We start from the raw sequence: 115343 nt of genomic DNA, 5'->3' as shown, positions 1-115343 counted from the left end.
CGCCCATGCCGATGAAGACCTTGATGCGTCCGGTAAGCATGGCCGAGATCGTGTCGACGACCCCCAGACCCTCGTGACGCGGAGGCGCGAAGTCGAACACCTCGGCGATCCGGTCGAGGAAGGCCGCCGACGGCTTTTCGTTGATGCCGACGGTGCGGTCGCCCTGCACGTTGCTATGTCCGCGCACGGGGCACAGGCCGGCGCCCGGGCGGCCGATGTTGCCGCGCAGGAGCATCAGGTTGACGATCATCTGGATCGTGGCCACGGCCTGCTTGTGTTGCGTGATGCCCATGCCCCACGTGGCGATCACACGCTCGCCGCGCAGGTAGACGTCTGCGATCTGGGACATCTGTGCCTGCGACACGCCGGAGGCACGTTCGAGATCGTCCCAGCGTTCGGCGCGCACGTCGGCGGCGAAGTCGTCGAAACCGTGGGTGTGTTCGGCGATGAAGGCGTCGTCCAGCAGGGCCGGCGCGCCGTTGGCTCGCGCCTCGGCGTCGCGCTCCAGCACGTGCTTGATGATGCCCTTCACGAACGCGAAGTCGCCGCCGCTGGCCGGAGTGACGTAATGTCCGCTGATGGCCGTACCGCCCATACTCAGCATCTCGCCGGGACTTTGCGGGTCGGCAAAGCGCTCCAGACCGCGTTCGTGCAGCAGATTGATCGAGACGATCGTAGCGCCCCGTTTGGCCGCTTCGCGAAGCTCGCCGAGCATGCGCGGATGGTTGGTGCCCGGGTTCTGACCGAAGAGCAGCAACGTGTCCGCCTGCTCGAAGTCTTCGAGTGTGACGGTGCCTTTACCGATGCCTACGACCGGCGGCAAGCCCACGCTCGTCGGCTCGTGACACATGTTCGAGCAGTCGGGGAAGTTGTTCGTGCCGTACTGACGTACGAACAGTTGGTACAGGAATGCCGCTTCGTTGCTGGTGCGTCCCGACGTGTAGAACGCGGCCTGATCCGGATCGGGCAGGGCGCGCAGATGCTCGCCGATCATGGCGAATGCGGCGTCCCAGGCGATCGGCAGATAGCGGTCGGTGGCGGCGTCGTAGCGCATCGGGTGCGTGAGGCGGCCGAAGCCTTCGAGCGTGTAGTCATCGAGTTCGAGAAGCTCGGTCACGCTGCGTGTGGCGAAAAACTCGGGTGTGACGCGGCGCTTCGTCGCTTCGGCGGCGACTGCCTTGGCCCCGTTCTCGCAGAACTCGAACGTCGACGCATGCTCCCGGTCCGGCCAGGCACAGCCCGGACAGTCGAAACCGCTGGGCTGGTTCGCGCTGAGTAGCGTGCGCGCGCCTTTGAGGGGAATGCCTTGGGTGACGAGCTGGATAGCGACGTTCTTGAGCGCGCCCCAACCGCCGGCGGGGCGGTCGTACGGGGCAATTTTCGGGGCAGACATGACGCGGGTTCCGACAGAGGTTGGTCGGCATGCCGTGAGGCCTTGTGGGTACACGGTAGCCAAGGGAAACATTTCACGTCAAATAGGCAAATTGATGCATAATTGCAGCATGTTGCACCGAGAGATTCCTGTCGGTGCCAATGCAGAGATGCCTGTTAAATCGACGTTTGTAGGCATCTTATCAGGAATTTGCATAGATTGATTTATGCAATGAATAGCATATAAGGTGACTCCATGAAGCGTATCTCCATCGCGCCGCAATTGCGGTTTCGGCATGACGGCGCCGACGTGCCCCTCGACAAGGTGTTGTCCCTGCTCACGGAAGTCCAGACGCATGGCAACCTGCAAGCGGCCAGTCAGGTGCTCGGGCAGTCGTATCGGGGCGCCTGGGGGCATGTCAAAGAGGTCGAGTCGCTTATGGGTGCCCCGTTGCTGACGATGGCCCGTGGGCGCGGCGCCGTGCTCACGCCGCTGGCACAGCGGCTGTTGTGGGGGCAGAAGCGCTTGCAGGCACGGCTCGGGCCGTTGCTGGAGACGATGGCGTCCGAATTGCAAACGGAACTCGACGACTTGCTGCTTCAGGAAACCGGTCAGTTGCGACTGTTTGCCAGTCACGGTCTGGCTGTGGCGGCGCTCGTGGATTTCGCGGGGCGGGCCGGTTTGCCGATCGATGTCAGCTATCGCGGCAGCATTGAAGCCATTGCCGCCCTAGCCAAGCACGAGTGCGAGGTCGCGAGTTTTCACGTTCCTATCGGCGCGCTTGCGGAGCCGGTGCTCGATCAATATGTGCCGTTGCTCAAGGGCAAGGCGTATCGCGTGGCGGATGTCGCTTCCCGCCGCCTCGGTTTGCTCGTCGCACGCGGCAATCCGCTGGGCATTCACGCGCTTGCCGATCTGCCGCGCACCGGCGCGCGATTCGCGAACCGTGAGCGCGGCTCGGGGACCCGCATCATCTTCGACTTGTTGCTGGCGCGTGACGGCATCGATCCCTCCACCGTGGCCGGTGCAGAGAATATCGAGTTCACGCACGCGGCTGTGGCGGCCTACATTGCCAGCGGTCGGGCGGATGCCGGTCTGGCCATCGAAGCGGCCGCGAGTCAGTTCGGACTCGATTTCATCCCCATTCTTACCGAGCGCTATTGCCTGATGTTCCCCGAGAGCGGTAGCGACTCGCCGCACCTTCAGGGGTTGCTGGAAATCCTTCAGAGCGGCGAGTATCGGCAAGCCGTTCATGCGATTCCCGGATACAGCGAAGGTGCGACCGGGAGAGTGACGTCGTTGTCGGAGGCCTTTCCGTCGTTGGGTTGAAATTTCATATGTAATTATTTGCATATTGGTTGCGCGAGCTTTTGCACGAGCAAACGCCCGTGCCGCATGGCTTGGGCGTTCGCGGCATGTTGCTGTGCGTCGAGTTTGATCGGCGATAGCTATCAGTGTTTCCACGAGGCTTGTTGCGACGGGGTGTTTGGACTAATGTCCTAAGTACTGAGCCCCCAAAAGACAGTTCGTCATCATATGCAAACAAGAACATATGAGACGTTGTCTTGCCCCAGGAGACAATTCGAGATGGTGCCCACACCTCATGCGACGCTCGCGCCGCTGCTGGCTCGCCACGCCGGCCGCGCGCACGAGCTGTTGCCGTTGCTGCACGCGTTGCAGGACAGCGAGGGCTATGTCGACCCGGCGCACGTGCCGGCGATCGCCACGGCCCTGAACCTTTCTCGCGCCGAAGTCCACGGCGTCATCACGTTCTATCACCATTTCCGTAGTACCCCGCCTGCCGCCACCGTGGTGCAGATTTGCCGTGCGGAAGCGTGTCGCAGCCGCGACGGCGAAGCGCTCGTCGCGCATGTCGAGGCATGTACCGGTGCGCGTATCGATGGTGACCCGTGTAGCGGCGTGGCCGTGGAGTCGGTCTACTGCCTCGGCCAGTGTGCGTTGTCGCCGGCCATGATCGTCAACGGCGAGCTGCATGCACGTGTCACGCCGGCACGCTTCGATGCTGTGCTGGCATCGGTCGCTGTGTCGGGCGGCAAGGAGGGACGTCATGACTGATCTGGCGACGAAGACGCCTTATCGGCTCTACATCCCCCGCGATTCGGCGGCATTGGCGTTGGGGGCCGACACGCTGGCCACAGCGGTGAGCGCCGAAGCGGCCCGACGCGGTATTGCCGTCGATATCGTCCGTAACGGTTCGCGCGGCCTGTTCTGGCTGGAGCCGCTGGTGGAAGTGGCGACACCGTCCGGGCGCATCGGCTACAGCAACGTGCAGGCGGCACAGGTGGCCGCGCTGTTCGACAGCGGCTGGCCCGCCTGCGCGGCGCAGGATGGCAAGCGGGAGACCTCGGGCGACGACCCCGAGGGAAGCTGGGACGCTGCGATGCCCGCGTGCGTGGGGCGCGTCGAGGACATCCCGTATCTGGCGAAGCAGCAACGGCTGACGTTCGCTCGCGTTGGCATCACCGATCCGCTGGATCCGGCCGATTACGTGGCGCACGGCGGACTTGCGGGTCTTCGCGCCTGTCTCGCGCTCGACGCGGAAGCCGCCTGTCAGACGGTGCTCGATTCTGGGTTGCGCGGACGCGGCGGCGCAGCCTTCCCGGCCGGTATCAAATGGCGCACGGTCAGCCGCGCCGAAGCGAAGCAAAAGTACGTCGTCTGTAATGCAGACGAAGGCGATTCGGGCACGTTTGCCGACCGGCTCATCATGGAGAGCGATCCGTTCGTCCTCATCGAAGGGATGGCCATTGCAGCGCTGAGTGTGGGGGCCACCGAAGGCATCGTGTACGTGCGCAGCGAATATCCCCACGCCATTGCGATGCTCGAAGCGGCCATTGCGGTGGCGCATCGCGAAGGTTGGCTCGGGGCGGATGTGCTCGGCTCGGGCCGCGCCTGCGAGCTGCGCGTGGCAAAAGCGGCGGGGGCATATATCTGCGGTGAGGAAACGGCGCTGCTCGAAAGCCTTGAAGGCAAGCGCGGCGTGGTGCGCGCCAAGCCGCCGATTCCTGCGCTGTCCGGTCTCTTCGGGCAACCGACGCTCATCAACAACGTGATTACGCTCGCCAGCGTGCCGTACATCTTCGCGCACGGCGCGCAGACCTATCGTGAATTCGGGATGGGGCGCTCGCAAGGCACGCTGCCGGTGCAACTGGCGGGCAACATCCGTCACGGCGGGTTGGTGGAACTGGCGTTCGGTGTGACGCTGCGCACGCTGCTCGATGAATTCGGCGGCGGCACCGCGAGCGGACGTCCCGCCAAGGCGATTCAGGTCGGTGGCCCGCTGGGGGCGTATTTGCCCGATGCGCAGTGGGATTTGCCGATGGATTACGAAGCGTATGCGGCTGTCGGCGCTGTCGTGGGGCACGGTGGCGTAGTCGTTCACGACGACACGGCCGATATGGCGGGGCTGGCGAGTTACGCGATGGCGTTCTGCGCGCACGAGTCCTGTGGCAAATGCACGCCGTGCCGTATCGGTTCGACGCGAGGCGTGGAGGTCATCGAGCGCATCCGGCGCGGCGATACGTCGTCGCGTCAGGTGACGTTGCTGCACGACCTCTGCGACACGATGGTGTCGGGTTCGCTGTGCGCGATGGGCGGCATGACGCCGTTCCCCGTGCGCTCGGCGCTCGAACATTTCCCGGCGGATTTCGGTCTGCCCGATGGCGCGGGATGCGCCGAAGCGGCCTGATGTCGGACTGACATCCATTCGCCGCCCCAAGAGGAGGACAACACATGATCCATCCGAATGCACAAGTTTCCCCGGGCCACGGCCCCGACATGGGCACGCCGCTGCGCACGAGCGAAGTCGGCGTCACGCTGGAGATCGACGGCCAGACCGTGACGGTGCCGGCCGGCACATCGATCATGCGCGCCGCCGCCGGCAGCGACGTCAATATTCCCAAGCTGTGCGCCACCGATTCGCTGGAGCCGTTTGGCTCGTGCCGTCTGTGCCTCGTCGAGATCGAGGGACGGCGCGGCTTTCCTGCGTCGTGTACGACACCGGTCGAGCCGGGCATGAAAGTCCGCACGCAATCGCCGAAGTTGCAGGATCTGCGTCGCAATGTAATGGAGCTCTACATCTCCGATCACCCGCTCGACTGCCTGACGTGCGCGGCCAACGGCGATTGCGAGTTGCAGGACATGGCGGGTGTCACGGGGCTGCGCGAAGTGCGTTACGGGTTCGATGGCGACAACCACATCCACAGCAGTCAGGACGAATCGAATCCCTACTTCACGTATGACCCGTCGAAATGCATCGTCTGCAACCGCTGTGTGCGGGCGTGTGAGGAGACGCAGGGCACCTTCGCGCTGACGATCTCCGGGCGCGGCTTCGAGGCGCGCGTCTCGGCCGGGCAGGACCAGCCGTTCATGGACTCGGAGTGCGTGTCGTGCGGTGCGTGTGTTGCCGCCTGTCCGACCGCGACGTTGCAGGAGAAGAGCGTTATCCAGATGGGGCAGCCCGAGCACGCGGTCGTGACGACCTGTGCGTACTGCGGCGTCGGTTGCGCGTTCAAGGCCGAGATGAAGGGCGGCGAGGTCGTGCGCATGACGCCTTACAAGGACGGTCTGGCAAACGAAGGGCATGCCTGCGTCAAGGGGCGCTTCGCCTGGGGCTACGCCACGCACAAGGAACGCATCACCAAGCCGATGATCCGCAGCAAGATCACGGACCCGTGGCGCGAAGTGTCATGGGACGAGGCGCTGGACTATGCCGCATCGGAATTCCGTCGGCTTCAAGCCAAATATGGTGTCGACGCGATCGGCGGCATTACGTCGTCGCGCTGCACTAACGAAGAAACCTACCTCGTGCAGAAGCTCGTGCGCGCCGCGTTCGGCAACAACAACGTCGACACTTGTGCGCGCGTCTGCCATTCGCCGACCGGTTACGGGCTCAAGCAGACGCTCGGCGAATCCGCCGGCACACAGACGTTCAAGTCCATCGAGCATGCCGACGTCATTCTGGTGATGGGCGCGAACCCGACTGACGGGCACCCTGTGTTCGCCTCGCGGCTCAAGCGCCGCGTGCGCGAAGGGGCGAAGCTCATCGTGATCGACCCGCGCCGCATCGATATCGTCGACGGACCGCACGTGAAGGCGGCGTTCCACCTGCCGTTGCGGCCGGGCACGAACGTGGCCATGGTGAATGCGCTGGCACACGTGATCGTGACCGAAGGGCTGCTGGCCGACGCGTTCATCGCCGAGCGCTGCGAAGACCGTGCGTTTGCCCAGTGGCGCGATTTCGTGGCGCTGCCGGAGAACTCGCCGGAAGCCGTGTCCGTCGTGACCGGCGTGCCAGCCGATCAGATTCGTGGCGCGGCGCGGCTCTATGCGACGGGCGGCAATGCGGCGATCTACTACGGGCTCGGCGTGACGGAACATGCGCAGGGCTCGACGACGGTGATGGGTATCGCCAATCTGGCGATGGCGACGGGTAACGTGGGGCGCGAAGGCGTTGGCGTGAACCCGCTGCGTGGCCAGAACAACGTGCAGGGCTCTTGCGACATGGGGTCGTTCCCGCATGAGTTGCCGGGCTATCGTCATGTGGCCGATACGCTGGTGCGCGAGGAGTTCGAAGCCGCCTGGGGCGTGACGTTGCAGTCCGAGCCGGGATTGCGCATTCCGAACATGTTCGACGCGGCGATTCACGGCAGCTTCAAAGGGCTTTACTGTCAGGGCGAGGACATCGTTCAGTCCGATCCGAACACCCAGCATGTGGCGGCGGCAATGGAGGCGATGGAGTGTATCGTCGTGCAGGACATCTTCCTGAACGAGACTGCGAAATATGCCCATGTGCTGCTGCCGGGCACCACGTTCCTCGAGAAGGACGGTACGTTCACGAACGCCGAGCGACGCATCTCGCGCGTGCGCCGGGTGATGGCGCCGCTGCCCGGCATGGCCGACTGGGAAGTCACGATCGCGCTGGCCAAGCGGCTTGGCTATGACATGCCTTACGCGCATCCGTCGGAGATCATGGATGAAATCGCGCGCCTGACGCCGACGTTCCGTGGTGTGAGTTATCAGCGGCTGGACGAGGCGGGCAGCCTGCAATGGCCGTGCAATGACGATGCCCCGGACGGCACGCCGATCATGCACATCGATGCGTTCGTGCGCGGCAAGGGGCGCTTCATGATGACGAAGTACGTGCCGACGGACGAGAAGGTCACGCCGCGTTATCCGTTGCTGCTCACCACGGGGCGTATCCTCTCGCAATACAATGTCGGGGCGCAGACACGTCGAACGCACAACGTCCATTGGCACGACGAAGACCGGCTCGAAATCCATCCGCACGATGCGCAGGAGCGAGGCATCAAGGATGACGACTGGGTCGGCATTCGCAGCCGGGCGGGCGAGACGGTGTTGCGCGCCGTGCTTAGCGAGCGCATGCAGCCGGGGGTCGTCTACACGACGTTCCATTTCCCGGAATCGGGGGCGAACGTCATTACGACGGACAACTCGGATTGGGCGACCAACTGTCCGGAGTACAAGGTGACGGCGGTGCAGGTGTTGCCGGTCGTGCAGCCCTCCGAATGGCAAGCGAAGTATTCGACGTTCAACCGCACGCAGCTCGAACTGCTCGATGCGGCCCGCAATCCTGCCGAACCTGTCCCGGCGAAGTAGGGGGCGAATTCTGGAATGAAGTGGAGTCAGCGTTAGACGATGTCCAATCCCAACGCTTTGCGTGATTCAAGTAATTCAAGTGATCCAGGTGATTTGCGAGAACTGGCGGACGTGAGTGACGCCGGCGGGACCGGCGCTGTCGGGGGTATCGACGGCGCCGACACCATCGTCGGGCCTGTGTGCGACGTGGCGCCGACCGCCATCGACCCGGAGAGCCTTTCGCCGCACGCGTCGTTCGCGGTGCGGCGATTCCGTCATGGCGCCTGGCAGCAGGCGGGCGACGAACTGGCGGAGGAGGTGCCCGTTGCGCTGGAATTCAACGGCATCTCCCATGTGGTGATGCTCGCGACACCTGCCGATATCGAGGACTTTGCGCTGGGTTTTGCGTTGTCCGAAGGCATTCTGAACGACCGTCGAGAGTGCTACGGCATCGATGTCTCGGCGACGTCGCTGGGTATTACGGCGCATCTTGAGATTTCGTCCCGGGCGTTCGCCGGACTTAAGGAGCGGCGGCGCAATCTTACCGGACGCACCGGCTGTGGCCTTTGCGGCACGGAAAGCCTCGATCAGGTGCTGCGCCCGTTGCCGTCGGCAGGCGAGCCGCTGCGAGTGACACATACCGCGCTGGCGGCAGCGCACGCCGGGTTGGTGGCGCACCAGCCGCTTAACGGTGTGACGGGCGCGGTGCACGGCGCGGCGTGGTGTTCGCCGCAAGGCGAGATCCTGCGTCTTCGCGAGGACGTCGGGCGTCATAACGCACTGGACAAGCTTATCGGCGCACTGGCGCGTGACGGGCAGGCATTCGACCGAGGCTTCGTGCTCATGACGAGCCGAGCGAGCGTCGAAATCGTGCAAAAGGCCGCACAGGTGGGTATCCCGATGGTGGCGGCGGTCTCTGCGGCTACGGCGCTGGCGGTGCGCACGGCCGAGGCGGCAGGCGTCGCCCTCGTGGGCTTCGTTCGTGGGGAGCAGTGCGTCATCTACACCGGCGGGGCGGCGCTCGACGCGCCGGCCTGAACCATTCATCCACGCTAATTTAATGAAGCGGCAGGAGATTTTCGATGGACGGTAACAATCTCGTGCGAATGGCGAATCGCATCGCGGACTTCTTCGAATCGCTGCCCGATCGCGAGGAAGCGATGGGCGAAGTCGCCACACATCTCCACAAGTTCTGGGATCCGCGCATGCGCTCCCAGATTCTGGCGCTTGTCGACACACCCGCCGCCGACGAAATGCACGCGCTGGTGCGAGAAGCCCTCGCGCGGCATCGCGAAAGACTGACGCCTGCCGCCTGACGCTCCGCACGCGTGTTTGATTCGTGATTGATGAGTGTTTGACGCTAGGCCACGCAGCTCGCGGTATAGTAGGGGTGACGGTCGTCGAGCGGCGGCCACACCACTAGCGGAGGACTTGATGAGCGATACCCCCACGCGCAAGCCAGGCCCACAGCAACCTCACAAAGAGGACGAAGTGGAACGCGACCTCGACGAAGCCCTTGAGGAGACGTTCCCGGCGAGTGACCCCGTGTCCATCGAAATCGACAAGCCGCGGCGAGTGCCAGCGTCGAAGTCCTCTGTAGCGAAGCGTCTCGACGAAGGGCTGGAGGAAACGTTCCCGGCGAGTGATCCGGTGTCGATCGATACCGGGAAAGCGCCAAAGCGGTAACGTTTGCCGTCGGATGCCGGAAGATGGCGTCCCAATGCATCCAGATTCCGCTCGCAGCCCCGCCCGGCGGGGCCGCTGGCGAAAATAAATCTCGGGTCTCGTGCGGGTTTGCCGCCCGGGTTGCCCGATTTCATGGCAAAATGCCGCGCCTGACTCTCTCAGGCTGGGACTGTAGGAAATAAATGGCGGCAGGTACGGTAAAAAAAGTTCGACGCTACGCGCTGGAAACCATCGATGTGATGGGGCAGAGCGGGCTTGGCGTCGTCGAGCGCCCCGATGGGCGTTTCGTCATGTATCCGGAGTACTGGACACAGACGCAGGCGCTCAGCCAGAAAATGCGCACGCTTTACCGCCGGAACTGTCAGCTTGAGTACCAGTTGGCGAAGCTCACGCGTGAACTCGATCGACTGCGCAGCGTGGTCGACACGCCGCGTCCCGCCGGCAATCCGCAGGCCTCGTTACCCGGCACGGACGTGCCGCAGCCCGAGCCCAAGCTGGAACGAAAACCCGCCTCCGAACTACCGCCCCGACGACGCAAACGCGCCGCCTGAAAGGCATTGCCGCGACGGCATCACACTGTCATCCGTCCCGGCGATGACCCCGCGACATCAGCAAACCCCTGAATTCCCCAGCTTTCCACTTTCCATTAACAGCCAGTCTTTTGCCCGCTTCGCCGACGATCATGGCGCTTACCGCATCGCAACTCGAAACCTTCCGTAACGACGGTTATCTGATCCTCCCGCGCTACGTCGCGCAGGCCGACTGTGAGGCGATTCTGGCAGATGCGCGAGCGCAGTTGGCGGCGGGCACACTGCCACTCGAGTTCGAGGCCGACGTCGGTTACGAAGGGGCGCCGCAGTCGCGAGACGCCGAAGGCGGTCAGACGGTACGCCGCCTGCTCAAGGCCTACGATCGCGGCGACGCATTGCGCCATTGGGCAACGCGCCCCGATCTCGTCGAATCGCTGGCGCAGATCTTCGGTGAAGACGTCGTGCTCACGCTGGCCCATCACAACTGCGTGATGACCAAGCACCCGCATTTCGGCACGGCGACCGGTTGGCACCGTGACATTCGCTATTGGTCGTTCCCGGAGAACTCACTCATCTCCGTGTGGCTGGCATTAGGCCCGGAGACGCGCGACAACGGCGCGCTTCGCTTCATTCCGGGCTCGCACCGCGAGCAGCTCAAGCCGCATCAACTCGATTCGCTCGACTTCCTGCGCCCCGACGAACCGGACAATCAGCCGCTCGTCGTGCGTGGCAAGCAGGTCGAACTCGCTCAGGGCGATGTCGTGCTGTTCCACAGCGGCCTGTTCCATGCGGCAGGGCGCAACGAAGGCGAGACCACGAAGTTTTCGGTCGTCTTCGCGTACCGTGGCGCCAGCAATCCGCCGACACCGGGGTCGCGCTCCGCATCGGCTGGCGAAGTCGAACTTGGTCACTGAACGGAACGGCGCGACACCGTCGCGCCAGCATCCATTCGATTTCCCCGCGGCAACCGGGCATCCATGTGCCCGGCACGCATGCTGCATTGGGCGTCACGCGCCATTGGCGCCATTTGCACAATCGCCCGCCATCTCGCATCTTTAAGCACCGCAGGCTGCGGCCATCTGCTTTCAATTTTCGCCATCTATCACCGTTTTGGGTGCTTTCCTAAAGCGACAAGTCTCTTTTCCCGCGTAGACTCTCCGGCCGCCCTTGTGGTGTCGTGCGCTGGTGCCAGTGGGCTACATCGACCTGCCGTCGATGTCGTGCCGCGCCAGTAATCTGCCTGACGCTATTCCATGAACAAGCGACGTGTCACGCCTATGCGGATGTCATGCCGACATACCGCCGGGCGTGCAGGTCCGTTTCCGGAGGAGACACGTGTCCCATTTGCCCATTACGCCCGCAGCGCCAACTGCGCCCCTTGTTGCTTCCGACGCGTGCGGCGAAGCGAGTCGCGCCACCTGGGGGTCGCGACTGGGGTTCGTGCTGGCCGCCGCCGGCTCCGCCGTCGGCCTCGGCGCCGTGTGGAAATTTCCGTATGTCGTCGGTCAGCATGGCGGTGGCGCGTTTCTCACCGTCTATCTCGGCTGTGTGCTGACGCTCGGTGTCGCGTTGCTGCTCGCGGAGATGACCATCGGCCGACTCACGGGACAGTCGATCACGACGGCGTTGCGCACGTTAAGCGGACGCGGTTGGGCATGGGTCGGACGCATCGCCACCTTCAACGCGTTCGCCATCCTGTCGTTCTATGTTGTCGTCGGCGGCTGGACGGTCGCCTATTTACTGCGCGCACTCAGCGGTTCCGTATTGGCGAACGACGCCGCACGTCTGGTCAGCGAGTTTTCGACGTTTACGGCCAACCCGGTGGCGTCGCTCGCCAGCATGAGTGCATTTCTCGGCCTCACGGCGCTCATCGTGGCGGCTGGGGTGCAGAAGGGCATCGAGCGTGCAGGCAAGTGGCTCATGCCTGCACTGTTCTTCCTGATGCTGCTGGTCATCGCCCGGGCGCTCACGCTGCCGGGGGCAATGGCCGGTGTCGCCTGGTTTCTGACGCCTGACTTCTCCGCGATTTCCGGCGCCACGTTGCTTCAGGCGTTGGGGCTGGCATTCTTCTCGCTGTCGCTGGGGGCGGGCATGATCGTGGTCTATGGCTCCTATCTGCCCCGGGACGCGCGGCTCGCCGGTTCGGCCGTCTGGGTCGCGACGCTCGCCACGCTGGCCTGTTTCCTCGCCGGCCTGATGATTCTGCCGGCCGTTTTTGCCTTCGGTGTCGCGCCCGACGCCGGTCCCGGCCTGACGTTCATCACCATGCCCGCGATCTTCGCGCAGATGCCGTTCGGCCATGCCATCGCCATCGCCTTCTTCATGCTGCTGCTCTTCGCAGCGCTCACCTCAGCCGTCTCGTTGTTCGAGCCCGTGACAGCCTTCCTCATCGATGAGTACCAATGGCGTCGCGGGCCGGCGGTCGTGGCCGTGTTCATCGCGACGTTCCTCTTCGGCGCGCCTGCCGCACTGTCCTTCGGCATCTGGTCGGATGTGCGAATTTTCGATCGGACGATTTTCGATCTGATGGACTACGTCACCGTTAACTTGCTGATGCCTGCCGGCGGCTTGTGCGTGGCGTTCTTCGTAGGGGCGCGCATCTGGCCGAAGGCGCGTACCGTGCTCGAAGGCTCCCAGGCTCAGTGGTTCATTCCCCTGTGGCGGTTGCTGCTGCTCGTACTCACCCCGATCGCCATCTTCGGCGTCTGGTATCAGAGCCTCTGAAGTCTCCGATGCCTTTGGCGCATTACTGCGTATTGCAGAGATGCGCCAGAGGTCATCGCAAGCTTCGTGCGGGACGCGTGCCTCACACGCCAGCCCAGGGGCCCAGGCTTCAGGCGACCGGCGTGCGCATCGTCACCCACTCCTCGGCAGCGGTCGGGTGCACGGCCAGCGTGCGGTCGAAGTCTGCCTTCGTGGCGCCCATCGAGAGCGCCACACCGAGCAACTGCACTTGCTCGCCCGCGTGATCTCCCACCATGTGCGCACCGACGATCTTGTCGGTTGCGCCATCCACCAGAAGCTTCATCAGGATCTTCTCCTGACGGCCCGACAGCGTCGCCTTGAGCGGACGGAACGATGCCTTGAAGACTTTGAGCTGTGAGTACTGCGCACGGGCTTCGCTTTCCGTCAGTCCCACGACGCCGATTTCCGGGGTGCTGAACACCGCCGTCGGGATCAGCTTGTGATCGACGCGCGTGGGTCGCTCGCCAAACACCGTGTCGGCAAACGCCTGACCCTCACGGATCGCCATCGGCGTGAGATTGACACGATCGGTGACATCTCCCACTGCAAAAATCGACGGCACGTTCGTGCGCGAGAACTCATCGACGATGACCGCACCCTTGTCATTGAGCGCCACGCCACTGGCGGCCAGTCCGAGGCCTTGGGTGTAAGGCACGCGTCCTGCTGCGCTCAGTAACACGTTGGCGTCATGTGTGCTGCCATCGGAGAGGGTGATGCGCAGACGATCCTGAATCTTCTCGGTACGCTCGATGGTGCGCTCGAGCAGGATCTCGATGCCCCGTTCACGGTAAGCCGCTTCGAGCGACGTACGGACTTCCTCATCGAAGCCGCGCAGCAGGTGCGGCCCACGATGCACGACGGTGACCTTGGACCCCAACCCGGCGAACACACCGGCAAATTCCAGCGCGATGTAACCACCTCCGATGATCGTGATGCGCTCGGGCAGCGATTCGAGATGAAAGACCTCGTTGGAGGAGATGGCATGCTCGCGGCCGATGAAATGCGGTTGATCGGCCGGGCGTCCGCCGGTGGCGATCAGAATATGTCGCGCGGTAATGCGCTCGCCGGTCGCGGGCAGCACGACTGTGTGCGGGCCTTCGACCACGGCACGTGCGGCGACGAGTTCGGCGCCCGCGCGCTCCAGATTGGTCCGGTAGATGCCTTCGAGCCGCGCGATCTCCGTGTCTTTGCGAGCAATCAGCGTCTTCCAGTCGAACCTGGGCGAGGGGACCTGCCAGCCGAATCCGGCGGCATCTTCGAATTCGTCGGCGAAGCGGCTTGCGTAGACGAGCAGCTTCTTCGGCACGCAGCCGCGAATCACGCACGTGCCGCCAACGCGAAATTCCTCGGCCACTTTCACCCGGGCACCGTACTGCGCGGCCACGCGCGCGGCGCGCACGCCGCCCGAACCGGCGCCGATGACGAACAGATCCACATCGAACTGGGACATTGCTGACTCCTTTATGTCATTAGGCATATCGCACGGGCAGACACCGATTCGGCCTGCGTGCCGAGCCCTGTGCTTATCGCGTGGAGCGATTGTGCCAGAGACAAGCTCCCTACATCGGACGGCCCGGGGATTTTCAGAGACGTCCGATGCCGACGTCGGACGCCACCGGCATCCTGCGCCCCCTCATAGGGCAAAACGCCCGTCAATCCGGGTTTCCGCACGGTCGTGCACTTTTGTTGACCCACATCAATGCGTCAGGCGAAACACCGGCCGACAATCGAAGGCGTCGAAAGTCGATCAACGTTTCACCGGCGCGCTCGGGCGAGGGCCCATAAGGCCTGGCTCGGGTGACGTCGATGATCAATCGCGGCTGCCGGATGTTTCTGAAATGAAACATTTCTCGGAAATTTTCGGACTTCACGCGAATGGCGGAATTAGAAGTGCATAAGAATCAACATGTTGTCTCTCGTGGTCCGAAATTTGCTGTGTTCTGTACAGGACAGGCGGGACTCACCGCCGGCACACGAGGATGTCATGACGAAGTCGCTTACCCGCCTCATGGGCGCCACGTCGGCGCTGGCGTTGTTGTGTTGCTTCTGGATGACGGCATCGGCACATGCCGCCAATCCGCCGGGCACTGCGAAACATTCCGGTGCACCGGTTGCGACGAAGTCCACAACTGCCAGCGCCGGGCATGGCGCCCGGCCGTCGCGGGCCGCGCGCGCGAAGCGTGCGGCCCGTGTCTCGGCCTACGCCCCGCCGGGCGCTCCGCCACCCGCGCTGATCGGGGTGGCGCCGGCCCCATGGCGCGATGTGTTCGCGGAGGCGGGCGCATGGGCCGCCGATCCGGTCATCGTGAGCGGTCGGACGTTGAGCGGAACACTGGGCAACGCCGGGCTGACGTTCGGCGCGGACGGTCTGGTGACCGGGCCGCGCGCTGGCCTCACGGGGCTGTATCAGACCGTGTGGCATCGTGCGTTGACCAACCCCGTTCTGAGTACCCAACTCTTCGCCGGATCGCCGGAATACTTCGGACTGCACTTCTAAACGCTTCCCTGCGCGCATGCGGCGTTCATTGCCGCGCTCAACGTCACGCTCAACGCCACACTCATCGCAACGTTGACCGGCTTGCGACATCTCGCGCGAACGCCGATCGCACGACACCGTCTCCCGGGTTCGTCGCTGCGCTCGTCATCGTCGCATCTGTACGCCTGTCCGGCCGCAAGGCCCACGGCGCCTGCCATTCCCTCGTGCTTGCCTCGCGAAGTTCAATGCGGTTAGGATTAACCCGCAGTTCAAGCGTGGCATTTCTCAAGACATGCCGACTGCCGGCATGCCATTCCGTTCTGGAGCCCCCTTATGAGCACGCCTGACGTATCTGTGCAAAGCCCTCCCCAGAAGAAAGCGATTCCCATCGGACTGATTGCCGGTGTGATCGTGATGATTGCCGTGCTCCTGATTCCCATGCCTGACGACCTGCCGGTCGCGGGGCATCGCATGCTGGCGATTCTTGCCTTCGCCGTGGTCGTGTGGATTACCGAAGCCGTGTCGTATGAAGCGAGCGCCATCATCATCACGTCGCTGATGGCTTTCCTCGTGGGCACGGCGCCTACGGTGCAGGACCCCAGTGTCGAATACGGCACCTCGCGCGCGATCAGCATGGCGCTCGCGGGCTTCTCCAATTCGGCGCTTGCACTGGTTGCCGGCGCGTTGTTCATCGCAGCGGCCATGACGCTCACCGGACTCGACCGGCGCATCGCCCTCGTCACGCTCTCGAAGATCGGCACGAGTACGCGTCGCGTCATGATCGGCGCGGTCGCCGTCACCATCCTGCTCTCGCTCGTCGTTCCCAGTGCCACGGCCCGCAGCGCGTGTGTGGTGCCGATCATGATGGGGGTGATTGCTGCGTTCGGTGTCGACAAGCGTTCGAACATCGCGGCCGGTGTGATGATCATCGTGGCGCAGGCCACGAGTATCTGGAACGTCGGGATTCAGACGGCCGCCGCGCAGAACCTGCTGACCGTCGGCTTCATGGACAAGATGCTCGGGGACCGCATCACGTGGGCCGAGTGGCTCGTGGCCGGTGCGCCGTGGGCCATCATCATGTCGGTGATCCTCGTGGTGCTGGTGCTCAAGATGATGCCGCCGGAGGCCGATGCCATCGCCGGCGGCAAGGAAGCGGTCGAAGCGCAACTGCGTGAGATGGGGCCGATGACGAGTTCGCAGAAGCGTCTGCTCGCCGTGTCGATCGGGTTGTTGCTGTTCTGGGCGACGGAAGGCAAGCTGCATCGCTTCGATACGACGTCGGTCACTTACGTGGGTCTCGTCGTGCTGATGCTGCCGCGCTTCGGCGTGATGACGTGGAAGGACGTGCAGTCGCGCATTCCCTGGGGCACGGTGATCGTGTTCGGTGTCGGTATCAGCCTGGGTACCGCGTTGCTCACGACGCAGGCAGGGCAGTGGCTGGGCAATCATGTGGTGGCGGCCACCGGCCTCGATTCGCTGCCGACGTTGTGGATCTTCGCGATTCTGGCGGCATTCCTCATTCTCATTCACCTCGGTTTCGCGAGCGCTACGGCGCTGACGTCGGCCATGCTGCCGATTCTGATCGCCGTGCTGCAAACCTTGCCGGGCGACTTCAACCGGCTTGGCATGACGATGTTGCTGGGCTTCACGGTCAGCTTCGGTTTCATCCTGCCGATCAATGCGCCGCAAAACATGGTCTGTCTGGGCACCGATACGTTCACGGCGAAGCAGTTCGCGCGTGTCGGGATCGTGGTCACCATCGTTGGTTACGCGTTGCTGCTGGTCTTCGCCGCGACGTACTGGCGCTGGCTGGGCTGGCTGTAATTCCACGCGTGCGTTGAACAAGGAGTCACAATGCGAATCCCCCTGAAAGACGCCGTCGACTTCGGAAAGCAGCTATTGCTCGCGCAAGGCGTGCCCGACGATATCGCGCTGGACGTCGCCCAGCATCTCGTCGAATCGGATCGCGTCGGCTATGCGAGCCACGGCCTCTCGATCCTGCCGACCTACCGAAAAGTGCTGGAAGACGGGCAGGTCAATCCCACCGGACGCCCGAGCGTTCTCACCGATCATGGCAACCTGTTGCTGTACGAAGGCAATCGCGGTTTTGGCCAGCACGTCGGCAAGTTCGTCGTCGAGCATGCCATTGCACGCGCCTTCGACAAAGGCGTTGCGATCCTGACGCTGCGCAACAGCCACCATCTGGGGCGTATGGGCCAATACGGCGAGATGGCTGCGCATCAGGGGTTGGTGTTCATGGCGTTCACGAACGTGACGAACCGCCAGCCGATGGTCGCGCCGTTCGGCGGCAGCGAACCGCGTCTGACGACCAACCCGCTGTGCTTTGCCGGTCCGCTGCCGAATAACCGTCCGCCGCTCGTGGTCGATATGGCGACGAGCGCCATTGCGATCAACAAGGCGCGGGTGCTGGCCGCCGAAGGCAAACAGGCGCCGCCGGGGTCGTTGATCGACGGCTACGGAAACCCGAGCACCGATCCGAATGCGCTTTTCACGGAGCCGTTCGGGGCATTGTTGCCGTTCGGCGGACATAAGGGTTATGCGCTGGGCATCGTGACGGAGTTGCTGGCGGGCGTGCTCTCGGGCGGCGGTACGATCCAGCCTGAGCATCCGCGCGCCGGGGTGGCGACGAACAACATGTTCGCCATCGTGCTCAATCCGCAGGTCGACTTCGCTGCGACATGGCGCTCGCATGAAGTGGAGGCGTTCATCGATTATTTGACGTCGTGCCCGCCGCAGCCCGGTTTCGATCGGGTGCAGTATCCGGGCGAGTACGAGGCGGATAATCGCAAGAAGCATCACGATCACGTCGATCTCACGCCGCCGATCTGGGAGTCGCTGCTGAAAATGGCGACAGACCTTGGCGTGGCGACACCGCGTACGTTGTAAGTGAGTGGGGCACGGTTTGCGCCGTGTCCGCTCGATGCAGTCCCTACGATAGACACGGCGCGGTGACAGCGCCGCAGCAGGTTCAGGCGATGCCCGCCCGTCCTTGGCGGCGCATTGCAGGGAGAAGTGAATACATGGCTTTACTCAAGGTGGACGTCGTTAGCACCGAGCGGTCGATTTTCTCGGGCGAGGCACGATTTGTCGAAGTGCCGGGCTCGGCAGGTGAGCTGGGAGTGCTCCCCGGGCATACGCCATTGCTCTCGGGGGTGCGCCCGGGCACGGTGCGAATCGAAGGGGCCGATGGCACCGAAACATTTCTGTACATCGCGGGTGGCTTTGTCGAAATCCAGCCGGATCGGGTGACGGTGCTGGCCGACACCGCGATGCGTGCCGACAGTCTCGATCAGGCGCGTGCCGAGCGAGCGCGCGAGGCCGCCGCTGCGTTGCTCGAAAAGCAGACGGGCGACATCGACTACGCGAAGGCACAGGCCGAACTGGCCGAAGCCGTGGCCCAGTTACAGGCCATCCGGCGCCTGCGCAAGCACAAGGAATCGCGCTGAGCGTATTTCGTCGACGGGCCTTGGCGCCAAGGCCCGTCATCCCTTCGGCGTAAGTTCTCGCCCCTCCGCCCCCGATCATCGGGACGACCTGTCTCGTCGTCTCTCTCGTCTTCCCGCAGGACCCTCCCATCAACGAATTCCGTCGCGATGCCCGAATGGCATTCGACGGGTCTTTGCGCGACCCCATCGCCCGAACCTGAGCGCCGCACCCCGACGCGGGGCGGCGAGTGCGCTACATCCGCTCATCCATGCGGTGCAACCTCATGAGGTAAACCCTGAAACGATTCAGCTTGCACCATTTTTTTGAACTCACTATATTTCTTTCAAATAACAGTTATTGCACTGAGATAACTGTTTAGCGAAAAATGCGTTGACCGCATTGTCGTCATCTCAATGCACGCGTGATGTCCACGCGTCGATGTCCATGGAGTTCAAATGAGCGAGACCGCAAAGCAAACGGAACAGGAAGTTCTCTTTACGCAGGTCGGCAAGGTTGCCGTCATCACGTTGAATCGCCCGCAGGCGCTCAACGCCTGGACTATCGCCATGCGCGAGCTGATCATCGATGCGCTCCAGCGCTTCAATGCCGATGACAACGTGGCGGCGGTGATCATGACCGGCGCGGGCCGCGCCTTCTCGGCCGGGCAGGATCTGGCCGAAGCGAAGCACTTCGACGGCGATACCGCCATCGAGTGGATCAAGGGCTGGGAGCATTACTACGACGTGATTCGCAGTCTGAAGAAGCCGCTGGTGATGGCGCTCAACGGCACTGCCGCCGGCTCGGCCTTCCAGGTCTCGCTGCTCGGCGATATTCGCGTGGGCCATCCGGGCGTGCGCATGGGGCAGCCGGAGATCAACGCCGGCATCGCCAGCACGACCGGTCCGTGGATCATGAACCACATGCTGGGCCTGTCGCGCACCATCGAACTCACGCTGACGGGCCGTCTGATGGAGGCCGACGAGAGCCATCGTCTGGGCCTGATCCATCACCTCGTGCCGGAAGACAAAGTGTTCGAAAAGGCACTCGAGATCGCGACGGAACTCGCCGAGAAGCCGCCGGTGGCCATGCGTCTGGACAAACAACGCTTCCGTGAAATGACCGAAGGCACGTTCCAGGACGCCATCGAAGCCGGCATGCGCATCCAGCGCGAGTCGTACGAATCGGGTGAGCCGGCGCGCATGATGGCCGCCTTCTTCGCCAAGCGTGCCGCGAAGGCCGAAGCCGCGAAGGTATGACGTCGACGTCCATTCCAGAAGAGATCGTCATCGAATGAAGTGCCGTCACGGTGCGCTGCCAGCGAGCGCGCACCGTGGCAAACCACACAGGGCATGCGCGGCGCGCCTGTCCACTGCAAAGCGGAGTTTCTTATGTCTGACTCGCACGACCCGCAAAACCCGTCCCGTCGCCGTCTGCTTCAAATGGCCGGCGCCACCGCGCTGGCCGGCGCATTGCCGTTGGTGACCTCGCGCGGCGCCTTCGCACAAGCCAGGCAGTTGATCGTTTCCGACCCCGGTGGCCCGTACACCGTAGCGTATCGCCGTGCGTTCTACGATCCGTTCCAGAAGGCGACCGGCATCAAGGTGGTCAGCGTGGCGCGCGATTCGCAACCGGTCGCTCAATTTGCGGCGATGGTGCAGACGAAGAACTTCGTGTGGGATGTGACGACGCTCACGCTCTCGGCCGATATTCCCTATCTCGAATCGAAGGGCTTCCTCGAACCGATCGGCATGAAGGTCAGCGACTTCCCGGGCATCATGCCCGAGGCCGTGACTGCCGACTGGCTCGGTGTGGACGTCTATTCGACCGTGCTCGCGTACCGCACTGACAAGTTCCCGAAAGACGCTCCGCAGACGTGGGCCGACTTCTGGGACGTGAAGCGTTTCCCGGGCCGTCGTTCGCTGCGCCGCAGCCCGCTCGACACGCTGGAACAGGCGCTCATGGCCGATGGCGTGCCCATCGACAAGCTGTATCCGCTCGATCTGGACCGCGCGTTCAAGTCGCTCGACAAGATCAAGCCGCACATCAACCTCTGGTGGACGTCGGGGGCGCAGGCCATGCAGGCGATCCAGAACGGCGACGTCGACATGATGTCGACGTGGAACGGCCGCGCGCAGGCCGCCATCGACAACAAGGCGCCGGTGAAGATCGTCTGGAATCAGGGACTTTATTCCATCGAAGGCTGGGGCATTCCGAAGGGCACGCCGCGCGCCGAGTTCGCTCGTCAGTTCGTGCGTTTCTGTGCGGACCCGGCACGTCAGGCGCTCATCACGCAGGATCTGGCGTACGGCCCGACCAACCTCAAGGCGTTCGACGGCATTCCCAAGGAGCGTGCGCCGCTGCTGCCGACCGCGCCGGCGAACCTGAAAGGCATGCGTCTGCCGAGTCCGCAGTGGTGGGCCGAGAACCGCACCCGAGCCACTGAGCGTTTCAACGCGTGGTTGTTGTCGTAAGCGTCGCGAACACCGGAACAGCGGAGCAGGATGAGCACGAACATGAGTACCAAACTGGAAACCATCGGTCTCGCCAAGACGTATCGCGAGACCCCCGCGCTCCTGCCGACGGACCTGCGGGTCGCGGCCGGGGAATTTCTCACGCTGCTCGGCCCGTCGGGGTCGGGCAAGACCACGCTGCTGCAAATGATCTCGGGGCTGGTCGAGCCCAGCGCCGGTCAATTGCTCATCGACGGGCGCGACGCCACGCATGACGCGCCGGGCAAGCGCGGCATCGGGATGGTGTTCCAGAGCTACGCGTTGTTCCCGCATATGACGGTCTGGGAGAACGTGGCGTACGGCCTGCGCATGCGCAAGCTGCCGCGCGCCGAACTCGCCCCGGCTGTCGATGCGGCGCTCGCGATGGTCAAGATGCAGGCCTTTGCACAGCGGCTGCCCTCGGAGTTGTCGGGCGGTCAGCAGCAACGGATTGCACTCGCGCGCTGCTTCGCGTTTCGACCGTCGATCATCCTGCTCGACGAACCGCTCGGGGCGCTCGACAAGAAGCTGCGCGAGCACATGCAACTGGAGATTCGTCGGCTGCATCAGGAGTTGGGGGCCACGTTCATCTACGTGACCCACGATCAGGACGAGGCGTTGACGCTGTCCGACCGCATCTGTCTGATGAATCAGGCACGCATCGAGCAGATCGGTACGCCCGCGCAGTTGTACGACCGTCCGGCGACGCGTTTCGCTGCTGATTTCCTTGGGCACTCCAACTTGCTCGACGGTGTGGTCGAGCGCTTGCCCGACGGCTGTGTGGCGCTGCGGGTTGGGGCAACTGAAGGGGCGACTGACGGCAAGCATGGCGCGAATGGTGGCGGTCATGCGGGCACGCGTCTCGTGCCGATCGGCCCGAGTCCCGATCTTCCGGCAGCAGGGGCGGCCAGTCTGCTGGTGCGCCCGGAGGCGGCCCGTCTGACGTCGCCCGAAGACGGCGCACTCGCTGGCACGATTCGCGAAGTCGTGTTTCTCGGATCGGACACGCGCGCCATCGTTTCGCTGGGGCAGGGCGCCAGTGGGGGAGGGGATGGCGCGGCGGACTTCACCGTGCGTTGTCCGCGTGAGCTGACGCCGCGTGTGGGCGACCGTGTCGGACTGGCCTGGGACCACAGTCGCGCCACGCTACTCACGCGCTGAGCCACCTTCGGGGCGTTCGAGCGAGCGCCCGAGTCATTCGCTTCAGGAGTATTTGCCATGTGGCTTGTTCAACGCCTGCCTCAGGCGGGGCCTCGTATTGCCTGGCCGAAACATCTGGCCCGCTGGTTGCCGGCTTTGCCCGCGCTACTGTTCCTCGCAGTGTTCTTCATCGTGCCGGTCGTCGAGATTCTGCAAGGCGGCCTTTACGATGCCGACGGCGTGCTGTCCGTCGCGCAATTCGCGCGCATGACGCACTCGGCCGTCTACATCAAGGTGCTTGGTTCGACGTTCTGGATCGCGTTTCTGACGGCCGCGTTGTCGGTGTTGCTCGGCTATCCGGTAGCGTATCTGCTCGCCCGGTTGTCGGCCCGCTCGCGTGAGCGCTGGTTGCTGTGGATCGTGCTGCCGTTCTGGACCAGCTATCTCGTCAAGACTTATGCGTGGATGCTGCTGCTGTCGCGCACGGGTCTGCTCACGACGCTGGCGGCGCATCTCGGCCTGATCGATACGGCGGGCACGCTCGCGCCTTCGCTCACCGGGGTGCTGATCGGCATGGTGCACGCGATGCTGCCGCTGGCCGTCATGACGATGCTGCCGATCATGCGCGGCATCAACATGCAACTCGTGCAGGCGGCACAGACACTCGGTGCTGACCGCTCGACGGGTTTCTTCACGGTGTTTCTGCCGTTGTCCGGCCCGGGCGCGGCGGCGGCCGGACTGCTCGTCTTCATCACGAGTCTGGGCTTCTTCATCGTGCCCGCGCTGCTCGGTTCGCCGCGTGAGTCGATGGTGGCGCAACTGGTCATCTCGTCGGTGCTGGAGCTGTTCGATCTCCGCTTTGCCGGGGCGCTCTCGACGGTGTTGCTGCTGTGCTCGATCGTCGTGTTCTTCGTCTATGACCGGGTCGTCGGCCTGTCGTCGCTCGCGGGCGAAGCGCCGGAGCGGCGTGCCGGGTCGGGCGGCCGGATGTTGCCGGTGCTGATCGCTGTGGGACGTATCGCAAGTTTCGCCGGCAAGTTGTCGTTCTCGCGCGGCTGGGAGCATGCGCAGGGTGGGCTGGGCCTCAAGGCATACACCTGGGCGGTCGTGCTGGCGCTGATACTGCCGATCGCGTTCGTCGTGCCGCTCGCGTTCACCAAGCAATCGTTCGTGTCGTTCCCGCCGGAACTCTTCACCTTCAAGTGGTTCGTGGCGTTCCTCGAATCGAGCGTGTGGCAGGCGGCGTTGCTGCGTTCGCTCGGCGTGGGTTTCGCGACGGCGGCGCTGGCGCTGGTCCTCGGTTTCGGTGCCAGTCTGGCGCTCGTGCGGTTGCCGTCGCGCTGGCGCAAGCCGTTGTTCGCGATGTTCATCGCACCGCTGATCGTGCCGCGTATCGTCGTTGCCGTCGGCCTGCTTTACCTCTTTGCACGCTGGGGGCTGGCGGGTACCAATGCCGGCCTCGTCATCGGTCACACCGTGCTGGCGATTCCTTACGTCGTGGTCACCTTGTCGGCGAGCTTCAAGCGCTTCGACTGGCGACTCGACGACGCGGCCAAGATGCTCGGTGCGTCGGCCTTCACTCGCGTGCGTACGGTGCTGTTGCCGTTACTCGCCGCGAGTCTTGGCTCGGCCTTCCTGTTCGCATTCATCGTCTCGTTCGACGACCTGACCATCGCCATCTTCGTCTCCGGCGGGATCAACACCACGCTGCCCAAGCAGATGTGGGACGACATCCAGCTGGCCGTCACGCCGACGCTGGCCGCAGTCGCCACGTCGCTCGTGTTCCTGATGGTGTTCGTCGTCTGGCTGTCTTCCATCTTCAAACGCAAGAGCTATTGATATCTGCGGATTCTCGTATGTCTATGTCCAACGTTGCCCGAGTCGCGCCGGTAAATGCGCAAATGTCTTCTGCTTCACATTCAGCATCACATCCTGCTTCACATCCTTACACGCAGTACTTCCCGCAACGAGCCGCGGGCGACCAGCTCGACGTCGTACCGCTGCTTATGGCGGGGCTTCATGGAGCGTCGACGAAGCCGGTCGTCGTCTTCGAGGGCGAGGCCATCGACCGCGCGCAGATGGCCGCGCGCGTCGGCGCCATGCAGGCCTGGTTCGCGGCGCAGGGGCTGGTGCCCGGCGACCGAGTGGCCGTCATGCTGGGCAATAGCGCCGCGCAGATCGCGCTGATTTATGCGCTCATGCTCTCTGGCCTGGTGTGGGTGCCCGTGAACACACGCCTGAAGGGCGACGGTATCGAGTATCTGCTCGGTCATGCGAAACCCCGGTTGCTGATCTCGGAGCCGTCGTTTGCGGCGGTGCTCGACGCTGGTGTTGCCCTGGCCGCCGAGCAACCGGGACATCACGGCACGCAGGTCGTGCGTCACTGGCTGGCCGACGTCATGGCGCAGGCTGAGACGTATGCCGGTCAGGCGCCCGTGGCCGCGAACGTCACGCCGGCATCGGTGCTTTGCATCATCTATACGTCGGGCACGACCGGCGCGCCGAAGGGGGTGCTGTTCACGCATCGCATGATGCGTATCGCCAGCGAAGCCGCGTTGCGCGTGGCCGATGCCGGCGACGGCGACCGTCTGTTCCTCTGGGAGCCGCTGTGCCATATTGGCGGCGCGCAGATGCTGTTGCTGCCGTTTCTGGTCGACGTCGAAATGCACGTGGTCGAACGATTCTCCGCAAGCCGCTTCTGGCAGCAGTGCGAGCAGGTGCAGGCAACGCATCTGCATTACCTCGGCGGCATTCTCGACATCCTCATGCAATTGCCCCGGGATGCGCAGCCCGTAACGAACTCGCTGCGCGTGGCGTGGGGGGCGGGGGTGTCGGCCAGTGCGTGGGAGGCGACACGCGACCGGCTGGGGTGCGCCCTGCGCGAGTGCTACGGCATGACGGAGTGTTCGAGTTTCGCGACGCTCAACGATGCCGACCGCCCGGGGTCCATCGGTCATGCGCTGCCGTGGCTCACGCTGGCGCTGCTCGACGACGAGGGGCAACCCGTCGCTGACGGCGAGCCGGGCGAGATCGTGCTGTCGAGCGATGTCGAGGGTGTGTTCCTGCCCGGGTATCTCGACAACCCGGAGGCCACGGCCAAAGCATTGCGCGACGGCAAGCTCTACACCGGCGACAGCGCGCGACGTAACGCGGATGGCAGCCTGGTCTTCATCGGACGGCGCACCGACAGCATGCGCGTGCGCGGGGAGAACGTGTCGGCGTGGGAGATCGAGCGCGTGTTCGCGCGACATCCGGCGGTGGCGGCGTGTGCAGCGATCGGTGTGGCGAGCGAGATCGGCGAGCAGGACGTCATGCTCTATGTGCAGTTTCGCGAGGCGGCAGTGGACTGGCCGACGTTGTCGCAATGGGCGTCCGAGCGGCTCGCCAGTTATCAGCGGCCACGTTACTATCGCGAGACGTCACACTTCGAGACGACGCCGTCGGAGCGGATCCGCAAGCACCTGCTGTCGCGCGATACCGATGGCGCGTGGGAAGGCGTTGGCACGAAGTGATTTTCCGCGTCGGCGTGAAGTCCAATTGAAGTCGCATTGAAGTTGAATGGGTTATCGCATAAAGATAGAGAGTTATTTTTATGAGATAATCCTGCGAAATTCTTCAAATACCGATCTGACTGTGGCCACCACCAAGACACCTCGCAGCCGAGCCAAAGACAAAGCCGTTACCACGGACGCGTCGCCGGGTGCGGCGGCATTGACCGACTCCACGCTTTACGTCAATTCCGTCGAAAAGGCGATGAAAGTGCTGACGGCGTTCGATGGTTCGAAGCGACATCTGTCGCTCTCCGAAATCGCGGTGGCCACGGGTCTCGACATCAGCGCCGCGCAGCGCTTCACGTTCACCCTTTCGGCTCTGGGGTATCTGCTCAAGGACCCGCAGAGCAAGAAGTACGAACTTTCGCCGAAGTTGCTTGACTTTACCTATCACTATCTCGTCTCGAACGAACTGGTGAGTCGGGCGGCCCCTTATCTCCAGCAACTGGCGGCCGAAACGGAAGAGGCGACGAACCTCACGGTGCGTCTCGATACCGACATCGTTTTCGTGTTGCGTATCGTGAGCCGTAGTGTCTTCAATGCCAACGTGATCGTCGGCTCGCGTCTGCCTGCGTACTGCACCGCACCGGGGCTGGCGATGTTAGCCACGCTCGACGACACTGAGATCGACGACATCCTCGCGCGCACCCATCTCGTCCAGTTCACGCCGGCGACGGTGGCGCAGCCGCGCAAGATCAAGGAGCGGCTCGCCCGCATCCGCAAGCAGGGCTACTCGCACACTGAAGACGAGTTCTTCATGGGCGACATCTCTACGGCGGCGGCCGTCGTGAATCAGGACGGCAGGGCCATCGGCGCGATCAATATCGCCGTGCCTCGGGTGCGCTGGAACGCCGAGCGCGACGAGCGTCGCTTTGCCGATCTCGTCATTCAGACCGCCGGAGCGCTGTCCGCTCGCCGACGTCAGGAAATGTGATGCGCGAAGCACGCGTCAAGACGCGTCACCGGACGGCAAGCCCAGCCGGAACGGTGCCCGGAAAGGCAGTGTAAGGAAAGTTGAGACCGCCTTTGCCGACGGGCCTTCGCGGCAGTTGCCGTCCCAATTCGACGTGCTAGAATCCCGCCCCATGGGTATGGAGATACAAAACCGATGGCCGGACCGGGGCGGCCAGACGGTGCGCCATATAAGGCGCGCAAGCGGCTGTCGCGTTTGTTCATCTCCAGCATGACGAATGGCTGCGAACCGCCGATCGTTCGGTCAGGGTGCTATCTCCTGCCATCTCCTGATATCCCCCGTACTTCAAACTGCGCGTTGTGTCCGGGACCGAGGTGAGGGTCCGTCTGTCGCGATGCGTACGGGGGACGGAGCCATGGCTCTTGGTTTGTCGCTGCCGGCGTTAGACCTGCCGACACTACAGTTTGTGACCTTCCTGTTGAGTATCGCGACAGGCATCCTGTTCATGCTCGATGCGCTGCGTCGCGACGAGGCCGAATCGCCGCGATGGTGGAGTCTCGCCTTCCTGCTCGCAACGTTCTCTCCCGTGCTCTATCTGCTCGCCGCGCGAAGCTCCCAGCTCGCGGTGCTCTATCCGTTGGGCAACGCGGTGGCAACGCTCGCCTTTGCCATGGTATGGAGCGGCGCACGCCGCTTCTATGGCCGCAGTGTGCAGTGGGTGGCCGTGTTCGGCGGCCCGGCCGTGCTGTTGTGGGGGACGTGGCTGTTTGCCCGGCCCCTGGACGCATGGAGTGGCGGCGTGCTGTTCTTCTCGTTGCTCGCTTTCTACAGCCTGATGGCGGCCAAGGAATTCTGGCAGGCGTCGGGGCTGCGGCTGCCCAGCAGCATCGTGCTGGCCGTCGTCGCCGTGCTGCACGGCTCGTTCTACACGGCGCGTGCGGTGGCGCTCGTCTGGCTTGGCCCGACCGACGCGAAGTTCCTCGCGTGGTTCGGCCCGCAAGTGTCCACGACCGAAATGCTCGTGCTGATCGTGGTGGCGAGCTTCCTCATGGTGTCGCTGGGCAAGGAACGCTCCGAGATCGCACTGCACCGCGCCGCAACGCGCGATGGCCTCACGCAGGCATTCAATCGTCCCGAGTTCACCCGCCTCGCACGCGAGCAGCTACGACGTCACGGCGCGGCGCGCGCACCTGTCGCCTTGCTCCTGCTGGACCTCGATCACTTCAAGCGTATCAACGACACGTACGGGCATCCGTTTGGTGACACGGTGCTGCTGCTCTTTGCACGCACGGCGGCGCAGCAATTGCGGGCCGACGACATCTTCGGACGATACGGCGGCGAGGAGTTCGCGCTATTCCTGCCGGGCGTGGGCGCCAACGAGGCGCAGGCCATTGCGGAGCGCGTGCGCGAGGCGTTCGAGCGCTCGGCGAGGGTGGTGCAGGGCGAGACGGTGGCGGCGACGGTGAGCATCGGCATTGCCTGCGACGAACGCTCTCGCGGCGAGTTGTCGTCGCTGGTACAGCGCGCCGATCGCGCGCTCTATCAGGCCAAGGCCGCCGGACGAAATCGCTGCATGCGTTACACGCCCGAGACGACCATGCCGGTGATCGATCCCCGCGCCGACTTGCCCTCGCAAACGTTGCAGGCGGCGGGCGGGTGACGTCGGTCGCGCTTACCAGCGCCAGCGCACGCCGAGCGTGGCAGACACACTCTGCTGGCGCGTATCGTCGATCTGCGTGAGGTAGGCGAGCGAGGCATACACGCTCGCGTGCTTGTTGAAGCGGCCGGCCACACCGACGCCGAACTGGGCCGCCGTGGTGTTCGCGCTCGATACGATTGGCGTCGTGCCGCCGAAAATCGCTTTCCCGTCGTTGCCGAACGTGTGCAGCAGATTGAATAGCAGATAGGGACGCAGCAGGCCACGTTCGCCGTCGTAATTGCCTTCCAGACGGGCGCCGATTCGGGCGAGCCAGCTACTGGTGCTGTCGAACGACACCGTGGAGACCGCGTCGGTCAGGTCGTTCAGCGACTGGCGCTGATAGACGATTTGCGCCTGCGGTTCGAGCGTGAGGGTCGACGTCAGACGGATCGGCCAACCCGTCTCCAGCGACGCCGATATCGCTTTGCCGCGCGTGCTCGTGTTCATGCCGCTGACCGGCTTCGATTCGTATTGCAGGGCCGAGCCAAGCACCACGGCATCGAGGTAGGCGAGGTTGGGCATCACGTGTGTCCAGTACAAACCTGCGCTGTACATGTCCAGGCCCAACGTACCGGTGTGAGTGTCCATCGCGCCCAGTGCGCTGCCTTGCGTGTCGCCCGAGGCGCGTGTCCATCCCGCGATAATCCCTACGTGATCGTTGTGCCCGCTGTCCGTTCGGCGCGACACGAGGTCATGGCCGATCTGTACGCCCCCGATGTTGCCGTCGAATTGGGGCGACACATCGCCTTTGGGACGAAACTGTTCCGTCTGCCCCCAGACCCGCGCCCAACCTGCCGGCAGCCAGCCGTTCTCGTCGAGCAGGCCTTGTTGCCCCTGCCGCTCGTGGAACGTTCCCATCTGCGCGAAGCCGGCCACGCGTGCGATCTCCGGCATGACGGAGTACACCGGGACTTCCACCCGGTAGATAGGCATCGGGGTCGAGCCTTCGGCGGCCGTTGGCGGACTGCCGACGGCGCCGACCGGCGAGAGCACCGTGCTGATCGTCTGTCCCGTCAGCGGGTCGACATAAGTCACCGCAGTGGCCACGGGCACGGTGGAGCGTAGATACCAGTTGTTGGCAGTGCCGGGCGTGGTACCGCCTTGATACAGGTAGTACGTATAGGCGCCCTGACTGACGGCGCCGTTCAGCGTGAAGGCGCTGGCCGACGACGTGGCGCCGCCGACTGCGTTGACCATCGGAATGCCGTTACCCGTCGTGAGTGCACCGGCCCCGCCCATGTTGTTGACCGAGAGCGTCGTGGTGCCGCCGATCGCACCGCCGCTCACGGTGAGCGGGGCGACCTTCGAGTTGTCGTCGCCAAGCACGGTATCGATCGCGAGTTTGCCGCCCTGGCCCGTGTAATTTCCCACGACGGTCAGCGTGCCGTTGCCGGCGCCATCGCCCGGGCGCACGGTGCCGGCGTTAGTCAGATTGCCGGTGAGTGTGCCGGTGCCGGTGAGCGTGGCGCCCGATGCCACCTGCGACGTTGCCCCCCCGAGCGTACTGTTCAGCGTGAACACGCCGCTTTGAAACTGTGCCGATGTGAAGTTGCCGCTGCCCGTCCATGTCCAGTTGTCGCCCTGCATATTGAGCGTGCCGAAATTGACGAACGGATTGCTCGACGTACCGCTGCCTTGCAGATTGACGGTGCTTACCGCACTGCTACCGCCGTCGGCGGTGCCGATGATCTGCGAGCCTGTCTGCAATGTCAGCGTATTGGAGCGTGCGGCCGCGTTCATTGCAATGGCCGTGCCCACGTCGCTCTGGATCAGGCCCGCATTGGTGATGGAGACCGTGCCGTTGACCGTGCGAACCCCGAACCCCTGACGGCTGATGATCTGGCCGCCCGCCTGATTCACGATCGACGTGGTGAAGCCCGAGGCCGTGTTCGACACGACGGCGTCGCTGTTGATGCCGCGCGCTTCGATGTAGCCGCTGTTGGTTAGACGGTTGTTGTTGCCCTGCATGAACACCGTGAACGAACGGTTCGACGCTGTGCCGCCTGTCGTGATCAGCGTGCCGCTGTTCGTGACGGTGCTTTGCCCGCCCACCACGCTGATCGCACGGCTGCCGCCGCCGTTTGCCGTCACGGTCCCCGTGTTGACGAAGGTGCTGTTCAGACCGAGGCCTGACGATTGCCCCCATGCGGCGGTCATGCCGAAGGCGTTCGGACCGTTGACGGTGATCGTGCCGTTATTGGTCAGCGAGCCGTGGTTGCCGTTGCTCGCCATGCCATCGTTTTCGAACCCTGATGTCGTGATGACGCCGGTCGACGTGTTGACGAGCGTGTTGTCATCATGAGCGCCGAGCATCGCCGCGCCACGGCCTGATGGGTTGGTGCCGGTCATGCTCACCGTGCCGGCGTTGGTAATCGTGCTGGAGGAGTCGACGGTGATCGTCGCGATATCGGGTGACGCGCGCACCGAGGAGACCGTCGCGCCTTGCTGGACATTCACCGTCACCCCCGTGCTGGCCGCCTGTGCGGCGACGACACCGTCTGTGCCCGTGCAGGTCACAGTGGTGCCGCTCGGTGGCGCAACGTTATCGCATGCGGCACGCGCCTGCGTGGCGCAACACAGCGACAGGGCCAGAATGAGGGGCTTGAGGGGCAGCGGACACTGCGCGGATCCGAAAGACGCAACGGCACGTGGCGAGGTCGTCATATCGCGCTCCTGAGGGTGGGGAAATTTTTTAATTCATATCGCGCAATTCAAGTGAATTCAAAATAGGTGCTTAATTCTTCAACAACAAATATCGGCGTTGTTTTTTGGTGAGTTGTAATAAGTTGTTACGGGCTTCTGGCTTTTCTAAGGAAAGTTTTCGAATTGCGGGTCTGATTTCTTTTTAATTTGAATTCAGCAGCGGCGCGGGTTTCGGTAGGTTTCGGTCTGGCGGACGTTCCGGGCGTCCTGTAGAGTGTGATTTTTCGTCGATTCCGAAGCGCTATATTCAATGCCTTCTACTATTCGCAATTCGCTTGTCTGGGTTTTCGATGCTTTTGAACACGATGAGTCGTATTTGCGCAAACGAATGTTCGGGGCTGAAGCGGCTTATGTGAATGGCCGGCAATGTCTCGCGGTCATCGACCGGGATGCGCCGTGGGATGGTCTGCTGGTTTGCACGTCGCATGAGCATCACGCGTCGCTGATGGCGGAAATGCCGGCGTTGCGCCCGCACCCGGTGCTGGGGAAGTGGCTCTACATGCCGCAATCCGAGGACACGTTCGAAGCCGTTGCGTCGCGCCTCACGGCATTGGTGCTTGCAGGCGACCCCCGTATCGGCATCGAACCGAAACCCCGTAAGCCACGCAAGGCGGCTAACGAGAGGGTACGCGCGGGATAGCGCCCGCGCACCCGTCGGCAGTTCAGTCGGCTGCGATATGCACCATTTCTTCGGACTCGTCGGCCTGACCTGGCGCCTTTTTCTTCATCCGGATGAAGAGCAGTAGCGGCATGACGACGACCGTGAGCAGGAGCATCAGCCGGAAATCGTCCAGATACGCAATCATTGCCGCCTGACGGGTGACCTCCGCATTGAGCGCGGCCATGGCTGCTGCGCCATACGTCTGCACGTAGCTCTGGACCCCTTGCGAGAACGGTGTGATGTGCTCGGAGAGCACGGCATGATTCACCTGCGTGTTCTGGGTGAGCAGCGTCTGCACGACCGAAATACCGATGCTGCTGCCGATGTTGCGCGACAGGCTGTAGATCGCCGCGCCATCGGCACGGAACTGTCCCGGCAGCGTGGCGAACGTCACCGTCGTGAGCGGCACGAACACGAAGCCCAGCCCGAAGCCCTGAATCACCCCCGGCCAGACGATGTCCGACGGACTCAGCGTCAGCGAGTAGCCGGCCATCAGATACAACGAATAGGCAGTTAGGGCGAAGCCGAAGCCGAGCAGATACCGTACGTCGACCTTGCCGACGAGCCGCCCGACGATCAGCATCGCCGCCATGGTCCCCGCCCCCGAGGGCGCGGTGACCAGGCCGGTGAGAATGGCGGGGTAGCCGAACAGGCTTTGCAGCATGGGCGGGAGCAGGGCGCGCGTGGCGTAAAGAATGATGCCGACGACGAAGATGTAGACGACGCCCGTGTTGAAGTTCCGGTCACGCAGCAGTGCGCGGTTGAAGAAGGAATGCTCGCCGGCCGTCCATGTGTGAACTATGAAATATGCGAAGCAGATGATGGCGCCGAGCATCTCCAGCCAGATTTCCGTCGAGTTGAGCCAGTCCTGCTGCTCGCCTCGGTCCAGCAGGAGTTGCAACAGCCCGATGGCCAGACTCAGGGTGACGAAGCCCAACGCGTCGAATTTGCCCGCTTTTTGCTCAGGCGGCTCTCGCAGATAGGCGGCAATCCCCAGGAAGGCGATCAGTCCGATGGGCAGGTTGATGTAGAAGACCCAGCGCCAGTTATAGCTGTCCGTGAGCCATCCGCCGAGCGACGGCCCGAGAATCGGCCCGACCATCACGCCCATGCCGAACACCGCCATGGCCGAGCCGTGCTTGCTCGGCGGATTGATGTCGAGCATGGTCGCCTGCGAGAGGGGCACGAGTGCTGCGCCGCAAATGCCCTGAAACAGACGCGCCGCCACGATCTCGGTGAGCGATTGCGCCATGCCGCACAGGGCAGACGCAATGGTGAAGCCCGCCACCGACCACAGGAAGACGCGGCGTCGGCCGAAGCGCGCGCAAAGCGTACCGGTGAGCGGGGTGGCGATGGCGGCGGCCACGATGTAGGACGTCAGCACCCACGTGATCGAGTCCTGCGACGCGGACAAGCTGCCCTGCATGTGAGGCAGCGCAACGTTGGCGATGGTGCTGTCGAGCGTCTGCAAGATCGTTGCCAGCATGACGGAGACGCTGACGAGCGCCCGGTGTTTGCCCGGATCGTCAGCCTTAGCGGGGGATGCCACGGTATTTCCTCTGGTAGATCGTCGCGCGTGGTGTTCTTCGCGCACCGTTGTCGTGCGGTCCGATGGCCTGTCGCCTCGTCCGCATTTCTTATGGGGTTGCCGCCGGTGACCGGCGACTCTTGTCTCCTGCCTCGTGGTTCGTCTTTATTCCGATTCTGTCTCCCTGGCGACGTCGTCCCTGAGTTTTGCGGGAGCGGGGCATTCGGCTTCGGCGCGTGTGAGGCTGGTCAGGACCTTGCCCAGCAGGCGCGAGAGTTCGACGCGCTCGGCTGGTGTCAGGTCGGCCAGTGCTTCGCGCTCGGTCACGTTGGCGAATGCCACGATGGTGTCGATCTTGGCCTCGGAGGCATCGGTCAGATAGAGCAGATGGGCGCGCTTGTCGTGCGGATCGCGTTCGCGTCGCACCAATCCCTTTTCCCGCAGGCGATCCAGCAGCCGCACGAGCGCCATCGGCGTGAGTTCCATGCGTTCGGCAAGTTCGGCCTGTGTCTGCACGCCGTAGCGATGCAGCATCACCAGCACGCGGCATTGCGCCCGTGTCAGGTCGAAGTTGCCCCGGGCGCGCCGGTCGAACAGCCGCGAATGCACGCGTGCCACATCGTGAACCAGCGTGCCGAACCGGGAGGACCAATCGATTTTCGGCATGTCGTCGTCAAGGCCGGCGAGGCGAGACGCGTCGCCCGTCGCTTAGTCGCGACATCCCGTCAGCCAGTGAAATTAGTAAACACGTTTATCATTTTGCCAGAGTCTTTCTTAGGACGGCAACTGTCTCAAATAGGTGACATCCGATCTCCGGGGAAAGATGGCGTAAGCGGGTGGCGGGGAATTCCCGGATCGTTGGCAAACCGTTTCATGCGGTGCGACGGGGCTTCCCGGGCCATTGGCGCCGGGGCGGGACGGGGCGGCGTCGAGGTTCCGCAAGGAATGTGAAAAACCTAAAGAAAATAAGCACTTGACACTTCGCTCAAGCGGATCAAGAAAGGAATTGTGCGATGCAGTGGCGCCTTCGCCCATGCACGGCACCAGCCCTTTCATTGACCTTAAGGAGTGTCAATCATGTTTGATCTTGCACAAGCTTCGGATGTCCTGTCGATCACCAACGCCGACCGGCCGACCGGCAGTCTCCATCGGGTGTCTCCGACTGCCGCCGTCCGTCCGTCGGTATCTGCGATGCCCGATACCGTGGCATTGCGTGAAGAGCGTTTGCCTTTCGTCGTCTCCATTGCGAGCGACGAGGCGTCGCTGCGCGATGCCGTGGCGATGCGTCAGGCGGCTTATGGTCGTCATCTGCCCGAACTCGCTGCCACGTTGAGCGATCCGGAATCCAGCGACCGTGAACCGGGGGCCATCGTGCTCATGGCACGTGCCCGGCTTGACGGTGCGGTGCTTGGCACGATGCGTATCCAGACCAATCGGTATCACGCGCTGCATCTCGAGGATTCCGCACCGCTGCCTGACTGGCTGGATAGCGCGGCGCTCGCGGAAGCGACGCGTCTGGGCGTAGTGGCCGGGCCTGTCGGTCGGGTCGTCAAGACGGCGCTTTTCAAGGCCTTCTACCAGTACTGCCTGCTCTCGGGCATCGACTGGATGGTGATTACCGCGCGCCCGCCGCTGCATCGGCAGTACGAAGCGCTGATGTTTACCGATGTGTTCCCGTCCCAGGAACTGATCCCGATGGCGCACGTTGGCGGTATCGGGCACCGCGTACTGGCGCTCGATGTGGCGCAGGCACGCACGCGCTGGCAGGCGGCAGGGCATCCGTTGTTTGCTTACATGTGCCTCACGCACCATCCCGACTTGCGTCTCGGCATGCCGGGTGAGCAGGGGGTGACGGATAGTCGGTACGAAGTCAAGCCGGCACCGGTCGAAGCCAGTGTTGGCGCGCATTTGCGGGATTTATCTTTTGGTGCCGACGAGGTACGATGCGTAGCAGCAGGCTACAGCCTAGCGGTGTAATGCCGTTAAGCGAATTAACGTTATCCCGTCGTGTGCCGGAGGTGTTTCGGGCAGCGATGGCGGTAACGGGTTTTACGGGCAAGAGACACCTGCCCGTGCAGGCCGGAACATCGGCGGCACGGGACAGGGCCGGCCCGGCCGGGGAGGCGAGCTTTCGGGCGCGCCTCGTTCGGGATTCACCGCGGGGGCGACTAACGAGATAAGGGCACAAAGGTCATATGGCGGGGGAACTCGGTAACGAGCGTGACGATCACGGCCGTAATACGAACGATTTCTCCGATGAGTTGAGCGAGCTCACCGGCGCGCGGCGCCGTTGGCGTATTACCGCACGACTCGACGAGCTCTTTCGAAGCATTTCCCTGTACGCCGTGCCCGCAGCGATCATGCTGCTCTCGGGCATCGTGCTCATGTTTCAGGAAAGTCAGTACGCGGTGCGTGGTGCAACGCCGGTGTCGTTTCAGGCACAAGGCGATTTGCCTGCCACCTTCAATCCGCCGATGGCGCAAAGCGCGCTGGAGCGCGTCGCGCCGGTTCAGCAATTCAGCACCCATCTGTCGGAAGCGCCGGTGTGGTTTCGCTTCACGGTACCGCCTGTCGGCGACCAGGAGCGCACCGTCATCGAGTTTCCCTCCCGTCACGCGCAAACGCTCGCCTGCTGGCGCAGTCCCGACAGTCCCGCCATCGGCCGCGCCGATCGAAGTGGGGTGAGCGGGGCGGTGCGGATGTCGAAAGCGGGCTTCGCCATCGACCTCGGTCATCTCGTCGAACCGGTGACGCTGCTCTGTCAGGGAACGTTCTCCGGCCCGGCGCACCTGTCGCTCGTGGCCTGGCCTGCGCCCGAGTTGCGCATCTCCGAGAAAGAGTTTCATCGCAGCAACGGCTTGCTGGAAGGTGGTTTGCTCACGCTGTCGGCGTTCGTGCTGGTCACCGCCATCATCAACAAGGAATGGCTGTATGTATTGTTCGCCGCCTGGCTGATCGGTAACCTGCGCCTGGCGGCAAACTCGCTGGGCGCGGATACGCAGTGGCTGGAGCGCGCTATCCCGATGGACTGGGACGCGCTGGTGCGCAAGGCGACGTTCGCGATCTACTACGTGCTGACCTATTCGCTGTTCACGCAGTTGTTCAAGCGGGAGTTGCGCCGGATCGGTTTGCGCTGGATGGTGATGGTGCTGCAATGGGCCGGTGTGGTGCTGTGCTGCGCGGCCATTGCCTTGCCCTATGCGCATTTCATTCCGGTGCTGTGGGCCGTTGCGGCGCTTGGCATTGCGATCGTGCTGGTGTTGCTCGCGCGCATTCTGGTGCTCACGCGTTCGCGGGTCGCGGTCTGGTACAGCGCGTCGCTCGCCATTGTGCTGTTCGCGACCTTTTCGGAAGTGATCGCCGCCGCGTTCAACGCCCGCGCGTTGTCGTCGGCGCTCAATAGCGTGACGGCGGCGCTTTTCTCGAGCCTGATGGCGGCGCTGGCCATTGCCGAGCAGATGCGCATGGAGCATCAGGGCAAGCTCGAAGCCCAGACCGAATTGCGTAATGCGTACGACGTCACGCCGGTGGGGCTCTTCACGCTCAACGATCAGGGGGTGTTCGTACGGGGCAATGCCGCGCTGCACACCATGCTGGGTATTCCCAGCACCGAAGGGCGCACTTTCCGCTGGGACCAGTTCTTCGGTCAGAGCACCTGGCGCATGTTGCTCGATGTGGCTCAGCACAGCGATGAGTCGGAGCTTGAAATTCTTTCGCTGCCGCGCGACGACGGCCGCGTGAGCCGCTATCTCGTCAAGGCGATCTTCTCCGACGGGCGTATCGAAGGCTCGTTGCAGGACATCACGGAACGCGCCCGCACGATGGAGCAGTTGCGCTATCTGGCGGAGAACGATCCGCTGACCGGGGTTTCGAACCGGCGCGGTATCGAGAAATCGCTCGGCGAAGCCATCCGGACGCTGTCGGACGCGCGTCCCGCGGCGCTGGCGTATCTGGATCTGGACCGCTTCAAGCTCGTCAACGATCTGTTCGGTCACGCGGCCGGCGACGAGGTGCTGCGTCAGGCCTGCGACCGGATGCGCGCGCGGCTGTCGACGGAGCAAAGCGTGGGCCGCACCGGTGGCGACGAGTTCATCGTGGTGTTCCGCGATGCCACCATCAAGGAGGCCGCCGCCGTGGCGCGTCGGCTGGTCGACGCGATTGCGGGTGAGCCTTATCAGATCGGAGACCGGGCGTTTCAGGTGCGGGCGTCGGCCGGGGTCATCGAGCTGACGACCGACATGCGCGTGCCAGACGCCATTTCGTCGGCGGACCGTGCCTGCCGTGAAGCCAAGAAGAGTCGCCGCGAACTGGTCGTCTACGAACGCGGTGCGGCAGCGTTCCGCGAGCGGCTGGCGGAGCTGCGTCTGATCGATGCCCTCGACGCCGGCCTCACGCCCAATACGTTGTTCCTCGAAATGCAGCCGATCATGGAGATGGCGTCGCCGGGAGAGTCGCTGAATTTCGAGGTGCTCCTGCGTATGCGCGATTCGGACGGCAATATCGTGCCGGCCTCGCGCATCATCAGTGCCGCCGAGGAGAACGGCACCATCGGCATGATCGATAAATGGGTGCTGACGAACACGCTGGCGTGGATCGATGCGCATCGCGAGCAGCTTCCCAAGACGCGGTTCGTGTGTGTGAATCTCTCCGGTGCGTCGCTCAACGACGAACACTTCGTGCGCGACATCTTCGCCACGCTGGCCGCGCACGAGCGTTCTGTCGGGTTGCTGTGCATCGAGATCACGGAGACGGTGGCGTTGCACGATCTAGACAATACGCGCCGCTTCGTCGATCGCATTCATCAGTTGGGCGGACGCATTGCGCTCGACGATTTCGGGGCGGGCTTCAGTTCGTTTTCGTATCTCAAGGATCTCGCGGTCGACGCCATCAAGATCGACGGCGCGTTCGTCAAGAGCATGGCCGCACACCCGGCCAATCTGGCGATCGTCGAGGCCATCGTCGCGCTGGCCAAGAATCTGGGGATTCGCAGCGTCGCGGAGTGGGTGGAAGATGCCTCGACCCTCGAAGCGCTGTCGGAGCTCGGTGTCGACTATGTACAGGGGTTTTTGATTGCGCGTCCCCAGACCCCAGAAGCCATTCTTGCCGCCGACTCGGCAGCGAGCTTCGTGCGCGACCCGCAACTGAGTGCGTTGCTCGTCGAACTCGGGCAATCGTTCTATCCACGCCCGAGCGGCAGCACGGCGCTGCACTGATCTTCCGTGCCTGCGCAGGTCGCGGGGGTACGCAAACGACCTGTTGCAATGCACTCCATCGGCGTACGAATCGCCGTCTATCCCTGAGCATTGTCTGTATTTCTCGCAATGCTCTATTTCTCGCCAGATTTCCTTACACCCCCTGTTAGACGGCGTGTGACGGCCGAAAAGCCGCATGAACAGGGGCTTCCGGTGTCAAGCCCCGTGATCCTGGGCTGCGAAGGAAGGTAACCTGACGTAAGATTTCCAACTGGAATAAATCTTGTCCCGGGCAAAGTCCGGGTGGCAGAATTTACCCATCGATGTGATGGAGCAAGGTCTCCATGCCTTCGTGAGCGGCACTGCGGGCAGGGGGAAGCGCAGAGGCGAACGGTTCACGCAGGATCGGCAATCGACCGACACGCGATTCGTAACGGGGTTAGGGCCGTCCATCCACAAGGTGAGAGCGGCGCAACCGGAACACCTAACCAAAACAACGACAATGCTTTCGACGATCCTCAAACTCGTTTACCGCCATAGCCATTCGGCGAAGTGGCGGCACAACGAACGACTCTGGCCGCACGCGCGTATCGAGCGCGATGCGATGGGGGCCATTGAACGATTCACTTGGCGCGGGCGTCACGTACCGCTTGCGCGTCGCGCTGAGCTGCAACGCCTGCGACGTCTGCCTTGCCATATCATCGCCAGCGGCCCCTCGATCGCGGAGATTGATTACGACGCGATGCCGATGCACCACGTCATAGGTGTGAACGGGGCGATTGCGCTCACCGACTTCGCACCGGTCAAATTCAACTACTACTGCATTCTCGATGCCGGCTTCGTGCGCCAGCGTCCGGATCTGGCGCGCCGTATCGTGGCGCGCGATCTGGTGTTGTTCGTCACGCCCGTGGTGCTCGCCCGCTTGCTCGAGATGTTCCCGATGTCGGCTTTCGGCTGCCGCTTCTATCTGGTCGACGATATTTTCAAGCGTGGCTTCGAAGCGGCGCGCACGACCGCAACGTTGCGTGCCGATGCGCAGGTGTCGGCGAGCGCGTCGTTCGTGGGCGACGAGAGTGCACTGGGCTTCAGCTTTGACATCGACAACGGTTTTTTCCACGGCGGCACAGTGGCGTATTTCGCGCTGCAAGTGGCGACCTGGCTGGGCTTCACCGAAATGTACCTCCATGGTCTCGATCTGCGCGATGCATCGCACACGCCGCGTTTTTACGAGACGATGCAGACCCGTGCGCCCACGCGTCTGGATGCCGAGTTCGCGGACCTGATCGAACCGTCGTTCCGTCACGCCTCGGAAGTGTTGCGTGCCCGTGGCGTGCGCGTCGAGAATCTCTCGCAAACGAGCGCGCTGGGCGAGGACATCTTCGCAAAGGTCGACTGGCGCTCGTTGCGTCGTCGCAACCTGAGTCTGGTGGTGCCGGACGAAGCGCTGCCGGTCGCGGCGGTGGAGCGTGTCGCGCCGACGCTTCGTCCCACCGGAACCCACGGTCACGCCTGAGTGGTCGTATCCGGCATGCCGGAGCGTAAAAGTCGGGGCCGGAGGCCCGCCGGACGGTGACCTACCTGCTACAATCGCTCTCCGGGTTTTCCTGAAGCAATGAGCGATTATGGGGTTTGGCTGGTTCGGACTGTCGACGTTTTGGTTGCTGGCGTTGTGCTGGCCTGGCGTACGGGGTCTGCTTGGCGGTGAGATAAGAATCTTCGGCCCCGGCACGCTCCGTATGCTGCTTGGCGTTCCGCTCGCGATGGTGTCGAGCGCCACGCTGGCCGCGCTCACCGGTGGCGAGGGCAATACGGCCGGCGGCAGCGTCGGCCAATCGCTCTCCCACGGCCTGCACGTGGCGCTCGGTGGCACGCTCGCCATGGGCGTCGCGGGTGCCGTGCTCCTCTTTTCCCTTCCGCTTGTCTTCGGCACCACCTGGTGGGGCATGTTCTCGCGCGGCCCATCTGCTGGTGACGAAGACGATTCTCCTTCCTTCGAGCCGAGAGATTCGCGCGCCGATTCCGGCCGCCGCGAACCGGCGCGTGGTCTTTCGCAAATGTCGTTCGATACGACGGAGCGGACCGAGCGAGCGGAGCGTGGCGGCTATACGCCGACGCTCGGGCAAGGGCATCACAATGTCGGTAGTCTGATCGAAGAACCTGTACCGCGCCGTCGCGGGCTGGCCGCGCAGCCGCGCTGGAAGCTGTCCGACGAGGAGCGTGCGCGCCTGGACGCGATGCAACCGCCGCCGCTGACCACGCGTGGGGCGCCGCGCGCCGAGCCGTCGTTTGGCAGCGGTGCGACGACGCGTCCGGCAGGGAAGGGGGCGCCGGTCGGACGAGGCGGCGTGGCGGCGGCTGCGACGCTTGCGTCCGCGGGTGCGGCTGGAAGCGCATCAGTAGGTTCAGCAGGAAGCGCCGCAGCGGGCACTCGTCCTGTACCGCCTCGTGGTGCCTATGCCTCCGGTCAGAGTCGTGGCGAAGCGCTACGCATGACGGAGTTTGTCCGTGCTGAGCCGGGATTGCCGCCGCGTGAATCGCGCGCCGCGTTACCGACGGGATCCTCATCTGCCACTGCGATGGCGGCTCGCCCGGCGACGTCCGCACCGGAAGCGATGGCAACGTCGATGGCTTCGACGATGTCCGGGACTGTGAACACGTCGGCTTCGACCGACCCGCTGCATTCCACGTCGATTCCGGGGACGGATGGGCGCCGCCCCGTGGGCACGGCGCCTGCGCATTTGCGCGGCACCATCGTCCATAGTCCGTTCCGCAAACCACAGTTGGGGCTGGAAGACATTCCGCCGCGTGGGGCGCCGCCCATTGCGCCGCGTGCACCTGCGCTCAGCACGCCGGGCGCGGCTTCCAATATCGACGCACCGACGATTCCCACCTCGGCGTTGACGTCACTGAACGCACCGAACACTGGCACTGCGCCGGCGGTGTCGCCCGCGGCGGCCCCACGTCCTGCGGTGACGCCTGCCATGCGGGGGGCGGCCTCCTGGTCGGCGGCCGATGCCGCCACGCCGTTGTCGTCGGATGTCTCCGAGTTTTCTCCCATCGACTGGTCGGTGAACGATACCGAGCCGGGGCATGAGGAAGTCGCGGCGGAAGGCCCGACGCCCGAAATGCTCGCGCAGCAGGAAGCGGCGCGAGCTGCCGAGCAGGCGCGTGTTGATGCGCTGGCCGCACTGCGCAGCGAAGCCGAGGCACTCCTGCGCGATCTGCGCGAGTGGAGCGGTGCGGACTCGTTGGTCGGTGCGAGTGCGCCGACGTCTGAGCCGCAACCCACCGCATCGTCTGTGCCGTTGGCTTCGCCGATACCCTCGGCATATTCGTTCGCGTCAGTCGACGCGCCAGTGGCCGGCGATGCGGCGCATTCGGCTGCTGCCCCGCAAGCGCTTGCCCCCGCCGACGTCTCGGCCGAGCCGATAGCGCAGACCCCGCCGGTCGCGCCGCGTGTGCCATCCGCACCGCTCGCACCCGCCGAGGTGCTTAATTTGCCCCCGACGGTTCTGCTGCCGAAGGACGCTGTTGCCGTGCCGAGATCGCCTGTCGCCGCTACGACGCCGCCTCGCCGTTTCCTTTTCGCCGACGTGCTGGCGAGTGTCGAGGCATACGACCCGCCTGTCCAATCTGGGGTCACGAAGATCGAACGACCGATCGTCGAGGCGGTGACGGCACCCAATGAGTCAGATCCGGTGGCAGATGCGGTGACAACTACGGTGTCGGCGCAAGCGCCATTCGACACAGTGGAAGCCACGCCGCCGTTCGACGTATCGGATGTGCCTGAAGCGCCTGAAGCGCCCGACGTCGCAGATATTGCCGATGTCGCCAACCTCACAAGCGAGCGCGCTCAATTGTCGTCGTCCGACGTTGACGACGATATCGAGCCCGCGTTGAAGCCGCATTACGTTTTGCGTGCTGATGGCACGTGGGCGCGCGCCGACGGCATGCCGCTCTCGCACGACGAGCCGACACCGCAAACGCCCTACACAGCACCACTGTCCGCGCCTGCGGTGCCGATGCCGACGGCCTCCGCCATTCCGTCGTTTGCCACCGCCGCACCGCTGCCGTCTTTCGGCATGTCGACATCGGAAGTCTCGCCAACGGCCAGATTCGCGGCGGATGCGCCTTACGAATTGCCGCCGCCGCGCGTGATCATCGATTACGATTTGCCGTCGGTGGATTTGCTCTCGCCGGCGACGCAGCAGGATCATGCCAACGTCGTGTCCGACGAAGCGCTTGCTGCGGTGAGTCAGCTCATCGAGCAGCGGCTGGCCGAATTCAAGGTGCCGGTGACGGTCGTCGGCGCGTCGGCAGGGCCGGTGATCACGCGTTTCGAGGTCGAGCCAGCCGTTGGCGTGCGTGGCGCGCAGGTCGTCGGCCTGATGAAGGATCTTGCGCGCGCGCTGGGGGTCACATCGATCCGCGTCGTCGAGACGATCCCGGGCAAGACCTGCATGGGGCTGGAATTGCCCAATGCGCAGCGTCAGATGATCCGCCTGTCCGAAATCCTGACGGCGCCGGTATTCGATGCGCACCGCTCGCGACTGGCGCTGGCGATGGGCAAGGACATCACCGGCGAGCCGATCGTGGCCGACCTGGCTCGCGCGCCGCACTTGCTGGTCGCCGGTACGACCGGTTCGGGCAAGTCGGTGGCGGTCAACGCCATGATCCTGTCGCTGCTGTACAAGGCGACGCCGGACGACGTGCGCCTCATCATGATCGATCCGAAGATGCTCGAACTGTCCGTCTACGGCGGCATTCCGCATCTGCTCGCACCGGTCGTCACCGACATGAAGCAGGCCGCGCACGCACTGAACTGGTGCGTCGGCGAGATGGAAAAGCGTTACCGTCTGATGTCCGCGCTCGGCGTGCGCAATCTGGCCGGTTACAACGAGAAAATCGATGCGGCGCGTGCGGCGGGCGAGAAGGTAAGCAACCCGTTCTCGCTCACCCCGGATGCGCCCGAGCCGCTGGACCGTCTGCCCTTCATCGTCGTGGTGATCGACGAACTGGCCGATCTCATGATGGTGGCCGGCAAGAAGATCGAAGAACTGATTGCACGTCTCGCACAGAAGGCCCGTGCCGCGGGTATTCACCTGATTCTGGCCACGCAGCGTCCGTCCGTCGACGTCATCACCGGTCTCATCAAGGCCAACATTCCCACCCGCGTCGCGTTCCAGGTGTCGTCCAAAATCGACTCGCGCACGATTCTCGACCAGATGGGCGCGGAGTCGCTGCTGGGGCAGGGCGACATGCTGTTCCTGCCGCCGGGCACCGGATATCCGCAGCGCGTGCACGGGGCTTTCGTCGCCGACGACGAGGTGCATCGTGTCGTGCAGCACTGGCAGCAGTACGGCGAACCGGACTACGACGAAGCCATTCTCGCGGGCGATCCGGCAGATGCTGCGACGGCCGATCTGTTCGGGGATTCTGCCGGCGACGCCGAAGCAGATCCGCTGTACGACGAGGCCGCCGCATTCGTGTTGAACTCGCGACGCGCTTCGATTTCCGCCGTGCAACGGCAATTGCGCATCGGTTACAACCGTGCCGCACGTCTCATCGAGCAGATGGAAGCGGCCGGACTCGTCACGCCGATGGGACGAAACGGCACTCGCGAGGTCGTCGCGCCGGGCGAATAATCGCTTTCGCTTACAACTCCCTTACGACCCGTCGATCGAGTCGAACTCTTTGGCACTCCGTGCCGTTCTCCGGACACGCGCCGTACAAGGGCGCGTGCCGTCAAACTCCTTGGGAACCCGCGCCAATTGGCGCTAATGGGGCGCAAACCCGCGTCCCCGTAGGGGTATTCCCGCCTTTGCGGGCGAAACTCAGCGATCACATAATCGGCGCGCTAGGTTGGTCGTTCGAAGCGTGCTTGACGGTATCGCCCTGACACGAATTACAAGGACCGGGGCGGTGCGAGGGGGGACAACACCCGTGAATCGCGCATCCACGGCAGGGCCTGCGACACCAAGGAAAGTCGCAGCAGAAAACCGCAGCAGAAAAGCGTCATATCGAAACGCATCGCACCGAAGGAGACCTTTATGCAATTCCGATTCAAGCTCATGGCCGGCGCTGTCGCGTTCGCCTTGTCCGCCTCGATGGCCATTGCGGCCGACCCGATCAAGATCGGCGTGTCGGGCCCGTTCACCGGCGGCTCGTCGTCGATGGGCGTATCCATGCGTGACGGCGTGCGTCTGGCCGCTGCGGAAATCAACAAGTCGGGCGGCGTGCTCGGCCGTCAGATCCAGTTGGTCGAGCGCGACGAAGAAGCCAAGAACGAGCGCGGCGTGCAGGTTGCGCAGGAACTGATCAACAAGGAAAAGGTGGTGGCCACCGTCGGTTACATCAACACCGGCGTGGCGCTCGCTTCGCAGCGTTTTTATCAGGATGCCAAAATTCCGGTGTTCAACAACGTGGCGACGGGCACGGTGATTACCGACCAGTTCAAGCCGCCTCAGTACCCGGACAATTACGTCTTCCGCAACTCGGCCAAGGACAGCATCCAGGCGCCGATGATCGTGGAAGAAGCCATCACGCGTCGCGGTTTCAAGAAACCCGCGATTCTGGCCGACTCGACCAACTACGGTCAGCTCGGACGTGAAGATCTGGAAAAAGCGCTCAAGGCCAAGGGCATTACGCCGGTCGCCGTCGAGAAGTTCAATATCAAGGACGTCGACATGACGGCCCAGTTGCTCAAGGCCAAGCAGGCCGGCGCCGACGTGATCCTCACGTACGGCATCGGACCGGAACTGGCACAGATCGCCAACGGCATGGGCAAGCTCGGCTGGAAGCTGCCGATCGTCGGTAGCTGGACGCTCGCCATGGCGAACTACATCGACAACTCGGGCGCGAACGGCGAAGGCGCACGTATGCCGCAGACGTTCATTCAGGAACCGAATACGCCGAAGCGCAAGGCCTTCATCGACGGCTATCTGGCCATGTTCAAGCCGAAGAACAACCGCATCGATTCGGCCGTCTCGGCAGCGCAAGGCTACGACTCGATCTACCTGCTGGCGGCTGCGATCAAGCAGGCGGGCAGCACGGACGGCCCGAAGGTGCGTGCAGCACTCGAAGACCTGAAGGCGCCGGTGGAAGGCGTGGTCACGACCTACGATCGTCCGTTCACGCATGACGATCACGACGCCATCACCGCCAACATTCCGGTGTTCGGCGAAGTGAAGGGCGGCCGTGTCGTGTATGCCTACGACACCGATCTGAAGGCGGGCAGCAAGGTCCGCGAAAAGTCGGCTTCCAAGTAAGCCTCATCCCCTCCCGGCGCTGCATCTTGCAGCCATGACGGGTGAACGACGGCGCGCGTCGCCCTCGCTCCGGGCCCCTGACATGGGGGTGTCGGGGCGGGGCTCGCGCGCTGTCTTCACACCACCGTTGCCCGCCGCCGGCACTCGGGACCGGCGTGCGGCGCACGCATCGAATGCCTCCCGAGCATCGCTCGTAGGCTCGCACTCGCGAGAGAGGACCGCATGACCATCCTGATTCAACTCATCTACAGCGGTATCGCGCTGGGGATGATCTACGCCGTGATCGCCTTCGGTTACCAACTGACGTTCGCGACGTCCGGCACCCTGAACTTTGGCCAGGGCGAAGCGCTGATGCTTGGCGCACTGGTCGGCCTGACGCTGGTCGACACCCTCGGGCTGAACTATTGGCTGATGATTCCCATCGTCTGTCTGTTCGGCCTCGTCCAAGGCGCATTCGTCGAGCGCATCGGCGTGAAACCTGCGTTACGCATCAAGTCGGAATTCGGCTGGATCATGTCCACCATTGCGCTGGGCATCATCTTCAAGAACGTCGCGGAAAACCTGTGGGGTCGCGACGACCTCAAGTTTCCGTCGCCGTTGCCCGAGGCGCCGATCAGCCTGCTGGGCGCGAACGTGCTGCCGATGGAACTGCTCGTCGTCGTGGGCGCATTGCTCATGATGGCCGCCGTGGAGTTCTTCAACCGTCGTTCGATCTACGGCAAGGCCGTGGTCGCGACCGCGAACGATCGCGACGCCGCAGGGCTCATGGGCATCAACACCAGTCTGGTGATCACGTTCTCGTACGCGTTGTCGTCGATGGCTGCCGCCTTTGCGGGCGTGCTCGTGGCGCCGCTCACGCTGACGGGTGCCACGATGGGCGCCGTGCTCGGCCTGAAGGCATTCGCTGTGGCGATCATCGGCGGTCTGTCTAGCGGTATGGGCGTGCTCGTGGGCGGCGTGATCCTCGGTGTCGCCGAGACCACGACTGCGTTCTACATCTCCACCGGCTACAAAGACGTGCCGGGTCTCGTATTGCTGCTGCTCGTGCTGGCCGTGAAGCCGGCAGGCCTGTTCGGCAAGACCGCCATCAAGAAGGTGTAACCATGACCGCACAGACCTCCTCTGCACGTGGGGCCGGTGATCTCGGCGGCCTGCGCGTCACGACGAAGCTCGCCGCCGTGCTCGGCATCGTCGCGCTGTTCGGCTTTCCTCTCGCCGTCGGCAACCCGTATTACATCCACATGATCGAGACGATCATGATCTACGCGATCCTGCTCTTCGGGCTGGACATCGTCGTGGGTTACACGGGGCAGGTGTCGCTCGGCCACGCTGGCCTGTTCGGCATCGGCGCTTATGTCGCGGGTGTGTTTTTCGCCAAGCTCGGCCTCTCGCTCTGGCTGGCGCTCCCGGCCGCCATTCTGGTGACGGCTGCCTTCGGTGCAGTGCTGGCGTTGCCCGCATTGCGCGTGATCGGCCCTTATCTGGCGATGGTCACGCTGGCGTTCGGCACCATCATCCAGATTCTCATCAACGAGATGGATTTTCTGACGTCCGGGCCGTTGGGCATCAAGCTCACGAAGCCGGTCATCGGCGGTCATCCGATCGATGAGACCGAGTACTACTGGATCGTGGCCGTGCTGCTGTTGCTGAGCATGCTCGTCGCCCACCGCATTCTGAAGTCGCACCTCGGCCGCGCGTTCGAAGCCTTGCGCGATTCGCCGGTGGCGTCGGACTGTATGGGCGTTTCGGTGTATCGCTACAAGGTGTATGCGTTCGTGATCAGCGCAGGGTTCGCGGGACTCGCGGGCAGCCTCTACGCTTACTCGGAGCAGTACATCTCGCCGAACACGTACAACTTCGAGCTCACGATTCTGTTCCTGCTCGCCGTGATCATGGGCGGACGCAAGACACGCAGCGGCTCGTTGCTGGGCGCGGCGATCATCGTGTTGCTGCCGCAGTTGCTCGACGACATCAACATCTTCCGTATCGTGGCCTCGCTGATTGCCGTGGTCACGACCATCGCGGCGGTCACGGCGGTGGTGCGCGGGCGGACCACGCTCGCGAAAGCGGCAGTGCCCGTCATCGGCACGGTCGCACTCGCCGGCGTGACCTGGTGGCGCGACAGCATCACCGACTGGCGTCTGACGATCTTCGGTCTGATGATCCTTTTCGTCGTGTACTACCTGCCGGACGGCATCATCGGCTTCCTGCGCTCGCGCGTGCTGAACCGTCGCCGCGCGCATACGGTCTCGGCCACGCAAGTGGACGAATCGGTCGCCGGTAACAGCGATCCGGTGCTGGCTGCCGCCGCTGCGGGGCCGGACGAGTTGCTGAAGGTGCGTCAGTTGCTGATGCAGTTCGACGGCCTGAAGGCACTCAATCAGGTGGATCTGACGGTCAAGCGCGGCACGATTCACGGTCTGATCGGCCCGAACGGCTCAGGCAAGAGCACGATGATGAACGTGCTCACCGGCATCTATGTGCCGACCGCCGGCACGATCGAGTTCGCCGGGCAGTCGCTGGCCGGGCGCACGTCGTCCGACATCGCACTCTCCGGCGTGGCGCGCACGTTCCAGAACGTGCAGCTCTTTGGGGAAATGACAGCACTGGAGAACGTGCTGGTCGGCCTGCACCACACGTTCGGCTCGACGCTGCTCGACGTCTCCCTGCGTCTGCCGCGATACAAGCGCGAAGAAGATGGCGCGCGTGCCCGTGCGATGCGACTGCTGGAATTCGTGGGGCTGGCGTCGCTCGCCGACGAGGAGGCGCGCAACCTGCCATACGGCAAGCAGCGTCTGCTCGAAATTGCCCGCGCGCTGGCGCTCGATCCGCGTCTGTTGCTGCTCGACGAGCCGGCTGCCGGTCTCACGGCCCCCGACATTCGCGAACTGCTCGCCATCATTCGCAAGATTCGTGATCACGGCATTACGGTGATTCTGATCGAGCACCACATGGACGTGGTGATGAGCACCTGCCAGACGGTGTCGGTGCTGGACTTCGGGCAGAAGATTGCCGAAGGCCTGCCCGCGCAGATTCAGGCCGACGAAAAGGTGATCGAGGCGTATCTGGGCGGTTCATCGACCACGCACTGACGCCACACGACGGACAGACGAACCAACGGAACCCCTATGCTTTCCATTCGTAATCTGCAAGCCGGCTACGGCAAGGTGCAGGTGCTGCACGGCATCGATATCGACGTGCCGGGCGGTCAGGTCGTCACGCTCATCGGCTCGAACGGTGCGGGCAAGACGACCACCATGCGTGCCGTGTCCGGCATGATCAAGCCGACCTCCGGTGAAATCACGCTCGGCGAAAAGCGCATCGACGGGCTCGACTCGCATCGCATCGCAAAACTGGGTCTGGCGCATTCGCCGGAAGGACGCCGTGTATTCGCCACCATGTCGGTGACGGACAATCTCCGGCTGGGCGCGTTTCCTCGCCTGACGGGGAGCCGCCCGCGCGGCGATGTGGCAGCCGATCTGGACCGCGCCATGGACCTGTTCCCGCGCCTGAAAGAGCGGCGAAATCAGTTGGCCGGCACGCTCTCCGGCGGAGAGCAGCAAATGCTGGCGATGGCGCGTGCCGTTATGCTGCGTCCCGACATCGTGTTGCTCGACGAGCCGTCGATGGGGCTGGCGCCGATTCTGGTCGACGAGGTTTTCCGCATCATCAGCAACCTGAAGGCCGAAGGCGTCACGATGCTGCTCGTGGAGCAGTTCGCCGCTGCGGCGCTGGCGGTGGCCGACTACGGCTATGTGCTGGAGAACGGCAGCATTTCCGTGCACGGTCCGGCGGAAAATCTGCGTAACGACGACAAGGTGCGCGCGGCGTATCTGGGCGGCAGTCACTGAAATCCTGTGCGATCTCAGTGAGTGTCCGATGAAACACAAAGGGCAGCCATTCGGCTGCCCTTTGTGTTTTCGTAGCGCGTTGACCGAGTGACAGGTGACGCGTCAGCGGTTCACATCCACCACGACGCGCCCATGAATCTCGCCTTTCACGATGCGCTGGCTGATGCCGATGGCATCCGCCAGACCCACATCGTGCGAGATGCCACCGAGCTTCTGCGGTTCCAGATCGCGCGCGAGCCGCTGCCAGGCTTCCTCACGCAATTCGCGCGGGGCCATCACGCTATCGATGCCGTGCAACGTCACACCGCGCAGAATGAACGGCGCCATGTTCGCCGGAAAGTCCATGCCCTGGGCGAGACCGCAGGCCGTTGCCACGCCGCCGTATCGCAACTGCGCAATCGCATTGACGAGCGTGTGCGAGCCGACCGAGTCGACAACTGCTGCCCAGCGTTCCTTTTGCAGTGGCTTGCCCGGGTCCGACAACAGGGTGCGGTCGATGACTTCCGCTGCCCCCAGCGCTTCCAGATACTCCGCCTCATGCAGCTTGCCGGTCGATGCCACCACGCGATAACCGAGCGAGCTGAGCAACGCGATGGCCACCGAGCCTACGCCGCCGGAGGCGCCGGTGACGAGCACGTCGCCGTGATGAGGCGCCACGCCGCTGCGCTCCAGCGCCATCACCGACAGCATGGCGGTGTAACCGGCGGTGCCGATGATCATGGCGTCGCGCGGCGAGAAGCGTTCCGGCAGGCGCACGAGCCAGTCGCCGCGCAGGCGCGCTTTCTGGGCGAGGCACCCCCAGTGAGTCTCGCCGACACCGTAACCGTTGAGCACTACGCGGTCGCCCTTGCGCCACGCGGGGTGAGACGATTCGAGCACGGTGCCTGCGCCGTCGATACCGGCGACCATCGGCCACGTGCGCACGACCGGGGCGCGGCCGGTGATGGCGAGGCCGTCCTTGTAATTGATGGTGGAGTAGTCGACGGCGACGAGCACATCGCCGTCGGCGGGCAGTGCATCGTCCGGCAATTCGGTCACGGCAGCGTGCGTGGCGCCGTCGGACCGCGTCAACAAGATGGCCTTGAACATGCCTTGAAGTCTCCGAAGCGGATGGGTCGACGGGGGCAGACATCATTGCCGCTGCCCCGGTCATGGCAAGCGCGAGTGGTTACGATGCCGCACCAAAGGTATCGGCAATCACTTGCTGAATGGCCTCGCGCGTCTCCTGTGTCAGGACGTCGATCAACTGCGCTGCCGGCAGGGCGCGCGCCAGCGGTGCCGCCTGACCGGCCCATTGTGCCGCATAGCCGCTGTCCTTGTGTGCCTTGGCGGCGGCGTTCAGTGACTTGCCGGCGTCGTAGGTGATGGGATAGTCGGGGATAGTGGGCCTGTCCGCGACTTGTTCCAACGCCCAGAAACGATTGGCGAGCCCGCGCGCGGGACGCCCCGAGATGGCGCGGATGAGCGCCGTGCGCGGCGGCTGCCCGCTGAGCAACGTGTCTCGGTAGGCGGCGTCCGCGCCGGACTCCGGGCAGGTGACGAACGCGGTGCCCATTTGTGCCGCCTGCGCGCCGAGGGCGAGCACGGCGGCGATACCTGCGCCGTCCATGATGCCGCCTGTCGCAATGATCGGCAGCGAGGTGCGCGCGGCCAGCCGACGCACGAGCGCGAAGGTGCCGAGTTGTTCGTCTTCGCTCGGTTGGCGGTCGCCCTCGTCGCTAAAGCGTCCGCGATGACCACCGGCCTCCCAGCCTTGCGCGACGATGGCGTCGATCCCGGCGGCTTCGATGGCTTCGGCCTCGGCTTCATTCGTCGCCGAGGCGAAGAGCACGATCCCGGCCGCCTTCAGCGCATCGATCCAGGCCTGTCGCGGCAAGCCGAAATGAAAGCTGACGACGGCCGGGCGCTCCTCGAGGAACATCTCGTACATCGCCACGTCCTCGACGAAGCTCAGGTAAATCTCGCGCAGGGATGCGGGCGGCGTGGCCTCGAAGCGTGCGAACTCCGGCGCGAGATAGTCGAGCCAGGCTGCCTCACGTGCAGCATCGGCACGGGCTGGCACGTGGGTAAAGACGTTGACGTTGAAGGGATGGGAGGTCAGCGCGCGCGTTTGCCGGATGACGTTGCGTGCAGCGGCAGCGTCCATGTTGCCGACGGCGAGCGAGCCGAGCCCGCCCGCGTTGGACACGGCGGCGGCCAGCGCCGGTGTCGAGGCGACGGCCATTGGCGCCTGCACGATCGGCGTGGACATGCCCAGACGTTGCGTGATGCGAGCCGTCATGACGTCGCCCCGCTCAGAAGGTGGTAGCGAGTTCGCGCAGCGTGTCGAACGTCTCGTGCAATTCTGTGCGTAGCACACCGACGAGTTCTGCGGCTGGCAACGCACGCGCCAGCGGTGCTGCCTGACCGGCCCACTGCGCGGCGTAATCGCTGTTGCCTTTGGCCTTGGCGGCGGCGTTGAGGGCCTTGCCGGCGTCGTAGGTGACCGGATAGGCGGGCAGGTCGGGGCGCTCTGCTGTTTGCTCGATGGCGTAAAGACGATTGACGAAGCCGCGTGCGGGGCGTCCGGAAATGGCGCGAATCAGCGCCGTGCGCGGCGGGTTCGGGCCGGCGAGACGTTCACGGTACGCGGCGTCGGCCGACGACTCAGGGCACGCGACGAATGCCGTGCCGAGTTGCGCGGCCTGAGCGCCGAGGGCCAGCACGGCGGCGATACCTGCGCCGTCCATGATGCCGCCGGCGGCGATGACGGGCACCGACGTATGCGTGACGATGAGGCGCACTAGCGCGAGCGTGCCGAGTTGCTCGTCGTCCGTGGGCACGCGGTCGCCGAGATCCTCGAAGCATCCCCGATGGCCGCCGGCTTCATAGCCCTGCGCGACGATGGCATCGATCCCGGCCGCTTCAATGGCTTTGGCTTCGGCCAGATTCGTCGCCGTCGCGAACAGCGTGATGCCGGCGGCGTGCAGCGCGTCGATCTTGTCTTGCGACGGCAGCCCGAAATGGAAGCTGACGACGTCGGGTCGTTCCTCCAGCAGCATCGTGTACATCGCATCGTCTGCCACGAAGCTCTTGTAGATCTCGCTCAGCGTTGCGGGCGGGGTGGCCTCGAAGCGGGCGAATTCCGGCGCGAGGTACGCAAGCCACGCAGCGTCGCGTGCGGTATCGAGTTTGGCCGGCGCGTGGCAGAAGACGTTGACGTTGAATGGCTTGCGCGTGAGGGCGCGCGTCTCGTGAATGACTTTGCGGGCGGCGTCGGCACTGACGGCCGCGACACCGACCGAGCCTAGCCCGCCGGCGTTGGAGACGGCGGCAGCCAGCGCCGGTGTGGAGGTGCCGGCCATCGGCGCCTGAATGATCGGAGTCAGCAGACCCAGTCGTTCGATCAGCGCACGATTGCGGGATTGGGAAGCGTTGGAGCTAGGCATGACGATCTGCACCTATGAGTGTTCAATGGGGGGAACAACGGCAGTCACAGCAGGCGGTATGTTCACTATGGCATACGCCCGGCGCGACAAAAGATACCACTGAAATACATCTTTATGCCAGACACCCCGGCATCGTCATGGGCTTCGGTTCATTCGGACGAGCCTTGTCCGTGACGCTGGCTGTCGTCCGCTTCGTCGTCTCTGCCCATCAGGTCGGCCGCACGTGAGCGCTGCATGTCCGCCCGACGGAAGTAACCGATAACGGTCGCAACGCTGGTGTGCCCGGTCATCGTCATCGTTTCCGCGAGCGGGACTTGCGCGAGCGCGGCCTCGGTCACGAAACCTGCGCGCAACGAGTGTGCGGAGAAATCGCCCTCCAGGCCGGCGAGCGCACATCGGTCTCGCACGATGTCTCGTACCGCCGCCTCGGAGAGTGGTTCGCCGAGGTGCCCGCCACGCCTGACACGGCGGAAGATCGGGCCGGTTTCGATGCCGGAGGCCGAGAGCCAGTCGGTGAGGGCAGCGGCGGCTACACCCGTGACCGGCTTCTCGTTCTCAGGGAGATCCGCACCCTGCTGATTCGTTTTCGACCATGTCAGCGTGTAGACGTAATGCTCCGGCCCGCTGCGCCGCACGTTCTCGCACGTCGCCCGTACGACTTCCGAGCGACGACGTCCCCCGCTGGCCCAAGCGAACAGCAGCAATGCCCGGTCGCGCTTGCCGCGCAGCGAGTCGTCGCAGGTTGCCAGCAGCGCCCGCAGCGGTTCGCGCGTGAGGGCGTCTTTCTTGGCGGTGCGTACGCCGCGTTTTGCATAAGCGCGCCGCGTTTTCGCGAGCAGTTCGCGCACGGCGGGTTCCGCGCAGGGATTCGGCAGGTCTCGCGATGTATGCAGCTTGGCGATGACGCTGATCCGGTGCAGCAGCGTGGCGAGCGCTGGTGGCCCCAGCCGGGCTTTGAGACCCTGCGAGACCAGCGCGGCATCGAGGGCTTCCGGCATTTCGGTCGTCAGGCCGTGCTTGCCCTGACGCTGCGCATGATCGACCACGAATTGCACGATCGCTGCGGGCGGCAAGGGCGCGACGAGCGCTTCGCCATAGCGCAGGCGATACCAGCCCATCCAGTAGCGCATGGCCGATTGATAACTTTGACGCGTATTGACCGAGTCGCCTTCTCGGGCAAGCGCCTGTGCGGCTTCACGCGCATCGGCGTCGAGCGTTGCGGGGTTCAGCAGCGCGGGCAGGCCCTTACCAGACGGCTTTTTCACTGCGGCGCCAACGCCGGATTCGGATGCCGTAGGGGCGTGAGATGTAATTTTCTTACAGAACATATGATTTACTATGTAATATGTAGTAAATATAACGTATGTGATAAATAAGTTACGATAATCTTCCATTATCGTGGGTTATTTGGCAATGCCGCTGAATTCAGGGAGTCCTGCGCAATGACTACGTCTCAAACCTCGAAATCCGTCACGCCCACGCCATCGCCCCGGCAAGGTGGCCGAGGTATTTCGGAGCACGACGTCTGGACGGCCGCCGACACGCTGCTGATGGCGGGCCAGCGCCCGACCATCGAACGCATTCGTCAGCAATTGGGGCGAGGTTCGCCAAATACGGTCAGCCCGTATCTGGATGCCTGGTTTGCGGGATTGGGGGCGCGCTTGCAGGGCGCGGGCGACGGCATTGCCGGTGTGCCGGAAGGTATCGAGATGCCGGAGTCGGTGGCGCGCGCGGCGCTGGGCTTGTGGACGTTGGCGCTGGAGGAAGGCCGAGCGGCGCTTGCTGAGGAGGCCGCAGCCCGACGTGCCGTGCTGGAAGCTCGCGAAGCCGAGCTGTTGGCAGACCGAGAGGCGCTGGAGCAGGCGCGCGCCGTTTTGCACGAGCGGATCGCTTCGGCGGAAACGGCAGCGGCTGATGCGCGTCAGGCGAGGGATGAGGCGCAAGCGCAGGCCCGGCGTGCCGAAGCCTTGTTGATCGATGCCCAGGCGGATGCGGTTGCGTCGCGTCAGGCGCTTTCCGCCGCCCGCGATGCGACGCAAGCGTTGCAGGACGAACACGCAGCGCATCGCGCCGAGTGGGACGCCGAGCGTAGCAGACTCGCCGAACGTGCGGATGCGAACGAGCGTCGTCTGATGCTGGAATTGGACGCCGCACGCGAGTCCATCAAATCGTTGCAGCAGGAACGCAAGCAGTCGCAGCGGCAGTTGCAGGAAACCGAAGCGGCGCTCGCCGCAATGACCGAAGCGCAACATGAAATGCGCTCGGCCAAAGCGTTGCAGGACGTTGTGGTCGCGCGATTGCGTGAGCAGATCAGCGCGCAGGAAGCGTTGACGGCGACGTATCAGTCGATGCTGTCGGCGCCGCCTGCATCGACGGCCTCTGCGGGGCGTAGCGTGCCGTCGGGGCCGAAGCGTCGGGTCAGTAGTGGCGTTACGCCGTCAGCATCGGTGCTGCGACGCGGGCGTCGAGCCTGACAGCGCTTGTCCACCGCCGTTGCGGGTGGCGCTTCGTGCTCGATTGACCGAAGGTGAACACCCCGGTCGATCCTGCAACCATCACTTGCCGGAGGTTTGCGCCAGCGCCGGCGTGCCAGATTCCCAGCCGCCGCCAAGTGCCCGGAACGTTGCCACGGCTGCGCGGGCGTTATCGGCCTGTGCGCGGGCATCGGCATCACGCACCGCCAGCAACTGGCGGTCCGCATCGAGCACTTCATACAAGCTGACGGTCCCGCCGGTATAGGCTTCCTGAGCGCTGTCGCGCGCGCGCGTTTGTGCGTCGACCGCGCTCGCCAGATCCTTGCGTTGCTGTTCCAGCTCCACCAGTGTGACGATGGCGTTCTCCACGTCCTCCGTCGCATGCAGCATCGACAGGCGATATTCCGCCAACGCTTGTGCATTGGCGCCTCGCGCCTGTTCGACTTCGGCGTCGATGCGTCCGAAATCGAACAGACGCCAACGCAGACCGAGCGCGGCGAGCGGCTGGAAGGTGGCTACGCTCGGTACGCGTCCGCCAGCCAGTGTGTCGAAGCCGAGCACGCCTGACAGCGACAGCTTCGGGTAGTACTCGGCCAGCGACGCGCCGATGCGTTCGTTCGATGCCGCCAGTTTCCGCTCGGCGGCGATGACGTCCGGGCGGCGGCGCAGCAGATCGGCGGGGGCGCTGGCGTCGCCGATGGCGGGGATCGTCAGCGGGCGTGCCTTCAGATCGTCATCCTGTGTATTGAGGCTCATGCGGCGGGCGTAGGTGCCCGGCGCTGCACCCATCAGCACGTCCAGCCGGTTCAACTGCGTCTCTCGTTCGATGCGCAAGGGTGGCAACGTCGTACGTGCCTGAGCCAGCAGCGCCTCGGATTGGGCCAGTTCCCGGACCGTTGCCAGTCCGTCTTTCAGGCGCAGGCGCACGATTTCCATCAGCCGTGCATCGGTGTCGATCTGATCCTGCGCGATGGCCAGACGCCGTTGCGCCGCTCGCACACGAAAATAGGCATCGGCCGCTTCGGCCACGATGCTCACACGAACACCGTCGCGCTGCGCTTGCGCTGCCTGCGCCAAGGCCCCGGCGGCTTGCGCCGAGCGTTGTAGGCCACCGAACAGATCCAGCTCCCAACTGGCGCCCGCACCAATGTCGTAGATCGTCATATTGCGGTTATAGCCGGGGATGTTTCGCGCCACCACGCCCAATGGCCCCTCCAGCGACTGATGTTCGCGCGTGACGCTGCCGTCGAGCGTGACGGATGGTAATCGTTGCGCCCCGGCCTCACGGGCTTGTGCCCGGGCTTGCGTCACGCGGGCCATCGCGGCCTGCAAATCCAGATTCTGTGCGAGCGCCTGCTCGACGATGCCCGTCAGGACGGGGTCGTGAAAACTCGTCCACCACGTATCCAGTGAAAGCGGTTTGTCCGCCGTCGCGCGACCAGCGTCGCGCTGCGACAACAGAGCGCCGCCTTCGAAATGGGCGGGTAAATCTGCCTTCGGGGCGACGTAATCGGGCCCGACGGCGCAGCCTGCCAGTGCGCTGACAGTCAATGCCAGCAAGGCATTGCGCAGGATCGGGGAGGTCGTGCCGGGGATCGTCAGCGAGGTTGCGTTCATGGAATTTAACGAGTTACTTGCAATATGATAGTTGCAACTCTATACTCACTTCCATTATGAAAGCAACCCCTGTGTTGCGAGTTTCGACATTCCCTGTTTTCACCCTTAGAGCGAAGAAGGATCCATCCATGACATCCCCGAGCACTCCCGCCCAGAACGCCAGTCAGTCGGGCGGCCCTCCCAAGCGTGGTGGATTCCCGCGCCGTCTTGTCGTGCGCGGCGCATTGGTCGTCGCGGCGATTGCCGCGCTGGGTTACGGGACTTACTGGTGGACGACGGCACGCTATTTCGAGTCGACGGACGATGCCTATGTTGGCGGCGACGTCACCGTGCTGGGGCCGAAGGTGCCGGGTTACATCGCGCAGGTGTTGGTGACGGACAATCAGGCGGTGCACGCTGGCGACGTGCTCGTGCGGCTGGACGATCGTGATTACCGCGCAGCACTGGCGAAGGCGGAGGGCGCCGTTGCCGCGCAGCAGGCGCTACTGGCAAATCTGGACGCCACCGCCAAATTGCAGACGGCGGTCATCGCGCAGGCCCGGGCGAGTGTCGTGGCCGTGACGGCCGATGCCCGCCGTGCGCATGACGATCAGGTGCGTTATCAGGATCTCGTTGCGAAATCGGCGGTGTCGGTGCAAAGCGCCCAGAAGGCGGATGCCGATTACAAGCAGATCGCAGCGAATCGTGAGCGGGCCGAAGCCGGCGCGGTCGCTGCCGAGCGCCAACTGGATGTGATCGCCACGCAGAAGCAGCAGGCGCAAGCGGCGCTGGCACAGGCGGTCGCCGAGCGTGACATCGCCAAACTCAATCTCGAATATACGGTGCTGCGCGCCCCGGTCGACGGCACCGTCGGCAATCGACGCGCACGCGCCGGGGCTTATGCGCAGGCGGGAACGCAATTGCTCGCGGTCGTGCCGGCGCATGGGTTGTGGGTCGACGCGAACTTCAAGGAAGGGCAGGTCGCGCACTTGCGTCCGGGCATGCCGGTGAAGATCGAAGCCGATGTGCTGCCGGGCCGGGTCTTCCATGGCCGGGTCGCGAGTCTGGCCCCGGCGACGGGGGCGCAGTTCAGTGTGCTGCCGCCGGAGAATGCGACGGGCAACTTCACCAAGATCGTCCAGCGTGTGCCGGTACGGGTGCTGCTCGATGAGGCGGACGGTCGTCTGGGCACGCTGCGCCCCGGTCTGTCGGTGACGGCGGAGATCGATGCGCGGGGTGACGGTAACGTCGACGGCGGCAAGCCGGGCACGCCGTCCGCGGCCAAGGTGGCGGCAAGATGAGCGCCGCACAAGCCGGCGCGGCGCAACCGGCACAACCGTTCCCCGCCGGCGGGCAAGGCGAGGCCGGCGCGAAGCCCGCGCATTCTGCGAACGACGAACGTCGGGGCGTTGCGCCGCCGCCGACCGGCGGGGGCTTCTCGGCGGATTCGATGTCCACGCCGGCCAAGGTGATCGCGTTCGCGACGATGGTCGTCGGGATGTTCATTGCGCTGCTCGACATTCAGATCGTGTCGGCGTCGCTTCGCGATATCGGTGGCGGCCTGTCCGCCGGTGCTGACGAAACCGCGTGGGTGCAGACAAGCTACCTGATCGCCGAGATCATCGTGATCCCGCTCTCGGGCTGGCTCTCGCGCGTGATGTCGACGCGCTGGATCTTCGCCGCCTCTGCGGCCGGGTTCACGCTGGCCAGTCTGCTGTGCGGCGCTGCGTGGAACATCCAGAGCATGATCGCGTTCCGCGCGTTGCAGGGGTTTCTCGGCGGCTCGATGATTCCGCTCGTCTTCACCACGGCGTTTGCGTTCTTCAGTGGCCCGCAACGTGTCGTGGCGGCGGCGGTGATCGGCGGACTCTCGTCGCTGGCGCCAACGCTGGGCCCGACCATCGGCGGCTGGATCACCGATAACTATTCGTGGCACTGGCTGTTCTTCATCAACATCGTGCCCGGCATCTTCGTGACGGTGACCGTGCCGCTGATGGTGCGCATCGACCGTCCCGATTTTTCGTTGCTGCGCGGGGCTGATTATCTCGGCATGGCGTTGATGGCGGTGAGTCTGGGGTGTCTGGAATACACCTTGGAAGAGGGGCCGCGCTGGGACTGGTTCGGTGACGATACGATTCGTACGACCGCCTGGCTGGCCGGGCTGTGCGGCGTGGCGTTCATCTGGCGAAGTCTGGTGTATGCGCAACCCATCGTCGACTTGCGCGCCCTCAAGCAGCGAAACTTTGCGCTTGGGTGCTTCTTCTCGTTCGCCACGGGGATCGGGATTTTCGCGACGATTTACCTCACGCCGCTATTCCTGGGGCGGGTGCGCGGATTCTCGGCATTTGAAATCGGGATGGCCGTTTTCTCGACGGGCATTTTCCAGTTGCTGTCGATTCCGGTCTATACGATGCTCGCCAACCGTGTCGATCTGCGCATTCTGATGATGGTCGGTATCGGTGGATTCGGGCTGTCGATGTGGCAGTTTGCACCGATCACGCACGACTGGGGGACGGCTCAACTGATGCTGCCGCAGGCGTTGCGCGGCGCGGCGCAACAGTTCGCGGTGGCGCCGATCGTGACATTGACGTTGGGTAGCCTGCCGCCTGCGCGGCTGCGTCTGGCGTCGGGGCTGTTCAATCTGATGCGGAATCTGGGCGGCGCCATCGGCATTGCCGTCTGTACGACCGTGCTCAACGATCGCACGAACCTGCATTTCTTCCGCCTGGCGGAAAACATGGGGGTGGGCAATCCGGCCGTCGGTCAATGGCTGGCCGGAGTAGGGGCGCGGATGAGCGCGGCGGGGCTCGATGTCGTCGACGCGCAGACTGAGGCGCTCCGTCAGCTCTGGCTGTTGACGCTACGCGAGGCGCAGACCATCACGTTCGGCGACATCTTCGCCGGGTTGGGGCTTATTTTCCTTGGCGTGACGTTGATGGTGCCGCTCATGCGAAAGGTTGCACCTCCCAAAGCGCCTAGTGCGGATGCACATTGAGGGGGTGGCAGTGGAATTCACTTTAGAGAAATAACGTTGTAAACGACGAATAAGTCATTGATTTTCAATGCGCCTATTCGTCGGGCACCAAGCGCAACCTCGGTATCCGGGGCGATATCGACACCGACCGGCTTGCTCGTCGGTGTCGACGCGCTTATGCTCACTTGCATGGTAATAGGCAGGGTTTGTCGTTCATGGCATCCCGGAACGGAGGAAACCTCATGCACCGAAAGACATTTCGCGATATGCAATGCCCCATCGCCCGCAGCCTTGAGCGTGTGGGCGAATGGTGGAGCATTCTGATTCTGCGCGAAGCCGGCTATGGCACCACGCGCTTCGACGACTTTCAGCGTCGGCTGGACATCGCGCCGAACATGCTGACACGTCGACTGAATGCGCTGGTGGAGGAAGGTTTGCTGGCGCGGCGTCAGTACTGCGACCGTCCGCCGCGTTTCGAATATGTGCTGACGGATGCCGGGCGCGATTTCCGTCCTGTGCTGTGGGCGTTGTTGGCCTGGGGCAACCGGCATTTCGCGCCGGAGGGCATCGCGGCCCAACTGGTGGACCGCGAGACAGGCGAGGTCGTGGAACCGGTGGTCGTCGATGCCGTGACCGGTGTGCGTCTGGACCCGAAGCGTCACGTGCCGACTGCCGGGCCGGTAGCAAACGAAAGCATGCGGGCGAGACTTGCGCGTGCCGCAGAATTTGCCGCGACGCAGTCGTTGACGGCAGATGATGCGTCGGTAAATCAGGCTAAGGATGTTTCTGAGGAGACGTCGGTTAGTCGTTGATTTTTATCGGGAGTTTTTTCCGTTCGGTGGAGTGATGCCGGTTGGGTTTGTCATCAGCTCCTGGCCGAGCGCTTCGGCCGCTGCCGCCAGTCCATTCAGTATTCGCTCGGCCACACGTGCCGGAAAGCCCGGCGGCAGTCGGGCTTCGATTGTCTCGATGACCTGAGCGGTTCTCCCTACGATCTCCTCGATGAGTTTCGCGCCGGATCGTCCGTTCTCTGTCGTGATGCCGTATCTTGTCGCGAGGCTTAGCCAGTGCCGCAGGTGGATGGTCGTCATTTTCCAGTGAGCGCTTTTGCCGCGAATGGCCATCGCCATCGCAACCCGGTTCGGCGAAGTCTGTGAGGGGCCGTCGCCGAGGACGGGATATGCGGAAAGCACGTCGTAGAGTGGCGTCAGCTCGACCTTGCCGCCCGGGCGGATGAAGACGCTGAAGTTTTTGGCGTGTCCATCAGGGGCACGAAGCATCCAGAAGAGCAGTTGGGCGAGAAAGAACCGGCGGCGATCACGCGCGGGATGTAGCGAATTGCCAAGGACATCCATGACGGCATCGATGCCCGGTCCCCCTTCATTTTCGTATTTGAGGTGCGGGGGCGTGCCTGTTGCCTGGCACATGTCCTCCTGTGGCAGACGCAGCAGCCACGGCCGATCGTCATGCGGATCGCGTCCAACCCAGCGTCGGTCGAAACGCGCTACGGATAGCGCCTTCATGTCATCGAACACGACGGGCTCGCATGCCGCAACCGGGAGCCCATACGCTTCGATAATTTGCGCACACAGCCATTCGTTCTCGATCGAGTCGCGCCAGTCCATCTTCATGTGGCCAACCATACCGATGGGTAATTTGAGGATGTGCGTCGTGGGCGTGGCGTTGTGAGGCAGGCACCACCGACCAGTAATGATGTGCTTGAGCAGCGCGGTTTTCTCTTGTGCGCCAGCGATGGAGATGCGGAAGTCGTCGGGCGCTTCGTCCTGCGGTGCACCGCGCATCGTCGGCGGCAGAAGGGTTCCACGCAGAATGTCGGCTATCTCTGTGTCGTTGAGTGGCGTTGCCTGGATGGTCTCGATATCGTCCGGTGTCATGCTGTCCGGCAGAATTTGCAGGGCGCCTGCGCAATCCCGGCCCACCTCGGCCAGCATCGTGAATGCGTCGGTCGTGGCGAGTCGGTAGCGTCTGGCGACCCGTTCCCGAATCGCTTTGCTGTCCGGCAGCAGGTTCTCGAAATAGGCCGATACGACCTCACCGCGCTGCGGCGCGTTGCCGGGAAGAAATCCAAGCGACTGCGAGATCGGGCGGCCTTCGTCCGATTCGACCCAACTGTCGGCGTACTGCAACTGATCGCGGCCGTTGGGGCTAACGCTCCATGTGCCGACGAAAGTACCGTTCATCCATAAACCAAGCCTGTGGCGACGAGGCTGTCCGTGTCCTGCCGTTGCCATTACCATTCCTTATCTGTCGAAATCCTGCCTGCCGGCGATAGCGGGGTGGATTGTGCTGAGGGAGGTTCTGCCACAGCGTCATCGGGGACTTTGCGCAAAATCATCTCGACGCCAAGAATATTGAGCAACTGGAGAAGGCGGTCTGCGCTGACCTTATCGGCGTTGCGTTCCAGCGCGGAGATGGTTTGCTGAGTAACGCCCAGTCGGGTGGCAACTTCCGACTGCTTCAATCCCGTTTGCTTGCGAAACGCCTGAAGTAGTTCGGTGAGTTCGGACGAGGAGCGAACGGCAAAGTTGCTCATACAAATCCTAGTTTGTTTTTCAATAAACAAATTCTAGGTTGTTTTTTGCGGAATGCAAGCGGGATGCTGTAATGAAATACAAATCATGATTTGTATTTGAAAAAAACAAACCATGATTTGTATGTGAAGAGGCGATGCAGGAGAGGAAACGTGGGCGTCAGGCGATCAGGCCATCACCGGCGCGCCGGGAATGCCCGGCAGGTTGGCGAGCAGGCGTGCGAAGGCGTCGCTCGTGAGCGGCTTGCCCAGCAGGAAGCCTTGTAGTTCATCGCAGTCGAGCGTTTTGAGGGCTTCGCGCTGCGATGCGGTTTCGACCCCTTCGGCCACCACATCCATATCCAGCGAGTGCGCCAGTGCGATGATCGCGGAGACGACCGCGCTGCCTTCACGTCCGCACGTGTCGAGGCCGTTGGTAAAGAAGCGGTCCATCTTCAGTTGCTTGACGCGAAAGCGCTGCAAGTACGCCAGACTCGAATATCCCGTGCCGAAGTCGTCGATGGCGACCTCGAAGCCATGCTCCTGAAACGCCCGGATCACGTCGATGGTGTGCTGCGCATCGAACATCGCCACCGTCTCCGTGATTTCGAACATCAGCCGTGAGCAGGCGATGTCGGCGTCGCGCACGATCTCCAGAATGTTCTCGACCAGCAGCGACTGCGCCATCTGACGCGGCGACAGATTGATTGCGACCTTGACCGGCGGCAGTCCCGCAGCGTCCCATTCCCGGATGTGCCGGCACGTTTCGCGCACGACCCAATAGCCGATTTGCACGATCTGGCCGGTGCGCTCGGCCACCGGGATGAAATCCGCCGGCTGCAATTCGCCGAACGTCGGATGCGACAGGCGCAGCAGCGCTTCGGCGCCGGCCAGTGCCTCCGTGTCACCCCGATATTTCGGCTGGAAGTTCAGCGAAAAGTACTGCTCGCTCTCGGCGTCGTGCAGCGCCTGCTGGATCTCCCAGGTGCGCTGTGCGGCGGCATTCATGCGCGGCTCGAAATAGCGGAAGATACCGCGCCCGGCCCGCTTGGCCTCGTACATGGCCGTGTCGGCGTGCTTGAGCAGCAGATCGATGCTGTCGCCGTCGTCCGGGAACAGCGCCACGCCGATGCTGGGCATCACGTGCAGCGACTGATTGCCGACCTTCAGTCCGTCGCGCATGTCGTCGAGCAGACGTTGCGCCACGCGGCCCGCGACCTCCGGCGACGACAGCGAGCCGAGCAGAACCACGAATTCGTCGCCGCCCAGCCGCGCTACCACGTCGTCGCCGTTCACGTTCTTGCGCAGTCGTTTGGCGAAGGCGCGCAGCACGTCGTCGCCGACATTGTGGCCGAGCGAATCGTTGATGGTCTTGAAGCCGTCGAGGTCCATGAACAGCACGGCGAAACGGCGCTGATCACGACGGGAGTTGATCAGCATGCGCGCGGCGGCGTCGTGCAACGCGCGACGGTTGGGCAGATCGGTCAGGGCGTCATAAGTCGCCATGCGTGCGATCTGCGTATTGAGTTGCAGGACGGAACTGGCCAGAAAGCTGGTGCGGGCGTCCAGGCGGGAGACGAGCAGGGTGGTGACCAGAATCAGGAAGGTAAAGAGGCTGACGGTCGTCACCAGCCACGACGAACTGACGCCGTTGGCCGCCCCGCATACCGCGCCGGCCGAGAAGGTCGCGGCGGACATGCCGGTGTAGTGCATCGCCGTGATGGCCAGTCCCATGACGACGGCCGCACCCACTCGCTTGGCCATCACGTAGCGCAGACTGCCGTCGCGCAAGGTGCGGGCGATCCAGAGCGCCGCCGTGGCTGCGGCAATTGCGATGAGGATCGAGGCGATGAAAAGCACCGGATCGTAACTGATGTCCGGATCCATCTTCATGGCAGCCATGCCGGAGTAGTGCATGGCTGCGATGCCGAGTCCCAGCAGGACGCCGGCGCAGCCCAGGCGCCAGCGGGTGAACGGTTCGCTTGCCACGAGCCACAGCGCGGCCCAGGAAATCACGATCGCGATGCCGAGCGACGCCGCCGTGATCGCCGGGTCGTAGCCCAGCGGCAGCGTGGCGTTCGATGCCAGAGGCGACCATGAGGGTGACAGCGACAGGGCGAGCATGCCGATGAAGTGCATCGACCAGATCCCGATGCCCATGGCGGTCGCGCCCACGGCGAGCCATGCGTGGCGCATGCCACGATGGGTCATGAGATAGATGCGACCTGAAAGATCGAGCGCCGTAAACGACGCCAGGACTGCCACGGCTAGCGAAAGCGCAACGAGCCAACCACTGTACGAACTGGACATATGAAAACCGACCGAAAAGTCCCGCTTAACTGGTTATCGGCACACCGGGCCAATAGTTGAGGATTGCGGTGGAATATTTCCGAGAGCTCAGGCATCGGCTCGCTTGCGCGTCAGTCGTCTCGACGGGTATCGAAGGGGCCCGGATCGATGGGAGTCGATCCGCGTCGATGCTCGACAGTGCCGATGCCATGGTGAATAATCCGTCCATACCCGCCCCGGTCTGCGTCGTCTGCGGTGACCGGCGGCAACCGATGCCAACCGGAGTCAACACTGCGTTAGCGTCGTGTACCAACGTGCCGGAGGCAACCCCTCGGGGGCTTCGACGCCGGCTGTGAATCGGTGACACGACAGGGGCGAAATACAGCAGCCCTAGATTTTGCCTGATTTCCGTAGGATTTCCTCTCACTGAGTGCAATCTTGGTGGCCAACTTGCCCGCAGGAGCCGTGATATGCGCATTCGCATGGGGCTGTTGCAAGTGCTGGTGGTATGTGGGATCGGGGTCACGCTGGCGTGGCCTGTGATCGCGGCGACATCCGAAGACTCGCCGTCGTCGGGGGCCGCAGTCTCGGTAGACGGGACGCAGTCTGCCGAGACTGCGGCGGCGCCAGCCAGCGCCAGCGATCCGCAAGACGGCGTCGAGCTCCGTTTCATGGATCGCCCGGTCGTGACGTTTCGCGGTGTGCTCGGTGGCGCCACACCTGATGTGCGCGCCGCGCGAGCCCGGTCGGTGCTCGACAGCCTGTCCGGGCGCGTCTTCGATTCGCCGGTCGACGTATTGCATGCATCGCTCGGGGGTGTCTCCGGCGTGGCGTTCCGCCTTCAGGACCGGATTCTCTTTGCGTTGACGGCCGACGACCTCGCGCCCGGCGATCCGCGCTCGCTCGACGCCGTGGCCGCCGACGTCCAGAAGAACCTCCAGGTTGCGTTCGCCGCCAGACGGCAGCAACTCCATTGGCCGACGATCCTGCGCGGCATCGCGCTCAGTGCGCTGGGGGCCGTCGTTCTTGTCATTCTGGTGATCACGGTCGGGCGCACCCGCGCGCGACTCGAGGCATGGCTGCAGGGGGCGTTGGAGAAGCGTGTCCTGAAGCGAACGGCGCGCACTTTCGACTGGACGGGCTCGGCCTTCCATCTGGTGCATCAGATCGTGCAGATCGGCGCCGTGTGCGTCGCACTGGCGCTCGCCTATCTCTACCTGATCTTCATGTTGATGCAGTTCCCCGCCAGTCAGCCCATGGCGGGACGCATGTCCGATTTCCTCTGGTCGCTGGTCGACAAGTTCGGGCTCGGCGTGGCGGGGGCCATCCCCGGCATTCTGACCGTCATCGTCATCTTCCTGCTCACGCGCGCGCTGCAAAGCCTCGTCAACAATATCTTCGACGCCGTACAGAACGGACGCCTCACCATCCCCGGCATGCACCCCGAGACGGCCGGCGCCACGCGGCGTGTCGTGTCGGTGGTGGTGTGGGGGCTGGCGCTGACCTTCGCCTATCCGTACATGCCAGGCGCGCAGAGCGACGTCTTCAAGGGCCTCTCGGTCTTGCTGGGCCTGATGGTCACGCTGGGGTCGAGCGGTATCGTCAATCAGTTGATGAGCGGGATGATCGTGATTTACAGCCGGTCGTTGAAGAAGGGCGATCTCGTGTCGATCGGCGACGCGACGGGCGTCGTGGTCGGGGTCGATGCCCTGTCGGTGAAGCTCGTCAACATGGCGCAGGAAGAGCTGACGATTCCCAACGCGGTCGTGGTGGCGTCGACCGTGCGCAATTTCTCGGCAAAGGGCCACGGCGGAGGTGTCGCCATCAGCACCACGCTGACGATCGGGTACGACACGCCGTGGCGTCAGGTGCACGCCATGCTGATCGAGGCCGCCTTGCAGACGCCGCAAGTCGTCGCGCAGCCTGCCCCGTACGTGCTGCAACGTGCGTTGTCCGATTTCTATGTCGAGTATGAGATTTTCGCCACCTTGCGTGATCCGTCGACCCGCTTTGCCGCGATTTCGGCGTTGCACGAAGGGATTCAGGACGTGTTCAACCGCTACGGCGTGCAGATCATGTCGCCGCATTTCGAAGAGCAACCGCATTCGCCGCTGACGATCCGGCCGGAGCATTGGTACCCGGCCCCTGCCCAGGCACCGGAAGATGGGACTGTGCCATCGGCATCGGCGCAAGGATCTCCGCCATCGCCTGCATCAGGAGCCGGTCATGCCCGTTAAGTCGTTGATGAAAAAGACAAGTTCGGCAGATGTCACGATCTCCGGCGCACCCTCTGCGTCGGCGGCCGTCGCATCACCCCCGGCGCTGGCTATCCCGCCCGTTCCGTTCGAAGCGCGCGTGGCCGCCGGCCGCCGCCTGCGGGAGAAAACGCCCCGCAGCAGTCATTCCCACCTCGGCAACATCGACCGCGACATCGTCGAACTGCTACGTACCAGTAGCGAGGGCCGCGTGGCGGCGCTCGTGCCGTTGCGCTACGGGCGCATGCTGGCGTCGCCGTTCGCGTTCTATCGGGGCAGCGCCATCGTGCAGGCCCACGATCTGGCGGGCACGCCAAGCAGCGGTCTGACGATGCAGATCTGCGGGGATTGCCATCTCGCGAACTTCGGCGGCTTTGCGACGCCCGAGCGCACCCTGATTTTCGATCTCAACGATTTCGACGAAACGGCCCCGGGGCCGTGGGAGTGGGACCTCAAACGCTTGTGCGCCAGTCTGGTGCTGGCGGCGCGGCAGTTCGGCTTCGGCGACACCCTGGGGGTGGAGATGGTCCGGGCGGCCGTCGATGCTTACGCGCGACGCCTGGACGAGTACGCCCACATGCCGACGATCGAGCTGTGGCACGAGCAGATCACCTTCGAGCGCATGCTGGAAATGGCCGGTACGGACCGGGTGCGCGAAGGGGTGAAGCGGGGCATCGCCCGTGCGTCCGGCCGCACGCATGAGAATGTGCTGCCCAAGTTTGCCCAGCAGGTTGGCGATCGCTGGCAGATTCGCGATACGCCGCCCACCGTCTTCCATGTCCATGGCGCGACGACCTTGTTCGGCCCGGAGGACGACTGGCTCGGTCTGGGGGACTGGCGCACGCTGTTCACCCCCGTCTATAAGAGCTACCTCAGCTCGTTACCCCCTGATCGTGCCCGCATGCTCGAGAGTTACACGCAACAGGATCTGGCATTCAAGGTCGTGGGTGTCGGCAGCGTCGGCACCCGCTGTCTGGTGCTGATGATGATGGATACGCACGATCAGCCGCTGTTCCTGCAATTCAAAGAAGCGTCGAAGTCGGTGGTCTCGCGTTTCTTCAGGAATGTGACGCCCAGGCACGACGGACGTCGCGTGGTCGAAGGCCAGCGGCTGATGCAGGCGGCGTCCGATGCTTTCCTCGGCTGGGGCACGGGCCCGTTTGGCCGGGCGATCTACGGACGTCAACTGCGGGACATGAAGATCTCCGCGCAGTTCGAGCTGTTCCGTGCCGATGGCTTCCGCGAATACGCAAGCCTGTGCGGCTGGGTGCTGGCTCGCGCCCATGCCAAGGCGGGCGGGTGCGCTGCGGAATTGGTCGGCTATGTCGGCAAGGGCATCCGGCTTGGCGAGGCGCTGATCCATTACGCGACGGATTATGCCGATCAGGTCGAGCGCGATTACGAGGTGTTTCGTAAAGCCTGCCGCGACGGGCAACTCGAAGCGCGTACCGACGCCGACATGGCCGCCGACTTCATGGCGTGACGGTGTCACCTTTGCCAGGGAGGGCGCGCAAGGATGCCGATGCATCGGTTGCAGGCACGCATTTCAGTCGCGGTGAGTACAGCGGTGCGTTGGGTGTCGCGCACGCCGACGCTGATTGTCTGGAGCGGCGTCGGGATTTCCGTGCTCCTGACGGCGGTCGCCGTGGCGCTGCTTTACGAGGGACGTCTGCTGGTGCTCGCGCGCGCGGCGGACAACCAGCGCAACATTGCCGAGGTGATGGAGCGCGACCTCGAACTCAACTTCCATGTCTACGAGCTTTCGCTCGACGCGGTCGTGAAGCTGCTCGCGCGGCCTGACGTCGAGGCGCTCACGCCTACGTTGCGCCGCGAACTGATCTTCGAGCGGGCCGGGGCGTCGCGTTACATCGGCTCGCTGGTGGTGCTCGATCCCGCCGGAAACATCGTCATCGACGCCGAAAGCGAATCGCCGCGCCCGTTCAACTTCTCGGATCGGGATTACTTCAAGGTGCATCGCGATAACCCTGCGGTGGGGTTGTTCGTCAGCGGCTTCCTTCAGTCGAGACTTCGTGCCAATGCGCCGACGATGGTGCTGAGTCGCCGGATCACGCGTCCGGACGGCTCGTTCGGCGGGGTGGTGTCGCTCGCGGTGGATACCGAGTACTTTCGCCATCTCTTCGACCACATCGAGGTCGGGCGCGACGGCGTGATCCTGCTATTAGGCAAGGACGGCGCGATTCTCATGCGCAAGCCGTTCGACGCCAGCGTGATCGGTCTCACGATGGCGCAGACCGGGCGTTACGAAGCACTGCCGCCGGGGCGTGATGACCACAAGATTTACCCCATCCGCTTTCTCGGTCGCGACAGTCTGATGTCGCGACGCTTTCTGAGTAATGTGCCGTTGACGTTGATCGTCGTGACGTCCAGCGACGAGACGCTGGCGCCATGGCACAAGCGCGTGATCGAATTCGGCGGACTGTTTCTGCTGCTCAACATCGGGTTCGTCATCACCTCGACGCTGCTGGCCGCCCAGCTGCGGCGGCGCTTGCGAGCCGAGCGAGAACTGAGTCTGCTGGCCCGGACCGACGGCCTGACGGGCCTCTCGAACCGTCGCTCGCTCGACAAGATTCTCGCCAGGGAGTGGCGGCGCATGCGTCGCGCGGGACATCCGATGGCGGTGGCGTTCGTCGATATCGACTGGTTCAAGCGATACAACGACACGCATGGCCACCAGGCGGGCGACGCGGCGCTCGCCGCGGTGGCCGGGGCGATTGGCGGGGCGCTGCAACGACCGTCCGACGCCGCCGGGCGCTACGGCGGCGAGGAGTTCATCGCGGTGCTCCCGGACACGGATGCGCTGGGCGCACAGCGGGTTGCGGAGGGCATTCGTCTGGCTGTCGACCGGTTGAACCTCGCGCACACTTCAAGCGACTTCGGCCATGTGACGGTGAGCGTGGGTGTCGCGAGTCGCACCCCGCAGGGCGGGGAGACGGTCGATGTCCTCGTCAAGGCGGCGGACGAAGCGCTTTACCGGGCGAAGGAGACCGGGCGCAATCGCGTCATCGTGGCGTCTGACGCAGACACGGCTGCTTAGCGGCGTATTTCCGAAATAACCCGTGCCGCCGCCGTGCGGCAGTTCGGTGCGGGCTCCGATCTGTAGGAATTGTCCGATTCTCTGGCGATGGCAGACGCAATCGTCGCGCGCGCTCCCCTGTTTTTCCTCATCCCCCCAGTTCCCAATGGACCTCAGAAGACGACGCCAAGTCGTTGATTGGTAGGTAAATTTTCATAAAAAAACGTCATTCACCAATGGGGCGAGGCATTTTGCCAGCGTCCGCCTACACGTCTTTCAGATTCCGCCGATTCGCCGAATGAAACCGGCTCTCTACAATCGTTTTCAACAAGTCCGGTGCGAGTCTCAATAGCACGGATTGCAGCCAAGGAGTCTGTCATGGCGAAGCGTATCCCCCCGTCGCCAACGTTGCCCGCAACGCGCAAGGCGGCGCACGACAAAGCGAAGTATGCGTCGGAGCATCAGCAGCACGCGTTGACGCACGAAGACGGAGACGCCGAGACGAGCGGTGCCCCAGCCTCGGCCACGCAGGCCTCGGAGGACACAGGCAAGGCGCAGACGCACGAGGCCAAACAGTCGTCCGAGCGTGAAGCGCAAGCGGCTCGGGCGCACGATCAGCGTGATCCGAAATGGTTGGGTGCATCGGCACCGAAGGGGCGTGCGACAGCGGGTAGCAGGACGGATTCGACTGGGGATGCCGGCGGTCACGGGTATGCGCCCGAGATCGCGCACGGTGAAGAGAGCGGTTATGGGCCTGCGGATGCCGCGCCCGGTGCGCATCCGAGGTTTGGTCGGCAAAGTGCCTACGGGCCACACGACGACTATGCAGGTACCGGACGAAATGCGTCGGATGCCGCACCGCAGCTAAAGAGTCCATCGAAGGCGCGTCGAGTCGAGTGGCCGGAAGGCACGGTCGGGGCGCAGGAGATCGAGAACGTTGATGACATAGCGGGCGAAGCCGGTCTGGCATCAGGGAGTCGGGGCCGTAGCGATGAGGGTGGCAGTGTCGGGAGCAGGGAACGAGGACATGCGAGCGCAGGCGCAGAAGGCCAGTCGCAAGAGACGACAAAGGTTTCGGTGCAAGCCCGCTCGCGTGACTCGTCAAGATCCGACCCGGCCATTCACGACGACATCCGCAAGACGTTGTCCGCTGCCGTCGATCTCGATGTCTCTCACGTCGAGGTGACCGTCACGTCCGGTCTGGTCTTGCTCACCGGCTTCGTGCCGGAGCGTTGGATGCAGCATGTGGTGCAAACGGAGGTGTCGAAGGTCGAGGGCGTGCTCGGCGTCGATAACCGCTTGCACGAGAGACGGATAGAAGCGATGAGCCGGCCCGGCGAAAGTCAGACAGGGCACAAGATTTGATGTCGTACGCACGGGACAGGCGTAACGACGCGTTGCGAGAAAACGGTTAACGCGAATCGCAAAAGGATACCCGGCATTGGCGATGCGACATGCATCGGCGGTGCGGGTCACAGGGCAAGACCGAGCATCTCCGGGCGAGGGGATGTATCACCTAAAACTCGGTTGTCGTATGGGCGCCGCACATCGGAATGTGCAGGAGGTGACGCCCCGAAGCAGCAATGCTGGCGATGCGACGACTCATTTCGGGAGGTCGAAAATGAAACAATCCAATCTGCTCAAGCTCGTCATGGCGGGCGCACTTGCAACGACGGGGATTGCCGCTCATGCACTCGATCAGGGCGGGATCATCAAGATTGCCGATAACGCCAGCGCCAGCAGCGTGATGAGCGATACCGGCCGCAAGATCGACGATTCGGCGCTGACGGCGAAGGTCAAGGCCGAACTGCTCGCGAAGAAGGACGTGCCGTCGACCAAGGTTCACGTCACCACCCGTCACGGTGTGGTGCATCTCACGGGTTCGGTGCCGCAGTCGGCACAGAAGACCCTCGTCGAGGATACGGTCAAGGGCGTGGACGGTGTCGTCGACGTCAAGAACGATCTGAAGGTATCGGCCAAGTAACGGCCGGCACATGGTATGCGGTCGATCGTCGACCGAAGTCGACCGCAACGCCAAAGTTTGCAGAACGCAGCGTCATCACGCCGGTATCGACGGTGCCACCGCATCGTACTGATAGCACGTGATGGCGCGTAGAGACCGCACTCTCGCCCTGTCGGCGACGCGCCATCCGATGACATCGATGACAACGATGTCGCTGGATAGCAGGTGTCCCGACGTCATCAGCGAAGGAGGAAGGAATCATGACTATGCAATCCGGCCGGGGCCAGATGCCCCAATCAGGTCAATCAGGTCAATCGGGTGCCCGCATTGTCGGCGCGTCACACAAGCTGCCCGATGGTCCGGGCCCGTCGGTGATGGCTGCCGACACGCTCGACGCCGAAGACGTGGTGAACCCCTCGGGCGAAAGCCTCGGGAAGGTCAAGCACATCATGCTCGACGTCCAGCGCGGCACGGTGGCCTATGCCGTGTTGTCGTTCGGCGGCTTTCTCGGGATGGGTGACAAGCTGTTCGCCATTCCCTGGCATGCCTTGCAGCTCGACGTGGAGAACAAGCGCTTCATTCTCGACATCGACAAGGACGCCCTCAAGAAGGCGCCGGGCTTCGACAAGGACCACTGGCCGAGTATGGCCGACATGCATTGGGCCGAGCAGGTGCATACGTATTACACCGTCGACCCTTATTGGCATTGAGCCAGACGAGGACTTGCTCATGCCGAGCCAGATTCGCCATACCGAAATTCGCCGGCTGACGCAGGCCCCCCGCCTGTATGCCCACCTGCCTGAGCCCTTCGACCCGGGCAAACCGCCGGGGACACCGCCGCCGAAGTCGCCTCCCGACGAGAGCGACCCGACGCCGATGCCTCCACCCGACCGACCGCTCGATCCGCCAGTGGAAGAGCCGCCACTCCGGCCCCCTGGCAAATACGTCCGATAGGTACGTCGCGGTCGTCGGGTCATGGGGCATCGATTGGCAAGTGTCATCGAGGGCCATGCACCGTCGGCTCGGCAAGGGAGGAAAGTCATGCTTGGCACCATTTTGTTGATTGTTCTGATTTTGTTGTTGGTTGGCGCGTTACCCGCCTGGCCGCATAGCCGGGGATGGGGTTACTACCCGTCAGGGGGTATCGGGCTGATCGTGCTGATTGTGGTGTTGCTCGTGGTGATGGGGCATATCTGACCCCGCACAAGGAGAACCCGTCATGCCGTATCGACAGACACATGAATTGCCGGCCAGCGTGAAAGACCACCTGCCGGCGCACGCTCAGGAGATCTATCTCAAGGCATTCAATTCCGCCTGGGACGAATACAAGGATCCCGGAGAGCGGCGCGGTCATGAATCGCGCGAGGAGACGGCGCACAAAGTGGCATGGAGCGCTGTGAAACAAACCTATGAAAAGGATGACAAGTCCGGTCAGTGGCATTCGAAGAAGCACCATTGACCGACGTTCCGGGGCGCACGGCCGACCACGCCGCAGCGCCCCGCAGACCCCCAATACGATTGCATTCGGTTCCCGCAACCGGAGCGCAACCGTAGCTTGCCGGCCCACCCACTGGGCCGGTTTTTTTTGCTCGGCGCTGTCCTGAAGCGTTGCCCGTCCGGGCATTGATTGTCGCAATATTGCGGTGCGGTGAAATACTTGTCGAATCGGTGCAAATTGCGCGTAATTGTGACGTTTTGATGATGTTGCGTTGCAGTATTGCGCCTGCACGAATTGCAGGGTTGGCGTAAAATCGGCGTCTTTGGACGGACGTGCACCCCGTGCCGCCGCCCGACAAACTTCGCCAGTCCCCCACTGGCTGCCCTGATCGAATTCCCATGAGTGCCCCCCAAATCCTCCCCGCCGAGGCGTCCGAAGCCTTGCCGTCATCGTCCATTCCCGTGTGGTTGTCGTTCGTGGCGCTCGCCATGGGCGGTTTCGGTATCGGGACCGGTGAGTTCGTGATCATGGGCTTGTTGCCTGACGTCGCCAAAGGTCTGGACATCACCATTCCGCAGGCGGGGCACGCGATCAGCACGTATGCGCTGGGTGTCGTCATCGGTGCACCGGTGCTGGCGGTGCTTGGCGTGCGTCTGCCGCGTCGCGCTTTTCTGATTGCGTTGATGGCGATGTTTGCCGTCGGCAACTTCGCGAGCGCCATGGCGCCGGGCTACATCTCGCTCATCATTCTGCGATTCCTGAGCGGTCTGCCGCACGGCACTTACTTCGGTGTGGCGGCGCTGGTCGGGGCATCGCTCGTGCCGCCGCATCGCCGCGTTCACGCGGTAGGCCAGGTGATGCTGGGGCTGACGCTCGCGACGCTCTTCGGTGTGCCGATTGCGGCCGGTCTCGGTCAGTGGCTCGGCTGGCGCGCCGCGTTCGTCATGGTCGGCGTGATTGGTGCTTTGACGGCGTTGCTCGTCTGGCGCTGGATTCCGGACGCTCCCGCGCCACACGGCGCCAGCCCGCTGCGCGAACTGGGTGCGCTGCGCAATTCGCAGGTCTGGCTCACGCTGGGCATCGGGGCGATCGGCTTCGGCGGTATGTTTGCCGTATTCAGTTACATCAAGCCGACGCTCATGCAGGTCGCGGGCGTGCCCGAAACGTGGGTGCCGTTCTATCTCGCGCTCTTCGGTGTCGGCATGGTGGGCGGCACGATCGTGGGGCCGCGTCTGGTGGCCGCCGCGTCGCTCATGCGCGCCATTGGCGGCACGCTGATCTGGTCGGCACTGTTGCTGGTCGCTTTCACGTTCACGTCGGCGAACCCGTGGCTGGCTGGCGCCAACGTGCTGGCCATCGGCACGATCATCATCATCGGCCCGGCGTTGCAGATTCGCTTGATGGACGTGGCCGGCGAAGCACAAACGCTCGCGGCGGCGCTCAATCATTCGGCGTTCAATATGGCCAATGCCGCCGGCGCGTGGCTCGGCGGCCTGGCCATCAGCGCGGGTTACGGCTGGACGTCGACCGGTTGGGTCGGTGCCTTGCTGTCCTGCGCAGGCATGGTCATGTTCTTCTGGGCGCGGCACGACGCGCGCCGGAAAGCCCGATAACACATCCCCTGCATCGCCAGCATGGCGATGAACGCGAGCGGATACGCCCACCAGATACCGGTGAGTCCGGCGATCCGCTCGAACATCCACGCGGCAGGCACTTCGATGCCCAGCAGTCCGATCATGCCAAGCAGCGTCGGCACCCACACCTTGCGGCTCGCCCGCATCGCACCGGTCAGGATGGCCGTGGTGCCCATCACCAGCACACTCCACGCCACGATGTAGAGCAGGTGCGTGGCCAGTGTCCGCACGTCGGGATCGGTCAGGAACCCATGCAGGATCGTGGGGGCAATCAGATAGACCAGGATGACGAGCGTGCCGGTCAGTCCGAGATTGCACAGCAGGCCGGTGCATACGATGGCGCCGATGCGTTCGCTGCGTCCCGCGCCGATGGCGTGTGCGCAGAGGATCGATGCGGTGATGCCCAGCGTCATGACCGGAAGCTGCAACCAGCTCATCACTTGCGTAACGGCCCCATACGCCGCCGTCGCATTCGCCCCGTGGCGATTGATCATGCTGAGCAGCGCCATTTCCGCCATGGCCATCGTCAGCATCTGAATGGCGGTCGGGACACCGATGTGCAAGATGCCGCGAGCGAGCGCCGGATGCCATCGCAGGGCATGCCAAAGCTCGCGATTGGGCGCGAGCGGATGGCCTTTGCGTCGCCAGTACATCCCCATCCAGATCAGCGCAACCGTGAACGCGAGCAGCGTCGAGGCCACGGCACTTCCCACGCCGAGCGCCGGGAAGGGCCCCCAGCCAAAGATGAACGCCGGTGTCAGAACCAGTGAGAGCAGCGTGGCGATGAGCAAGGCGAAGAGCGGCGAGAGGGCGTCGCCCGTGCCACGGCTCATCGATGTCGTCAGCCAGAGCAGGAACACGATAGGCATGCCGATGAGCATGCCGCGTGCGTATAACGTGGCGGCATCGAACACGGGTTCCGGGGTGCCGAACGCTTGCATGAGCGGCGTGGCGAACATGCCGCCGAGCACGCTGATGACGACGCCCGCACCGAACATCATCACGAGCGCCGTGCCCGCAATGTGGCGCACGCGAATCAGATCCTTTGCCCCCCACGCCTGACCGATCATCACCGTCGCACCGGCCGACAAGCCGATCACGATCGAGAGAAGAAAGAAGAAGACGGGGAAGAACGCGGAGACGGCTGCGATGGCATCGGTGCCGATCAGGTGCCCGAGGTAAATGCCATCGACCGTGCCGGCGAGCGACTGAAGCGCGTTGGTCAGCATCATCGGCACGGCGATGAGCAACCAGGTTTTCCAGAGCGGCCTGGGCGGCTGTGGCGGTTGAGCGGGGGCTGCGGTGGATGGCGTCATGATTCCTTTTCCTTGGTGAACGCGGTGAATGAAAACGACAGGCAAAGCGGGGCCCATCCGGGACGGCGGTCCGCCCGGTGAGTCGTAAAATCAAAGGGTTAGCGGGGCTGGCGCAAGATCGTCAGGGCGTGAGTGTCCGAGCGCTTCAGGGCGTCCTGAAGCGCTGCGGTCGACGAAGACGTTGCGTCGTCCTCGTCCCTTATGCCTGGGTGAACTTGCGCGCGGGTCGTGCGCGCCCGGTGTGGCTTATGGTGTCGCGTCGGTCAGATCGCCCGTGGACGTGAGACGCATAAGGTGCGAACGCACGTCTTCAGGCCATTCGGCGATGCGGGTCTCAAGCGCTCCGAAGTCGCTCGCAAAGAGGGCGCGAGACGCTTCTTCGAATTGCGGCAGATCGCCGGCGATCGTCGACATGAAGCTGTACGCGCGCTCCTGGGCGCGGCGCAGCATGTCGCGCTCGGCGTTGGCGCGGCGCGCCTCGTCGATGAGTTTGCGCAAGGCGACGGAGGCGCCGCCCCGTTGCTCGGCGAGCCAGTCCCAATGACGCGGGAGCAGGGTGACCTCGCGGGCGACGACCCCGAGCTTTGGACGGCCGCGGCCTTTGGGGGCGTCGTCGGATTCGGGCGCTGCGTCCGGGGTGACGGCCTCCGGAGCGGGATATCGCGTCCGGATGTCGGCGGCGGTACCCCGCACGTCGACGTCGCGTGTGTCGCCCGTCAGGTTGTCGAAGATGATGACGGACGCGTTAGGGTCGGCGAGCATCGCCTGCTGGAAAGCGATGGCGGCGTCGGCAAGCGAACCGGCGGCAATGCGGCGCTTGTCGCGAAAGACGGTGTAACCCAGCGAGGAATGTGTCACGGCAGACTCCGGTAACGATGACGTAGTGTCGATACCGGCGAATAATACCCGGGTGTTATTTGAATTGCAATATTATCCGGGTATTAATTTTGATAGGTGCGTCAATCAGGTCGGCGAGACCCATGGCGCATTCGGGGGCGAGGGATCAGGCCGTCAGCGCCACACCGCCGTTCAGGCGTTCGAGCACGGTCGCGCGCACGGCATTCGGCGCATCGTCGAGTAATGCGGGCCAGTCGGCTTGCGCATCGCGCACCGTCTCGCGTGCGATTGTCATTAGTCGGCCGACCCGCAGCAGCCCCGCGCCCTTGAGCAGCGCTTCGAGCGCCGGCCAATCGAAGGCACGCAGCGTTTTGTCGATGGCGCGGTTCACACCGTAGTGCGATGGCGGCACGTCCTGGAAAAACGCAGCGACGCACACCGGATCGTAGACCGGTGCTAATTGCGGTGTCTGTGCATCGGGATAAATCAGCGCCCAGTTCTTGAGATGGGCGTCGGTGTTGCCGAGCAGGATGAACGCGATCAGGCGGCGCAGAAATTCGCGCACATCGCGTACCGGCTGTCCCGACAGTTGATCGAGCACGCGCAGCATGGTGGTGTAGTCGATATCGAGGCCACGCCCGTATTTGCTGCGTGGCGGGTATTGCAGCACCTGCGCGAATTCTTCCATATGGAGGCGTCGCCCATCCGGCAGACGGTCAAAACGCGGCACCGCGAGAATGTGCTCGAACGGCACCTGCTCCGGCAGATCGGCATCGTGGCGAGAGATGATTTCGGCCTGCGCGCAATCGAGCCCCAGCGCTCCGCACAGCCGGTAGCCCGTGAATTCGTTCTCGACGAGATCGGGGTGGCGCGTAGTCGGCAACTTGAGGATGACCGAGCCTGCCCGGCCCCGGCGCTTCACGATGTAGCGGCGCCCGTCGCGGATCGCGGAGAACTTCGTCACGACACCGGGCAGCGACGCGGCGTCTTCCACCGGCGTATCGACGAAGCCCGGTTCGACCATTTCGAGGCCCAGCGCCGTATGCCAGCGGTGCACGACATCGGGCACGCCTTCGCGCGCGGGCACGGGTTCGACTTCGAGTGCGCCCATCAGGTCGTGCCCGGCGGCGGCGAGCAGTTCGAATTCGTCGTCGGGACTGCAATGACGTTCGGCCGCGAGACGTTCGCGATTGTGGCCTTCCGGCAGAAGGTTCTCGAAGTACACCGGCCAGCGGCCGTCGGTTCGAACGAGACGCACGTCCTGCGGTGACGCCAGAATTTCGCGCGTCGCCGTTTCGTTGGCGCCGCGATAGGCGAGCGAAAGCACAGGCCGCCGGGCGTCGGCGATGTAGTCCTCGTCGAACGACATCCGGAGAATGTCGCCGTACTGCGAGAGATAGCCGATGGGGCGGCGTGTCCCGTCAGGCTGATGCAGATACGCGCGTAAGTATTTGATATTCATGGCGAGAGTCCCTGTCGGTCGGTGCGGTCGGTGGCGCTGCGCAAGTGGCGATGTGCCCTGGACGCGGCGCTATCGACCGAGCGTTTCGACGATGGAAGGCGGGGCGGACACACCGCTCGGCTGCGCCAGGAACTTGCCGCCGGAGCGAAGGAAGGCTTCCACCTCCTGTTGAAGGCCGGCGGGCACGAGCATGGGCTCGAGGCCGAGGGCGCGTGCCATTTCAAGCAGTGTCGACAGACGCGGGTCGAGTGCGCCGGACTCCATTTTCTGCACGGTCATGCGAGACAGCCCGGCGCGATCAGCCAGCTCGGCCTGCGTCAGTCCGGCGTCTTTGCGTGCCGCAATCAGGGGTTCCATAAAGCTCATGATGATGCGCTTTTTGTGAGAAATGATGCTTTATATTAGCATTTCTCAGGCGCGGTATTGCTGAAATGCTAATTTAAATTAGCTTTTACGGGAAAATGCCAATAAAAATAAACATTAATCGTCGCGGCTCGCGTGGACTTTGCCGCGCGAGGCTTTGACACGTGAACGGACCTGCTTGGCGTCTTTGCGACGCACCTGACTGGCCAGCGTGGGACGCGTGGCCACGCGACGCCGCGGCGCGACGGCGGCGGCATCGACCAGCGCTTGCAGACGGGCAAGCGCGTCGGCGCGATTGAGTTCCTGCGAGCGATGCTGCTGCGCTTTGATGACGATCACGCCGTCCTGCGTGATGCGGTGATCGAGACGGGAAAGCAGACGTGTCTTGACCTCGTCGGGGAGCGACGAGCGCATTACGTCGAAGCGAAGGTGAATGGCGCTGGAGACCTTGTTGACATTCTGCCCGCCCGCGCCTTGTGCGCGCATGGCGGTCAGTTCGATCTCTTCGGGGGCAATGAGAATGCGACGGTTCATGGGCGCAAGCATAACGTTCTCGCCATGTCGTCCACAAGCATGCGGGTGTGCCGGGGGAGGGACGGCGCCGGCTTGCGTCTCCGGCGCCGTAGAAGTCAGGGGATCGATGGAGGATTGAGGTTGCGTCTCAATGAGGCGCCGGCACTACGACGAACTGGACGGTGGTGCCGGAGTACACCGGCTGATACCACGTCGAGCCGCAGCGCTGATAGGCGACGTTATTGACCACGGTACCGACGCAACTGGGCGGTAGCGACGCCACGGTCGAGCCGATGATGGCGGCAGATACGCCAATCGTCACGGCTGCGGCGACCGGGTCATACCATCCTCCACCCCAGCCCCAATAAGGCGGTGGCGGTGGCGGTGGTGGAGGGGGTGGGGGCGGGGGAGGATGTGGCCCTGGCCCCGGCGGTGGTCCCGGTGGATGTGGCCCCGGCCCTGGCCCCGGTCCGGGAGGTGGTCCCGGGGGATGGGGATCCGGTCCGGGTCCCGGCCCGGGCGGTGGTCCGGGTGGGTGCGGCCCGGGACCGGGATTCGGCGAAGGACTTGGTCCGGGCCCGGGGTTCGGGTGCGGGCCCGGGCCGGGTTGTGGTCCCGGCCCCGGCGGCTGCCCACCGGCGTGGGATTGCCCGCCGCCATTTGGCGGGCCAGCGGTATTGGCATGCGCCGGCATGCCGCCTCGTGTGGCGCCGCTCAGATTGCCCTGATGGGACGCGCCGCCCCCCTGAAAGCTGCCGCCGTGGAAACCGCCGCCACCGCCGTGAAGGCTGGTGCGCGCACCGCCGCGAAAACCGAAGCCATGGCTGGCCGTCGACGTCAGCACAAGTACCGCAGCGGCGGCCAGACAGGTGGCACGGGCCACGGCAGCGATGCGTGGTTTGCGCGAATCGGCTGTGGCCGTTGGGCGTGAGGTCGTTCGCATCATCGCTGACCTCCCGTCACAGGCTCGTCCTGCGTTGCGGCTGACGGCGGGCGCATTTCGATGCGTTGCGCGCCTGCCGGTACGGTGTAGGTGAATGTGCCCGCAGGGAAGGTCGGGTTCACATTCCAGCGGTAATTCACCGAGTGCCGGGGGCGCGACGGTTGCGACGTATCCGTGATGACGAAGCGGCACGGCAGCGGCCGCGAGCCGGCGCTGATCCACAATTCCCAATCGACATCGGGTTGCTGATATGCGTAGTGGTTGCACCATTCGCCACCGACCCGGTCAAGCCCGATAAACAGTGCCGAGCGCAATTGCGCCGCATCGTCGGGATCCATTCCCCAATAGAAAAGATCCGCGAGCGGCATGCCGACGTGGTACTTCTCATCGATATCGCGAATCAATGCATCGATGGTCGGTGGCGCGCCAACCTGACTGTAAAAACGTTTGCCCTGCGACTGCTCGTAAAGCGTGAAGGTTTTGCCGTCGTATACGAAGCCACGATGGCGCGCCTGTCCGCTGACCACGGCACGCACTTTATCGGGGCGTTGAACGGAAAGCGCAGTGTGATGCAGGAAGCCGATGTTTTGTCCGGTGCTCAACACGGCATCCGTGACGGTATCGGCATCGACATGAAAGCGTTTGAGCGAACGCAGATAACGACTCATTTTCGTGAGCGCATCGACCGCCCCTTGCTGCATTTCCGGCATCGCCTGAACCGGTGTCGAGCTGTCTGATCCGGGCGCCTGCGCCAGCACGGGCGCGGCCCCAAGCAGAGCTCCGGTCAGCAGGGTGAGCGCAACGGCGAGGGGGAGGTGCTGCCGGGAAGCCCGGCGAGAGTCGGGGAAAGGCACTGTGTGACCTCATTCGAATGTTGAAATTGAACGGGACGACAACGACGTGCTGGCACGACACCGGCAAAGCAATGCCTGTGCGGCATTGGACGGGGGGCATTGAATCAGGATAGTGATTCGGATTGCAAACTGTCAAGATTCGAAAAGATCATCCGAATGGATTAAGAATTACTTGAAACTCGTAAGTATTTTTGTAACAAGGTGTATCCGGTTTTCCGTTCTCGGTGAATCTATCGCAGCCGGAGTTGACGAGAAGTACTGATCTACATCAAATCGCGATACTTATTTTCCCCATAATTCGGGAATTCGGCGTTCATGTATGGAAAATTCCGGGTAATTTAAATTACAAGAATAGATTGCGATATTTGGCATGCAATTCAGAACGAACTTGCAGCTTTGAATTATTTTGTTACTATCCGATGGAAACGTACGGGTTTCTACGTGGTCGGGAATTCCCGTTGTTTTAGTTCGGATAATTAACTAATTTGCGATCCCGGATGCGGGAATCGCATTCTTCGATAACAAAAGGACTCACCATGAAGCTCGCGAACGCCATGATGTTGGCAGGTCTGCTGTCGTTGGGAACGGTGGTTCATGCGCAGGATGCGGCACGTCCGGCGCCAATCGTTGCAGGTGGCGTTGTCGAATATCGCACAACCTTGCTCGGCGTCGACGTGAAGAATCGCAGTATCAAAGTCGCGGACGAACAGGGCAAACCGGTGACGTTTCTGGTTGGCCCGGCGGTGCAGAACTTCGAGCAACTGCGTAAGGGTGACAAGATCATCGTCGCGTACGAGCGTTCCGTCGCGATTTCCGTGGCGCCGGGAGACGGCATTCGCAGCCGTGTCGTGACCGAAGGCGCAAATCGCGCCGCACCGGGGGAGAAGCCTGCTGCCGACGCCGCACGCAATCTGAAGGTGGTGGCCACGGTGCAGCGCATCGATCGCAAGTCGAATGTCGTCACGCTGCGCGGCCCGCAGCGCACTGTCGACGTCAACGTCGAAGATCCGAAATTGCTGGAAGGCGTGAAGGTCGGCGACGCCGTCACGGTGAATTACACCGAAGCCGTTGCGATTGCCGTGACGCCCGATCCGTCGGCCAAGCGCACGTCGAAGCCGCGAGTCCCGCCGGTTCCGGCATCGGCACCGAAGCCCTGAGTATCGTCTGACGGCTGCGGCGCGCTGCCCGCAGCCGTCATGACTGCATGACTGTCGTCAACGTGGTGTTGTCGGTGCGCCACCCGGCGCATCGGCGCACAACGTCCCCCCTGATACGGCAAGCACCCGGAGATCGCCATGGCACGGTCCGCCTTGAAGTTCGACGATGCAACCTATGCTGCCTTGCTTGGTGCCGCACGCGATGCGGACGCAGCACACCCTCACAACAATCCCGCCTTCCTCGATGCGTTCCTGGCGGACGCATGGAAAGCCGCGCACCGCATTTACGGGGCGCAAACCTATCTGCGTTTCATGGCGCAGTCGGGCGTCACGCGCCGTCCGAGCGCCGGTACGGTGCAAAAGGCCATCGTTCGCGCGCGCGCAATGTTTGAAACGCCCGCCATTCCCGCCTTTGGCGCAATGTCGGGGGTCGGCGGCGCGGTCTGGGCGCAGCAACTGGAGCAGAATCTGGCGCGGGCCATGACGTTGCTCGACGCCATGCCCGAGAGTCATCATGCGCTCGGTGATGGCGCCGATGTGGCGGACGCCATGCAGCGAGTCCACCATCTCGAGCGGGAAAATCTGGAGCTACGTGCGCGTCTTGCGCAGATGACGGTGGCCGCAGCCTACGCTCGGGAAGCCTTGGGCGAGACGTTGACCGGTTTCACGCCGCATGCCATGTCGCAGGCGAACAACCTCGGCCGTCACGGCGTTTGACGCGCCAGTGATGTCGGCGCCGATGATGGCGGCGCATCGGTAGCAGGCGACGGCGCAGGCGTTCCGTCGTCGTCCTTACCGCCCGCCTTGGCGATCACGGAAAAGCCGAACGCGTTGAAGCCGTCTGCGCTGCGCGCCCACACCGTCCCGCCGTGCATTTCGGCAATCGCCTTCACGATCGCCAGTCCCAGCCCATGATTCTCGCGACTGTTCGTGCGCGACGCCTCCGCCCGGTAGAACCGGTCGAACAGGTGCTTGAGCACGTCCGGCGGGATCGGTGCCCCCGGGTTGACGACTTCGATATGCACTTGCCGCGCGTCGTCCGGTTTCGGCGAGATACGTACGTCGATGTTGGCGCCCGGCGCGCAATGCTCCACGGCGTTCATGACCAGATTGGCCAGCGCACGGCCGAACAACGCCTTGTTGACGTGTGCGAACGCGCTGCCGTGCAGACGCGCACTGACCTGCGCCTCCTCCAGCGGAATCTCCAGAAACTCCAGCGTATGCGCCGCCTCGCTGCCAAGCGACACGGCAGTGAGGCCCGTGGCGCGTTCGCCCTGATCGGCGCGCGACAGGAACAGCATGTCGTTGATGATGGTGCGCATGCGCCCCAGTTCTTCGAGGTTCGATTGCAGCAAGACACGCAGTTCCTCGACCGGCCGGTCGCGGGTGAGCGCGACTTCCGTCTGCCCGATCAGGATGGTGACCGGCGTGCGTAGCTCGTGCGCCACGTCGGCGTTGAACGATTCAAGTCGCTCGTAAGCGCTGTCGAGCCGGGCCAGCGCACCGTTGAACGAGTGCGCCAGATCGTCGAGTTCGACGGGCAACGAGCGGGTCACGAGGCGCTGCTTCCGGTTGTCGGGCCGAATTTCGGACGCTTCGCGCGTGAGCCGCCGCAACGGCGACAGGCCGAGACGCGTGACGGAGAAGGTCAGCAGCAGCACGCCGAGTGCGCCCAGCCCCGAGAGCGCGGCAAGACTCAGGCCGAAGGCCCGCAACGTCTGCTCGTTGGGGGCGTAGCTCGCGGCAACTTGCAGGGCGACGGCAGGACGCGTGCCATACGGCGGCAGAATCTCGCGCGTGGTCAGCATGTCGTCGCCGCCGTTGTCGGGGCTTAGCCGTACGTACCCGTTGGACAGTCGCTTGACGAACATGCCGCCCACGGGCGTGCCGAACGTGTATCGCGGGTCGTCGCTGGTGACCGAATAGGTCGTGGTGCCGTCGCGCGGGGTCATGTCGCTCAGTTTCTCCCGCACGATCTGCCACTTCTCGGGGGTGCCGCCGTGATAGACGATGATGTGGGCGATCTGCGCACGGTCGTCGAGCGACTCGCGCAGGTGACGCTCCAGTTGCACGCGTAACACCAGATACAGCGCCGCACCCACGAGCGCGAACACCGACAGCGCCACAACGGCGAACATGGCGGCAAGGCGGCGGGAGATCGAGTGTTTCACGGTAGCGTTCGGGCGCGGGTTCGCGTGGGCGGGCTTACAGCTTACGCCTCGCGAACCTCCAGCACATAGCCCATGCCGCGCACGGTATGCAGCAGCTTGGTGGTGAAGGGGCCGTCGAGTTTGGCGCGCAGGCGCTTGATGGCGGTCTCGACGACGTTCGTGTGGCTATCGAAGTTGACGTCCCAGACCAGTTCGGTAATGGCCGTCTTCGAGAGAATATCGCCCTGACGGCGCGCCAGCACCGACAGCAACTGGAATTCCTTGGCGGTGAGGTCGAGACGGTGACCGTCGCGCGTGGCGCGGCGTCCGATGAGATCGACGAACAGGTCGCCGACCGAGATCAGTGTGGACTCCTGCACCCGCGTACGGCGGGCGAGGGCGTGCAGGCGCTCGACGAGTTCGATGAAGGAAAACGGCTTCGTCAGGTAATCGTCGGCCCCTTCGCGCAGGCCGCGCACCCGGTCGTTCACGTGATCGCGCGCCGTGAGCATGATGACCGGCGTCGACTTGCGCTCGCGCAACGACCCCAGCACGGCGAAGCCATCGCGTTTGGGCAGCATGACGTCCAGCACGATCACGTCATAGTCGAACTCCAGCGCCAGATGCGTACCTTCCTCGCCATCGAGCGCCACGTCGACCACCCAGCCTTGCTCGGTCAGGCCGGCGCGCAGATAGTCCACTACCTTTTGTTCGTCTTCAACGATCAGTACTTTCATGTCGTCCCCTCATCTTTGCGCATTATACGAGTCAGATGGAGCGTCGGCCGACGAGGCGGAAGCGGTCTCGGACGGTTGCCATCCGCCACCCAGCGCCTTGACCAACGCGACCGACAGCACGAGTTGCTGGCCACGAATCTGTACGTCCTGACGCTCGCTCGCGAGCGCCGCCTGCTGCGCCGTAATCACGCTCAGGTAGGCCGTCAGGCCGCCGGAGTAGCGGTCGTTGGCGAGGCTGAGCAGACGTTCGGCGTCGACGACGGCCGCGCGAGATTCCCGTGCGGCAGCGTCCAGCACCGACAAGCCGGTCACGCCGTCCTGTACCTGCTGGAACGCGGTGAGCACCGTCTGGCGGTAGTTCGCCTCGACGCCGCGATAGCCGGCGCTGGCGAAGTCGACGTTGGCCTGACGCCGTCCGCCGTCGAAGATGGCCTGCGACGCGAGCGTGCCCAGCGTCCACAACAAGCTCGGTGCGGAGAGCAGATTGGCGAACTCGGTGCTTTGCCAGCCAATGCCCGGATTGAGCATCAGGCTGGGGAAGAACGCGGCCTTTGCCACGCCGATCTGCGCGTTCGCGGCGGCCATGCTGCGTTCGGCCGAGGCGACATCGGGGCGTCGTTGCAGGATGTCGCTCGGCACACCCAGCGGAATCGGCGGCAACGCCTTCGGCAGCGGCCCTTCGGCCACGGAGAACGCCGGGGCGGGAACGCCGACGAGTGCGGCAATCGCATGCTCGTACTGATCGCGCTGCTGGTGCAGCAAGCGCGCCTGCACGCGCGTCGAATCGAGCTGGGATTGCTGCTGGAGCACGTCGAGGCCCGAGACCGCGCCCAGGTCGTGCTGAGCGCTTACGTAGTCGAGTGCCTTCTGCTGCAACAGGACCGACTGGTCGAGCACCTTGATCTCGGCATCCAGCGCACGCAGCTGAAAGTACGCGGTCGCCAGTTGCGTCGTGAGCACCAGACGCGCGTTCGCCAGATCGTCGCCCGCCTGTTCGGCAGACGCCTGCGCGCCCTCGACCTGACGCCGGATGCGCCCGAACAGGTCGGTGTCGTAACTGACGCCGAGACCCAACTGCACGTTGTTCTGCACCGTCGACATGCTGCTCGACGAATAGCTCGTCACCGGCCGGTTCGCCGAAATGCGCTGGCGTGCCAGCCCGAAGGACGCATCGACTTCCGGCAACCGTTGCGCGGAGATGCCGGAGAGCGTCGCCTGTGCCTGATCGTAGTGCGCGACGGCAGCGGCGAGCGTCTGGTTCTGCGCGAGGGCCTGGGTTTCAAGTGCATCGAGCGCCGGTTCCTGGAACGCCTTCCACCAGTCGGGCTGCAACGCTGCGTGCGACGGTTGCGCGAGCTTCCAGAAACCGTCCGTTTTCCAGTCGGCGGGCGTCGAGACCTCCGGGCGGTGATAGTCCGGGCCGACCGCACAGGCGCCGAGCAGGACGCAAAGCGCGGCCGTGGCAAGCCGTGTCGCGCCACGTCGCGCGCGGCGCACGATCGGACGCCCTGGCGTGCGGACTTCCGGACGAATGGCCGGGCTCACGACTGATCCCCCTGCGGCTTCGCGTTGCTGCTCTTGGGCTTGCCCCCCGAACCCCCTTTCACGGCGAGCGCCTTGGCCTGCACATGATCGCCGTCGTCGATGGAGTCGCTCGGGTTGACGATGACATGGTCGGTCGGCGACACGCCGTCGGCCAGTTCCAGCGACTGCCCGAGATCCTTGGCGATCACGATTTTTTGCAGATGCACCACGCCGTGATCGTCGACGACCGCCACGCGGGGGCCTTCGGCACGGAACAGCAGGGCGTTGGCCGGCACACTCAGGTGCGCCTGCACGGCGCTCGGCAAGGCCAGTTGCACGTAGGCGCCGGGGCGCAGTTTGCCGTCGGGATTGGGCAGGGCGGCTTCGATTTGCAGCGAGCGCGTCGTCACGTCGATCGCGCCCGACACATGGGTGATCTTGCCCTGGAAGTGCTGGCCCGGCAGTTCGGCCTGCGTGACGATGACCGGCTGGCCGACGGCCACGCCTTGCGCATACGCCTGCGGCACCTGCACGTAGACGCGCAGCGGATCGGTCTGCGCCAGCGAGAACAGCGCCTGACTGCTGCCGCTGCCTGCGGCGATCAGGTCGCCGATGTCGACATTGCGCTGTGTGATCACACCGTCGAACGGGGCGACGATTCGCTTGAACGACTCCAGTTGCTGAAGCCGCTTGACGTTGGCGTCGGCGGCGGCAAGGTTCGCTACGCCCTGCGTGTACGTGCTCTGACGCTCGTCGAGCTCCTGTTGCGAGACGGCGTCGCGCTGACGCAGTTGCTGCCAGCGATCGAGCGACGACTTGGCGAGGCCGAGGCTGGCGCTGATCTGATTGCGCTGTGCGATGGCCTGCGCGAGTTCCTGATCGATTTCCGGCGTATCGAGGTCGGCGAGCAACTGGCCCTGCTTCACCCGCGCGCCAATGTCGACGTAACGGTGCAGCAGATAGCCCGTCGCCCGGGCGTAGATCGGCGACTCGACGGCGCCGCGCAGCGTGGCGGGCAGCAGCGTTTCGCTGGCTTCGGTGGCCTGCGGCGTGACCACGCTCACGTACTGCTTTGCGTTTTGTGCGGTCACATCGGCGACGTCGCGGCGTTGCAGCGCGTTGGAGATGGTGGTGCGTGCCGCGCCGGCGACCAGCAGCAGGGCGACGATGATCAGCGCGATCTTGGCGCGCCGGAATTCGCCGTGACGCGGGGGCAACTGCCGGCCGTCGGCAGGATCGTGCTCGGGAATGGCCAGTTCGGCGTGATGTTTCTCGGTCATGTCGTTCAACCCGTCAAATCTTGATATCTGGTAGGTGAGGCGATGGTTTTTGCGCCTCGGGCACTTGGGGCCGCGCTATCTCGTTCGATGCGCTCGTTGCACGCGATACGATTGGCGCGGCCAGCGCGATCGTTAGTGTCCTGTGCTGTCATGGCTCTCGCCTTGCGCCGGTGCCGATGTGCCGCCCGCTCGCCGCGCCTTGCGGCGCGCCAGTCGCGTATGAACGCCCGCGAAGACCAGCGGCACGAAGAAGAGCGTCGAGACCGTAGCGAACATCAGCCCGCCGATCACGGCACGCCCCAGCGGCGCGTTCTGTTCGGCGCCTTCGCCGAGGCCCAGCGCCATCGGCACCATCCCGATAATCATGGCCAGCGCGGTCATCAGCACCGGACGAATCCGGCTGGCGCCCGCTTCCAGCGCGGCCTTGAGCGGCGCCATGCCGGCCTCCATGCGCTGCCGTGCGAAGGCCACCACGAGAATACTGTTGGCGGTGGCGACCCCCATGGTCATGATGGCGCCGGTCAGCGCCGGTACCGAGAGTCGCGTGCCGGACAGGAACAGCATCCAGACGATGCCGGCGAGGGCGGCGGGCAGGGCGCTCACGATGATGAGCGGATCGACCCACGACTGGAAATTCACCACGATCAGCAGGTAGACCAGCACGATGGCCATCGCCACGCCGATACCCAGCCCCAGATACGAGCTTTGCATCGTGCTGACCTGACCGCGTACGACGATCTGGCTGCCGCGCGGCAGATCCTTGCGCGCCTGCGTCACGAGCTTGTCGATGTCGCTCGCCACGCTGCCCAGATCCCGGCCTTCCACGCTCACGAAGATGTCGATGACCGGGCGGATGTTGTAGTGACTCACCACGGCAAAGCGCTGCGTCGGCTCAACCTTCACGAAGTTGGCGAGCAACTGGGGCTGGCCGTTATTGGCCGTGCCTGCGACCGGCAGACGCAGCAGATCGTCCATCGAACTGATGCGGTACTGCGGCGACTGCACCGACAGGCTGTACTCCACGCCGTTCTGTTCGTTGAACCAGAAGCCCGGCGACGTCTGCGAGCTGCCCGAGAGCGAGATCAGCACGTTCTGCGCGACGGCATTGGCGTTCAGGTTCAACTGCTGCAACCGCGTGCGATCCATGTCGAGGTGAATCGTCGGCGAGTTCACCCGTTGCTGGATGTGTGTGTCGACCGTGCCCGGCACCTGACGCACCTGCTTGAGCAGCTTGGTCGCCACATCGAAGTTCGCCAGTTGCTGGTTGCCGCTGATCTGAATGTCGATGGCGGCGGGCAGGCCGAAATTGAGAATCTGCGTGACGATGTCCGCCGGCTGGAAGAAGAACTCCACGCCCGGGAAGCGTTGCGGCAGCACGGCGCGCAGCTTGTCGATGTAACTGGCGCTCGGATGATGGTCCGGCGTCAGCGCGATCTGGATTTCACCGTCGAGCGTGCCGATCGTCCCGGAGTTGCTATAGGAGAGGTTGATACCACTGTAGGGCAGGCCGAGGTTGTCCAGGATGGTTTCGAGTTCGTTCGCCGGAACCACTTCGCGCACGACCTTCTCGACTTCGTCGGCCAGACGCGCCGTTTCCTCGATACGCGTGCCGGTCGGCGCCCGCATGTGCATGCGGATGTTGCCCGCATCGACCGACGGGAAGAAGTCTGCGCCCAGCGCGAACACCAGCCCCATCGACAGCACGCAGAACGCCAGGAAGCCCGTGGCGAAGACCCGGCGGCGGACGAGCAGCGTGGACAGCACCACGATGTACGCGCCGCGCATGCGCTCGAAGCCGGCATCGAAGCGCAGATAGATGCGACGGAACATGCCGGGTCTGGCGTTCGGATCGCTCGGATGGGCGTGGCCCATGAGCAGCATGGCCAGCGTGGGCACCAGCGTACGCGAGAGCACGTACGACGCGAGCATGGCGAACACCACGGCCTCGGCCAGCGGCACGAACAGGTAGCGCGCCACGCCGGTCAGGAAGAACATCGGCACGAAGACGATACAGATACACAGCGTCGAGACGAGCGCGGGGACGGCGATTTCCCCCGCCCCGTCGAGAATCGCCTGATGCAGCGGCGTGCCCATGTGTAAATGCCGCTCGATGTTCTCGATGGTCACCGTCGCGTCGTCGACCAGAATCCCCACCGCGAGCGCCAGTCCGCCTAGCGTCATGATGTTGATCGTCTGGCCGAGCGCATGCAGCGCGAGCAGCGAGGAGAGGATCGAGAGCGGAATCGAGATGGCGATGATGCAGGTGCTGCGCCAGTTGCCGAGAAACAGCAGGATCATGGCGGCCGTGAGCGCGGCGGCGATCAGCGCTTCGTGAATCACGCCCTGCACGGCGGCCTTCACGAACACCGACTGGTCGAACAGCGCCGAGATATGCAGGTCGGCAGGCAAGGCCGCCCGGGCTTCGGGCAACAGCGCCTTGAGTGAATCGACGACGGACAGCGTAGAGGCATCGCCGGTCTTCATGATCGACATGAGCACGCCGCGCTGGCCGTTTTGCCGCACGATGTTCGTCTGCGGCGAGAAGCCCGTGCGCACGTGCGCTACTTCACGAAGATAGGTCGTGGCGCCGGCCACGGTGCGCACCGGAATGTTGTTCAGCCCTTCGACCGTCGGCGGGGAACCGTTCATGTCGACGGTGTACTCGCGCGGCCCGATCTTGGCGGTACCCGTGGGCAGGATCAGGTTCTGGGCGTTGACGGCGGCGACCACGTCCTGCGCCGTGAGGCCCTTGGCGAGCAGGGCGCGCGTGTCGATGTCGACCGAGATCAGACGTGTCTTGCCGCCATACGGGTACGGCACGGCCGCCCCCGGAATCGTGACGAGCTGGGGACGCAGGAAGTTGAGCGCGGTGTCGTTGAGTGCCGGCTCCGACAGGCTCGGGCTCGACAGACCCAGTTGCATGACCGGGATCGACGAGGCCGAATAGCTGATGACCAGTGGCGGCGTGGCCCCCGGCGGCATCTGCTTGACCTGCGCCTGTTCGACGGCGACGACCTGCGCGATGGCCGTCTGAATGTTGGCCGTCGGTTGCAGGAAGATCTTGATGATGCCGATGCCGGGCAACGATTGCGACTCGATGTGCTCGATGTTGTTGACGGTGGTCGTCAACCCGCGTTCGTTGCCGGAGATCATCCGGTCGGCAATGTCCTGTGCGGACAACCCGTTATAGGTCCAGATGATGCTGATGACCGGGATGTTGATTTCCGGCAGCACGTCCACGGGCGTGCGCAGGAGCGCGAGCGGCGTGGCGAGCAGAATCAGAATGGCCATCACGATGAACGTGTAAGGCCGTTTGAGCGCAACGTTGACAATCCACATGATTCAGACGCGCTCGGGCGCAGTCGCAGGCGTACGGAACAAGGGCCGTCCGGTGAATGCGCACGCGGGCGCCACCGGTACCGGAAGGAACGCCGCCATGTTATGGGCGCGCCACCAACGCCAAAATGGCGCGAATATGGCGAAATTGACAGAATTGATGCGGCCGCCCGCAAACCCGCGCCGCACAAGGGCCCGGTAGCGGAGATGTCGATGGGAGTGGCATATTACGGTGTGTTGCGTTATAAAGTTGACACACCAAAAGTCACTGTCCGATAGCCTTCGGTCGGTTTGCCGACCGGATTTGGCCCTCGTCAGCGGCAAGAACTCAAGTCCCAAGCAGGAAAGCAATGATCGAACGTCCGATTTCTCGCCCCGCCTCTGCTCCCGAGCCTGCCCCCGAACCTCAACCCGTTTCCGGCACCGTCACCCGTAGCGCCATCTTCCTCGTCGCCACCGTTCGCGACGACGACGCCGCACACGCCGCGGTTCGCAACTGGTGTGCCGATGCCGCCGCGTATGTCCGCTCGGTCGGCAAGCGCGTGCCGAGCGGCAATCTGTCGTGCGTAGTCGGTTTCAGCGACAACGCCTGGGATCGCCTGTTCGGCGACCCGCGCCCGGCGGAGCTGCATCCGTTCCGCGAATTCGGTGCCGGCAAGCGTCACGCCCCGGCCACCCCAGGCGATCTGTTGCTGCACATCCGCGCAGAGCAGATGGACCTGTGCTTCGACCTCGCCACGCTCATGCTGAACAAGCTGGGCGACGCCGTGACCGTCGTCGACGAGGTTCACGGCTTCCGCTATTTCGACATGCGCGCGATGATCGGTTTCGTCGACGGCACCGAGAACCCCGAGGGCCAGGAAGCGCTCGATTTCACGGTAATGGGCGACGAAGACCCCGACTTCGCCGGTGGCAGCTATGTGCTGGTGCAGAAGTACCTGCACGACATGACGGGCTGGAATGCGTTGCCGGTGGAGGTGCAGGAGCGCATCATCGGCCGCACCAAGTTCTCGGACGTCGAGCTCGACGAGGACGTCAAGCCGAGCAATTCGCACAGCGCGCTCACCACGCTTGAAGTCGACGGCAAGGAAGTGAAGATCCTGCGCGACAACATGCCGTTCGGCCGCCCCGGCTCGGGCGAGTTCGGCACGTTCTTCATTGGCTACGCGCGCTCGCCGTGGCCCATCGAGCAGATGCTGGAGAACATGTTCGTCGGCAAGCCGCCCGGTAACTACGATCGCTTGCTGGACTTCAGCACGGCGGTGACCGGCGGGCTGTTCTTCGTGCCCTCGGCCTCACTGCTGGAATCGTTGGCCGAGCGTGAACCGGTGGCGGCCGCGGCCGGCGCCGGTCAGGTTATCAAGACGTTGATCGACGCACAGCCTTCCAGCGTGCAGGTCCTCGACGCTCAGGCTTCTCATCAGGCAAGCCCCGCACCCGCGGATGGCTCGCTGCAAATCGGATCGCTCAAAGGAGTTTCTCAGGCATGAATAACCTGCATCGCGAACTGGCCCCCATTTCGAGCGCCGCGTGGGCGCAGATCGAAGAAGAGGTGGCCCGCACATTCAAGCGTACGGTGGCCGCCCGTCGTGTGGTCGACGTGAAAGGCCCGGGCGGTCTGGCGCTCGCGGGCGTCGGCACCGGTCATCAGACGTCCATCGATGCGCCGCTCGACGGCGTGGGCGCACGTCAGCGCGAAGTGAAGCCGCTCGTGGCGCTGCGTGTGCCGTTCGAGCTGTCGCGCGAAGCCATCGACGATGTCGAGCGCGGCGCGAACGACTCCGACTGGCAACCGGCCAAGGACGCCGCGATCAAGCTGGCGTATGCCGAAGACCGTGCCATTTTCGACGGCTATGAAGCGGCCCGCATCACGGGCGTGCGTCAGGGCACGTCGAACCCGGTGCTGCCGTTGCCCGACAACATCGCCGATTACCCGACCGTAATCGCCAAGGCGCTCGAACAACTGCGTCTGGAAGGTGTCGACGGTCCGTACAGCGTGTTGCTGGGTGCCGATGCCTACACGGCCGTGGCAGAAGCGAACGATCAGGGCTACCCGATTCTGGAGCACATCGGCCATATCGTGAGCGGCGAGATCATCTGGGCGCCGGCGATCGATGGCGGTTGTATCGTCTCGACGCGCGGTGGCGACTACGAGATGCACATCGGCCAGGACGTCTCCATCGGCTACCTCGATCACACGGCCACGACGGTTCGTCTGTATCTGGAAGAGACCTTCACCTTCCTGATGCTCACGGCCGAGGCAGGGGTGTCGGTCGGCAACGCCAAGCCCGCGGGCGTCAAGAAGAAAGCGAAGTAATTCGTTGAGGTCAATGCGCCAAGGCATTGACCCAAAAGAAAAACGGCTGAGACGGAAGTCACCGTGCTCAGCCGTTTTTCGTTGTGCTTTGTCGATCAGTTGGCGGCGGGCGACGACGCTGCCGGAGCTGTTGAGTGGGCTTCGGCAGGTGTACCGCCATTAGCGGACGCCGCATCCGTCGGCTTCTCGATGATGACGCGACGGTTATCGCGCGCAATGACCTTCATCGGCAGGCCGAGCGTCTCCAGTACCGTGAACTTCTCCGGATCGACCAGCGCGAGCGCCTTCGGATCGGCCATCCAGACATCCACGAACTTCTCCAGCGTGGGCACCCAGCTATCCGGCGCTTGCGAGATGCCGAACTCAAGCTCGTCCTGCACCGCGACCATGATCATCGGCTGACGCAGGTAATAGGGCATCGTGTGATCGAGCGTGCCGACCGAGTAGAACGGCGTGTCCGGCCCCAGTCGGTCCATTTCCGCGCGCACGGCCGGCACCAGATCCACACCCGAGCTGGCGCGTCCGAACGCTTCGTGACCCGATCCACCGATCATCGCGAAAGCCAGCCACGTGCCGGCGAAGGCGATCAGCGCCTGTTTGGTACTGCGCGTGCTCAGCCAGCGCGTGATGCCGATGCCGATCAGACCGACCACGCTCGCCGCATACAGGTAATACGTGAACGCGCGATAGGCCTCGACCGGGTTACGGCTGTCGGAATGATGCGAGAGGAACACGAGGCCCGTGACGATCGTCGCCACGAACAGCACGACGGACACGATCAGGTGCTTGCGCAGCGACTCGCGGGTCATGCCGGCGAGTCCGAGACCGAACAGCATGGCGATGGCCGGCACGATCGGCAGCACGTACGAAATCAGCTTCGAGTGCGAGAGCGAGAAGAAGCAGAAGATGAAGACGGCCCAGACCGTGATCATCAGCACCGGACGGAAGCCGTTCGCCTGACGCGGCATGGCACGCGAGCCGGCGAAGGCGCGCGGGATCATCGACAGCCACGGCAGGAAACCGACGATCAGCACCGGCACGAAGTACCAGAGGGCGCCCGGGCGGTTGTGGTCCGGCTTCAGGAAGCGGTTGAAGTGCTCGTTGATGAAGAAAAATTCGAAGAACGACGGATTGCGCGACATCACAGCGGCGAACCATGGCACGGTGACGGCGAGCATCACGATCAGGCCGCTCACGAGATGCAGGCGCTTCCACAAGGCCCAGTCGCGTGCAATCAGGGTGTAGATCACGAGCACGGCACCGGGCAGCACGACGCCGATCAGGCCCTTGCTCAGGATCGACAGCCCCATCGCGGCCCAGCACAACCACATCCAGTTACGCGTCTGGGTGTCGGTGAGGCCGGGGCGCTGCGCAAGCAGCAGCGAGCACAGGACCAGCGTCATCATGAACGACAGTCCCATGTCGAGCACGTTGAAGTGACCGAGCAGGCTCCACAGCGGCGCGCTTGCCAGTGCAAGCGCGGCGAAGAAGCCCGCCCGGGCGCTGAACACACGACGGCCGGTATAACCCACGAGCAGCACGCCGCCGAAGCCGGTCAGCGCCGTCCACAGACGCGCCTGCCAGTCACCGAGACCGAAGACCATGAACGTGAGTGCGTTCATCCAGGTCTGGAACGGCGGCTTCTCGAAATACAGATATCCGTTGTAGCGCGGTGTGACCCAGTCGCCCGTGACCAGCATTTCGCGGGCCATTTCGGCGTAGCGGCCTTCGTCGCTGGAGATCAGGTGGCGCAGATTCAGCACGCCGAACCAGACCAGCGCGAACACGATCAGCAGCCACAGCAGGGCCGTCGGAGAAATCGGCCAGGGCTCTAACCCGGCGTCACGTTGAGGACGTGTGGACATGAATGCGAAGCTTCCGTCTTGATGGATGAAGTGATGAGGCAGTTAACTTTTGTGAGCGCCGGGAGACTGTAACCCCTGAGCCCCCCGCGTGGGCTCGGTGGTCCCATTGGCCGGGTGATGTGTGCTTTGGGAGTGCTGCGGATTGTCTGGATTGGGAAGCGCGACATGGACATGCAGGCCGCGAGGCGCTGACGCGCTGGCGTCCGTCAACTGGACCTGTCCGCCGAGCCGGTCGACGATGGCCCGCACGATCGCAAGGCCCAGTCCGGTGCCTTCGCCGCCGTGATCGCGGGATTCGCGATGATCGGTGGCGCGGTAGAACGCGTCGAACACGCGCTCACGCTTGTCGGCATCGATGCCGGGACCGGAGTCGATCACGTCGATGATCACATCGCTCGCGGTCGACGACAGACGCACCGATACCGTGCCGCCCGCCGGGGTATAACGCACGGCATTGCCGACGATATTGCCCAGCAGCGTGACGATGTCGCGTTTCGCGCCGGCGACACGCAGGCCGGACCGTCCTGGCGGGTTCGTGGCGGTATTCGATGTCGCGTCGACCAGATCGAGCACGATCTGCTTTCTGTCGGCGAGCACGAATACGTCTTCCAGCGCTTCATGCACGGCGGGCAGCAGCATCAGCGGCGGGGCGGGCACGATCGGGGCGCTCTGGGCTCTCGCAAGCGTGAGCAACTGTTCGATCAGGGTTCGGGTGCGTCGCAAACCGCTCTTGAGCTTGGTCAGACGGTTCCGCGTTTCCGCGTCGAGCCCTGCGGGTTCGAGTGCGCGGTCGAGGTTCTCCGACTGAATCACCAGTGCGGTAACGGGCGAGCGCAATTCATGCGCGGCGTCGGCGACGAACCGGCGTTGTTCGTCGAGTGCCTTGTCGAGGCGGGACAGCAGACGGTTGATCGACACGATGAACGGCTCGATCTCGGTCGGCGCCCCTTGCGTATCGAGTCCACGCAGATCGGTATCGCGCCGTTTGTCGACTTCGGCAGCCAGTTGCTGCACCGGACGCCATGCGCGGCGAACCGTCCAGACAATGGCGGCGATGAGCAGCGGCACGAACACGACGAACGGTAGTGCGGTGCGCAAACCGCTATTACGTGCGATCTCGTTGCGACCCTCGGTCGGTTGCGCGACGACGATACGCAGTTCCGGTCCAATGGTGCGCACGAAAGCGCGCCAGGTATGGTCGCCGGTGTTGACGGTGTGAAAGCCGTCGGACAGCGTTACCGGAAACGTGCCGCCGAGGCGTTGCACCGTCAGACGGTAGTCGTGATCCTGAATCGGCAGGCCGTGCATGGCGCTGTCGGCACCCGCGAGATTGCGTGTATCGACGAGGGCGGCGAGTTGCAGTAGTTGGTCGTCCTGAAACCGGTAGGCTTCACGAAACGCCGCCGCATAGGAGACGAAACCGGCAACGATGGCCAGCCCCAGCGCGCAGGCCGAGAGCGTGACCACCAGTCGCGACTGCAAGGAACGCATCATGCCTTGGGCACCAGCCAGCCCGCGCCACGGATGTTACGAATGACGTCTGCCCCGAGCTTCTTGCGAATGGAGTGGATCAGGAAGTCGATCATGTTGCTCTCGATCTCTTCACCCCAGCCGTACAGGCGGTGTTCGAGGGCATCGCGAGACAGGATCGTACCCGGGCGAAGCATCAACGCATGCAGCAGTGCGTATTCGCGTGCCGACAGCACGCAACTGTTCTCCCCGTACGTTGCCTGATGGGTCGCCGGGTCGAGCGCGAGCGCGCCGTTGGTCAGCACCGGCACGGCCACACCGGCATGACGCCGGATCACCGCACGCATGCGGGCAAGCAGCTCGCCCACTTCAAACGGCTTCACGACGAAGTCGTCGGCACCGAGATCGAGGCCCTGAATGATGTCTTCGGCGCCGTCGCGGGCCGTGACAACGATGATCGGTGTACGCCCGCCCGCCCCACGATGGGCACGCAGGACCTCCCAGCCGTCTCGCCCCGGCAGGCCGAGGTCGAGCAGCATCAGGTCGTAGGCATGGGCGGCGAGGGCGGCCAGCGCGGCATCGCCGTCACGACACCAGTCGGCCGCATAAGAGGCGTCCTTGAGCGCCTGCATCATGGCCTCGCCGATCATGGAGTCGTCTTCTACGAGCAATATCCGCATGGTTTTCCGTACGCATTCTGGCGTGGCCAAGTCAGCCTACGCCTAAATCTTGCCGACCACGGAGGACGGCACGGGCGCACGATAGCGCGCGAAACTTAGGAGACACTTAGTGCGTGCGAGCGTCCGCTGGCGCGACTATGCCACGTAAAGTTATAAACAATCAATGACTTAGCGGCGATTTTTCAAGTGATGTTGCGTTTCGATGATTTAGGTGCCTCGGATGAAAACGGGGCCGCAGGATCGCACGCCGACCCACTTCGAGGGATTTCCCAGCCTCGGCGCTTGGGACGAGAGCCGGGCCGCAGGCGCCGAGTGCTTTCAGGAGGAGGCGCGAGCCGGTGGCGAGAGCGTGCGGGATACGTCCTGCAAGACGTCGATGAGCGCGAGTGCGGCGGCACTCGGTGCGTGGCCATGCAATACGCCGACGGTCGGTGCGACGTGCGAAAACCGCAGACCGAAATCATGCAACGACGCCCCCAGCGGTGAGCGCGCCACGCCCAGACGTGACGCCAGGAACAGGCAAGGCATTGCCTGCGCCGTGCTGGCGTTGGTCATGAGCGTGACGGACTCCATGATGACGCGCGGCAACGGCAGCCCCTGATGCGCGAATTCGGTATCGATGGCACGGCGCATCGGCGTGCCCGGAGGCGGCACGATCCATGGGTAGCGCGCAGCGTCGGCCCAGTCCGGCGACGGATGCGAGACGAGCGGGTGGTGGCGAGCGCCAAAGACACGAACGTCGTCGTCATAAAGCGGCACGACCCCGAAGCCCGCATTCATCGCGGTTTCGTCCAGTCGGCAGATGAGCAGATCGATCTCGTGCCATTGCGCGCGGGGCAGCAGGCGATCGAGCGTCTCTTCGAGCAAGTTGATGCGCAGCGCCGGGCCGGTGCGTTCGAGCCGGGCGAGCGTCTGGGGCATCAGCACGCTCGCCATCCCGGGAAGAATGCCGACGTTGACGGGCTTGGCCAGCCCGTCGCGCAACGCCTGCATGGCAGGCGCCACGCCCGCGAGGTCGGTCAGCATGCGCTCCGCGCGTTCCAGCAGTGCATCGCCATAGGGCGTTGGCGTAACGCGCCGCGTGGTGCGTTCGAACAGCGCGACGCCCAGCGCCTGTTCGATCTCGCGTAACCACTTGGACAGCGCCGGCTGGGTAATCGCTGCCGCCTCCGCCGTCCGGGCAAAACTGCGTGTGCGGCCCAGCCACCGGAGTGTCTCAAGGTCACGAATGCGCAGCTTGCGCAGCACGGCCGGGATCTGACGGGCGAGGGGCCCGGCGTCCGGGCTTGGGGAGGGGCGTGCTTCGGTCATGGCTAAGGGGGCGAGGGACTCCATCGGTGCATAGACTCGGCGATGCCGCGCTATTGATGTCATTTTGGTAATGAATATAGCGTGACTTTTCATCGATGTGTACTGAGTCCTGCCAAATAATGAGACTCCCATCCGGTAGCCGACGCGTCGCACGACGTTGGCGCCTTCTCAGGAGCGAGACGCATGACATCCCACAAGCCTTCGTCCCCCGCCACACCTAACGAGGACGTGATCTCCACGCCATCATCTGGCCCGAACCCGTCGCGGCGGGGCTTCCTGAAGCAGGCCGGTGCGGCGGTCGCGTCGGCAGGACTGACGTCTTCGGCCTTGGCGGCGCCGACGTCCAGCCACCGTGAACCGCATGTCGACGACGGTTACACGATGCCGCAGGAAGCGCCTGCCACGCCGCCCAAGGGTTACAACATCCTGTTCATCCTGACGGATCAGGAGCGGCACTTCGACAAGTGGCCGTTCCCGGTGCCAGGCCGGGAGCGCTTGCGCCGCGAGGGCGTGACGTTCATGAATCACCAGATCGCCGCTTGCGTTTGCTCGCCATCGCGCTCCGTTGTGTATACCGGGCAGCACATTCAGCACACGCGCGTATTCGATAACTGCGGCATTCCGTGGCAGCCGGACATGTCGACCGACCTTCGCACCATCGGTCACATGATGCGGGACGCGGGGTATTACGCCGCCTATCTCGGCAAATGGCATCTGAGCGGCAAGCTGCATCAGAACCACACGCCCTACGACACCCCGACGCAGGCGTACAACGCGCTGTTCAAGTCGTATGGGTTCGACGACTACTTCGGCGTGGGCGACCTGATCGGACGCGTGCGTGGCGGCTACACCTACGACGGCCTGACGACATCGTCGGCGGTGTCGTGGCTGCGCGGACGCGGTGCCCAACTGGCGAGCGAGCACAAACCGTGGTTCATGGCGGTCAACCTCGTCAATCCGCACGACGCCATGTTCCTGAACACCGACCCCGCAGGCGTCGACACGCAGAACGCCAACGGGCCGACGCTGGGCAACGCCCGTCCCCCGAAGAATGCGATTTACGACGCACACTGGAATGTGCCGCTCGCCGCCACGCGCAAGCAGGCCTACGATGCGCCGGGGCGTCCGGCCGCGCACGGTGTCTATAACGCCGCCGAGGGCGTGCTGGTCGGCGACTATCCGCTGGACGACGCGCGGCTCCAGGTCTATCAGGACTATTACTTCAACTGCATTCGCGATTGCGACACGCACGTGGTGAAGCTGCTCGACACGTTGCGCGAACTGGGCATCGACAAGAACACCATCGTGGTGATGAGTGCGGATCACGGCGACCATGTCGGTGCGCACAAGCTCGTCGGGAAGGGGCCGACGGCCTACCGCGAGCAGAACCACGTGCCGCTCGTCATTCGTCACCCGGCCTATCCGGGCGGGAAGCAGTGCGCGGCCCTCAGTTCGCATCTGGACATCACGCCCACGCTGCTCGGATTGACGGGGTTAGACGCCGCAGGCGTTGCCCGGGTGGCCGGCGACGCGGCACATGGACACGACCTGACGCCGTTGCTGCGACGCCCCGAGCGGCAGGCCGTCGACGCGTTGCGCCCGGCGGCACTCTTCAATTACGCGATGCTGCTGTACTACGACAGCGAGTGGCTGGCACAGGAGTATGCGACGTTGCGTCAGAAAGGCGTGCCGATCGAGGAGATTCATCGGCGGTTGATTGCGCGTCAACCCGACTTCCGGCATCGCGGCATGATCCGCAGCGTTTTCGACGGACGTTACCGCTTCTCGCGCTATTTCTCTCCCGAGCAGTTCAACCGGCCCACGTCGCTCGAAACGCTTTTCGCCAGTAACGACGTGGAGCTTTACGACTTGCACGCCGATCCGACTGAGTCGCGCAATCTCGCGCTGGCGCCGCGCGCCAATGGCGCCTTGCTGCTTGCGATGAACGCGCTGCTCAACGACCGGCTCGATGCGGAAGTGGGCGACGACCGGCCCGACATTCTGCCGATCCGCGACGGCCGGGTGCATTTCACGTTCGAGAAGGCGACCGGCTGATTCAATAAGGCGTTGATGGCGTGATGCCGCCCGGCAAGCCAATGACGTTGGCAGGCCAGGGGGCATCGGTGGTACGCTCGTGCGACTGTGCGGCGGCTCGCCGCACGCGCCTGCGTCGTGCTATCCGCTTCTTCCTTCGCCATGAAAAAACGTCAATTCCTCGCCGGTGCCGTGGCACTGGGCGCATCGGTGCCTGTGCTCGCCAAGCCGGGCGTATCGGGTGTATCGGGGCCTTCTGCGGGGGCGTCGTCCGGCCCGGTGTCGACGCCGCTCGTCACGATTTCCGGTGCGATCGAGCGCCACAATCGCGGCCCCGTCGATCCGGCACTGGATCAGCTGTTCCACAAGCAACTGGTGCAATTCGATGCGGGATATGCGCTCGACTTCGCCATGCTCACGCGCATGTCCGCCCAGACGATCCGCCCGACGCTCGAATACGACGCCAAGCCGCATACGTTGCGTGGCCCGCGTCTGGCCGACGTGCTTATACAGGCGGGGGCGCCGTCGAACCCGGCGACGCAGGTGCTGCTGCGCGCCATTGACGGCTACGTCGTGGCAACCACACTGGGGCAAGTGCGTGAGTACCGCTTCCTGCTCGCCACGCATCTCGATGACAAGCCGCTCGCGCTGGGCGGACTCGGACCGTTGTGGGCGGTGTATGACCCGGCCGCGATTCCCGCACTGGCGGGCAAACCGCTCAAGGAGCGGTTCACCCTTTGCCCGTGGGGCGTTTATCACATTCAGGTCAACGCGGTGTCCTGAGCGGCGACCGCTCAGCGCGACGTCGGGCGGCCCGGCAGCGACGGGGCCAGCGGCGGGGGATCGATGGGCTGGAACGGGCTCATTCGCCCCGGCAGTTTGACGGGCTCCAGTTCGTCGACGTCTTCATGCAGGATTCGGCGGATTTCCAGAATGGCCTGCGGCGTTTCCTGCACGCTGTGGCCGGCCACGATCACCCGCTCGGACTCGGCGCCTGCGAGATGCGCGCTGGTGTAGGGCACCACGCCGTCGCTCGACGCTTCGAGCGGCCCCTGCGCACTACGTCGCGCAATGATCGAGTGGTACTGCACCGCCGGCGATATCTTCAGCCCGGCGGCGGCCATCACGTACGGATCGTTGTCGCGCAACTGATCGATGCTGTTGGGCACGTAACGTGTCTTGCCCTCGGACGGGTTGTCCTCCGAGCCGGTCGCGTAGTGCAGCACGTCGTCGATGCTCGAGAGCAGGGTGACGGGGAGTTTGATGAGGTTCGAGACCCACCGTCCGAGCCGGTTACGGGCGAACGGCGTGCCGCGATGCGGCGCGGCAATGAAGATGGCCCGCTCGAATTGCGGTACCGGCCGGAAGTCGAACAGCGGGTCGAGCCGGTCGCGGGCGCGATCGATCTGTTCATCGTCCAGGTGATACTGGCTCTGGAATGTCTCCCACAAATCGTCATCGGAGCTGGAGACCATCAACCGGGCGATCACGCCGCCCATGCTGTGCCCGATGATCACGGCGTTATGCGACGCCGCTGACAGGCCGTCCGGATCGAAGTTTTTCAGCGTGGCCGCGAATGCGTTGCGAATGGCCATCGCGTTCACGAGGATCGGTGAATTCGTCGGGTAATAAACCTGCCAGACCTGAAAATGCTCGCGCAGCGTGGCGTCGCCCTGAATCTCGTTGGCCAGGTTCACCCAGGCTTCGGGGCTGCTCGCCAGACCGTGCAGCATCAGGATCACGCGGCGTCCCGGATCGAACGGCTGCATCAGATAGATGTGGGGACGCACGATGCCCCGGTCGCGCCCGAACAGGGTGCGCAGCGATTGTTCTGCAAAACCGGAGCGCGCCAGCCAAAGACCGTAACCGGCGGTGAAGTTGCCCGCGAGCGGCACCAACTGATGGTTGAGCTCGACCGACGTCTGCCGGTAGGGGTCGTAGACGACCAGCGTGGCGACCTGTGTCGTGAGCACCTCTTCGAGGGTCGTGCCGTTAAAGCGCAGCAACAGCGTGAGCGAGGGCGAGGGCATCTCACTGAAGACGGGGCCGGCGTTGGGATCGGTAGCACGCCGGAAGTCGCGTGACGCGCGGCTCTCACGGGTGCTCAGGCCACCGCGCGAACCGCTGTCGTCGTTGTCGTAATCCGGCCCCGTCGCAGCATCGCCGCGTGGCGTCGGGCTGCGGGTGGTCGCGGAGAGTGCATCGGCGGCGGACTTCTCGTCGAGCACGGCAACGAGTTCTGCGCCGAAGCCGTCGCGTCGGTACGGGCTGCGCAGCCCCGCGAACGATAGCGTCGAGGCGGGTAGCACTTCGCGCGGCTGAGTACGGTTCCCGGCGAATCGCACGCTGCTGGTATCCACCGGCAACGTCCACCCGGCAATTTTGTCGCTGCCCGTTTGCTGCACCCGGCGGAAAAGGGCGACGGCGAAGTTCTGCACGGCATAGTTGTAGTAGTCGCGGACCTGCGTCTGCCGGTCCTCGAACGCGCGCTCGCTCGACGGGCGGTCGCTGTAGAACAGGTACGCATACGAGTAGCGCGCGGTGCGCAACCACAGGTCGAACTGTGCGTCATTCCATTGCTTGTCGCCGGGGGACGTTTGCGCGATGGCGAGTTGCATCGAGATCTCTGCCATTGCCGCCAGTCGCCGGTCGACATCGATTTCCTTGGCGCGGCCCAGGGCATCGATACAGTCGAGCGACGTTTTGGCGCAGGTCGTCTCGTCCAGTCCGGCCACCCGGATCGTCTGGTCGGTCGAGGCACTGAGCTTGCCTGTGGACAGAATGTCACCGCGCTTCATGGCGATGTACTGCTCCGGGCCGAGGGAGCGGACTTCCACCATCGCGCAGCCCGAGAGGACCGTCAGCCAGAGGACGGCGGCCAGCGCACCGGCACGACGAAGCCCCGATTGCGTGCGAGCGGACATCACGGCTTCACCGTCGGATCGTCGCCCGGCACGCCCTGACGGATGCGTGTCGAGAAGTCCGGTGCGTCGCCGGCGGCCAGCGCCCGCTGCACGAAATTACCGCGCTCATAGAGCTGGGCGTAGGTGAAGCCGGGCGTCAGACCGCCCTGATCGTAGGCGTATTCGGCAAAGTAGCCGGACAGCAGCAGGCGGTAGTCGAGGGGTAATCCGGGCGCGATGAGCCGTGCGATCTCGAAGACGATGGTGGTGCAGTTGCTCGTAAGCGTGTTGTACCAGGCTGGCTCGCTGCGCAGTTCGCGCGCGCGTGCCAGATAGCCCAGAAACACCTCGCGTAGTGCTTTCGGCGGAATGTTCAGCCGGTAGAGGTAGGTCGTCTCGCCGCGCACGTTGCTGCGCACACGCAGGATGTCGCGCTCGTCGGCGGCGACCAGCGTCGCTTCGAAGTCCTTGAAGAATCCGCCGACAGCCGAGAACTTCTGCCCCTGCTTCTTGCGGATCTCGATGGAAAACACTACGCGCTTGCCGTCCGAAAAGCCAAACGAGACGAGCGTGTGCGCAATCGCGGGGCCCATCCAGTATGAGAGGACCAGATCGGCGCTGACGAGCTTGTCAAGGTCGTATTCGCGGGTTTCCCACCGGGGGGTGAAGTCGGTTTCGGTGCGCCATTCGAAATTGCGCACGTTGTGCAGTGTGACGCGCGAGCCGTCGATCTGTGAATCGAGCAGTTGTGCCACGTCGGCAGCCCAGTTGCGGTCGTTGGACGGCCGGATCGTTTGCCACCACCCGATGAGCAGAATCGCCGCGATCAGAAAGCCCAGCGGCCAGCCCCGGAGCGGCACGCCGGCGCGCACGCGCAGCAGTGCAACGAGGGCCGCGACACCGAGCAACACCCACAGCGCGATGACGAGATAGCGCACGAGCGCCGGGCCGGGGCAGCGGTAGACGAGGGCCATGGCCCCCCAGGCGCAGACGCCCAGCACGAGCAGGGCAAGAAAGGCGCGCAGCACGTACACGTACCACGCGATGTGATGGCCGGCGAGCGCGTCGCCGGCGTGGGATTGCAGATGCACCATGATTCGCAGAGTTCGATCCGGGGTGGCCGCCGGTCAATGTTTCAGCCATATGGCAGGTCCGATCGCCATGCGACCGGGCTACGGTATCGATAGCCGCTCGGCCCAACCCGTGCGACGCACCCCCCATTTTTTCCTGTTCAGCGTCGAAGAATACCAGCAGACCGGCCTCAAGGACTTCCAACGATTTACCTGCGTCGAGCGCGGAAGGTCTGGAGGTCGTCTGCATGAACGGCACTTCGGTGTAGAAGCGCTGAAGTCTCAGGCAGGCCGCGCCGGGCGCAACGGACGTTACAATGCCTGCCCCATCGGCCGGATTTCAGGCCCCACGGTTAAGGAGACGTCATGAGGCTCAGGTGTTGAGGCGGCCCGGGAAGGCGCTTGCGGCGGCGGTATCCCCATCATTCGCGACAAAGCGGCAGGGAATCGCGCGTGCGCTCGCATGGGGCGTGGCGCTCGTCGGCGTCGCGGTGGCGCTGAGCGCCTGTACGACGCGCCCGTTTCAGCCTGCGCCACCGCTTTACACGCTGTGGGCGAAGCCCGGTGTCGATGTGCCGGGCGTGCGAAGCGCGATGCTGGCCTGCGGATTTCCCGATGCGGCACACGTCGAGCCGAAGGACATGACGCTCAACGACTATGCCGGCGCGCAACGCTGCATGATCGACCGGGGCTTTCGCTATCAGGACCGCCGAATCGTCTGCACGGATTTCCCGCGTCTGCCCGCGTGCGCCGGTTTGCCGCGAGGCAAGACGTTCGGCACGGACCCGGATGTCGATCCGTCGACACTAGCCTCGACATCCTCTGCACAGACGGTTCAGCCGGCCTATACGTACTGGACACGTCCCGGCGACGACATCGCAGCAGTGAAGCGGGAGATGACGGCCTGCGGCTACACGGAATTGAACATGCCGTCAGACGTCATGCCGCTCAACGACGTTGCCGCCGCGCAGTTGTGCATGCTCGACAAAGGGTTCCGGTACGGTTGGCCCTCGCAGGCGCTGCTCTGCAAATCGACACCTTCGCTGCCGGCCTGTCGTGGCAAGGCGATCAATGTACAGCGTTGCTGTGCGCCTCCGACGCCGGCCGGACAAAAGTGACGAAGTGTCACGTCGTCACTTGGCGGCGGACGTCGCCTGATCCGTAGGTCCTGACGGCGCATTGGCGTCGGTAGGTGCAGGCGACCCGGTCTGCCCCAGCGCGTCGTCCGACCACCCGCCACCGAGGTCGCCGATGAGCGACGCAGCGGCCAGTAACCGCGATTCCTGCACATTCAATGCGTTTTGCCGCGTGGTGAGTTGCGTCGTCTGTGCGGTGACGACGGTCGTGTAATCCACCGTACCCGCCTGATACTCGCTCATTGCGATGCGGGCGCCTTCCGTCGAGTCGCGCACCGCTTCGTCGAGCGTCTGCGCCTGCTGTTCGAGGATGCGCAGCGATGCCAGATCGTTCTCCACACCCTGCAATGCCGTGAGGACGGTGCCCCGGTAATTCGCCACGGCCGCGTCGTAGGCAGCGCGCGCGGCATCGACCTTGGCGCTTCTTGCGCCACCGTCGAAAATCGTCTCCGACGCGCTCGCGCCGAGCGACCACACGTAATTGGCAATCTTGAACAACCCTGCGACGGGGGCGGCGGACAGCCCGTCCGTGAGCGACAGCGTGATGTTCGGGTAGTAGGCGGCGAGTGCAACACCGATGGCCGCGTTCTGTGCGGCCATCTGCCGCTCGGCCGTTGCGATGTCCGGGCGCCGCTGAAGCAGTGTCGACGGCAAGGCGATGGGCACGTCGGGCAGGCGCGGCAACGCAGTGCTGTGCGGGATCGTCAGCGATTCCGGATTGCGTCCGACGAGCACGGCGATGGCATGGGCATACTGCGCCCGCGAGATGCCGAGCGCGATCAGACTGGCGCGGGCGTTTTCCAGTTGCGTGCGCGCCGTAATGATGTCGGACGGCGGCACCGTTCCTGCCCGGTCCTGGGCAGCCACGACCCGAAGGTACTCCGTGTAGGCGGCGACGGTTTGCGTCAGCAGATCGATGTTCGCGTCGGTGATGCGCAAGTCGATGACGGCGTTGGCGAGCGCGATCTGCTCGGACAGCGTCGCGTTGGCCAGCGTGGCCTGACTGGCCTGCGCGGTGGCGCTGCTTTGCTCGATGGAGCGCCGCACCTGCCCCCAGATGTCCGGCGCCCAGCTCACGCTGGCTTCGGTCGCGGCCGAGCTCACGATGTTCGCGCCGTTGCGCGAGGCCAGCGCCGCGGACGTGCTGGCGCCGCCGCTGCTGCCGCGCGAGCGGCTGGCCGAGGCGTCGATGCCGAGCGTCGGGAACAGCCCCGCGCGCGCCTGACGGACTTCGGCGAGCGCCTGCTGATAGTTGGCGTAGCTTTGTCGCACGGTCTGGTTGGAGACTTCGACCTGCGGCTCCAGCGTGTCGAGCAGCGGATCGTGGAAGGCCGTCCACCATTGGCCTTTCGGGCCTTCGGCGTCGGGACGCGCTTGCGTCCAGCCCGCCAGTTCGGTGTAGTGGGTCGGCATATCGACGAGCGGGCGCTGGTAGTCCGGGCCGACAGCGCAGCCGGCCAGTGACGCGAGCCCGACCAGCATGGCGGCGCAGGCCAGCGACACCCGCGTCGGGGATTGACGCTTACGGGGCGAAGTGCGTGAAGTGCGTGAAGCGCGTGAAGTGCAGGAAGTGCGCGCAATATGCGTCAGGGGCATGCGATATGCCTTTGCGAACCAACTCATGATCGAACCTCCGGGCCGGGATCGCGATGCCAGGGCAGGCGCGTGGACCAGCGTGCGAGCCGCGCGCGCAGGCGGTCCAGATACAGATAGATGACGGGCGTTGTGTAAAGCGTGAACACCTGACTCAGGAGCAGGCCGCCCATGACCGTGACGCCGAGCGGCTGGCGCAACGACGCCCCCTGACCCAGCGCGATGGCAAGCGGTACGGCGCCGAGCACGGCGGCGAACGTCGTCATCATGATGGGGCGCAACCGCACGACCGCCGCTTCGTGAATGGCCTGCTTGGCGGGCATGCCTTCCCGGCGCTGTAATTGAATGGCGACGTCGACCATCATGATGCCGTTCTTCTTGACGATGCCGATGAGCAGAATCATGCCGATCAGCGCGATGACGGAGAACGGCGTGCCGAAGATCAGCAGGGCGAGCGTGGCGCCGATGCCCGCCGACGGCAACGTCGAAAGAATGGTCAGCGGGTGAATCGTGTTCTCGTACAGCACGCCCAGCACGATGTACACCACACCGAGTGCCGCGAGGATGAGCAGCGGCACCGTGCCCATCGACTGCGAAAACGCCTGTGCCGCGCCCGCGAACGCGCCGTGGATGGAGGCGGGCATGCCGATGGCGCGCGCGGCGTCGTCGATGGCGACCTGCGCCTGACTCAGTGAGCCCCCCGCCGGGAGATTGAACGACACGGTGGCCGCGACCATGCCGCCTTGATGGTTGACCTGCGTGGCCGTGTGCCGCGCCGTGAAGCTCGCGAGCGCGGTAAGCGGCACCATCGTCTCCGCGGCCGTGCTGTCCGCGCTTCCGCTGGAGTTGCCTCCCCGGCTGTTCGAGATCGCGTTGTTCTGCTGGTTGGCCACGGCATTGGCGTTGAGCGCATTGGTGCCCGAGGCCGCAGTCTTCGCGCTCGCGCCGCTGACAGTCTTGCCGGACATCTGCGTCTGCCCCGTGCCGCTGGCGTTGCCCGCCGCAGTGCTCAGGTAGATCTGATCGAGCGAGTTCGGATACTGCCAATACTCGGGCGACACTTCCATGACGACGAAGTACTGATTGATCGGGTTGTAAATCGTGGAAACGGTGCGCTGCCCGAAGGCGTCATACAGCACGTTATCGATCTGGTTCGGTTGCAGGTTGAAGCGTGCGGCGGTCTGACGATGCATGTTCACGTACATCTGCAAACCGTTCTGCTGAAGATCGGTATTCACGTCGAGCACCGTCTGCCGATGCTTGCTCAACTCGGTCACGAGCTTCGGCACCCACTGATACAGCGCCTGTGCATCGTCGCTCGTCAACGTGTACTGGTATTCGGCCGCCGACTGTCGTCCGCCGATGCGCAAGTCCTGCTGCGCCTGCAAGAACAGGCGCGCGCCGGAGACGCCATTGAGCTTGGGCCGCAGCCGGTTGACCACTGCTGCCGCCGACAGGTGTCGCTCGGCGAGCGGCTTGAGTTGCACGAACACCGTGGCGGAGTTGAGTGAACGTCCGCCGGTGAAACCCGCCACGGAGGCCACGGCGGGGTCGGTCTGGACGATGGTCTGCAACTGTTCCAGCTTCTGGCGCATGGCCGGGAACGAGATGCTCTGGTCAGCCATGATCTGACCGATCAGAATGCCGGTGTCCTGCTCCGGGAAGAAGGTGGCGGGCAGCAGCCGGAACAGGAAGAGATTGCCGACGAGCAGGCCCAGCATCACCAGACCGACGAGACCGGCATGGTCGAGCACTGCCGTAAGCGAGCGCGCGTAGGCATCGCGAAAGCGGTCGAACTGGCGGCCGATCCATGTCGACCACCGGGCCTGCGAGACGGCCGACTCGCGGGTGAGCACATAGGCGCACAGCGTCGGCGTGACCGTGAGCGAGATCACCATGGAGATCAGGATCGCGATCGACAGGGTGACGGCAAATTCGTGGAACAGCAGGCCGACGATGCCCGGCATGAGCAGGATCGGCAGGAAGACGGCGATCAGCGACAGGCTCATCGACAGCACGGTGAAGCCCACTTCACCTGCGCCTTGCAGGGCGGCTTCCTTCGGGGGGACGCCAAGTTCCAGATGACGCACGATGTTTTCCATGACGACAACCGCATCGTCGACGACAAAGCCTGTCCCGATGGTCAGCGCCATGAGCGAGAGGTTATCCAGACTGTAGCCGAGCAGGTACATCGGCCCGAAGGTGCCGATGATCGACAGCGGCAGGACGACGGCCGGGATCAGCGTCGAGTTCGCCGAGCGGAGGAACACGAACACCACGCCGATCACGAGCAGCACCGCCAGCACCAGCGTGCGTTCCGTGTCGCCCAGCGACGCCTCGACCGAGACCGAGCGGTCCAGCGCCACGTTGACCTTGATGTCGTGCGGCAGCGTGGCTTCGACCAGCGGCAGGATCTTGCGAATCTGCGACACGGTCCTGACGACATTGCTGCCCGGCGACGGATAGACGATCACCAGCACCGCAGGGCGGTTGTTGAAGAGCCCGGCATTGCGGATGTTCTCGTTGCTGTCGCGCACGAGCGCCACGTCGCGCAGCATCACCGGCGCGCCGTTGCGATAGGCGACGACGAGATCCTTGTAACCGTCGGCCTTGCCGATCTGGTCGTTCGAGGTGACCTGAAAGCGCTGATCGCCCTGATCCAGATGGCCTTTGGCGCTGTTCGCGTTGGCGGAGGACAGGGCAGCGCGCACGTCCTCCAGTCCGATTCCGTAGCTGTTGAGCTCGCCCGGCTGTAATTCGACCCGTACCGACGGCAATGCACCGCCGCCCACCGTGATCTGGCCGACGCCGTCCACCTGGGAGAGTTGCTGAAGGATGACGGAGTCGGCCGAATCGTAGAGCTGTGCGGTCGTGAGCGTGGCGGACGTCAGGGCAATGACCATGACCGGCGTGTCGGCCGGGTTGAATTTGCGGTAGCTCGGATTGCTGCGCAGCGTGCTCGGCAAGTCCGCTCTTGCGGCCTGAATCGCGGCTTCGACATCGCGCGCTGCACCCTCGATATCGCGCTTCAGGCCGAAGACGACCGGAATCGAGACCGAGCCGACGGTGCTCGTCGAGGTCAGTTCGGTCACGTCGGCGATCACTCCGAGTCGGCGTTCCAGCGGTTCGGCAACGGTGGACGCCATGATCTCGGGGCTCGCGCCCGCCATGCTCGCCTGCACGGCGATCACCGGGAAGGCGACGTTGGGCAGCGGCGCCACGGGCAGCCGCAGGTACGCCAGACAACCTGAAATCAGCACCGCAACGGCCAGCAACGTGGTCGCGACCGGGCGCTTGATGAACAGGGCCGAAAGGTTCACGGCTGGTCTCCCGCATTCCCCGGGTCTTGCGCACCCTCCGGCTTGTCCGAGGCGCCCGGGCGGCCGGCGGCTTGCTGCCTGCGCCGCGCCCGGCGCTCACGCACGCGTGCCGCGAGCCGGTCGAAATACAGATAGATGACGGGCGTGGTGAACAGCGTGAGCAACTGGCTGAGCGTGAGGCCGCCGATGATCGCGAGCCCCAGCGGACGCCGCAGTTCCGAGCCGGTGCCCGAGCCGAGCAGCATGGGCAGCGCACCGAGCATGGCCGCGAGCGTCGTCATCAGAATCGGCCGGAAGCGCAGCAGCGACGCCTCGAAAATGGCCTCGCGCGGTGGCTTATGCTGCGAGCGCTCGGCGTCGAGGGCGAAGTCGACCATCATGATCGCGTTCTTCTTGACGATGCCGATGAGCAGCACGATGCCGATGATGCCGATGACGTCGAGATCGCTTCCGGTGAGCATCAGCGCGAGCAGGGCGCCGATACCGGCCGAGGGAAGGGTCGACAGGATGGTGACCGGATGGATGAAGCTCTCGTACAGCACGCCCAGCACGATATAGACAGCCACGAGCGCGGCCACCAGCAGATAGACCTCGCTCGAGAGCGAATCCTCGAACGCCTGCGCCGCGCCCTGAAACGACGATGCCACCGACGGCGGCAAATGCACCGCCTGCTCGGCGCTGCGGATTGCCTTGACGGCGCTGGAGAGTGAGGCGTCCGGCGCCAGATTGAATGACACCGTCACTGCCGGGAATTGCTGCAAATGGCTGATCGCCAGCGGCGTGCGCACCACCTTGAGTTGCGCGATGGCCGAGAGCGGCACCTGACCGCTCGCACTCGTCTGGCTCGGTAGATAGAGGGTGCCCAGCGACTGGATCGTGTTCAGCGAGTCGGGCTTGGCAACAAGAATCACCCGATATTGTGCCGACTGCTGGAAGATCGTCGACACGATGCGCTGGCCGAGCGCGTCGTACAGGGCATTGTCGATGGTCGCGGGCGTAATGCCGTATCGCGCCGCCAGTTGACGGTTCACTTCCACCTGAATCGACAGGCCGCTGGTGTCGAGATCGCTCGCTACGTCGGTAATCGACGAGATCTGCTTCAGCCGGGCGATGAGCGGTGGCACGTACTGCGCGAGCGTCGCCTGATCGGGGCCGCGCAGTACGAACTTGTACTGGTTGGGCGAGACCGTGGTGTCGAGCGTCAGATCCTGCGCGGGCTGCACGTAAAGCTTGATGCCGGGCACCTTCGCCGTGGCTTGCTGGATGCGGCGGCCGACCTCGGCGGCAGTCTCCGAGCGGTCGTCGTGCGCCTTCAGGTTGATGAGGAAGCGGCCGTTGTTGAGCGTGGTGTTGATGCCGTCGATGCCGACGTACGACGTGATCGAGGTGACATCGGGGTCTTGCAGCACGACGTCGGCCAGCGCGGTCTGCCGCTTGACCATCGCCGCATACGAGACCGAGTTGTCCGCGACGGTGATGCCTTGCAGCACGCCGACGTCCTGCACGGGGAACAACCCCTTCGGAATCACGATGTAGAGCACGACGGTGAGCACCACTGTGCCGATGGCAACCATCAGGGTCAGAAACTGGTGGTCGAGTACCCATCGCAGGCCACGCTCGTAGGCGGCGAGCGTCTTGTCGAAAATCCGTTCGCTCACCCGCTCGAAACGGCTGGGGTGCCGTGCCTCCTGCGCGCGCAGGATTCGGGCGCAGAGCATCGGCACGACGGTGAGCGAGACGATCGCCGAGATGACGATGGTGACGGCGAGCGTGACGGCGAACTCGCCGAACAACCGCCCGATGACCCCACCCATGAAGAGTAGCGGGATCAGCACGGCGATCAGCGAAATCGTGAGCGACATGATCGTGAAGCCGATCTGACCGGCCCCGGCCAGCGCGGCTTCCAGCGGCGCCATACCGGCTTCGAGGTAACGCACCACGTTCTCGATCATGACGATGGAGTCATCCACCACGAACCCGGTCGCGATGATGAGCGCCATGAGCGAGAGATTGTCGATGGAATACCCCAGCTCGTACATCACCGCCAGCGTGGCGATCAGCGACACCGGCACCGAGATGCTCGGAATGATGGTCGCGGGCACGTTGCGCAGGAAAACGAAGATGACGGCGACCACGAGCACCACCGCGAGCACGAGTTCGAAGGCGGCGTCGCTCACCGATGCGCGGATCACGCCCGTGCTGTCGGAGACCACGCTGACTTTCATGCCGGCGGGCAGCGTCGCTTCGAGTTGCGGCAGCGCCCGCTTGATCTGATCCACGGTGGCAATGACGTTCGCCCCCGGCTGACGCTGGACGTTCAGCACGATGGCCGGCGTCTTGTTGAACCATGCGCCACGTTCGACGTCCTGTGCGGCTTTCGCCACGTGTGCGACGTCACGCAGATAGACAGGATTACCGTTCTGATAGGCGATGACGGTATCCAGATAATCCTGTGGATCGGTGATCTGGTCGTTGGCGTCGAGCGTGTAGTCGAGTTCCGGACCGTCGAAATTGCCCTTCGGCTGACTGACGTTCACGTTGGCGAGCAAGGTGCGCAGGTCGTCCAGATTCAGACCGTAGGCGGCGAGCTTCTGCGGATCGGCTTCCACACGCACCGCCGGGACATTGCCGCCCGCCAGCGTGACTACGCCCACGCCCGCGACCTGCGAGATCTTGGCGGCGAGGCGGTTGTTGGCGGCGTCCTGAAGCTGGGTGAGCGACAGGGATGAGGACGTGACGGCCAGCGTCATGATCGGCTGATCCGCCGGGTTGACCTTGGCGTAGGTCGGCGGTGCGGGGAGTCCGCTGGGGAGCAGACTGTTCGCGGCGTTGATCGCCTGCTGCACGTTCTGCTGCGCGACGTCGAGATTGAGCGCCAGATCGAATTGCAGCGTAATGACGGACGACCCTTCGGCGCTGTACGAAATCATCTGCTGCAAACCGGGGATCTGCCCGAGTTGCACTTCGAGGGGGGCCGTAACCGTGGTCGCCATCACGGAAGGGCTGGCGCCGGGGTAGAACGTCTGGACCTGAATCGTCGGATAGTCGACGCTCGGCAGCGACGACACGGGCAGCACCCGCACCGCCACGAGCCCGACGAGGACGAGCGCGATCATCAGCAGCCAGGTCGCCACCGGACGCAGGATGAAAAGTCGCGAGAAATTCATGAGCGCGTGCCTTGGAGCGTCGGATCAGGCCAGATGGCTCGCCGTGGGCGGCTCATCGGGACGAGGGGCTGGTGGCGGCCGATGCGCCGGAGGCGTCGGCGTTCCTATGTCGCCCCTGACGTCCCTCATGCGCCCCGGCAGGTTCGCTGGCCGCCGCGCTGCTTGCCGCGACCGGCAAGGCAATGTGCGCGCCGTCGCTCAGTCGATCCATCCCGTCGGTGACGACCGTCTCACCGGCGTTGAGGCCACTCGTGACCACCGTGTGCTTCCCGTCGCTCGGTCCGATGGTGACCTTGCGCAACGATGCCGTCTTCTGCGCCGTGACGACATACACGAAATCCCCCGGCGCGCCGCTTTGCACTGCGGGTGTGGGCACGAGCATGGCGTGATCGAGCGTGTCGACAAGCAGCTTCACGTTGACGAACTCTTGCGGGAAGAGCACTTCGTCGTCGTTGGCGAATCGGGCGCGCAGGGTGACGGTCCCGGTCGCCGTCGCCATCTGGTTGCTTACTGCGTAGAGC

The 115343-nt window shown here is 64.1% G+C and carries 87 protein-coding genes (2 of these 87 cut by a window edge); 52 read left to right on the top strand and 35 right to left on the bottom strand.

The annotated features are described in order from the left end of the window. Positions 1 to 1393, bottom strand: partial view of an FdhF/YdeP family oxidoreductase gene (locus tag C5N93_RS24935; protein ID WP_242561350.1) — the 5' portion only. It extends 920 nt beyond the left edge of the window; only the first 1393 of its 2313 coding nucleotides appear in the window; its start codon is at positions 1391 to 1393; the stop codon falls past the left edge of the window. A 234-nt stretch (positions 1394 to 1627) separates the two neighbouring features. Between C5N93_RS24935 and C5N93_RS24930 the strand changes: the two genes are divergently transcribed. The 10 genes from C5N93_RS24930 (at position 1628) to C5N93_RS24885 (ending at position 12930) form a co-directional block, all read left to right on the top strand. Beyond that, positions 1628 to 2701 carry a substrate-binding domain-containing protein gene (locus tag C5N93_RS24930; RefSeq protein ID WP_242561349.1) on the top strand — a complete coding sequence of 358 codons (1074 nt, stop codon included), beginning with the start codon at positions 1628 to 1630 and terminating at the stop codon, positions 2699 to 2701. A 258-nt stretch (positions 2702 to 2959) separates the two neighbouring features. Continuing rightward, positions 2960 to 3448, top strand: a complete 489-nt coding sequence (locus C5N93_RS24925) for an NAD(P)H-dependent oxidoreductase subunit E (RefSeq protein WP_242561348.1) — start codon at positions 2960 to 2962, stop codon at positions 3446 to 3448. Continuing rightward, the gene (locus C5N93_RS24920) at positions 3441 to 5081 is read left to right on the top strand and encodes a formate dehydrogenase beta subunit (protein ID WP_242561347.1); all 1641 of its coding nucleotides are present in this window, start codon (positions 3441 to 3443) and stop codon (positions 5079 to 5081) included. Before C5N93_RS24925 ends, C5N93_RS24920 begins: the two co-directional genes overlap by 8 nt. 44 nt (positions 5082 to 5125) lie before the next feature. Further along, complete coding sequence (gene fdhF, locus C5N93_RS24915; protein WP_242561346.1) at positions 5126 to 8011, top strand: formate dehydrogenase subunit alpha; 2886 nt, start codon at positions 5126 to 5128, stop codon at positions 8009 to 8011. 111 nt (positions 8012 to 8122) lie between these two features. Further along, positions 8123 to 9028, top strand: coding sequence for a formate dehydrogenase accessory sulfurtransferase FdhD (gene fdhD / locus C5N93_RS24910; RefSeq protein ID WP_242561345.1), 906 nt, complete (start codon positions 8123 to 8125; stop codon positions 9026 to 9028). Between the two features lie 44 nt (positions 9029 to 9072). Further along, the gene (locus C5N93_RS24905) at positions 9073 to 9306 is read left to right on the top strand and encodes a formate dehydrogenase subunit delta (RefSeq protein ID WP_242561344.1); all 234 of its coding nucleotides are present in this window, start codon (positions 9073 to 9075) and stop codon (positions 9304 to 9306) included. 118 nt (positions 9307 to 9424) lie between these two features. Next, positions 9425 to 9676: a hypothetical protein gene (locus tag C5N93_RS24900; RefSeq protein WP_242561343.1), complete on the top strand. Its 252-nt coding sequence runs from the start codon at positions 9425 to 9427 to the stop codon at positions 9674 to 9676. 182 nt (positions 9677 to 9858) lie between these two features. Next, positions 9859 to 10227 (top strand): hypothetical protein, encoded by a 369-nt coding sequence (locus C5N93_RS24895; RefSeq protein ID WP_069343856.1) that lies wholly within the window; start codon positions 9859 to 9861, stop codon positions 10225 to 10227. Between the two features lie 131 nt (positions 10228 to 10358). Next, a complete protein-coding gene (locus C5N93_RS24890) occupies positions 10359 to 11120 on the top strand; it encodes a phytanoyl-CoA dioxygenase family protein (RefSeq protein ID WP_150720064.1) in 762 nt (253 codons plus the stop codon). A gap of 421 nt (positions 11121 to 11541) precedes the next feature. Continuing rightward, on the top strand, positions 11542 to 12930 hold the full coding sequence (locus C5N93_RS24885; protein ID WP_242561342.1) for a sodium-dependent transporter: 1389 nt from the start codon (positions 11542 to 11544) through the stop codon (positions 12928 to 12930). A gap of 109 nt (positions 12931 to 13039) precedes the next feature. Here the strand turns inward: C5N93_RS24885 and gor are convergent, their stop codons facing one another. Further along, positions 13040 to 14401 (bottom strand): glutathione-disulfide reductase, encoded by a 1362-nt coding sequence (gene gor / locus C5N93_RS24880; RefSeq protein ID WP_242561341.1) that lies wholly within the window; start codon positions 14399 to 14401, stop codon positions 13040 to 13042. Between the two features lie 534 nt (positions 14402 to 14935). Here gor and C5N93_RS24875 point away from each other — a divergent pair. From C5N93_RS24875 to C5N93_RS24825, 11 genes are all read left to right on the top strand, one after another. After that, complete coding sequence (locus C5N93_RS24875; RefSeq protein WP_242561340.1) at positions 14936 to 15448, top strand: hypothetical protein; 513 nt, start codon at positions 14936 to 14938, stop codon at positions 15446 to 15448. A gap of 312 nt (positions 15449 to 15760) precedes the next feature. Beyond that, a complete protein-coding gene (locus C5N93_RS24870; RefSeq protein ID WP_069343370.1) occupies positions 15761 to 17251 on the top strand; it encodes a DASS family sodium-coupled anion symporter in 1491 nt (496 codons plus the stop codon). A 30-nt stretch (positions 17252 to 17281) separates the two neighbouring features. Beyond that, on the top strand, positions 17282 to 18334 hold the full coding sequence (locus C5N93_RS24865) for an Ldh family oxidoreductase (protein WP_069343371.1): 1053 nt from the start codon (positions 17282 to 17284) through the stop codon (positions 18332 to 18334). Positions 18335 to 18468: 134 nt separating this feature from the next. Then, the gene (locus C5N93_RS24860) at positions 18469 to 18894 is read left to right on the top strand and encodes a F0F1 ATP synthase subunit epsilon (protein ID WP_242561339.1); all 426 of its coding nucleotides are present in this window, start codon (positions 18469 to 18471) and stop codon (positions 18892 to 18894) included. A 435-nt stretch (positions 18895 to 19329) separates the two neighbouring features. Beyond that, the gene (locus C5N93_RS24855; RefSeq protein WP_242561338.1) at positions 19330 to 20130 is read left to right on the top strand and encodes an enoyl-CoA hydratase/isomerase family protein; all 801 of its coding nucleotides are present in this window, start codon (positions 19330 to 19332) and stop codon (positions 20128 to 20130) included. A gap of 132 nt (positions 20131 to 20262) precedes the next feature. Beyond that, the gene (locus C5N93_RS24850) at positions 20263 to 21345 is read left to right on the top strand and encodes an ABC transporter substrate-binding protein (RefSeq protein WP_242561337.1); all 1083 of its coding nucleotides are present in this window, start codon (positions 20263 to 20265) and stop codon (positions 21343 to 21345) included. A 42-nt stretch (positions 21346 to 21387) separates the two neighbouring features. Then, positions 21388 to 22524 (top strand): ABC transporter ATP-binding protein, encoded by a 1137-nt coding sequence (locus tag C5N93_RS24845; protein WP_242561336.1) that lies wholly within the window; start codon positions 21388 to 21390, stop codon positions 22522 to 22524. A 57-nt stretch (positions 22525 to 22581) separates the two neighbouring features. Continuing rightward, positions 22582 to 24342 carry an ABC transporter permease subunit gene (locus tag C5N93_RS24840; protein ID WP_242561335.1) on the top strand — a complete coding sequence of 587 codons (1761 nt, stop codon included), beginning with the start codon at positions 22582 to 22584 and terminating at the stop codon, positions 24340 to 24342. Positions 24343 to 24404: 62 nt separating this feature from the next. Continuing rightward, positions 24405 to 26015, top strand: coding sequence for an AMP-binding protein (locus tag C5N93_RS24835; RefSeq protein ID WP_242561334.1), 1611 nt, complete (start codon positions 24405 to 24407; stop codon positions 26013 to 26015). A gap of 121 nt (positions 26016 to 26136) precedes the next feature. Then, positions 26137 to 26988, top strand: coding sequence for an IclR family transcriptional regulator C-terminal domain-containing protein (locus C5N93_RS24830; RefSeq protein ID WP_242561333.1), 852 nt, complete (start codon positions 26137 to 26139; stop codon positions 26986 to 26988). Between the two features lie 394 nt (positions 26989 to 27382). Then, the gene (locus C5N93_RS24825) at positions 27383 to 28627 is read left to right on the top strand and encodes a GGDEF domain-containing protein (protein ID WP_069343379.1); all 1245 of its coding nucleotides are present in this window, start codon (positions 27383 to 27385) and stop codon (positions 28625 to 28627) included. A gap of 12 nt (positions 28628 to 28639) precedes the next feature. On the opposite strand, the gene C5N93_RS24820 is transcribed toward C5N93_RS24825, so the two are convergent. Beyond that, the gene (locus C5N93_RS24820; protein WP_242561332.1) at positions 28640 to 31330 is read right to left on the bottom strand and encodes an autotransporter outer membrane beta-barrel domain-containing protein; all 2691 of its coding nucleotides are present in this window, start codon (positions 31328 to 31330) and stop codon (positions 28640 to 28642) included. A 289-nt stretch (positions 31331 to 31619) separates the two neighbouring features. Between C5N93_RS24820 and C5N93_RS24815 the strand changes: the two genes are divergently transcribed. Next, positions 31620 to 32009: a hypothetical protein gene (locus tag C5N93_RS24815; RefSeq protein WP_242561331.1), complete on the top strand. Its 390-nt coding sequence runs from the start codon at positions 31620 to 31622 to the stop codon at positions 32007 to 32009. Between the two features lie 22 nt (positions 32010 to 32031). Here the strand turns inward: C5N93_RS24815 and C5N93_RS24810 are convergent, their stop codons facing one another. Together C5N93_RS24810 and C5N93_RS24805 are read right to left on the bottom strand one after the other, a co-directional pair. Continuing rightward, positions 32032 to 33579, bottom strand: a complete 1548-nt coding sequence (locus C5N93_RS24810; RefSeq protein ID WP_150720078.1) for an MDR family MFS transporter — start codon at positions 33577 to 33579, stop codon at positions 32032 to 32034. A 144-nt stretch (positions 33580 to 33723) separates the two neighbouring features. Next, a complete protein-coding gene (locus C5N93_RS24805) occupies positions 33724 to 34224 on the bottom strand; it encodes a MarR family transcriptional regulator (protein ID WP_069343382.1) in 501 nt (166 codons plus the stop codon). Between the two features lie 411 nt (positions 34225 to 34635). On the opposite strand from C5N93_RS24805, the gene C5N93_RS24800 reads away from it, so the two are divergent. From C5N93_RS24800 to C5N93_RS24765, 8 genes are all read left to right on the top strand, one after another. Next, positions 34636 to 35535 (top strand): hypothetical protein, encoded by a 900-nt coding sequence (locus C5N93_RS24800; protein WP_242561330.1) that lies wholly within the window; start codon positions 34636 to 34638, stop codon positions 35533 to 35535. A 218-nt stretch (positions 35536 to 35753) separates the two neighbouring features. Next, a complete protein-coding gene (locus C5N93_RS24795; RefSeq protein WP_242561329.1) occupies positions 35754 to 38771 on the top strand; it encodes an EAL domain-containing protein in 3018 nt (1005 codons plus the stop codon). A gap of 727 nt (positions 38772 to 39498) precedes the next feature. Continuing rightward, positions 39499 to 40263, top strand: a complete 765-nt coding sequence (locus C5N93_RS24790; RefSeq protein ID WP_242561328.1) for a hypothetical protein — start codon at positions 39499 to 39501, stop codon at positions 40261 to 40263. Positions 40264 to 40486: 223 nt separating this feature from the next. After that, entirely contained in the window at positions 40487 to 44395 is a 3909-nt protein-coding gene (locus C5N93_RS24785; protein WP_242561327.1) for a DNA translocase FtsK, read from the top strand. 405 nt (positions 44396 to 44800) lie between these two features. Continuing rightward, on the top strand, positions 44801 to 46018 hold the full coding sequence (locus tag C5N93_RS24780) for an ABC transporter substrate-binding protein (RefSeq protein ID WP_242561326.1): 1218 nt from the start codon (positions 44801 to 44803) through the stop codon (positions 46016 to 46018). A gap of 222 nt (positions 46019 to 46240) precedes the next feature. Continuing rightward, positions 46241 to 47119 (top strand): branched-chain amino acid ABC transporter permease, encoded by an 879-nt coding sequence (locus tag C5N93_RS24775; protein ID WP_242561325.1) that lies wholly within the window; start codon positions 46241 to 46243, stop codon positions 47117 to 47119. Positions 47120 to 47121: 2 nt separating this feature from the next. Next, on the top strand, positions 47122 to 49110 hold the full coding sequence (locus C5N93_RS24770) for a branched-chain amino acid ABC transporter ATP-binding protein/permease (protein WP_242561324.1): 1989 nt from the start codon (positions 47122 to 47124) through the stop codon (positions 49108 to 49110). A 36-nt stretch (positions 49111 to 49146) separates the two neighbouring features. Then, a complete protein-coding gene (locus C5N93_RS24765) occupies positions 49147 to 49869 on the top strand; it encodes an ABC transporter ATP-binding protein (protein WP_242561323.1) in 723 nt (240 codons plus the stop codon). Positions 49870 to 49971: 102 nt separating this feature from the next. Here C5N93_RS24765 and C5N93_RS24760 read toward each other — a convergent pair whose 3' ends face one another. The 4 genes from C5N93_RS24760 to C5N93_RS24745 all read right to left on the bottom strand — a co-directional run bounded on the left by C5N93_RS24760 (position 49972) and on the right by C5N93_RS24745 (position 54562). Beyond that, positions 49972 to 50958, bottom strand: coding sequence for an MDR family oxidoreductase (locus tag C5N93_RS24760; RefSeq protein WP_242561322.1), 987 nt, complete (start codon positions 50956 to 50958; stop codon positions 49972 to 49974). A 79-nt stretch (positions 50959 to 51037) separates the two neighbouring features. Continuing rightward, a complete protein-coding gene (locus tag C5N93_RS24755) occupies positions 51038 to 52150 on the bottom strand; it encodes a nitronate monooxygenase (RefSeq protein ID WP_242561321.1) in 1113 nt (370 codons plus the stop codon). A 13-nt stretch (positions 52151 to 52163) separates the two neighbouring features. Continuing rightward, positions 52164 to 53297, bottom strand: coding sequence for a nitronate monooxygenase (locus C5N93_RS24750; protein WP_242561320.1), 1134 nt, complete (start codon positions 53295 to 53297; stop codon positions 52164 to 52166). Positions 53298 to 53446: 149 nt separating this feature from the next. Further along, positions 53447 to 54562, bottom strand: coding sequence for a site-specific integrase (locus C5N93_RS24745; RefSeq protein ID WP_242561319.1), 1116 nt, complete (start codon positions 54560 to 54562; stop codon positions 53447 to 53449). Positions 54563 to 54739: 177 nt separating this feature from the next. On the opposite strand from C5N93_RS24745, the gene C5N93_RS24740 reads away from it, so the two are divergent. Beyond that, positions 54740 to 55771 (top strand): DNA-binding protein, encoded by a 1032-nt coding sequence (locus C5N93_RS24740; protein ID WP_242561318.1) that lies wholly within the window; start codon positions 54740 to 54742, stop codon positions 55769 to 55771. Positions 55772 to 55852: 81 nt separating this feature from the next. Here the strand turns inward: C5N93_RS24740 and C5N93_RS24735 are convergent, their stop codons facing one another. Beyond that, entirely contained in the window at positions 55853 to 57388 is a 1536-nt protein-coding gene (locus tag C5N93_RS24735) for an efflux transporter outer membrane subunit (RefSeq protein ID WP_242561317.1), read from the bottom strand. 128 nt (positions 57389 to 57516) lie between these two features. On the opposite strand from C5N93_RS24735, the gene C5N93_RS24730 reads away from it, so the two are divergent. The 3 genes from C5N93_RS24730 (at position 57517) to C5N93_RS24720 (ending at position 61153) form a co-directional block, all read left to right on the top strand. Then, a complete protein-coding gene (locus tag C5N93_RS24730) occupies positions 57517 to 58668 on the top strand; it encodes an HlyD family secretion protein (RefSeq protein ID WP_150720091.1) in 1152 nt (383 codons plus the stop codon). A 149-nt stretch (positions 58669 to 58817) separates the two neighbouring features. Further along, positions 58818 to 60362, top strand: a complete 1545-nt coding sequence (locus C5N93_RS24725; protein WP_242561411.1) for a DHA2 family efflux MFS transporter permease subunit — start codon at positions 58818 to 58820, stop codon at positions 60360 to 60362. Between the two features lie 221 nt (positions 60363 to 60583). Continuing rightward, positions 60584 to 61153 carry a helix-turn-helix domain-containing protein gene (locus tag C5N93_RS24720; RefSeq protein ID WP_242561316.1) on the top strand — a complete coding sequence of 190 codons (570 nt, stop codon included), beginning with the start codon at positions 60584 to 60586 and terminating at the stop codon, positions 61151 to 61153. A gap of 3 nt (positions 61154 to 61156) precedes the next feature. Here C5N93_RS24720 and C5N93_RS24715 read toward each other — a convergent pair whose 3' ends face one another. The 3 genes from C5N93_RS24715 to C5N93_RS24705 all read right to left on the bottom strand — a co-directional run bounded on the left by C5N93_RS24715 (position 61157) and on the right by C5N93_RS24705 (position 65181). Further along, complete coding sequence (locus C5N93_RS24715) at positions 61157 to 62542, bottom strand: type II toxin-antitoxin system HipA family toxin (protein WP_242561315.1); 1386 nt, start codon at positions 62540 to 62542, stop codon at positions 61157 to 61159. 50 nt (positions 62543 to 62592) lie between these two features. Further along, positions 62593 to 62895 carry a helix-turn-helix transcriptional regulator gene (locus C5N93_RS24710; protein ID WP_242561314.1) on the bottom strand — a complete coding sequence of 101 codons (303 nt, stop codon included), beginning with the start codon at positions 62893 to 62895 and terminating at the stop codon, positions 62593 to 62595. 165 nt (positions 62896 to 63060) lie between these two features. Next, positions 63061 to 65181, bottom strand: a complete 2121-nt coding sequence (locus C5N93_RS24705) for an EAL domain-containing protein (protein ID WP_069343396.1) — start codon at positions 65179 to 65181, stop codon at positions 63061 to 63063. A gap of 449 nt (positions 65182 to 65630) precedes the next feature. Between C5N93_RS24705 and C5N93_RS24700 the strand changes: the two genes are divergently transcribed. The 9 genes from C5N93_RS24700 (at position 65631) to C5N93_RS24660 (ending at position 75463) form a co-directional block, all read left to right on the top strand. Continuing rightward, positions 65631 to 67397, top strand: a complete 1767-nt coding sequence (locus tag C5N93_RS24700) for a mechanosensitive ion channel domain-containing protein (protein WP_242561313.1) — start codon at positions 65631 to 65633, stop codon at positions 67395 to 67397. Continuing rightward, positions 67387 to 68898, top strand: coding sequence for a DUF2252 domain-containing protein (locus C5N93_RS24695; RefSeq protein ID WP_242561312.1), 1512 nt, complete (start codon positions 67387 to 67389; stop codon positions 68896 to 68898). Before C5N93_RS24700 ends, C5N93_RS24695 begins: the two co-directional genes overlap by 11 nt. A 39-nt stretch (positions 68899 to 68937) precedes the next feature. Next, a complete protein-coding gene (locus tag C5N93_RS24690; RefSeq protein WP_242561311.1) occupies positions 68938 to 70470 on the top strand; it encodes a sensor domain-containing diguanylate cyclase in 1533 nt (510 codons plus the stop codon). A 357-nt stretch (positions 70471 to 70827) separates the two neighbouring features. Continuing rightward, positions 70828 to 71814 (top strand): BON domain-containing protein, encoded by a 987-nt coding sequence (locus C5N93_RS24685; protein ID WP_242561310.1) that lies wholly within the window; start codon positions 70828 to 70830, stop codon positions 71812 to 71814. A gap of 256 nt (positions 71815 to 72070) precedes the next feature. After that, positions 72071 to 72433 carry a BON domain-containing protein gene (locus C5N93_RS24680; RefSeq protein WP_242561309.1) on the top strand — a complete coding sequence of 121 codons (363 nt, stop codon included), beginning with the start codon at positions 72071 to 72073 and terminating at the stop codon, positions 72431 to 72433. 266 nt (positions 72434 to 72699) lie between these two features. Further along, positions 72700 to 73122, top strand: coding sequence for a PRC-barrel domain-containing protein (locus C5N93_RS24675; protein ID WP_347403326.1), 423 nt, complete (start codon positions 72700 to 72702; stop codon positions 73120 to 73122). A gap of 331 nt (positions 73123 to 73453) precedes the next feature. Beyond that, a complete protein-coding gene (locus tag C5N93_RS24670) occupies positions 73454 to 73609 on the top strand; it encodes a DUF3309 family protein (protein WP_083254058.1) in 156 nt (51 codons plus the stop codon). A 22-nt stretch (positions 73610 to 73631) separates the two neighbouring features. Next, positions 73632 to 73871 carry a ChaB family protein gene (locus C5N93_RS24665; protein ID WP_150720099.1) on the top strand — a complete coding sequence of 80 codons (240 nt, stop codon included), beginning with the start codon at positions 73632 to 73634 and terminating at the stop codon, positions 73869 to 73871. A gap of 467 nt (positions 73872 to 74338) precedes the next feature. After that, positions 74339 to 75463, top strand: coding sequence for an MFS transporter (locus C5N93_RS24660; RefSeq protein ID WP_240493618.1), 1125 nt, complete (start codon positions 74339 to 74341; stop codon positions 75461 to 75463). Here C5N93_RS24660 and C5N93_RS24655 read toward each other — a convergent pair. The 6 genes from C5N93_RS24655 to C5N93_RS24630 form a co-directional block, all read right to left on the bottom strand. Beyond that, positions 75361 to 76800 (bottom strand): MATE family efflux transporter, encoded by a 1440-nt coding sequence (locus C5N93_RS24655; protein ID WP_242561307.1) that lies wholly within the window; start codon positions 76798 to 76800, stop codon positions 75361 to 75363. The two genes, C5N93_RS24660 and C5N93_RS24655, sit on opposite strands and share 103 nt — an antisense overlap. 246 nt (positions 76801 to 77046) lie before the next feature. Continuing rightward, complete coding sequence (locus C5N93_RS24650) at positions 77047 to 77658, bottom strand: DUF2239 family protein (protein WP_242561306.1); 612 nt, start codon at positions 77656 to 77658, stop codon at positions 77047 to 77049. Positions 77659 to 77803: 145 nt separating this feature from the next. Beyond that, complete coding sequence (locus tag C5N93_RS24645; RefSeq protein ID WP_242561305.1) at positions 77804 to 79099, bottom strand: HipA domain-containing protein; 1296 nt, start codon at positions 79097 to 79099, stop codon at positions 77804 to 77806. A 69-nt stretch (positions 79100 to 79168) separates the two neighbouring features. Next, a complete protein-coding gene (locus C5N93_RS24640; protein ID WP_240493616.1) occupies positions 79169 to 79456 on the bottom strand; it encodes a helix-turn-helix transcriptional regulator in 288 nt (95 codons plus the stop codon). A gap of 123 nt (positions 79457 to 79579) precedes the next feature. Then, entirely contained in the window at positions 79580 to 79996 is a 417-nt protein-coding gene (gene arfB, locus C5N93_RS24635; protein WP_069343416.1) for an alternative ribosome rescue aminoacyl-tRNA hydrolase ArfB, read from the bottom strand. Positions 79997 to 80123: 127 nt separating this feature from the next. Next, the gene (locus C5N93_RS24630; protein WP_242561304.1) at positions 80124 to 80297 is read right to left on the bottom strand and encodes a hypothetical protein; all 174 of its coding nucleotides are present in this window, start codon (positions 80295 to 80297) and stop codon (positions 80124 to 80126) included. A gap of 360 nt (positions 80298 to 80657) precedes the next feature. Between C5N93_RS24630 and C5N93_RS24625 the strand changes: the two genes are divergently transcribed. Beyond that, positions 80658 to 80906 carry a hypothetical protein gene (locus C5N93_RS24625; protein WP_242561303.1) on the top strand — a complete coding sequence of 83 codons (249 nt, stop codon included), beginning with the start codon at positions 80658 to 80660 and terminating at the stop codon, positions 80904 to 80906. Positions 80907 to 80917: 11 nt separating this feature from the next. Here C5N93_RS24625 and C5N93_RS24620 read toward each other — a convergent pair whose 3' ends face one another. Then, positions 80918 to 81772: a DUF2092 domain-containing protein gene (locus tag C5N93_RS24620; RefSeq protein WP_242561302.1), complete on the bottom strand. Its 855-nt coding sequence runs from the start codon at positions 81770 to 81772 to the stop codon at positions 80918 to 80920. A gap of 536 nt (positions 81773 to 82308) precedes the next feature. Here C5N93_RS24620 and C5N93_RS24615 point away from each other — a divergent pair. Both C5N93_RS24615 and C5N93_RS24610 read left to right on the top strand, forming a co-directional pair. After that, positions 82309 to 82929, top strand: coding sequence for a hypothetical protein (locus tag C5N93_RS24615; RefSeq protein ID WP_069343785.1), 621 nt, complete (start codon positions 82309 to 82311; stop codon positions 82927 to 82929). A 138-nt stretch (positions 82930 to 83067) separates the two neighbouring features. Further along, a complete protein-coding gene (locus tag C5N93_RS24610) occupies positions 83068 to 83646 on the top strand; it encodes a hypothetical protein (RefSeq protein ID WP_242561301.1) in 579 nt (192 codons plus the stop codon). Here C5N93_RS24610 and C5N93_RS24605 read toward each other — a convergent pair. The 5 genes from C5N93_RS24605 to C5N93_RS24585 form a co-directional block, all read right to left on the bottom strand. Further along, positions 83634 to 85100 (bottom strand): heavy metal sensor histidine kinase, encoded by a 1467-nt coding sequence (locus C5N93_RS24605; RefSeq protein ID WP_242561300.1) that lies wholly within the window; start codon positions 85098 to 85100, stop codon positions 83634 to 83636. The two genes, C5N93_RS24610 and C5N93_RS24605, sit on opposite strands and share 13 nt — an antisense overlap. Positions 85101 to 85141: 41 nt before the next feature. Further along, positions 85142 to 85816: a heavy metal response regulator transcription factor gene (locus C5N93_RS24600; protein WP_069343788.1), complete on the bottom strand. Its 675-nt coding sequence runs from the start codon at positions 85814 to 85816 to the stop codon at positions 85142 to 85144. 9 nt (positions 85817 to 85825) lie between these two features. Continuing rightward, a complete protein-coding gene (locus C5N93_RS24595) occupies positions 85826 to 87313 on the bottom strand; it encodes an efflux transporter outer membrane subunit (RefSeq protein WP_242561410.1) in 1488 nt (495 codons plus the stop codon). Positions 87314 to 87357: 44 nt separating this feature from the next. Then, positions 87358 to 88620 (bottom strand): efflux RND transporter periplasmic adaptor subunit, encoded by a 1263-nt coding sequence (locus C5N93_RS24590; protein ID WP_242561299.1) that lies wholly within the window; start codon positions 88618 to 88620, stop codon positions 87358 to 87360. A gap of 132 nt (positions 88621 to 88752) precedes the next feature. Next, a complete protein-coding gene (locus tag C5N93_RS24585; protein ID WP_242561298.1) occupies positions 88753 to 91959 on the bottom strand; it encodes an efflux RND transporter permease subunit in 3207 nt (1068 codons plus the stop codon). A gap of 347 nt (positions 91960 to 92306) precedes the next feature. Between C5N93_RS24585 and C5N93_RS24580 the strand changes: the two genes are divergently transcribed. Beyond that, a complete protein-coding gene (locus C5N93_RS24580) occupies positions 92307 to 93446 on the top strand; it encodes a Dyp-type peroxidase (protein WP_242561297.1) in 1140 nt (379 codons plus the stop codon). Beyond that, a complete protein-coding gene (locus C5N93_RS24575; RefSeq protein WP_069343791.1) occupies positions 93443 to 94273 on the top strand; it encodes a family 1 encapsulin nanocompartment shell protein in 831 nt (276 codons plus the stop codon). Before C5N93_RS24580 ends, C5N93_RS24575 begins: the two co-directional genes overlap by 4 nt. Before the next feature lie 95 nt (positions 94274 to 94368). On the opposite strand, the gene C5N93_RS24570 is transcribed toward C5N93_RS24575, so the two are convergent. The 4 genes from C5N93_RS24570 to C5N93_RS24555 all read right to left on the bottom strand — a co-directional run bounded on the left by C5N93_RS24570 (position 94369) and on the right by C5N93_RS24555 (position 99623). Further along, positions 94369 to 96138 (bottom strand): glycosyltransferase family 39 protein, encoded by a 1770-nt coding sequence (locus tag C5N93_RS24570; RefSeq protein WP_242561296.1) that lies wholly within the window; start codon positions 96136 to 96138, stop codon positions 94369 to 94371. Between the two features lie 42 nt (positions 96139 to 96180). Continuing rightward, positions 96181 to 97632, bottom strand: a complete 1452-nt coding sequence (locus C5N93_RS24565; RefSeq protein WP_242561295.1) for an ATP-binding protein — start codon at positions 97630 to 97632, stop codon at positions 96181 to 96183. Beyond that, entirely contained in the window at positions 97629 to 98288 is a 660-nt protein-coding gene (locus tag C5N93_RS24560; protein ID WP_069343793.1) for a response regulator transcription factor, read from the bottom strand. Before C5N93_RS24560 ends, C5N93_RS24565 begins: the two co-directional genes overlap by 4 nt. A gap of 318 nt (positions 98289 to 98606) precedes the next feature. Then, positions 98607 to 99623: a LysR family transcriptional regulator gene (locus C5N93_RS24555; RefSeq protein WP_242561294.1), complete on the bottom strand. Its 1017-nt coding sequence runs from the start codon at positions 99621 to 99623 to the stop codon at positions 98607 to 98609. 159 nt (positions 99624 to 99782) lie between these two features. Between C5N93_RS24555 and C5N93_RS24550 the strand changes: the two genes are divergently transcribed. Then, complete coding sequence (locus C5N93_RS24550; RefSeq protein WP_242561293.1) at positions 99783 to 101654, top strand: sulfatase-like hydrolase/transferase; 1872 nt, start codon at positions 99783 to 99785, stop codon at positions 101652 to 101654. A gap of 141 nt (positions 101655 to 101795) precedes the next feature. Beyond that, a complete protein-coding gene (locus C5N93_RS24545) occupies positions 101796 to 102416 on the top strand; it encodes a molybdopterin-dependent oxidoreductase (protein ID WP_242561292.1) in 621 nt (206 codons plus the stop codon). An 11-nt stretch (positions 102417 to 102427) separates the two neighbouring features. Here the strand turns inward: C5N93_RS24545 and C5N93_RS24540 are convergent, their stop codons facing one another. Then, a complete protein-coding gene (locus C5N93_RS24540) occupies positions 102428 to 104557 on the bottom strand; it encodes an alpha/beta fold hydrolase (RefSeq protein ID WP_242561291.1) in 2130 nt (709 codons plus the stop codon). Next, positions 104557 to 105510, bottom strand: a complete 954-nt coding sequence (locus C5N93_RS24535) for a DUF4105 domain-containing protein (protein WP_242561409.1) — start codon at positions 105508 to 105510, stop codon at positions 104557 to 104559. Before C5N93_RS24535 ends, C5N93_RS24540 begins: the two co-directional genes overlap by 1 nt. A gap of 118 nt (positions 105511 to 105628) precedes the next feature. Between C5N93_RS24535 and C5N93_RS24530 the strand changes: the two genes are divergently transcribed. Both C5N93_RS24530 and C5N93_RS24525 read left to right on the top strand, forming a co-directional pair. Further along, positions 105629 to 105976: a hypothetical protein gene (locus C5N93_RS24530; protein WP_242561290.1), complete on the top strand. Its 348-nt coding sequence runs from the start codon at positions 105629 to 105631 to the stop codon at positions 105974 to 105976. A 7-nt stretch (positions 105977 to 105983) separates the two neighbouring features. After that, complete coding sequence (locus C5N93_RS24525) at positions 105984 to 106724, top strand: hypothetical protein (protein WP_242561289.1); 741 nt, start codon at positions 105984 to 105986, stop codon at positions 106722 to 106724. 15 nt (positions 106725 to 106739) lie between these two features. On the opposite strand, the gene C5N93_RS24520 is transcribed toward C5N93_RS24525, so the two are convergent. From C5N93_RS24520 to C5N93_RS24505, 4 genes are all read right to left on the bottom strand, one after another. Then, positions 106740 to 108224 carry an efflux transporter outer membrane subunit gene (locus C5N93_RS24520; RefSeq protein WP_242561408.1) on the bottom strand — a complete coding sequence of 495 codons (1485 nt, stop codon included), beginning with the start codon at positions 108222 to 108224 and terminating at the stop codon, positions 106740 to 106742. A gap of 137 nt (positions 108225 to 108361) precedes the next feature. Continuing rightward, positions 108362 to 111655 (bottom strand): efflux RND transporter permease subunit, encoded by a 3294-nt coding sequence (locus C5N93_RS24515; protein WP_242561288.1) that lies wholly within the window; start codon positions 111653 to 111655, stop codon positions 108362 to 108364. Beyond that, the gene (locus C5N93_RS24510) at positions 111652 to 114822 is read right to left on the bottom strand and encodes an efflux RND transporter permease subunit (protein WP_242561287.1); all 3171 of its coding nucleotides are present in this window, start codon (positions 114820 to 114822) and stop codon (positions 111652 to 111654) included. Before C5N93_RS24510 ends, C5N93_RS24515 begins: the two co-directional genes overlap by 4 nt. 52 nt (positions 114823 to 114874) lie before the next feature. Then, positions 114875 to 115343 carry the final stretch of an efflux RND transporter periplasmic adaptor subunit gene (locus C5N93_RS24505; RefSeq protein WP_242561286.1) on the bottom strand. 806 nt of this gene lie beyond the right edge of the window, so 469 of the gene's 1275 nt are visible here — the last part of the coding sequence; its start codon lies beyond the right edge, outside the window; it ends in the stop codon at positions 114875 to 114877.

The organism is Pandoraea sp. LA3 (assembly GCF_022696215.1).
GTDB classification, from domain to species: domain Bacteria; phylum Pseudomonadota; class Gammaproteobacteria; order Burkholderiales; family Burkholderiaceae; genus Pandoraea; species Pandoraea capi.
Note: the sequence above shows the minus strand (reverse complement) of the source record. Positions and strands in the feature narration are given on the sequence as shown.

What these genes read in the sequence shown, in the direction of transcription:
- C5N93_RS24930 (WP_242561349.1), top strand. Translation starts at nt 1,628, where the DNA reads ATGAAGCGTATCTCCATCGCGCCGCAATTGCGGTTTCGGCATGACGGC.
- C5N93_RS24925 (WP_242561348.1), top strand. Translation starts at nt 2,960, where the DNA reads ATGGTGCCCACACCTCATGCGACGCTCGCGCCGCTGCTGGCTCGCCAC.
- C5N93_RS24920 (WP_242561347.1), top strand. Translation starts at nt 3,441, where the DNA reads ATGACTGATCTGGCGACGAAGACGCCTTATCGGCTCTACATCCCCCGC.
- fdhF (WP_242561346.1), top strand. Translation starts at nt 5,126, where the DNA reads ATGATCCATCCGAATGCACAAGTTTCCCCGGGCCACGGCCCCGACATG.
- C5N93_RS24905 (WP_242561344.1), top strand. Translation starts at nt 9,073, where the DNA reads ATGGACGGTAACAATCTCGTGCGAATGGCGAATCGCATCGCGGACTTC.
- C5N93_RS24900 (WP_242561343.1), top strand. Translation starts at nt 9,425, where the DNA reads ATGAGCGATACCCCCACGCGCAAGCCAGGCCCACAGCAACCTCACAAA.
- C5N93_RS24895 (WP_069343856.1), top strand. Translation starts at nt 9,859, where the DNA reads ATGGCGGCAGGTACGGTAAAAAAAGTTCGACGCTACGCGCTGGAAACC.
- C5N93_RS24890 (WP_150720064.1), top strand. Translation starts at nt 10,359, where the DNA reads ATGGCGCTTACCGCATCGCAACTCGAAACCTTCCGTAACGACGGTTAT.
- gor (WP_242561341.1), bottom strand. Translation starts at nt 14,401, where the DNA reads ATGTCCCAGTTCGATGTGGATCTGTTCGTCATCGGCGCCGGTTCGGGC.
- C5N93_RS24875 (WP_242561340.1), top strand. Translation starts at nt 14,936, where the DNA reads ATGACGAAGTCGCTTACCCGCCTCATGGGCGCCACGTCGGCGCTGGCG.
- C5N93_RS24870 (WP_069343370.1), top strand. Translation starts at nt 15,761, where the DNA reads ATGAGCACGCCTGACGTATCTGTGCAAAGCCCTCCCCAGAAGAAAGCG.
- C5N93_RS24865 (WP_069343371.1), top strand. Translation starts at nt 17,282, where the DNA reads ATGCGAATCCCCCTGAAAGACGCCGTCGACTTCGGAAAGCAGCTATTG.
- C5N93_RS24860 (WP_242561339.1), top strand. Translation starts at nt 18,469, where the DNA reads ATGGCTTTACTCAAGGTGGACGTCGTTAGCACCGAGCGGTCGATTTTC.
- C5N93_RS24855 (WP_242561338.1), top strand. Translation starts at nt 19,330, where the DNA reads ATGAGCGAGACCGCAAAGCAAACGGAACAGGAAGTTCTCTTTACGCAG.
- C5N93_RS24850 (WP_242561337.1), top strand. Translation starts at nt 20,263, where the DNA reads ATGTCTGACTCGCACGACCCGCAAAACCCGTCCCGTCGCCGTCTGCTT.
- C5N93_RS24845 (WP_242561336.1), top strand. Translation starts at nt 21,388, where the DNA reads ATGAGTACCAAACTGGAAACCATCGGTCTCGCCAAGACGTATCGCGAG.
- C5N93_RS24840 (WP_242561335.1), top strand. Translation starts at nt 22,582, where the DNA reads ATGTGGCTTGTTCAACGCCTGCCTCAGGCGGGGCCTCGTATTGCCTGG.
- C5N93_RS24835 (WP_242561334.1), top strand. Translation starts at nt 24,405, where the DNA reads ATGTCTTCTGCTTCACATTCAGCATCACATCCTGCTTCACATCCTTAC.
- C5N93_RS24825 (WP_069343379.1), top strand. Translation starts at nt 27,383, where the DNA reads ATGGCTCTTGGTTTGTCGCTGCCGGCGTTAGACCTGCCGACACTACAG.
- C5N93_RS24820 (WP_242561332.1), bottom strand. Translation starts at nt 31,330, where the DNA reads ATGACGACCTCGCCACGTGCCGTTGCGTCTTTCGGATCCGCGCAGTGT.
- C5N93_RS24815 (WP_242561331.1), top strand. Translation starts at nt 31,620, where the DNA reads ATGCCTTCTACTATTCGCAATTCGCTTGTCTGGGTTTTCGATGCTTTT.
- C5N93_RS24805 (WP_069343382.1), bottom strand. Translation starts at nt 34,224, where the DNA reads ATGCCGAAAATCGATTGGTCCTCCCGGTTCGGCACGCTGGTTCACGAT.
- C5N93_RS24800 (WP_242561330.1), top strand. Translation starts at nt 34,636, where the DNA reads ATGTTTGATCTTGCACAAGCTTCGGATGTCCTGTCGATCACCAACGCC.
- C5N93_RS24795 (WP_242561329.1), top strand. Translation starts at nt 35,754, where the DNA reads ATGGCGGGGGAACTCGGTAACGAGCGTGACGATCACGGCCGTAATACG.
- C5N93_RS24790 (WP_242561328.1), top strand. Translation starts at nt 39,499, where the DNA reads ATGCACCACGTCATAGGTGTGAACGGGGCGATTGCGCTCACCGACTTC.
- C5N93_RS24785 (WP_242561327.1), top strand. Translation starts at nt 40,487, where the DNA reads ATGCTGCTTGGCGTTCCGCTCGCGATGGTGTCGAGCGCCACGCTGGCC.
- C5N93_RS24780 (WP_242561326.1), top strand. Translation starts at nt 44,801, where the DNA reads ATGCAATTCCGATTCAAGCTCATGGCCGGCGCTGTCGCGTTCGCCTTG.
- C5N93_RS24775 (WP_242561325.1), top strand. Translation starts at nt 46,241, where the DNA reads ATGACCATCCTGATTCAACTCATCTACAGCGGTATCGCGCTGGGGATG.
- C5N93_RS24770 (WP_242561324.1), top strand. Translation starts at nt 47,122, where the DNA reads ATGACCGCACAGACCTCCTCTGCACGTGGGGCCGGTGATCTCGGCGGC.
- C5N93_RS24765 (WP_242561323.1), top strand. Translation starts at nt 49,147, where the DNA reads ATGCTTTCCATTCGTAATCTGCAAGCCGGCTACGGCAAGGTGCAGGTG.
- C5N93_RS24760 (WP_242561322.1), bottom strand. Translation starts at nt 50,958, where the DNA reads ATGTTCAAGGCCATCTTGTTGACGCGGTCCGACGGCGCCACGCACGCT.
- C5N93_RS24755 (WP_242561321.1), bottom strand. Translation starts at nt 52,150, where the DNA reads ATGACGGCTCGCATCACGCAACGTCTGGGCATGTCCACGCCGATCGTG.
- C5N93_RS24750 (WP_242561320.1), bottom strand. Translation starts at nt 53,297, where the DNA reads ATGCCTAGCTCCAACGCTTCCCAATCCCGCAATCGTGCGCTGATCGAA.
- C5N93_RS24740 (WP_242561318.1), top strand. Translation starts at nt 54,740, where the DNA reads ATGACTACGTCTCAAACCTCGAAATCCGTCACGCCCACGCCATCGCCC.
- C5N93_RS24735 (WP_242561317.1), bottom strand. Translation starts at nt 57,388, where the DNA reads ATGAACGCAACCTCGCTGACGATCCCCGGCACGACCTCCCCGATCCTG.
- C5N93_RS24730 (WP_150720091.1), top strand. Translation starts at nt 57,517, where the DNA reads ATGACATCCCCGAGCACTCCCGCCCAGAACGCCAGTCAGTCGGGCGGC.
- C5N93_RS24725 (WP_242561411.1), top strand. Translation starts at nt 58,818, where the DNA reads ATGTCCACGCCGGCCAAGGTGATCGCGTTCGCGACGATGGTCGTCGGG.
- C5N93_RS24720 (WP_242561316.1), top strand. Translation starts at nt 60,584, where the DNA reads ATGCACCGAAAGACATTTCGCGATATGCAATGCCCCATCGCCCGCAGC.
- C5N93_RS24715 (WP_242561315.1), bottom strand. Translation starts at nt 62,542, where the DNA reads ATGAACGGTACTTTCGTCGGCACATGGAGCGTTAGCCCCAACGGCCGC.
- C5N93_RS24710 (WP_242561314.1), bottom strand. Translation starts at nt 62,895, where the DNA reads ATGAGCAACTTTGCCGTTCGCTCCTCGTCCGAACTCACCGAACTACTT.
- C5N93_RS24705 (WP_069343396.1), bottom strand. Translation starts at nt 65,181, where the DNA reads ATGTCCAGTTCGTACAGTGGTTGGCTCGTTGCGCTTTCGCTAGCCGTG.
- C5N93_RS24700 (WP_242561313.1), top strand. Translation starts at nt 65,631, where the DNA reads ATGCGCATTCGCATGGGGCTGTTGCAAGTGCTGGTGGTATGTGGGATC.
- C5N93_RS24695 (WP_242561312.1), top strand. Translation starts at nt 67,387, where the DNA reads ATGCCCGTTAAGTCGTTGATGAAAAAGACAAGTTCGGCAGATGTCACG.
- C5N93_RS24690 (WP_242561311.1), top strand. Translation starts at nt 68,938, where the DNA reads ATGCATCGGTTGCAGGCACGCATTTCAGTCGCGGTGAGTACAGCGGTG.
- C5N93_RS24685 (WP_242561310.1), top strand. Translation starts at nt 70,828, where the DNA reads ATGGCGAAGCGTATCCCCCCGTCGCCAACGTTGCCCGCAACGCGCAAG.
- C5N93_RS24680 (WP_242561309.1), top strand. Translation starts at nt 72,071, where the DNA reads ATGAAACAATCCAATCTGCTCAAGCTCGTCATGGCGGGCGCACTTGCA.
- C5N93_RS24675 (WP_347403326.1), top strand. Translation starts at nt 72,700, where the DNA reads ATGCCCCAATCAGGTCAATCAGGTCAATCGGGTGCCCGCATTGTCGGC.
- C5N93_RS24670 (WP_083254058.1), top strand. Translation starts at nt 73,454, where the DNA reads ATGCTTGGCACCATTTTGTTGATTGTTCTGATTTTGTTGTTGGTTGGC.
- C5N93_RS24665 (WP_150720099.1), top strand. Translation starts at nt 73,632, where the DNA reads ATGCCGTATCGACAGACACATGAATTGCCGGCCAGCGTGAAAGACCAC.
- C5N93_RS24660 (WP_240493618.1), top strand. Translation starts at nt 74,339, where the DNA reads ATGGGCGGTTTCGGTATCGGGACCGGTGAGTTCGTGATCATGGGCTTG.
- C5N93_RS24655 (WP_242561307.1), bottom strand. Translation starts at nt 76,800, where the DNA reads ATGACGCCATCCACCGCAGCCCCCGCTCAACCGCCACAGCCGCCCAGG.
- C5N93_RS24645 (WP_242561305.1), bottom strand. Translation starts at nt 79,099, where the DNA reads ATGAATATCAAATACTTACGCGCGTATCTGCATCAGCCTGACGGGACA.
- C5N93_RS24640 (WP_240493616.1), bottom strand. Translation starts at nt 79,456, where the DNA reads ATGGAACCCCTGATTGCGGCACGCAAAGACGCCGGACTGACGCAGGCC.
- arfB (WP_069343416.1), bottom strand. Translation starts at nt 79,996, where the DNA reads ATGAACCGTCGCATTCTCATTGCCCCCGAAGAGATCGAACTGACCGCC.
- C5N93_RS24625 (WP_242561303.1), top strand. Translation starts at nt 80,658, where the DNA reads ATGCGCCGGCATGCCGCCTCGTGTGGCGCCGCTCAGATTGCCCTGATG.
- C5N93_RS24615 (WP_069343785.1), top strand. Translation starts at nt 82,309, where the DNA reads ATGAAGCTCGCGAACGCCATGATGTTGGCAGGTCTGCTGTCGTTGGGA.
- C5N93_RS24610 (WP_242561301.1), top strand. Translation starts at nt 83,068, where the DNA reads ATGGCACGGTCCGCCTTGAAGTTCGACGATGCAACCTATGCTGCCTTG.
- C5N93_RS24600 (WP_069343788.1), bottom strand. Translation starts at nt 85,816, where the DNA reads ATGAAAGTACTGATCGTTGAAGACGAACAAAAGGTAGTGGACTATCTG.
- C5N93_RS24590 (WP_242561299.1), bottom strand. Translation starts at nt 88,620, where the DNA reads ATGACCGAGAAACATCACGCCGAACTGGCCATTCCCGAGCACGATCCT.
- C5N93_RS24585 (WP_242561298.1), bottom strand. Translation starts at nt 91,959, where the DNA reads ATGTGGATTGTCAACGTTGCGCTCAAACGGCCTTACACGTTCATCGTG.
- C5N93_RS24580 (WP_242561297.1), top strand. Translation starts at nt 92,307, where the DNA reads ATGATCGAACGTCCGATTTCTCGCCCCGCCTCTGCTCCCGAGCCTGCC.
- C5N93_RS24575 (WP_069343791.1), top strand. Translation starts at nt 93,443, where the DNA reads ATGAATAACCTGCATCGCGAACTGGCCCCCATTTCGAGCGCCGCGTGG.
- C5N93_RS24570 (WP_242561296.1), bottom strand. Translation starts at nt 96,138, where the DNA reads ATGTCCACACGTCCTCAACGTGACGCCGGGTTAGAGCCCTGGCCGATT.
- C5N93_RS24565 (WP_242561295.1), bottom strand. Translation starts at nt 97,632, where the DNA reads ATGATGCGTTCCTTGCAGTCGCGACTGGTGGTCACGCTCTCGGCCTGC.
- C5N93_RS24560 (WP_069343793.1), bottom strand. Translation starts at nt 98,288, where the DNA reads ATGCGGATATTGCTCGTAGAAGACGACTCCATGATCGGCGAGGCCATG.
- C5N93_RS24555 (WP_242561294.1), bottom strand. Translation starts at nt 99,623, where the DNA reads ATGGAGTCCCTCGCCCCCTTAGCCATGACCGAAGCACGCCCCTCCCCA.
- C5N93_RS24550 (WP_242561293.1), top strand. Translation starts at nt 99,783, where the DNA reads ATGACATCCCACAAGCCTTCGTCCCCCGCCACACCTAACGAGGACGTG.
- C5N93_RS24545 (WP_242561292.1), top strand. Translation starts at nt 101,796, where the DNA reads ATGAAAAAACGTCAATTCCTCGCCGGTGCCGTGGCACTGGGCGCATCG.
- C5N93_RS24540 (WP_242561291.1), bottom strand. Translation starts at nt 104,557, where the DNA reads ATGTCCGCTCGCACGCAATCGGGGCTTCGTCGTGCCGGTGCGCTGGCC.
- C5N93_RS24535 (WP_242561409.1), bottom strand. Translation starts at nt 105,510, where the DNA reads ATGGCCCTCGTCTACCGCTGCCCCGGCCCGGCGCTCGTGCGCTATCTC.
- C5N93_RS24530 (WP_242561290.1), top strand. Translation starts at nt 105,629, where the DNA reads ATGATTCGCAGAGTTCGATCCGGGGTGGCCGCCGGTCAATGTTTCAGC.
- C5N93_RS24520 (WP_242561408.1), bottom strand. Translation starts at nt 108,224, where the DNA reads ATGCTGGTCGGGCTCGCGTCACTGGCCGGCTGCGCTGTCGGCCCGGAC.
- C5N93_RS24510 (WP_242561287.1), bottom strand. Translation starts at nt 114,822, where the DNA reads ATGAATTTCTCGCGACTTTTCATCCTGCGTCCGGTGGCGACCTGGCTG.